Origin of the sequence: Pelomonas sp. Root1444 (genome assembly GCF_001426885.1) — a bacterium.
GTDB lineage: Bacteria > Pseudomonadota > Gammaproteobacteria > Burkholderiales > Burkholderiaceae_C > Pelomonas.
Map to the genome: position 1 here is coordinate 112,292 of NZ_LMFP01000003.1, position 112,060 is coordinate 224,351.

The 112,060-nt window shown below is 68.8% G+C and carries 105 protein-coding genes (2 of these 105 cut by a window edge); 37 read left to right on the plus strand and 68 right to left on the minus strand.

What is annotated here, in order from left to right:
* The 7 genes from ASD35_RS03325 to ASD35_RS03355 all read right to left on the minus strand — a co-directional run.
* Window positions 1–2,831, minus strand: the start of a protein-coding gene (locus ASD35_RS03325; RefSeq protein WP_082579879.1) for an SdrD B-like domain-containing protein. The gene continues 5,098 nt to the left of window position 1, outside the view; only the first 2,831 of its 7,929 coding nucleotides appear in the window; the start codon lies at window positions 2,829–2,831; its stop codon lies off the left edge, out of view.
* Between the two features lie 188 nt (window positions 2,832–3,019).
* Window positions 3,020–3,724, minus strand: coding sequence for an aquaporin Z (gene aqpZ / locus ASD35_RS03330; protein ID WP_056873499.1), 705 nt, complete (start codon window positions 3,722–3,724; stop codon window positions 3,020–3,022).
* A 119-nt stretch (window positions 3,725–3,843) separates the two neighbouring features.
* The gene (locus ASD35_RS03335) at window positions 3,844–5,760 is read right to left on the minus strand and encodes a CHASE2 domain-containing protein (RefSeq protein WP_082579880.1); all 1,917 of its coding nucleotides are present in this window, start codon (window positions 5,758–5,760) and stop codon (window positions 3,844–3,846) included.
* The gene (locus ASD35_RS03340) at window positions 5,760–7,382 is read right to left on the minus strand and encodes a FecR domain-containing protein (protein ID WP_056873501.1); all 1,623 of its coding nucleotides are present in this window, start codon (window positions 7,380–7,382) and stop codon (window positions 5,760–5,762) included. Before ASD35_RS03340 ends, ASD35_RS03335 begins: the two co-directional genes overlap by 1 nt.
* Window positions 7,382–8,083 carry a response regulator transcription factor gene (locus tag ASD35_RS03345; RefSeq protein WP_056873502.1) on the minus strand — a complete coding sequence of 234 codons (702 nt, stop codon included), beginning with the start codon at window positions 8,081–8,083 and terminating at the stop codon, window positions 7,382–7,384. The genes ASD35_RS03340 and ASD35_RS03345 overlap by 1 nt, the downstream gene beginning before the upstream one ends.
* Window positions 8,084–8,327: 244 nt before the next feature.
* Window positions 8,328–9,956 (minus strand): ATP-binding protein, encoded by a 1,629-nt coding sequence (locus ASD35_RS03350; RefSeq protein ID WP_056873503.1) that lies wholly within the window; start codon window positions 9,954–9,956, stop codon window positions 8,328–8,330.
* Window positions 9,957–9,960: 4 nt separating this feature from the next.
* Complete coding sequence (locus ASD35_RS03355) at window positions 9,961–11,127, minus strand: FIST signal transduction protein (protein WP_056873504.1); 1,167 nt, start codon at window positions 11,125–11,127, stop codon at window positions 9,961–9,963.
* Window positions 11,128–11,424: 297 nt separating this feature from the next.
* Here ASD35_RS03355 and ASD35_RS03360 point away from each other — a divergent pair, with 297 nt between their 5' ends.
* A complete protein-coding gene (locus ASD35_RS03360) occupies window positions 11,425–12,159 on the plus strand; it encodes a hypothetical protein (RefSeq protein ID WP_056873505.1) in 735 nt (244 codons plus the stop codon).
* Window positions 12,160–12,375: 216 nt separating this feature from the next.
* On the opposite strand, the gene ASD35_RS03365 is transcribed toward ASD35_RS03360, so the two are convergent.
* Both ASD35_RS03365 and ASD35_RS03370 read right to left on the minus strand, forming a co-directional pair.
* A complete protein-coding gene (locus ASD35_RS03365) occupies window positions 12,376–12,702 on the minus strand; it encodes a type II toxin-antitoxin system RelE/ParE family toxin (RefSeq protein WP_056873506.1) in 327 nt (108 codons plus the stop codon).
* The gene (locus ASD35_RS03370; protein WP_056873507.1) at window positions 12,699–12,983 is read right to left on the minus strand and encodes a YlcI/YnfO family protein; all 285 of its coding nucleotides are present in this window, start codon (window positions 12,981–12,983) and stop codon (window positions 12,699–12,701) included. Before ASD35_RS03370 ends, ASD35_RS03365 begins: the two co-directional genes overlap by 4 nt.
* A gap of 99 nt (window positions 12,984–13,082) precedes the next feature.
* On the opposite strand from ASD35_RS03370, the gene ASD35_RS27905 reads away from it, so the two are divergent.
* Window positions 13,083–13,544, plus strand: a complete 462-nt coding sequence (locus ASD35_RS27905; protein ID WP_235538226.1) for a hypothetical protein — start codon at window positions 13,083–13,085, stop codon at window positions 13,542–13,544.
* A gap of 457 nt (window positions 13,545–14,001) precedes the next feature.
* On the opposite strand, the gene ASD35_RS03380 is transcribed toward ASD35_RS27905, so the two are convergent.
* Together ASD35_RS03380 and ASD35_RS03385 are read right to left on the minus strand one after the other, a co-directional pair.
* A complete protein-coding gene (locus ASD35_RS03380) occupies window positions 14,002–14,394 on the minus strand; it encodes a hypothetical protein (protein WP_162254418.1) in 393 nt (130 codons plus the stop codon).
* 34 nt (window positions 14,395–14,428) lie between these two features.
* Window positions 14,429–16,003 (minus strand): P-loop ATPase, Sll1717 family, encoded by a 1,575-nt coding sequence (locus ASD35_RS03385; protein ID WP_157275352.1) that lies wholly within the window; start codon window positions 16,001–16,003, stop codon window positions 14,429–14,431.
* 632 nt (window positions 16,004–16,635) lie between these two features.
* On the opposite strand from ASD35_RS03385, the gene ASD35_RS03390 reads away from it, so the two are divergent.
* A complete protein-coding gene (locus tag ASD35_RS03390; RefSeq protein WP_056873511.1) occupies window positions 16,636–18,873 on the plus strand; it encodes an NADP-dependent isocitrate dehydrogenase in 2,238 nt (745 codons plus the stop codon).
* 54 nt (window positions 18,874–18,927) lie between these two features.
* On the opposite strand, the gene ASD35_RS03395 is transcribed toward ASD35_RS03390, so the two are convergent.
* Window positions 18,928–19,140, minus strand: coding sequence for a heavy-metal-associated domain-containing protein (locus tag ASD35_RS03395; RefSeq protein ID WP_056873512.1), 213 nt, complete (start codon window positions 19,138–19,140; stop codon window positions 18,928–18,930).
* A 78-nt stretch (window positions 19,141–19,218) separates the two neighbouring features.
* Here ASD35_RS03395 and cueR point away from each other — a divergent pair, with 78 nt between their 5' ends.
* The 5 genes from cueR (at window position 19,219) to ASD35_RS03420 (ending at window position 23,401) form a co-directional block, all read left to right on the plus strand.
* On the plus strand, window positions 19,219–19,683 hold the full coding sequence (cueR, locus tag ASD35_RS03400) for a Cu(I)-responsive transcriptional regulator (RefSeq protein ID WP_056873513.1): 465 nt from the start codon (window positions 19,219–19,221) through the stop codon (window positions 19,681–19,683).
* An 88-nt stretch (window positions 19,684–19,771) separates the two neighbouring features.
* Window positions 19,772–20,134 (plus strand): DUF2946 family protein, encoded by a 363-nt coding sequence (locus ASD35_RS03405; protein ID WP_056873514.1) that lies wholly within the window; start codon window positions 19,772–19,774, stop codon window positions 20,132–20,134.
* Between the two features lie 116 nt (window positions 20,135–20,250).
* A complete protein-coding gene (locus ASD35_RS03410; protein WP_157275353.1) occupies window positions 20,251–21,669 on the plus strand; it encodes a TolC family protein in 1,419 nt (472 codons plus the stop codon).
* Between the two features lie 11 nt (window positions 21,670–21,680).
* Entirely contained in the window at window positions 21,681–23,048 is a 1,368-nt protein-coding gene (locus ASD35_RS03415) for a multicopper oxidase family protein (protein ID WP_056873516.1), read from the plus strand.
* Window positions 23,049–23,059: 11 nt separating this feature from the next.
* On the plus strand, window positions 23,060–23,401 hold the full coding sequence (locus tag ASD35_RS03420; protein ID WP_082579882.1) for a copper-binding protein: 342 nt from the start codon (window positions 23,060–23,062) through the stop codon (window positions 23,399–23,401).
* Between the two features lie 75 nt (window positions 23,402–23,476).
* Here ASD35_RS03420 and icd read toward each other — a convergent pair whose 3' ends face one another.
* The 3 genes from icd to hemN are packed head-to-tail and all read right to left on the minus strand — an operon-like array spanning window position 23,477 to window position 26,807.
* Window positions 23,477–24,733: an NADP-dependent isocitrate dehydrogenase gene (icd, locus tag ASD35_RS03425; RefSeq protein WP_056873517.1), complete on the minus strand. Its 1,257-nt coding sequence runs from the start codon at window positions 24,731–24,733 to the stop codon at window positions 23,477–23,479.
* A 59-nt stretch (window positions 24,734–24,792) separates the two neighbouring features.
* Window positions 24,793–25,419 carry a sulfite exporter TauE/SafE family protein gene (locus ASD35_RS03430; protein WP_056873518.1) on the minus strand — a complete coding sequence of 209 codons (627 nt, stop codon included), beginning with the start codon at window positions 25,417–25,419 and terminating at the stop codon, window positions 24,793–24,795.
* Window positions 25,419–26,807, minus strand: a complete 1,389-nt coding sequence (hemN, locus tag ASD35_RS03435; RefSeq protein ID WP_056873519.1) for an oxygen-independent coproporphyrinogen III oxidase — start codon at window positions 26,805–26,807, stop codon at window positions 25,419–25,421. The genes ASD35_RS03430 and hemN overlap by 1 nt, the downstream gene beginning before the upstream one ends.
* 155 nt (window positions 26,808–26,962) lie before the next feature.
* Here hemN and fnr point away from each other — a divergent pair, with 155 nt between their 5' ends.
* Window positions 26,963–27,679 (plus strand): fumarate/nitrate reduction transcriptional regulator Fnr, encoded by a 717-nt coding sequence (fnr, locus tag ASD35_RS03440; protein WP_056873520.1) that lies wholly within the window; start codon window positions 26,963–26,965, stop codon window positions 27,677–27,679.
* A gap of 84 nt (window positions 27,680–27,763) precedes the next feature.
* On the opposite strand, the gene ASD35_RS03445 is transcribed toward fnr, so the two are convergent.
* From ASD35_RS03445 to ASD35_RS03460, 4 genes are all read right to left on the minus strand, one after another.
* Window positions 27,764–28,117, minus strand: a complete 354-nt coding sequence (locus ASD35_RS03445; protein WP_082579883.1) for a BON domain-containing protein — start codon at window positions 28,115–28,117, stop codon at window positions 27,764–27,766.
* A gap of 199 nt (window positions 28,118–28,316) precedes the next feature.
* On the minus strand, window positions 28,317–29,723 hold the full coding sequence (locus ASD35_RS03450; protein ID WP_056873522.1) for a sigma 54-interacting transcriptional regulator: 1,407 nt from the start codon (window positions 29,721–29,723) through the stop codon (window positions 28,317–28,319).
* A gap of 14 nt (window positions 29,724–29,737) precedes the next feature.
* A complete protein-coding gene (locus tag ASD35_RS03455; protein WP_157275354.1) occupies window positions 29,738–30,277 on the minus strand; it encodes a hypothetical protein in 540 nt (179 codons plus the stop codon).
* Entirely contained in the window at window positions 30,261–31,772 is a 1,512-nt protein-coding gene (locus ASD35_RS03460) for a HAMP domain-containing sensor histidine kinase (protein ID WP_082579884.1), read from the minus strand. Before ASD35_RS03460 ends, ASD35_RS03455 begins: the two co-directional genes overlap by 17 nt.
* 150 nt (window positions 31,773–31,922) lie before the next feature.
* Here ASD35_RS03460 and ASD35_RS03465 point away from each other — a divergent pair, with 150 nt between their 5' ends.
* The gene (locus ASD35_RS03465; RefSeq protein WP_056873524.1) at window positions 31,923–33,287 is read left to right on the plus strand and encodes an NAD(P)/FAD-dependent oxidoreductase; all 1,365 of its coding nucleotides are present in this window, start codon (window positions 31,923–31,925) and stop codon (window positions 33,285–33,287) included.
* Here ASD35_RS03465 and ASD35_RS03470 read toward each other — a convergent pair.
* Genes ASD35_RS03470 through ASD35_RS03505 form a run of 9 tightly spaced genes read right to left on the minus strand, consistent with a single transcriptional unit; the run spans window position 33,229 to window position 40,696 of the window.
* The gene (locus tag ASD35_RS03470) at window positions 33,229–33,522 is read right to left on the minus strand and encodes a hypothetical protein (RefSeq protein WP_235538228.1); all 294 of its coding nucleotides are present in this window, start codon (window positions 33,520–33,522) and stop codon (window positions 33,229–33,231) included. The genes ASD35_RS03465 and ASD35_RS03470 overlap by 59 nt on opposite strands.
* Complete coding sequence (locus ASD35_RS03475; protein ID WP_157275355.1) at window positions 33,519–33,758, minus strand: hypothetical protein; 240 nt, start codon at window positions 33,756–33,758, stop codon at window positions 33,519–33,521. The genes ASD35_RS03470 and ASD35_RS03475 overlap by 4 nt, the downstream gene beginning before the upstream one ends.
* An 18-nt stretch (window positions 33,759–33,776) precedes the next feature.
* Window positions 33,777–35,168, minus strand: coding sequence for a cytochrome c oxidase accessory protein CcoG (ccoG, locus tag ASD35_RS03480; protein ID WP_056873525.1), 1,392 nt, complete (start codon window positions 35,166–35,168; stop codon window positions 33,777–33,779).
* An 8-nt stretch (window positions 35,169–35,176) separates the two neighbouring features.
* Window positions 35,177–36,070 (minus strand): cytochrome-c oxidase, cbb3-type subunit III, encoded by an 894-nt coding sequence (ccoP, locus tag ASD35_RS03485; RefSeq protein WP_056873526.1) that lies wholly within the window; start codon window positions 36,068–36,070, stop codon window positions 35,177–35,179.
* Entirely contained in the window at window positions 36,067–36,198 is a 132-nt protein-coding gene (locus ASD35_RS27005; RefSeq protein ID WP_157275356.1) for a cbb3-type cytochrome c oxidase subunit 3, read from the minus strand. Before ASD35_RS27005 ends, ccoP begins: the two co-directional genes overlap by 4 nt.
* Entirely contained in the window at window positions 36,185–36,841 is a 657-nt protein-coding gene (ccoO, locus tag ASD35_RS03490; protein ID WP_056873527.1) for a cytochrome-c oxidase, cbb3-type subunit II, read from the minus strand. Before ccoO ends, ASD35_RS27005 begins: the two co-directional genes overlap by 14 nt.
* 9 nt (window positions 36,842–36,850) lie before the next feature.
* On the minus strand, window positions 36,851–38,299 hold the full coding sequence (ccoN, locus tag ASD35_RS03495; RefSeq protein ID WP_056873528.1) for a cytochrome-c oxidase, cbb3-type subunit I: 1,449 nt from the start codon (window positions 38,297–38,299) through the stop codon (window positions 36,851–36,853).
* 46 nt (window positions 38,300–38,345) lie between these two features.
* Complete coding sequence (ccoS, locus tag ASD35_RS03500; RefSeq protein WP_056873529.1) at window positions 38,346–38,495, minus strand: cbb3-type cytochrome oxidase assembly protein CcoS; 150 nt, start codon at window positions 38,493–38,495, stop codon at window positions 38,346–38,348.
* Window positions 38,495–40,696: a cation-translocating P-type ATPase gene (locus ASD35_RS03505; RefSeq protein ID WP_235538229.1), complete on the minus strand. Its 2,202-nt coding sequence runs from the start codon at window positions 40,694–40,696 to the stop codon at window positions 38,495–38,497. The genes ccoS and ASD35_RS03505 overlap by 1 nt, the downstream gene beginning before the upstream one ends.
* Before the next feature lie 34 nt (window positions 40,697–40,730).
* On the opposite strand from ASD35_RS03505, the gene ASD35_RS03510 reads away from it, so the two are divergent.
* Window positions 40,731–41,177 (plus strand): DUF192 domain-containing protein, encoded by a 447-nt coding sequence (locus tag ASD35_RS03510; RefSeq protein WP_056873531.1) that lies wholly within the window; start codon window positions 40,731–40,733, stop codon window positions 41,175–41,177.
* A gap of 79 nt (window positions 41,178–41,256) precedes the next feature.
* Entirely contained in the window at window positions 41,257–41,697 is a 441-nt protein-coding gene (locus ASD35_RS03515) for a cupin domain-containing protein (protein ID WP_056873532.1), read from the plus strand.
* Here the strand turns inward: ASD35_RS03515 and ASD35_RS03520 are convergent, their stop codons facing one another.
* On the minus strand, window positions 41,698–42,378 hold the full coding sequence (locus ASD35_RS03520) for a glutathione S-transferase family protein (RefSeq protein ID WP_056873533.1): 681 nt from the start codon (window positions 42,376–42,378) through the stop codon (window positions 41,698–41,700).
* 132 nt (window positions 42,379–42,510) lie between these two features.
* Between ASD35_RS03520 and ASD35_RS03525 the strand changes: the two genes are divergently transcribed.
* Window positions 42,511–43,725: a polyhydroxyalkanoate depolymerase gene (locus ASD35_RS03525; protein ID WP_056873534.1), complete on the plus strand. Its 1,215-nt coding sequence runs from the start codon at window positions 42,511–42,513 to the stop codon at window positions 43,723–43,725.
* A gap of 195 nt (window positions 43,726–43,920) precedes the next feature.
* Here ASD35_RS03525 and ASD35_RS03530 read toward each other — a convergent pair whose 3' ends face one another.
* Both ASD35_RS03530 and xseA read right to left on the minus strand, forming a co-directional pair.
* Window positions 43,921–44,508, minus strand: coding sequence for a superoxide dismutase (locus tag ASD35_RS03530; RefSeq protein WP_056873535.1), 588 nt, complete (start codon window positions 44,506–44,508; stop codon window positions 43,921–43,923).
* Window positions 44,509–44,564: 56 nt separating this feature from the next.
* Window positions 44,565–45,866, minus strand: a complete 1,302-nt coding sequence (gene xseA, locus ASD35_RS03535) for an exodeoxyribonuclease VII large subunit (protein WP_056874573.1) — start codon at window positions 45,864–45,866, stop codon at window positions 44,565–44,567.
* Between the two features lie 346 nt (window positions 45,867–46,212).
* Here xseA and ASD35_RS03540 point away from each other — a divergent pair, with 346 nt between their 5' ends.
* From ASD35_RS03540 to ASD35_RS03570, 7 genes are all read left to right on the plus strand, one after another.
* Window positions 46,213–46,830, plus strand: coding sequence for a MotA/TolQ/ExbB proton channel family protein (locus ASD35_RS03540; protein WP_056873536.1), 618 nt, complete (start codon window positions 46,213–46,215; stop codon window positions 46,828–46,830).
* Between the two features lie 16 nt (window positions 46,831–46,846).
* Window positions 46,847–47,263, plus strand: a complete 417-nt coding sequence (locus ASD35_RS03545; protein ID WP_056873537.1) for a biopolymer transporter ExbD — start codon at window positions 46,847–46,849, stop codon at window positions 47,261–47,263.
* Window positions 47,229–48,287 carry a tetraacyldisaccharide 4'-kinase gene (gene lpxK / locus ASD35_RS03550; protein ID WP_056873538.1) on the plus strand — a complete coding sequence of 353 codons (1,059 nt, stop codon included), beginning with the start codon at window positions 47,229–47,231 and terminating at the stop codon, window positions 48,285–48,287. The genes ASD35_RS03545 and lpxK overlap by 35 nt, the downstream gene beginning before the upstream one ends.
* Complete coding sequence (locus tag ASD35_RS03555) at window positions 48,272–48,478, plus strand: Trm112 family protein (protein WP_056873539.1); 207 nt, start codon at window positions 48,272–48,274, stop codon at window positions 48,476–48,478. The genes lpxK and ASD35_RS03555 overlap by 16 nt, the downstream gene beginning before the upstream one ends.
* A complete protein-coding gene (gene kdsB, locus ASD35_RS03560; RefSeq protein WP_056873540.1) occupies window positions 48,475–49,212 on the plus strand; it encodes a 3-deoxy-manno-octulosonate cytidylyltransferase in 738 nt (245 codons plus the stop codon). Before ASD35_RS03555 ends, kdsB begins: the two co-directional genes overlap by 4 nt.
* A 99-nt stretch (window positions 49,213–49,311) precedes the next feature.
* On the plus strand, window positions 49,312–49,965 hold the full coding sequence (gene adk, locus ASD35_RS03565) for an adenylate kinase (protein WP_056873541.1): 654 nt from the start codon (window positions 49,312–49,314) through the stop codon (window positions 49,963–49,965).
* Between the two features lie 100 nt (window positions 49,966–50,065).
* Window positions 50,066–50,824 carry a 3-hydroxyacyl-CoA dehydrogenase gene (locus tag ASD35_RS03570; protein ID WP_056873542.1) on the plus strand — a complete coding sequence of 253 codons (759 nt, stop codon included), beginning with the start codon at window positions 50,066–50,068 and terminating at the stop codon, window positions 50,822–50,824.
* A gap of 66 nt (window positions 50,825–50,890) precedes the next feature.
* Here ASD35_RS03570 and ASD35_RS03575 read toward each other — a convergent pair whose 3' ends face one another.
* The 13 genes from ASD35_RS03575 to tadA form a co-directional block, all read right to left on the minus strand.
* On the minus strand, window positions 50,891–52,150 hold the full coding sequence (locus ASD35_RS03575; protein WP_157275357.1) for a hypothetical protein: 1,260 nt from the start codon (window positions 52,148–52,150) through the stop codon (window positions 50,891–50,893).
* A gap of 83 nt (window positions 52,151–52,233) precedes the next feature.
* Entirely contained in the window at window positions 52,234–52,671 is a 438-nt protein-coding gene (locus ASD35_RS03580; RefSeq protein ID WP_200956004.1) for a biopolymer transporter ExbD, read from the minus strand.
* A gap of 15 nt (window positions 52,672–52,686) precedes the next feature.
* Window positions 52,687–53,115, minus strand: coding sequence for a biopolymer transporter ExbD (locus ASD35_RS03585; RefSeq protein WP_056873545.1), 429 nt, complete (start codon window positions 53,113–53,115; stop codon window positions 52,687–52,689).
* 30 nt (window positions 53,116–53,145) lie between these two features.
* Window positions 53,146–53,970, minus strand: a complete 825-nt coding sequence (locus ASD35_RS03590) for a MotA/TolQ/ExbB proton channel family protein (protein ID WP_056873546.1) — start codon at window positions 53,968–53,970, stop codon at window positions 53,146–53,148.
* 80 nt (window positions 53,971–54,050) lie between these two features.
* Window positions 54,051–54,695 carry a hypothetical protein gene (locus ASD35_RS27010; RefSeq protein WP_056873547.1) on the minus strand — a complete coding sequence of 215 codons (645 nt, stop codon included), beginning with the start codon at window positions 54,693–54,695 and terminating at the stop codon, window positions 54,051–54,053.
* A 443-nt stretch (window positions 54,696–55,138) separates the two neighbouring features.
* Window positions 55,139–55,840, minus strand: coding sequence for a 2OG-Fe(II) oxygenase family protein (locus ASD35_RS03600; RefSeq protein WP_056873548.1), 702 nt, complete (start codon window positions 55,838–55,840; stop codon window positions 55,139–55,141).
* A gap of 63 nt (window positions 55,841–55,903) precedes the next feature.
* Window positions 55,904–58,582 carry a TonB-dependent receptor gene (locus ASD35_RS03605; protein WP_056873549.1) on the minus strand — a complete coding sequence of 893 codons (2,679 nt, stop codon included), beginning with the start codon at window positions 58,580–58,582 and terminating at the stop codon, window positions 55,904–55,906.
* A gap of 248 nt (window positions 58,583–58,830) precedes the next feature.
* Complete coding sequence (locus ASD35_RS03610) at window positions 58,831–60,663, minus strand: dipeptide ABC transporter ATP-binding protein (RefSeq protein WP_056873550.1); 1,833 nt, start codon at window positions 60,661–60,663, stop codon at window positions 58,831–58,833.
* Window positions 60,656–62,092: an ABC transporter permease gene (locus ASD35_RS03615; protein WP_056873551.1), complete on the minus strand. Its 1,437-nt coding sequence runs from the start codon at window positions 62,090–62,092 to the stop codon at window positions 60,656–60,658. Before ASD35_RS03615 ends, ASD35_RS03610 begins: the two co-directional genes overlap by 8 nt.
* A complete protein-coding gene (locus tag ASD35_RS03620) occupies window positions 62,089–63,072 on the minus strand; it encodes an ABC transporter permease (RefSeq protein WP_056873552.1) in 984 nt (327 codons plus the stop codon). Before ASD35_RS03620 ends, ASD35_RS03615 begins: the two co-directional genes overlap by 4 nt.
* Window positions 63,072–65,240: an ABC transporter substrate-binding protein gene (locus ASD35_RS03625; protein WP_056873553.1), complete on the minus strand. Its 2,169-nt coding sequence runs from the start codon at window positions 65,238–65,240 to the stop codon at window positions 63,072–63,074. Before ASD35_RS03625 ends, ASD35_RS03620 begins: the two co-directional genes overlap by 1 nt.
* A gap of 177 nt (window positions 65,241–65,417) precedes the next feature.
* On the minus strand, window positions 65,418–66,377 hold the full coding sequence (locus tag ASD35_RS03630; RefSeq protein WP_056873554.1) for an LD-carboxypeptidase: 960 nt from the start codon (window positions 66,375–66,377) through the stop codon (window positions 65,418–65,420).
* A 9-nt stretch (window positions 66,378–66,386) separates the two neighbouring features.
* Complete coding sequence (gene tadA / locus ASD35_RS03635; RefSeq protein WP_056873555.1) at window positions 66,387–66,938, minus strand: tRNA adenosine(34) deaminase TadA; 552 nt, start codon at window positions 66,936–66,938, stop codon at window positions 66,387–66,389.
* Window positions 66,939–66,975: 37 nt separating this feature from the next.
* On the opposite strand from tadA, the gene pxpB reads away from it, so the two are divergent.
* The 5 genes from pxpB (at window position 66,976) to ASD35_RS03660 (ending at window position 70,611) form a co-directional block, all read left to right on the plus strand.
* A complete protein-coding gene (gene pxpB, locus ASD35_RS03640) occupies window positions 66,976–67,635 on the plus strand; it encodes a 5-oxoprolinase subunit PxpB (protein WP_056874574.1) in 660 nt (219 codons plus the stop codon).
* Window positions 67,632–68,567: a biotin-dependent carboxyltransferase family protein gene (locus ASD35_RS03645; protein WP_056873556.1), complete on the plus strand. Its 936-nt coding sequence runs from the start codon at window positions 67,632–67,634 to the stop codon at window positions 68,565–68,567. The genes pxpB and ASD35_RS03645 overlap by 4 nt, the downstream gene beginning before the upstream one ends.
* Window positions 68,552–69,289 carry a 5-oxoprolinase subunit PxpA gene (pxpA, locus tag ASD35_RS03650; RefSeq protein WP_056873557.1) on the plus strand — a complete coding sequence of 246 codons (738 nt, stop codon included), beginning with the start codon at window positions 68,552–68,554 and terminating at the stop codon, window positions 69,287–69,289. The genes ASD35_RS03645 and pxpA overlap by 16 nt, the downstream gene beginning before the upstream one ends.
* A 3-nt stretch (window positions 69,290–69,292) precedes the next feature.
* Window positions 69,293–70,279 carry a DUF72 domain-containing protein gene (locus ASD35_RS03655; RefSeq protein ID WP_056873558.1) on the plus strand — a complete coding sequence of 329 codons (987 nt, stop codon included), beginning with the start codon at window positions 69,293–69,295 and terminating at the stop codon, window positions 70,277–70,279.
* A 107-nt stretch (window positions 70,280–70,386) separates the two neighbouring features.
* Window positions 70,387–70,611 carry a CsbD family protein gene (locus tag ASD35_RS03660; RefSeq protein WP_056873559.1) on the plus strand — a complete coding sequence of 75 codons (225 nt, stop codon included), beginning with the start codon at window positions 70,387–70,389 and terminating at the stop codon, window positions 70,609–70,611.
* Window positions 70,612–70,671: 60 nt separating this feature from the next.
* Here the strand turns inward: ASD35_RS03660 and ASD35_RS03665 are convergent, their stop codons facing one another.
* From ASD35_RS03665 to guaB, 7 genes are all read right to left on the minus strand, one after another.
* Window positions 70,672–71,217: a 2'-5' RNA ligase family protein gene (locus ASD35_RS03665; RefSeq protein WP_056873560.1), complete on the minus strand. Its 546-nt coding sequence runs from the start codon at window positions 71,215–71,217 to the stop codon at window positions 70,672–70,674.
* A 3-nt stretch (window positions 71,218–71,220) separates the two neighbouring features.
* Entirely contained in the window at window positions 71,221–71,436 is a 216-nt protein-coding gene (locus ASD35_RS03670) for a hypothetical protein (protein WP_056873561.1), read from the minus strand.
* Between the two features lie 90 nt (window positions 71,437–71,526).
* On the minus strand, window positions 71,527–72,180 hold the full coding sequence (locus tag ASD35_RS03675; protein WP_056873562.1) for a hypothetical protein: 654 nt from the start codon (window positions 72,178–72,180) through the stop codon (window positions 71,527–71,529).
* Window positions 72,181–72,207: 27 nt separating this feature from the next.
* Window positions 72,208–74,397 (minus strand): phosphocholine-specific phospholipase C, encoded by a 2,190-nt coding sequence (locus ASD35_RS03680; RefSeq protein ID WP_056873563.1) that lies wholly within the window; start codon window positions 74,395–74,397, stop codon window positions 72,208–72,210.
* Window positions 74,398–74,601: 204 nt separating this feature from the next.
* Entirely contained in the window at window positions 74,602–76,188 is a 1,587-nt protein-coding gene (guaA, locus tag ASD35_RS03685; protein WP_056873564.1) for a glutamine-hydrolyzing GMP synthase, read from the minus strand.
* A gap of 10 nt (window positions 76,189–76,198) precedes the next feature.
* A complete protein-coding gene (locus tag ASD35_RS03690) occupies window positions 76,199–77,437 on the minus strand; it encodes an MFS transporter (protein WP_056873565.1) in 1,239 nt (412 codons plus the stop codon).
* Between the two features lie 62 nt (window positions 77,438–77,499).
* On the minus strand, window positions 77,500–78,969 hold the full coding sequence (gene guaB / locus ASD35_RS03695; protein ID WP_056873566.1) for an IMP dehydrogenase: 1,470 nt from the start codon (window positions 78,967–78,969) through the stop codon (window positions 77,500–77,502).
* Window positions 78,970–79,028: 59 nt separating this feature from the next.
* On the opposite strand from guaB, the gene ASD35_RS03700 reads away from it, so the two are divergent.
* Window positions 79,029–79,541 carry a DUF4124 domain-containing protein gene (locus ASD35_RS03700; protein WP_056873567.1) on the plus strand — a complete coding sequence of 171 codons (513 nt, stop codon included), beginning with the start codon at window positions 79,029–79,031 and terminating at the stop codon, window positions 79,539–79,541.
* Window positions 79,542–79,548: 7 nt separating this feature from the next.
* Here the strand turns inward: ASD35_RS03700 and ASD35_RS03705 are convergent, their stop codons facing one another.
* Both ASD35_RS03705 and ASD35_RS03710 read right to left on the minus strand, forming a co-directional pair.
* Complete coding sequence (locus ASD35_RS03705; protein WP_056873568.1) at window positions 79,549–79,863, minus strand: RnfH family protein; 315 nt, start codon at window positions 79,861–79,863, stop codon at window positions 79,549–79,551.
* Window positions 79,853–80,311 carry a type II toxin-antitoxin system RatA family toxin gene (locus ASD35_RS03710; RefSeq protein WP_056873569.1) on the minus strand — a complete coding sequence of 153 codons (459 nt, stop codon included), beginning with the start codon at window positions 80,309–80,311 and terminating at the stop codon, window positions 79,853–79,855. The genes ASD35_RS03705 and ASD35_RS03710 overlap by 11 nt, the downstream gene beginning before the upstream one ends.
* Before the next feature lie 47 nt (window positions 80,312–80,358).
* Here ASD35_RS03710 and smpB point away from each other — a divergent pair, with 47 nt between their 5' ends.
* Window positions 80,359–80,817 carry an SsrA-binding protein SmpB gene (smpB, locus tag ASD35_RS03715; protein ID WP_056873570.1) on the plus strand — a complete coding sequence of 153 codons (459 nt, stop codon included), beginning with the start codon at window positions 80,359–80,361 and terminating at the stop codon, window positions 80,815–80,817.
* Here smpB and ASD35_RS03720 read toward each other — a convergent pair.
* Genes ASD35_RS03720 through phaR form a run of 3 tightly spaced genes read right to left on the minus strand, consistent with a single transcriptional unit; the run spans window position 80,803 to window position 83,966 of the window.
* The gene (locus ASD35_RS03720; RefSeq protein ID WP_056873571.1) at window positions 80,803–81,990 is read right to left on the minus strand and encodes a PLP-dependent transferase; all 1,188 of its coding nucleotides are present in this window, start codon (window positions 81,988–81,990) and stop codon (window positions 80,803–80,805) included. The genes smpB and ASD35_RS03720 overlap by 15 nt on opposite strands.
* Entirely contained in the window at window positions 81,990–83,390 is a 1,401-nt protein-coding gene (rimO, locus tag ASD35_RS03725; RefSeq protein WP_056873572.1) for a 30S ribosomal protein S12 methylthiotransferase RimO, read from the minus strand. The genes ASD35_RS03720 and rimO overlap by 1 nt, the downstream gene beginning before the upstream one ends.
* Window positions 83,391–83,417: 27 nt before the next feature.
* Window positions 83,418–83,966, minus strand: coding sequence for a polyhydroxyalkanoate synthesis repressor PhaR (gene phaR / locus ASD35_RS03730; RefSeq protein ID WP_082579890.1), 549 nt, complete (start codon window positions 83,964–83,966; stop codon window positions 83,418–83,420).
* 227 nt (window positions 83,967–84,193) lie between these two features.
* On the opposite strand from phaR, the gene ASD35_RS03735 reads away from it, so the two are divergent.
* The 7 genes from ASD35_RS03735 to ASD35_RS03765 all read left to right on the plus strand — a co-directional run bounded on the left by ASD35_RS03735 (window position 84,194) and on the right by ASD35_RS03765 (window position 96,372).
* Window positions 84,194–86,290, plus strand: a complete 2,097-nt coding sequence (locus ASD35_RS03735; protein WP_235538230.1) for a TonB-dependent receptor — start codon at window positions 84,194–84,196, stop codon at window positions 86,288–86,290.
* Window positions 86,290–87,423 (plus strand): PepSY domain-containing protein, encoded by a 1,134-nt coding sequence (locus ASD35_RS03740; RefSeq protein WP_082579891.1) that lies wholly within the window; start codon window positions 86,290–86,292, stop codon window positions 87,421–87,423. The genes ASD35_RS03735 and ASD35_RS03740 overlap by 1 nt, the downstream gene beginning before the upstream one ends.
* Window positions 87,424–87,489: 66 nt before the next feature.
* The gene (gmk, locus tag ASD35_RS03745) at window positions 87,490–88,110 is read left to right on the plus strand and encodes a guanylate kinase (RefSeq protein WP_056873573.1); all 621 of its coding nucleotides are present in this window, start codon (window positions 87,490–87,492) and stop codon (window positions 88,108–88,110) included.
* A 22-nt stretch (window positions 88,111–88,132) separates the two neighbouring features.
* Window positions 88,133–88,336 carry a DNA-directed RNA polymerase subunit omega gene (gene rpoZ / locus ASD35_RS03750; RefSeq protein WP_025563690.1) on the plus strand — a complete coding sequence of 68 codons (204 nt, stop codon included), beginning with the start codon at window positions 88,133–88,135 and terminating at the stop codon, window positions 88,334–88,336.
* 74 nt (window positions 88,337–88,410) lie between these two features.
* Window positions 88,411–90,669 carry a bifunctional (p)ppGpp synthetase/guanosine-3',5'-bis(diphosphate) 3'-pyrophosphohydrolase gene (locus tag ASD35_RS03755; protein WP_056873574.1) on the plus strand — a complete coding sequence of 753 codons (2,259 nt, stop codon included), beginning with the start codon at window positions 88,411–88,413 and terminating at the stop codon, window positions 90,667–90,669.
* 320 nt (window positions 90,670–90,989) lie between these two features.
* A complete protein-coding gene (locus ASD35_RS03760; RefSeq protein WP_056873575.1) occupies window positions 90,990–94,817 on the plus strand; it encodes a TonB-dependent receptor in 3,828 nt (1,275 codons plus the stop codon).
* A 19-nt stretch (window positions 94,818–94,836) separates the two neighbouring features.
* The gene (locus tag ASD35_RS03765; RefSeq protein ID WP_056873576.1) at window positions 94,837–96,372 is read left to right on the plus strand and encodes a tetratricopeptide repeat protein; all 1,536 of its coding nucleotides are present in this window, start codon (window positions 94,837–94,839) and stop codon (window positions 96,370–96,372) included.
* On the opposite strand, the gene greB is transcribed toward ASD35_RS03765, so the two are convergent.
* The gene (gene greB / locus ASD35_RS03770; protein ID WP_056873577.1) at window positions 96,373–96,942 is read right to left on the minus strand and encodes a transcription elongation factor GreB; all 570 of its coding nucleotides are present in this window, start codon (window positions 96,940–96,942) and stop codon (window positions 96,373–96,375) included.
* A 77-nt stretch (window positions 96,943–97,019) separates the two neighbouring features.
* Between greB and ASD35_RS03775 the strand changes: the two genes are divergently transcribed.
* Window positions 97,020–98,054, plus strand: a complete 1,035-nt coding sequence (locus ASD35_RS03775; protein WP_157275358.1) for a CaiB/BaiF CoA-transferase family protein — start codon at window positions 97,020–97,022, stop codon at window positions 98,052–98,054.
* Window positions 98,055–98,068: 14 nt separating this feature from the next.
* On the opposite strand, the gene ASD35_RS03780 is transcribed toward ASD35_RS03775, so the two are convergent.
* The 6 genes from ASD35_RS03780 to nosZ all read right to left on the minus strand — a co-directional run bounded on the left by ASD35_RS03780 (window position 98,069) and on the right by nosZ (window position 106,302).
* Window positions 98,069–98,620: a nitrous oxide reductase accessory protein NosL gene (locus ASD35_RS03780; RefSeq protein ID WP_056873578.1), complete on the minus strand. Its 552-nt coding sequence runs from the start codon at window positions 98,618–98,620 to the stop codon at window positions 98,069–98,071.
* Complete coding sequence (locus ASD35_RS03785) at window positions 98,617–99,456, minus strand: ABC transporter permease (RefSeq protein WP_200956005.1); 840 nt, start codon at window positions 99,454–99,456, stop codon at window positions 98,617–98,619. Before ASD35_RS03785 ends, ASD35_RS03780 begins: the two co-directional genes overlap by 4 nt.
* Window positions 99,453–100,397 (minus strand): ABC transporter ATP-binding protein, encoded by a 945-nt coding sequence (locus tag ASD35_RS03790; protein WP_056873579.1) that lies wholly within the window; start codon window positions 100,395–100,397, stop codon window positions 99,453–99,455. Before ASD35_RS03790 ends, ASD35_RS03785 begins: the two co-directional genes overlap by 4 nt.
* Window positions 100,378–101,670, minus strand: a complete 1,293-nt coding sequence (locus tag ASD35_RS03795) for a nitrous oxide reductase family maturation protein NosD (protein ID WP_056874578.1) — start codon at window positions 101,668–101,670, stop codon at window positions 100,378–100,380. The genes ASD35_RS03790 and ASD35_RS03795 overlap by 20 nt, the downstream gene beginning before the upstream one ends.
* Window positions 101,667–104,294 carry a NosR/NirI family protein gene (locus tag ASD35_RS03800; RefSeq protein ID WP_056873580.1) on the minus strand — a complete coding sequence of 876 codons (2,628 nt, stop codon included), beginning with the start codon at window positions 104,292–104,294 and terminating at the stop codon, window positions 101,667–101,669. Before ASD35_RS03800 ends, ASD35_RS03795 begins: the two co-directional genes overlap by 4 nt.
* Before the next feature lie 70 nt (window positions 104,295–104,364).
* A complete protein-coding gene (gene nosZ / locus ASD35_RS03805; protein ID WP_056873581.1) occupies window positions 104,365–106,302 on the minus strand; it encodes a TAT-dependent nitrous-oxide reductase in 1,938 nt (645 codons plus the stop codon).
* 294 nt (window positions 106,303–106,596) lie between these two features.
* Between nosZ and ASD35_RS03810 the strand changes: the two genes are divergently transcribed.
* Window positions 106,597–107,007: a cytochrome c5 family protein gene (locus ASD35_RS03810; protein ID WP_369819189.1), complete on the plus strand. Its 411-nt coding sequence runs from the start codon at window positions 106,597–106,599 to the stop codon at window positions 107,005–107,007.
* Window positions 107,004–108,044, plus strand: coding sequence for an FAD:protein FMN transferase (locus ASD35_RS03815; protein ID WP_056873582.1), 1,041 nt, complete (start codon window positions 107,004–107,006; stop codon window positions 108,042–108,044). Before ASD35_RS03810 ends, ASD35_RS03815 begins: the two co-directional genes overlap by 4 nt.
* 21 nt (window positions 108,045–108,065) lie before the next feature.
* On the opposite strand, the gene ASD35_RS03820 is transcribed toward ASD35_RS03815, so the two are convergent.
* The 5 genes from ASD35_RS03820 to ASD35_RS03840 form a co-directional block, all read right to left on the minus strand.
* Window positions 108,066–108,749 (minus strand): Crp/Fnr family transcriptional regulator, encoded by a 684-nt coding sequence (locus ASD35_RS03820; protein WP_056873583.1) that lies wholly within the window; start codon window positions 108,747–108,749, stop codon window positions 108,066–108,068.
* Window positions 108,750–108,751: 2 nt separating this feature from the next.
* Window positions 108,752–110,008, minus strand: coding sequence for an NnrS family protein (locus ASD35_RS03825; protein ID WP_056873584.1), 1,257 nt, complete (start codon window positions 110,006–110,008; stop codon window positions 108,752–108,754).
* A gap of 119 nt (window positions 110,009–110,127) precedes the next feature.
* Complete coding sequence (locus tag ASD35_RS03830; RefSeq protein ID WP_056873585.1) at window positions 110,128–110,826, minus strand: anaerobic ribonucleoside-triphosphate reductase activating protein; 699 nt, start codon at window positions 110,824–110,826, stop codon at window positions 110,128–110,130.
* The gene (gene nrdD / locus ASD35_RS03835) at window positions 110,823–111,005 is read right to left on the minus strand and encodes an anaerobic ribonucleoside-triphosphate reductase (RefSeq protein WP_056873586.1); all 183 of its coding nucleotides are present in this window, start codon (window positions 111,003–111,005) and stop codon (window positions 110,823–110,825) included. The genes ASD35_RS03830 and nrdD overlap by 4 nt, the downstream gene beginning before the upstream one ends.
* Window positions 111,006–111,016: 11 nt before the next feature.
* Window positions 111,017–112,060 carry the 3' portion of a ribonucleoside triphosphate reductase gene (locus ASD35_RS03840; protein WP_056873587.1) on the minus strand. The gene runs 966 nt beyond the window's last position, so only the last 1,044 of its 2,010 coding nucleotides appear in the window; its start codon lies beyond the right edge, outside the window; its stop codon occupies window positions 111,017–111,019.

Genomic DNA, 112,060 nt, shown 5'->3' on the forward strand with positions numbered 1-112,060 from the left:
ATACTGCCGCCGGCCACGCCGACCGTGACGGCCGAGGTGTCGCACACCACGCCCGCAGGCAGCGGCGTGACCAGGCCCACGAAGGTGGGCGCACCGGCGCCAGAAGGCAGCGTGTCGGTGAGCACCACGTTCTCGGCGGTGGACGCGCCGTTGTTGGTGACGGTGAGCGTGTAGGTGACGTTGTCGCCGACGTTGACAGGGTCGACGTCGTCGGTCTTGTTGACGATCAGGTCGTAGGCCGGCGCGTTGATGGCGGTGGCCTGCGTGGCCGTGTTGTTGGCGGCGCCGCCGGTGATTTCGGGCGTGGCGGTGCTGACCGTCACCGAGTTGGTGATCGAGCCGCTGCCGCCCAAAGCGGCGGCGAGTGCGACCGTGGCGCGCACGCGCACGGTGACCGTCTGCTGCGAGCCGCGGGCGATGGAGGTCCAGCCGCAGATGAGCGTGTCGTTGCCCGGGGCGGTGGTGCTGCCCACCGCGGGCGCCGTCGTGCAGCTGCCGCCGCCGCTGGCGCTGGCCGACAGGTAGACGAGGCCGGCCGGCAGCGTGTCGTTCACGCTGACGTTGAAGGCGCGGCTGGCACTGGTGGCCGACGGGTTGCTCGCCGTGATGGTGTAGGTGAGCAGCTGGCCGGCGGAGGCCGGGTCGGGGTTGTCCGTCTTGGCCACGGCGACGTCGGCGCGCGCCGTGTAGTAGGCGCTGGCCGGCGTGTTGTTGTTGGCGGTGTTGTTCGTCAGGTTGGCGTCGGCCTCGTTCTGCGCGAGCGCGAACGCGGTGTTGGTCACCGTGAACTGGTCGTTACCCGAGGTGCCGTCGCCGAAGTGGCGCACCGTGACCTGGTAGCGCGGGCAGTCCACACCGGCCGTGCACACGGGCAGGCTGGTGATCGTGCAGCTGCCCAGCGACACCGCCGAGCCCGACGGCGTGAGGCTGCAGCTGCCCAGCGTGGCGCTGCCGGCCACGGTGGCCAGCGAGTACTGGCCGGCGTTGGCGTTGAAGACGTTGTTGATGGTGTCGGTCACGGCCACGTTAGTGGCGGCCTGCGGGCCGGCATTGACGACCTCGATCTCCCAGACGATTGGCGAGCCCGCGTCCTGGCGGTTGCCCGGCGCATCGCCCAGGCCCAGCACGCGCTTGAGCACCGACACGTCGGCCTGCGCGGCATTGGCCTGCGGGTTCACGCCCACGCTGGCGCAGTTGTTGCCGGCCACGTTGTCCGCCGGCGCATTGGCCGCAGCTACGCAGACCTGGTTGGTCAGCGTGCCGCCGGCGGCGGTGGCCTGGGCGTTGATGGTGGCGTTGCTGGTGGTGGCGTTGACGGCCAGCGCGACGTTGGTGCTGGTGCAGGTGATCGTCACCGGCCCGGCCTGCGGGAAGGTGGCGCCGCCCGACGACAAGCAGCTGAACCCGGCCGGCGCCGTGATGCTGTTGACCTGCAGGTTGGCCGGCACCGTGTCGGTCAGCGTGATCGTGCCGCTGGACGGCACGGCGCTGGGGCCGAGGTTGGTGGTGGAGACCGTGTAGTTGAAGGCCTGGTTCAGCGGCACGGCGGCCTGGGGCCAGCTCTTGCCCTTGTTGGCGCGCAGGTCGGCGGCCGGGTCGATGACGGTGGTGTTGACCGAGCCGTTGACCGGGCTCACGCCGGTGGCGCTGGCAGTGGCGGTGTTGACGATGCCGGCGCCGCTGGTGAGCGCCTGCACGGCTGCGGTGATGGTGCCGAGCGAGACATTGCTGCCGGCGCTGCCGGTGCCGCTGCGCGTGCAGCTGAGCGTGCCACCGGCCGTGGGGCAGGTGCTTGAGGCCGTGCACGTCCACGCGCCGCTGGTGAAGTTGGCTGGTGCCACGGGGCAGAAGTTCGCGGGCAGCGTGTCCTGCACCTGAGTGCCACTCGGGAAGTCGCCGCTGTAGCGAACCGTGAACTGGTAGTTGAAGCCCTGCCCCACCTGCACCGGGTCCGCCACCGACTTGGTCTTGGTGACCGACAAGCTGCTGCCTGCGGCGACTGCGGTGTTGGCGCTGGCGACGTTGTTGCCGTTATCGCCATCGCCCACGCCGCCGGTGCCGGTGATGTCGGCCGAGTGCGTAAGCGTGGAGTTGCCGCCGACGCCGATCACGCCCGTGGCGGTGACGCTGGCCGTGGCGCCGTTGGCGAGCGCGCCCAGGTTGCAGGTCAGCGCGCTGCCCGCCAGCGAGCACCCGCCGGGCGTGGCGCTGAGCGCGAAGCCCGGCGGCACGCTGTAGCTGAGCGTGGACGACGGCGAGGTATTGGGCCCGCCGTTGGTCACTGTGAGCACGATGCTTTGCGTGCTGCCGGCGGCCGCGCTGGCCGGCGCGTTGATCGCCAGTTGCAGGTCGGCGCCGGTGTTGACGGTGGTGGTTTCGCTCTGCGAGCTGCCGCCGACGAGGGAGGCCGTGACGGTGAGCGTGCCTGCGGCCTGCGTGCGCACGCGCAGCGGCACCTGGGCGGTGGACAGCGCCGGCACGTTGATGCCCGTGCAGGTGACGGTACCCGGGCCCACCTGGTTCAGCGCCATGCCGGCGCAGGACGCGCCAGCGGGCAGCGTGCTGGTGCCGGCGAAGCGGCCGCCGGCGGGGATGTCGAAGTTGAGCGTGACGTTGCTGCGCGCGGCGCCCAGCGCATCGCCGATGCCGACCGTGTACGTCACCGTGCCGCCGGCAGCGACCGGATCGGGGCTGTCCGGCACACCGGTGACCACGAGCTGCGCATGGGCGGACCCCGCAAAAGCGAGCCCCAAGGCCAGCGGCGCCATGGCGCAGCGAACGATGGAACCCGCACGGCGGGCAAGACGAGGCAACAGGCGAACAAACGTCATCGTGTTCTCCGAGGCAAGGCGAAGCCCTGCCCCGCATGGGGCACAACAAAAAAATGGAAGGGGAGATCCCTGGTCAGCCGGTGGTCCGGCCTTGTGAGTGCAGCCCGGCGAAACGGCGGCGCTTCGGCGGCAAGCGGGACTTTAAGAGCGGCGCAGGGCAGCCTTGCCGGCCCCGGTCACTCAGCGCGTTAGGCGCGTGAATTCTCCTCATCCAGCGTGACGCGGTAAAGCAACGCGCCGAGCGCCCCGCCGACGACCGGCGCAACCCAGAACAGCCACAGCTGCTCGATGGCCCAGCCGCCCACGAACAACGCGACGCCGGTGCTGCGCGCCGGGTTCACGGAGGTGTTGGTCACGGGGATGCTAATCAAGTGAATGAGCGTCAGCGCCAGCCCGATGGCCATGGGCGCCATCGCGGTGGCCGCGCGCTTGGCCGTGGTGCCCAGGATGATGAGGATGAACAGTGCCGTCAGCACCACCTCGGCCACCAGCGCCGCCAGCAGCGAGTAGCCGCCGGGCGAGTGTTCGCCATAGCCGTTGGAGGCAAAGCCGCTGGCCACCAGGTCGAAACCCGGCTTGCCGGTGGCGATGAGCGCCAGCACACCGCCGGCGGCCACGGCGCCCGCCACCTGGGCGATGACGTAGGGCAGCAGGCTTGCGGCGGGGAAGCGCCCGCCGACCCACAGGCCCACCGAGACGGCGGGGTTGAAATGCCCGCCCGACACCGGGCCGACGGCATAGGCCATTGTCAGCACCGTCAGACCGAAGGCGAGCGACACGCCCAGCAGGCCGATGCCGAGTTGCGGGAAGGCCGCGGCAAGCACGGCGCTGCCGCAGCCTCCTAAGACGAGCCAGAACGTGCCGATGAACTCGGCGGCCAATGCTTTCTTCATGCTTGTTCCTCGCGGGTGATCCGGTACCGCGCAGGGTTGATGCGCAGCGGCCGCGATCATGGGGGGCCGCTGCCGCCGCGGCCAGCCGCGCTGACCTTTGTTGACCTTCTCGGTGCGGCTCAGCCGGCGGCGCCGGCGGGCAGCTCGATGAAGAACACGTTGCCCTGGGCCAGCCCGCGCCAGCCCGCCTGCCCGCCGTGGTGCCGCGCGACGGCCTGCACGAAGGCCAGGCCCAGGCCAGCGCCCGGCGCCCCCGTCCCACCGCGATGGAAGGCCGTGAACAGGCCCGCAGCGAGGTCCGGCTGCAAGGGCTCGCCGGCGTCCGCCACCTCGATGCGCCAGCCCGCGCCGGCGGCGACCAGCTCGCACTGCACGCGCCCGCCTGTGCTGCCGCCATGCTTGAGCGCGTTGTCGACGAGGTTCACCAGCGCGCGGATCAGCATCGAACGGTCTCCCGACACGAGGCATTCCTGCGCCGGCGCCGCGCTGGCCAGCACGACGGATTGGGCCTGGGCGAGCGGCCAGCAGGCATCGACCGCCTCCACCAACGCATCGCGCAGGTCCAGCGCCTCCAGCCGGTAGCCCTGGGCCGATTCCGCGCGGGCGAGCTGCACGAAGCCTTCGGCCATGTCCAGCGCGCGGCGCGAGTGGGCCTCGATGAGGGGCAGCGCGGCAGCGGCGTTGGCGCCGCCTTGCAGCTCGATGAGCGCCAACGTTGCCGACAGCGGCGCGCGCAGGTCATGCGACAGGAAGTGCAACGCTTCCTGGCGCTGGCGCTGCAGCGCGCGCACCTGCTCGGCAGCGGCCGACAGCGCCGCCATGCGGCGGTCGAGCAGGTCGCCAGCGGCGGTGGGCCGGTCATCGGCTTCGCCCGGCGGCAGCTCCCGGCGCGTGCGCTCGAACTCGCGGGCCAGGTAGGCCAACGCGGCGTCCAGCCGCTGCCAGCTCCACAGCGGGTACAGCAGCAGCAGCCCGAGCAGCGCCGCGCCGGGCTGCCACTGCACGCCGGCCAGCTGCAGCGCCCAGGCCAGGCCGACGGTGCCGGGCAGCAGCGCCAGCAACGCGCACACCGCCACGCGCGGCGGCGCCAGGCGCACGGCCGCGGCGGCGAGGCCGAGCGCGACCAAGGTCAGCAGCGCTGCCTCCCACGGCGCGGCGCCGCGCAGGCTGCGGCCTTCGCGCAAGGCCGCGATGGTCTGCGCCGACATCTCCACGCCGGGCATCAGCGCGTCCTGGCTCGCCATGGGCGTGGGATAGGCGTCCGACAGGCCCGGCGCGGTGGCGCCGACCAGCACGATGGCGCCCCGCAGTTGCGCGGCCGGCACGCGGCCTTCCAGCACGTCGAGGTACGACACGCGCCGCACATGGCCCGGCGGGCCGGCGTAGGGAATGGTGTAGGGCTGGGCACGCCGCCACCAGCCCGCCGTGCCAGCGCCGCCCGGCGCCGGGTTGGCCAGCAGCGCCGGCGGCGCCTGCCCGGACACCTGCAGCACGGCCAGCGCGAAGTGCTCCCACAGCACATCGCCGAAGCCCTCGCGCAGGAAGATCCGGCGGGCCACGCCGTCGGCATCCAGCTCGACATGGATGTGCCCCAGGCCCGCCGCCGCGCCGGCCAGCGCAGGCACGGGAAGCGACACCACCGCCGCACCCGACTGCAGCGGCGCCATGCGCAGCGGCAGCACCACCCGGCCGTTGCGCTGCATCGCTGCGGCCAGCTGCGCATCGCCGGCGGCATCGGGCTCCGAGAGCAGCAGGTCCAGGCCGACGGCGCGCGGCCCGGCGGCGGTGAGCGCGTCCAGCAAGCGCGCATGCACGGCGCGCGGCCAGGGCCAGCGGCCCAGCGCGGCCAGGCTCGCGTCGTCGATGCCGACGACGACAATGTCCGGCGCCACGGGGCGGGTGTCCCAGGCGAGCAGGCGGTCGGACAACAGCGCATCGATGCGGCCCAGGCCGTTGGACGCACCGAGCGCCATGAACGCCGCGAGGAAGAGCAGCAACGCCCCCCGCGCGCGCCACCGCCCGTGCAGGCCGGGCATCAACGGCCCGTCTGCACGCGCTCGCCGCCGGCCTGCTGCACGGGGCTGCCGTCGCTGCTGCAGACGCTCGCGTCGGTGTGGACGAGCCGGGGCGGCGAGAACGCCGAGCGCCGGCCATGGGCGTCGATCGCCTGCAGGCGCAGCGCATAGGGCGCGCAGCGCGGCGGTGCGGCCAGCGTCACGCTGCCGGCCTGCACCTCCTCGTCCTGCACCAGCGTGGCGAAGCCGGTGTCGGTGGCCACCTGCACGCGATAGCGGTAGCCGTCGAGCGGCTGCCAGTGCACCTGGCCGCCGTCGACCGTCATCGCATCGGCCTGCGGCGCGGGCGGCAGCGGCACGACGACGAACCGGCCCGGGTCACCGAACGGCCCGCGCTCCAGGCGGACATCGCCTTCGGGCGCCAGCGAGGCGACGCGCCAGTAGACATCGCCGACGGGCAGCGCCGGCAGCTCGAAATGGCAGCGTCCGCTGCCGCGCTGCTCCAGCAGCAGCGGCTCGAAACGCGGGTTGCCCGCCAGCTGCAGCAGATAACCCTGCGCCTGCGGCACCTCGGTACAGGCGATGGCCACGCCCTGCGGCGCGACCGTGGCGCCCGGCAACGGCGCGCGCGCCAGCGGCGGCACCGGCGTGGTCTTGACCCACAGCAGGCCGGCGCCTTCAGCGCCCAGCAGGCCGTCGCCGTCCATGGCCCGGGCGCGAAGGCGATAGCGTCCGTCGGGCAGGCCGTCCAGCACGAGCGGCAGCGGCGCCTCGGCCGACCACAGCACCCGCGTGAAGGCCGCGTCGTCCGCCACCTCCACGCGGTAGCGCTCGGCGCCAAGCACCGTGGGCAGCGGCAGCGGCCCGGGATGCGCCTCGACGCGCAGCGGCTCGGCCGGAAGAGCCGGCGCAGGCAGTAGCGCCTTGCGCAGCGGCGGGCCGCCAGGCCGCACGACGGCGCCCTGCCCCGCCTGCACGGGGACAGGCGGGCCGCCCTCATGGCCCAGCGCCTGCACCTCGACGGCTCCTTCGATCACATCGGCCACGGTGCGCTCGGCCTGCGCGCCCACCGCCACGCCGAAGCGCGTGCCGCGCACGCCGGCCGTGGCCAGCGGCGTCTTCACCAGGAAGCGCGAACCGGGCGATTGCGGCGCCACGGTGGCGTCGACGCGGCCCTGGTTCAGCTCGATCAGTGTGTTGCGCCGCTGGGCTGCCGGTAGGTCGCGTAGGCGCAGCAACTTCGTGCGGCTGTTGGCCTGCAACTGCAGCAGCGACCCGTCATGCAGGCGCAGGCTCACGAAGCCCTGCGCGCCCACGTCCAGCGCGGCGCCCTCGCCCACCAGCGCGCCAATGCGCAGCGGCGCGCCGTCGGCATTCACCAGGCCGCGGACGTACTCGACCCGCGCGGGCGCGACGGCGCCCTTCATCAGCGCGGCAGGCAGCAGCAGACGCTGGCGCGGCTGAAGCCGGAATGGCCGTGCCAGCCGGTTGAGCCTGGCCACTTCGGGCCATTGGCGCGAGTCATCGAGCAGGCGCCCGGCGATCACGTAGAGCGACTCGCCCGGCTGCACCTCGTAGGGCACCGTCTCCTGGGCATGCGCGGAACCTGCTGCCAAGGCGGCAGCGGCCAAGATGCGCCTCATCATGCTGCCTGCTCTCCGGCCTGGGCCAAGGCCTCCAGCCGGTAGCCATGCCCGTAGACCGCCGCGAGCCGGTAGCCGCGCTCGGGCCGCAGGCCGAGCTTGCTGCGCACGGCGGACACATGGGTGTCGAGCGTGCGCGTCGGCACCTCGGCGTCATGGCCCCACACGGTCTGCATCAGGTAGGCGCGCGACAGCAACTGGCCCACCCGCAGGAACAGGCAGTGCACAAGCTCGAACTCGCGCTGCTTGAGCTCGATGGGCCGGCCCTGGTACAGCACCGTGCGCGAGGACGGCTGCAGCAGGAACTCGCCATGCTGCAGGCCGGCGTCCTTCTCCGGGTAGGCCCGGCGGAGCAAGGCCATCACACGGGCCTTCAGCTCGGCGCTGCGCACCGGCTTGGGCACATAGTCGTCCGCGCCGGCGCTGAGGGCCTGCACGACGTCACGCTCCTCGTCGCGATGGGTGACGAAGATGACCGGCGCAGTGATGCGGTGCCGGCCGCGCAGCGCGCGCAGCACGTCCAGGCCGGATGTGTCGGGCAACTCCCAGTCGATCAGGAACAGGTCGAAGGTGGCGTGCCGGGCCGCCTGCAGCAGGGCGTCGCCGCTGCTGAAGCGGTGGCAGGTGTAGCCCAGCGCACCGACCACGTGGGAAAGCAGGTCAAGCTGGTGGACATCGTCGTCAAGAACGGCGATCTGCATGGGTTCTCGTGGGGCGCAAAGCGGCGCATTGTCAACGACGGCGGGCGTGAGCCAGCGCCACGGGCGGCGGCGGCAGTGTGGGCTGCACGGGCATTACACGTCCCCCGGGACCCGCGACGACACCCGCAGCCCGTTGGAGCTGCCTCCGGCTGCCGAACATCTGCGCCGAGGCCGCCGAATAAACGCCCAGGCGGCAAGGGCAGCCAGGTACCGGTTGCGGCGCGATGACGGGCTAACGACCCCGTCAGCTGCCATCGTCTTTCCGGTCCGCATCGGCAAGCAGCGTTTCAATGACTTCCACTGTCACCGGTTTGATCAGGTGGCCATCGAAGCCGCTGCCGAGCGCGCGGCGGCGATCTTCCTCGCTCCCGTAGCCCGTAAGTGCGATCATTCGCGCGCCCGTCCCGAAGCGCCTGCGCCATTCGCGCGCGGTTTCATAGCCGTCCATGCCCGGCAAGCCGATGTCGAGAAAGACGAGATCGGGTGAGTTGCCGTCGGCCAGGTGAAGCGCCTGCGCGCCGTCGTGCGCGACGCTCACCTCGGCGCCCATCATGCGCAGCAAATCGGCAAGCGATTCAGCTGCATCGACGTTGTCATCCACGACGAGAACATGCAGCGACACGGCGGATCGCTGCGCTTCCGCCTGTGGCTCAGTTCGCGATGCCAGCTCAGATTCCACCAGCGGCAGGCTGACGATGAACTCGCTGCCATGTCCAGGTCCATCGCTTTGCGCCTGTACCTGGCCTCCGTGGAGTTCCACAAGGGTGCGCACCAGCGTCAGGCCGATCCCGAGCCCACCCGGGGCTCTGTCGAGGGACCCGGGGACTTGCCTGAACATCTCGAAGATGTCCTTGAGCATCTCGTGAGGTATTCCAACACCGTTGTCGCGAATGCTGACATGCACGACACCTTCCGCCCGTGACGCCTCGATGGCGATCCGGCCGCCGGGCTCCGTGTACTTGGCGGCGTTGTTCAGCAGGTTCGAAAACACCTGCACGAGGCGTACTCGGTCCCCGCTCACGTGAAACCCTGTTGGGCGCGCATCGCGCTCTACTGAATGGTGCCTGCTAACCACCAGCGGCCGCGTTGCCTCGATTGCGGCTGCCAGCACCTCGTCGAGCGGCAGCACCTCGCGTCGAAGCTCGATCAGCCCGCGGCTGACACGCGAGACGTCCAGTAGATCGTCCACGAGGTGGGTGAGCTGCTGCATCTGCCGGTTCATGATCTGAAGCTGCCGATCCCGCCGGACAACGTCGCCCGGCGGCAACCGTCCCAGGATGTCGATGCCGGTGAGCACGGGCGCCATGGGGTTCCGCAGCTCGTGCGCGAGCATGGCCAGAAATTCGTCCTTGTGCTGGTGTTCGATGCGAAGTTGTCGGTTCAGCTCGGCTGCCGCCGCCCGGGCGGCATCCAGCGCCGCGGCAAGTTGGTGCGCGCGCATCGCGGCCTGTCTCGCCTCAGCCGCTTCTGCGACGCCGATACGCAGGCCCTGCTGCGCGTGCAAGACTTCGGTGAGCAGCGGTAGCGCCTCCTGAAGCTGCATCGGAAAGTCGGGGGCACGAAGCTCGCCAAGCAGTACGAAGGCGCAGCCGTCCAGCGTCACCGCGCGGACGGCCCAGCGGTCGCCGAGCACCTCCACCTCGTCGGTCACGTCGGCCTCGTGCGCCAGGCGCTGCAGCAGCTCACGCCACGACGGCCCCGCCACGAGCGTCTTCGGCATGCCAGGCGCCGGCAGCATCACGTTCAGCGCCGGGTCCCGTACGAAAAGAAGCAGGTGCGCAGCGCCTACGGCTTTGGCGAGCGCCTGCGCGGCTCGATCGCGGCCGGCCTCCCGGGCCAGCGCGTCGATCAGCGGCCGCAGCGGCTGCGGCACGGGCTCATTCCGGCAGGACGCACACGACGGCGGTGCAGTTGTGGAAACCGCTGAACTGCCCCTCCGCCCGAGCGATTTGCCCGTAGGTATTGCAGCCGACAAAGCCCGCTGGTGTCAGCAGCTTTGAACAGGTCGCCAATTCGTCTTCGAAGGCCCGACCGAGGCGCAGGCGTGTGGCCACGCAGTCGAAGACGAAAGCAGCCGCCGGTTTGTGACCGGAGAGCCCACGCAGCGCAGACTCTGTGGCCTGACGCGCCGCCTGGACAGCCGATGCGGCACTGGTCGTCATGAAGTGGACGATGGCGCCTTCGGGGATGGCCGCTGCGCAGTGGATAGAGCCGTCCTCGCCGATGGCCAGCGGCACCCTCAACCGGAAACCTTCGGCGGAGCGGATGCCCAACACGTTGTGCAAGAAGAACGGCATGGGTTCTACCGTGTCGAAACCCTGGCTGGTTGCTCGGGCGTATTCCTTGACAACTTCCAGGGCAGGGGCGCCGTTCAACCCGATCAGCCGCGTGCCGTCGGCCTCGGTCACGCGCATGCCTTCGCCTGCAGGCTCCCACCCATGCGACACGCCGATGCCGATGGGTTTGGTGGAAAGGATTTCCAGCGTGGACACGGCGTTGCTGTAGGAGCGCGTGCCCGCAAAAACGTGAGTGGTATTGAAGCGGCCGTCATCGCCGGCGCCGCCCCCAAAGAAGCGGTAGTCGCCGCCAGTACGCATCGTGAGCTCTTCGACGAGCGCATCGGTATGCCCTGCCAAGGCGTCCGTCATCACCAATGCATTGCGATGCACGTCCGAGCCCTTCACAAGGCCTCGGAAGCCTTCGACCGCTTGTCGCGCTGCTTCGGCGGTGTCCTGTGTCACTCCTCGCCCAAGGCCGACCGTGAATTTCATGTCGCTGCTGCGGATGCCGAGTGCGGATACCTGTCCCTCGCCGCGCCCTTGATGGGTGAACTCCCCTGCGGAGGATGAGCCCGCAATCACCTGGGTGCCTGCCTCTCGTGACAGCGCATCCAGCACCAGGTCGTAGTCGTGCTCTGCCGAGGCAAAAACCACCACCGCGTCCGCTGGTTGCCCCGCGAAGCGTTCACGCAGGCTTCTGCCCAGTTCGACGCCAGCAGCATGGCTGTCGCGGATAGCGCTGAGGGCAATATGTGTTTCTGTCATACGGATTCCACTATGGCCGGCGAGTTTGTGTTCGGCATGTCGTATGCGGCGTAGGACGTGAGCGGGTTTACCCGAAACGGGACACCTGCGAACGACCGCAGGTGGCCGGCAGCGTGCGTCCGCTTCCTATGCTGTCGCGGACGCCCGACGCGGCAACCGTACTGACCGAACGACTGCTTTGTGAATATTCCCCGAGCTCAGGCTCGCGGCCAAGAACGTCATCCAAAGCCGGCCACTTCGGGCACCCAAAACGGTACCGCTAGACTGACCCGCGCATAAGAAGGGCCAAGACCCACCATGTACCTGCGCATCGCCACCGTACTGCTCACTCCTGCCTTCGCGCTAGCGCAGGTCCAGCCTCCCGACGTGCTGGAGCAGGCCTTGGTGAGCACCTTCAAGCGCGACAACGGCAACCTCGTGTGTCTTTCCACCCAGGGCACGCTCCAGAACCTGCGCGACGCCATGCAGCCTTACGTAAAGGGCGTGGACATCGCAAGCCCAGAGTCCTACCGCACCCTGGTGCTGGCCACTTACCTTGCTTTCCCCTGCCCGTTCTCGCCTAGGCGTTCCGAGCTCAGGCCGGCTCTGGCAGCTGACGTCATCGGCAGCTGGGTCTTTCCCGACGGATCTCTGAAGCTGCGTCACGGCCCGAAGTCTCCCGCGTGGCGCGCCGTGCCCGGCGTGGCGCCCATCAAGTGCGAGGGCGTGGCCTTCCACGAGGGTGGCGAATACCGCGTCACCCAGATTCGCGGCTCCGACGCCACCTGCCCCACTTTGGCGAGCATGGATGCCATGCGCGCGGTCGCGCCCCGTGTGCAGTCATGGTCACTGATGCAGAACGGCCGCATCCGCATCGACCGTACCGACGTGCCCGATGCGTTTGAGGAATGGGACGTGTTCGCCGTGCTGACGCCCTTCGAGTTCTTCGGCGTCAAGTTTGCCGTGGGAGATCTGGCCGCCTACCAGCGCAAGGGGCGTGGCAACGACATCAATGCGGCGCAGTCGTTCAGGCATCTGCAGCGGCTGAATTGAGCGATGAATGATCGCTTCAGGACGGCGAATCAGTCGAGGTCGAAGTCTGCATTGGGCACACTGCTGGCAGCCCACTCAACAGAGCGATGGGCGGCAATCGCTGCAAAAACCGAGCGTCAGCCCTGAAGATTTACTTCAGCTTTGGGCATGGGGAACAAGCATCGCCGACACGAGCCGTTGCCTCGCAGCGTCGGCCGGCCGGCCCAGTGCCCGATTTCAGTGGCGGTAGTCTTCTTCGCGCTGGTGTCGAACAGCACCCACGACCACGTCGTTGCCGACAATTTCGAACAGCACAACATAGCCCGCGCCGCCAAACGGCACGACCAATTCACGCGAGCGGCCATTCCCCAGCTCCGCCTTCCGGCAGGTGAAAGGCGACCAGGACAGCAGACGCATCCCCTCGCTGATCGCGTCGAGCGCGCGTTGAGGCGTCGTCCAATCCGGCGTTTCACTTGCGAGCTCACGTTCGATGGCGAAGTCCTCTAGGCGATGAAGGTCCGCAACCGCCTCGTCGAGCAGCGTGACGCTGTAGACCGGCTTCACCGGCCGGTGCGTTCTCCTGCTCGACGTTTCGCGTCGTCAAGGCGCCCCTGCAAACCGGCCATGACCTCATCGACCGTACGGCCGCCGCCTTCTTGCTTCCAACGCTCGATCGCCGCCTCACCGCGGTTGACGAACTCCGCCTGCACGCGGCGCCAGGCTGCGGCGGCAATGACCGCCTGCTCGATGAACTGGGTGAGCGACTCGCCCTCCCGCAAGACGGCTTCCACTTCGGCCCGAACTTCGGGCTCGACGCGGATGGGTGGAAAGGTGGCGGAGCGCATGCTCAAATGTATAGCAAACGTGCTACGCCGACAATCCGCATCCAAACTGCCGATGCGCGACTTCTATCGATTCGGACGGCCCGGACACAGGAGCAACGCGTGCAAGAGCTCGCGCTCCACAAGCCTCGCGTCGCGAGACGAGCGCCCGGCGAGAGCCAACAAGCATCTCGTCGACAGCAAGGGTGCCCCAACATCTCCAAGCGTCACGGCTCCACCGATACTTCGTCCACCCGACCAAGCAGCTGCGTGGATTTCCCCATGATGACTCCTGAAGAACGCGAGCGCGCCATCGCCCTGATGCAGCAGGCCTCGAACACCTTCTACCGCTCCGCGACGACCATCGGCAACCATCCCTTCATCGAGTTCGCCGGCCTGATGAATGAGTACATCAACGCCTGCCGGTCCGCCCATGCGCAAGGCATCGACTTCAGCGAATGCAACCGCCACTCCGGCCTGGCCCTGCCCCTGCATCCGGTGATGTCCGACTACCTGAACGAAAAGCTCGAGTGCATCTTTGCCGGGTCAAAGATCCTTGATGCCTCCGCGGCAAGCAGCCGATAAATCGAGATCACGTCTGGTCAGTGTTCGAGTTGGTGTCCGGCGCTACCGGGGGCAACGCGAGTGGGCTCTCATCGGCTTGCGAAGATTCGATCACAAACTTCATCGTGACGTCCCCAGCCCATATGCGTGCCAGGTCCACGATGCTGTCTTTGCCTCCGAGCTTGTTGGTAAGGAACACCACCTCCTGTCGGACGGTCAGGCGAGCGGTCCTGGCTCGGCGTCGCGTGGACGTGCTTCTGTCGGGCACGGGACGCCGGTTCGCCGCCACGTGGGCTACCAGGATGTGGCCAAGCGTGAGAGACCAATGACCTGGAGGTGGACTGGCAGACTGCAATGCGGCCGGGCAAACGCTTCGCGCTCGACCCGGCCCGTGAGGTGGCTCGGCCGCTGGTCATCGTGCGTGAACTCCGCCTGCACGGCGCGCAGCGGTTCGCCGGGCCGTGCGGACAGCGTGGCCCTAACGGCCGTGCGCCGAAGGCTTGCAACTGACGGCGCTGCACAGGATGAGGTCGCCGAAGCCATGAAAGATTTCACCCGTCATGGCGCAGAGCACAACGCACGAAGCCACACGGAGGCGGCGTCGCGTCAGGTGAGCCATCGCCGACTGGCGCTCGCGCTCGAGCAACCGGTCCGCCAGCACCTCGGTCGGCATGAGAGGAATGGGGCGCGATGCCGGGCCTTCCTCCTCGAGCGCCCTGCGGGCGTCTTCGAGCTTCACTTCGAACCTGATCTGCAACAGTAGCGCGCCAGCCGCCATAGCCGAGACGAGCGCCCCGCCCCGGTTGGCGATGTGCGGCTCATCCAGATGCCAGGCCAGCATCAGTGACGCCAGCAGCACCAGTACTACCATCGCTGCGAGGACGGCGGTAAGCTGGGCCGTCCTGTCACTGTTCAACATACAGGCTGAGCAGGTCGATGTGCGCCGGGTAGACCACCCGCTTGTCGGCGGTGCGACGCACCATGCCGAAGGCGCGGCTGAATACGGGGTGGAAGCAGTACTCACCGTCGGTCGCCAGGCCGAACGCGCCGTCGATGTTGAAGTGGAACTGCCCGTAACAGTAGCGGTCGCTGAGCTCGATGTCGTGGCTGTGAGTGCCGGACTGCGTGGTGGAGCGGCCCAGGATTCCCATCTTGAAGAGCACGTCCCAGATGGAGCCGATATCGTCCTCCACCTTGCGTGCGAAGCGCCCCTGAGCCTTGCGCAGCACCGAGTGGCTACAGATGGGGTCCAGGTCCGGCAGGATGGTGCGGCAGGCGGACAACAGCTTGGGGTACAGCTGCTCGTAAGGGTGCAGGATCTGCGCCGCGATAATGCGCTGGGAGTCCTTGACGCCTTCGCGCACTGCCTCGGCCGACACAGACGTGAAGACATGCTCGCGCCGGAAATGGAAGCTCAGCGTGCGGTTGAAGATGTCCAGGATGTGACGCGGCAGCAATTGCGTGTGCCGGATGATGTAGGCGAGGCTGTTCTCCTTTGTGCCCTGGGCGTTCTCGATCTCGAACGGCATGACCCGCCCGAAGAACGCCTGGATGTGCTCCCGGTGGGCGAAGTTGAAGTCCTTGCAGAAGGCATAGAGCTTCGGGTCGTGCAGTCGGGCGGACAGGCGCAGCCGGTGCGCCACCACGCGCAGCAGGTCGATGGGCTTCCAGCGGATGCGGAACGAGGACGCGAAGTCCTTCATCAGGTTAGTCGACGAGCTACTCATGAAATCCTCGACTTCCTCGGGCACGCAAAAGGTGACCTGGATGCGAGGCGAATCGTCGCTGACCTTGTTCAGCGCCTGGAACAGCCCTGCGAAGATGCGCGAGAAGGTGAGCTGACGTACCGGGTAGTGCTCCATTGAATCGAACAGGAAGTACAGCTTCGCGCCCCGATGATCCAGGTAGGCCATGACCGCGCGGCGGGCGCCCTCGAATGACTGCCGCGCGGCACGCTTGGCGTCGCCATTGAACGAGATGGTGGCGTTGACGTAGGCCGTCACGGGAGCCAGAAGCTCGCGGCTGTCTTGGTAGTGCGCACTGTCGTAGAAGTACTGAATCACCTCGTGCCACAGAATCTCGTGCCACAGCTCAACGAAATGCTCCGACGGCACCAGGTCGGAGATGAGATCGTCATTGGCGAACTGGCGGTGGACGTTCTGCACGATCTTGTGGAAGTGCTGCCAAGTCAGCACTGAGATGACGAAGTCCTGGCGCCGGCGGTGCCCGGCCTGCGCGGCGCCCTCCCGCATCGCCGCACTGCGCTGCATCTGCAGCCGCAGTTCGGTGATGAGCGCGGACTTTCCCGCGCCCTTGCGCCCCAGCAGCAGGGTATGCGGCTTGCTGGCGATCTCCTTGAAAGCCGTGACCTCGCCATCCACCAAGTCGTCGACGTACTCATCGATGATGCGCTCGTGCTGGATCGGGCCCAAAGGCTCGCTGACGGTGAGCAGAGTGGACAGATCGCTGTGCGTTGTCACCATGGATCCCCCGTCAGTGGCTTTGCTCCGCCTTTGTCCCCGCGGGCTGAGCCCCGTGATCGACGCGCCACAGAGCTGGCTGGTTTATAGGAGAAGTCGCGCGGACGAGCGTCCTCAATCCTGTGGAGCCGCCGTTTGATCGACGAGGGCACAACTGCCGCGGTGGTCAGCTATTGGCTAGATCATGCGGCTGGCGACTACCAGACGCTCAAGCGGCACAAGGACCGGTGCGAGGTCTACGTGGGCTGCTGCCGGTTTCGAGGACACCTTGTTAAGGTGGAATCCGAAACCGGAGGTGACCGCGCCGCTGCGGACAGCCCTAACCGACGCGTGTGGTAGTCACGCTAAAGTATCAGCACTGCGTGCCACGCCTACGCTGCCACCTCTTCTTGTGGGGTATTCCGTGGGGTTTTCTGGGGCTCTGGTTTGAGAAGCCTAGATCTGACAGCCACTTAGCGCCGGACTCGACGTTCAGGTGCAGAACATCGAGTAGCCGCAGGGCGTCGACCGACGCCATGCGACCGAGGCCCGAGCTGCGGCCCCCCCTGCCCGGCTTGCTAGAGTTGACGCCCTGCGCGCTGCCGCCTGGCCGCTGCGCGCAGTACGGATTTCCCATTCACCGGACCACGTTCATGACCGCCGAAAAGACCCAGATCGTTTACACCCTGACCGATGAAGCGCCCCGCCTGGCCACTGCCTCGCTGCTGCCGGTCGTCCAGCGTTTCGCGGCGCAAGCTGGGATCGATGTCGTCAGCAGCGACATCTCGGTGGCCGGTCGCATCCTGGGCCAGTTCCCCGAACGGCTGACCGAAGCGCAACGCGTGGCCGACAACCTGGCCGCGCTCGGCAAGCTCACGCTCAGGCCCGAGGCCAACATCATCAAGCTGCCCAACATCAGCGCGTCCGTGTCGCAGCTGAAGGCCGCCATCAAGGAACTGCAGGACAAGGGCTACAACATCCCCGACTTTCCCGAGAAGCCGGAGACGGACGAGGAGAAGGACATCCGCGCCCGCTACAACAAGTGCATCGGCTCGGCCGTGAACCCGGTGCTGCGCGAGGGTAACTCGGACCGCCGCGCGCCCAAGGCCGTGAAGGAATACGCCCGCAAGAACCCGCACCGCATGGACGAGTGGAGCCAGGCGTCGCGCTCGCACGTCTCGCACATGCACGACGGTGACTTCTATCACGGCGAAAAGTCCATGACGATGGACCGCGCCCGCGACGTGAAGATGGAACTCATCACCAAGAGCGGCAAGGCCATCGTGCTCAAGCCCAAGGTCTCGCTGCTGGACCGCGAGGTGATCGACTCGATGTTCATGAGCAAGAAGGCGCTGCTGGCCTTCTACGAAAAGGAGATCGAGGACGCGCGCAAGACCGGCGTGATGTTCTCGCTGCACGTCAAGGCCACGATGATGAAGGTGTCCCACCCCATCGTCTTCGGCCACTGCGTGCGCATCTTCTACCGCGAGGCGTTCGAGAAGCACGGCAAGCTGTTCGACGAGCTGGGCATCAACGTCAACAACGGCATGGTGGACCTCTACACCAAGATCGCCGCGCTGCCGCAGAGCAAGCAGGACGAGATCAAGCGCGACCTGCACGCCTGCCACGAGCACCGCCCCGAGCTGGCGATGGTGGACTCGGCCAAGGGCATCACCAACTTCCATTCGCCCAACGACGTCATCGTCGACGCGTCCATGCCCGCGATGATCCGCAGCGGCGGCAAGATGTACGGCGCCGACGGCCGCCTGAAGGACGTGAAGGCCGTGATGCCCGAGTCGACCTTCGCCCGCATTTACCAGGAGATCATCAACTTCTGCAAATGGCACGGCGCCTTCGACCCGCGCACGATGGGCACCGTGCCCAACGTCGGCCTGATGGCCCAGCAGGCCGAGGAATACGGCTCGCACGACAAGACCTTCGAGATCCCGGAAGACGGCGTGGCCAACATCACCGACCTCGCCACCGGCGAAGTGCTGATGAGCCAGAACGTAGAGCAAGGCGACATCTGGCGCATGTGCCAGTGCAAGGACGCCGCCATCCGCGACTGGGTGAAGCTGGCCGTCACGCGCGCCCGCAATTCCGGCATGCCGGTGGTGTTCTGGCTGGACGCCTACCGCCCGCACGAGGCGCAGCTCATCACCAAGGTCAAGATGTACCTGCATGAGCACGACACGACCGGCCTGGACATCCAGATCATGAGCCAGGTGCGCGCCATGCGTCACACGCTGGAGCGCGTCATCCGCGGTCTGGACACCATCAGCGCCACCGGCAACATCCTGCGCGACTACCTGACCGACCTGTTCCCCATCATGGAACTGGGTACCTCGGCCAAGATGCTGTCCATCGTGCCGCTGATGGCCGGCGGCGGCATGTACGAGACCGGCGCGGGCGGCTCGGCGCCCAAGCACGTGCAGCAACTGGTGGAAGAGAACCACCTGCGCTGGGATTCGCTGGGTGAGTTCCTGGCCCTGGCCGTCAGCCTGGAGGACGTGGGCATCAAGACCAACAACGCCAAGGCCAAGGTGCTGGCCAAGGCGCTCGATGCCGCCACCGGCAAGCTGCTGGACAACGGCAAGGGCCCCAGCTCCAAGACCGGCGAGATCGACAACCGCGGCAGCCACTTCTACCTGACGCTGTATTGGGCGCAGGCACTGGCCGAGCAGACCGACGACGCCGACCTGGCCGCGCGCTTCAAGCCGCTGGCTGAAGCGCTGGCGGCCAACGAGACCAAGATCGCCGCCGAGTTGAAGGACGTCCAGGGCCAACCGGTCGACATCGGCGGCTACTTCCTGCCCGACGAGGCCAAGCTGGACGCGGTCATGCGCCCCAGCGCGACGTTCAACGCCGCGCTGCAGTCGCTGGCGGCGTAAACCGGCGCCTGCAACGCAACAGGACGGGGCGCCGCGTGCGCCCCGTTTGCGTTTTCAGCCGGCCGTCTGCACCGGCTCCGGGGTGTAGCCCGCCTGCGTGATGGCGACGCTCAACTGTCCGGCGTCAGCCTCCGCCGGCTCCACGCACACCAGATGCCGCGCCAGGTCGATGCTCACGCGGGCGTCGGGGTCGACGGCCTTGAGCGCCTGGGCGATGGCGCTGACGCAGTGGCCACAGTTCATGTCGTCGACTTTGAAGGCAAGCATGGTTTGTATTCTCCGTGGCGGGTGTGCGATGCTCACTGTCAGACTTCCCACCGTGGGAAGGTCAAGGGACCGCCACTCATGAACATCGGCGAAGCAGCAAAAGCCTCGGGCGTATCGGCAAAGATGATCCGTCATTACGAAAGCGTCGGGCTGTTCCCCGAGGCCGCGCGGACGGAGGCGGGCTACCGGCAGTACAGCGACAAGGAAGTCAGCACGCTGCGCTTCATCCGCCAATCGCGCGACCTGGGTTTCTCCATCGAGCAGATCCGCGAATTGCTGGGGTTGTGGCTGGACCGGAAGCGGCCGAGCCGCCAGGTGCGAGCGCTGGCGCAAGCCCACATCCAGGAGCTGGACGAAAAGCTCAAGGAGCTGCAGGCGATGAAGGCCACCCTCGAGCACCTCGTGCGTTGCTGCCACGGCGATGACCGGCCTGACTGTCCCATCATCGAGACGCTGGCTGGCGGCACGTCGGTGCCGTTGCCGGCCGCGACTGGCAAGGCGATGGGACTGCGGCCGGGGCGGCACGCTTCGAAGCTCGGTTAGCCCGCGCAGCGTGAAGCCGGTTGCCCGCTTGACCTTGCCACCGGGACAAGGTTTAGGATGCACCCGCACCTCGCCGGCCCGCATCCCAGTGAAACCCGTCCGCATCTGCCTCCTGCTGTTGTTCGCCTTGCTGCTGCCCCTGCGGGGCGCCGTGGCGGCGGCCATGCTGTGTCCAGCGGGCGGCGCCGGCATGCACGGCGAGCTTGGCACGCAGCCACCGATGGATCACGCGCACCACGGGGCCGGCCATGCGCACGACGACTCGCACCACCCGGCGGGTACCGACAAGTGCACCCTGTGCGCCGCTTTCTGCTCCCTCACGCCCCTGCCGAGTGCCGCGCCGGCGCTGCCGGAGCCGCTGGGCCGCATCGCGGTCGGGCTCACCGACCACGCCGCGCCGCCGCCGGATTTCTTCTCCGACGGGCAGGAGCGCCCGCCCCGAACCTTCTGACCCACCGAGGCCTCCGCGGGAGGCCCGAACGGGCTCGTGCGTCCGCGTCGCGGATGGACACGGGCGTCTCCTGGCTGCGGGCCATGCCCAGCCACTGACTCAAAGGGTTTTGAATGATGAACCACCTCTTGCGCGGGCCTGCGCGCCTCGCCACCGCGGCGACCGCCGCGCTCGCCCTGTCGGGCTGCGCCTCCTTCTCGTCGGATGGCGGCGCGGGCCAGGTCTCCGAGTTGACTCGCGAGCGCACCGGCCACGCCGTCTCACCGCAGCGCAGCGGCGCCGATGTCGACGCCGCCGGCGCACGCATCGACGCGCTGCTCCAGCAACCGCTGACCGCCGATGCCGCGGTCGAGATCGCGCTGCTGGGCCACCGCGGCCTGCAGGCCAGCTTCGCGGCGCTGGGCATCGCCGAGGCCGACCGGGTTCGCGCCGGCCGGCTGGCCAATCCCAGCCTCGGCTTCGGGCGCCTCGGCGGCGCAGGCGTCGCCGAGATCGACCGGTCGGTGATGTTCAACCTGCTGGGCCTGCTGACGCTGCCGGTGGCCAGCGAAGTCGCGCAACGGCAGTTCGAGCAGGCGCAGTACCAGGCGGCGCTGGACGCGGTGGGCGTCGCCGCACAGGCGCGCAACGCCTTCTTCACCGCCGTGGCCGCGCAGGAGCTGGTGAAGTACCACGAGCAGGTCAAGGACGCGGCGGACGCCTCCAGCGAGCTGGCGCGGCGCATGCTGCAGGCCGGCAACTTCAGCCGGCTGGCGCAACTGCGGGAGCAGGCCTTCCAGGCCGACGCGACGGCGAACCTTGTGCGGGCGCGCCACCAGGCCGTGGCCGAACGCGAACGCCTGGTGCGGGCGCTGGGCCTGTCGGGTGGGCAGCTCGCCTTCCAGCTGCCGGGGCGCCTGCCGGACCTGCCCGCGGCCGCGCTCGAACCGCGCGACGCCGAACAGGCGGCCATCGACGCGCGCCTGGACGTGCGGATCGCCCGGCACCAGGCGGACGCCACGGCCAGGTCGCTGGGGCTGACGAAGGCGACGCGGTTCATCAACGTGCTGGAGGCCGGCTACGCCAACAAGAGCCAGACCGGTGAGGCGCGCCAGAACGGCTACCAGATCGAGCTGGAGCTGCCGCTGTTCGACTTCGGCGCGACGCGCGCCGCCCGCGCGGAGGCGACCTACATGCAGGCGGTGCACCATCTGGCCGACGTGGCCGTCCGGGCGCGCTCGGAAGTGCGCGAAGCGCACTCGGCCTACCGCACCGCCTATGACGTGGCCAGGCACTACCGCGACGACGTCGTGCCGCTGCGCCAGCGCATCTCCGAGGAGAACCTGCTGCGCTACAACGGCATGCTGGCCAGCGTGTTCGAGCTGCTGGCCGACGCGCGCGACCAGGTTGCCAGCGTGACGGCCGCCGTCGAGGCGCTGCGCGACTTCTGGGTCGCCGACACCCACCTGCAGACCGCCCTCACCGCCCGCTCGCCGGGCGACGCACCGGCCATCGTGCCGGGCAAGGCCGCCGCCCCGACGCCGGCCGGCCACTGAAGGAATCCGACATGACCCACCGCAGAACATTCTTCCGGGCGGCCGGCGCGACCCTGCTCGGTGCCGCAGCCGTCAGCCGCGCCGGCGCGGCCCTGCTGCCCGAGGCCGCCGTGCACACGGACGCAGCCACGCTGCCACCGCCCGCGCCGCCGAACGGGCGGCCCTTCAACCCCATCGTCACGCTCAACGGCTGGTCGCTGCCCTGGCGCATGAAGGACGGCGTCAAGGAATTCCACCTCGTCGCCGAGCCGGTGGTGCGCGAGATCGCCCCGGGCATGAAGGCCAACCTGTGGGGCTACAACGGCACCAGCCCCGGCCCGACCCTCGAGGCTGTCGAAGGCGACCGCGTCCGCATCTTCGTCACCAACAAGCTGCTCGAGGTCACCAGCGTCCACTGGCACGGCGTGCTGCTGCCGTCCGGCATGGACGGCGTGACGGGGCTCACCCAGCCGCCCATCGAGGTCGGCAAGACCTTCATGTACGAGTTCGTGCTGCAGCGCCCCGGCACGCACATGTACCACCCGCATGCCGACGAGATGGTGCAGATGGCGATGGGCATGATGGGCCTGTTCATCATCCACCCGAGGGACGTCCGCCAGCACCGCGTCGACCGCGACTTCGGCTTCATCCTGAACGCCTACGACATCGAGCCCGGCAGCGCCACGCCGCGGGTCAACACGATGCTGGACTTCAACCTGTGGACGTGGAACAGCCGCGCCTTCCCAGGCATCGACCCGTTCGTCGCCCGCACCGGCGAGCGCGTGCGCATCCGCGTCGGCAACCTGACGATGACCAACCACCCCATCCACATGCATGGGCCGCACTTCGAGGTGACCGGCACCGACGGCGGCTGGGTGCCCAAGAGCGCCCGCTGGCCGGAGGTGACGACGGATGTGGCCGTCGGCCAGATGCGCGCCTTCGAGTTCAACGCCATCGCGGGCGACTGGGCCATCCATTGCCACAAGTCCCACCACACGATGAACGCGATGGGCCACGGCGTGCCCACGATGATCGGCGTCGACCACCGCGACGTGGCCAAGAAGATCGCCAACCTGGTGCCCGGCTACATGGTCATGGGCGACAAGGGCATGCACGACATGGCTGAGATGGAGATGCCGCTACCGGACAACACACTGCCGATGATGACGGGCACAGGGCCGTTCGGACCGGTGGGCATGGGCGGCATGTTCAGCGTCGTGAAGGTCCGCGACGACATCGCGCGCGGCGATTTCAAGGATCCGGGCCCCTACCAGCATCCGCCCGGCACGCTGGCCAGCGAATACACCGGCGAGACGCCCACCGCCACCCGCGCCCCCGCGCCGCAAGGCGACGCCCGCACCCTGCAGGTTCGCAAGCCCAGCGGTCACGAAGGCCATTGAAGGAGCCCCTGATGAAGACATTCCATGCAGCGCTCGGCTTCGTTGCCGCGTTCGTCGTCCTGGCGACCCCGGCCCAGCCCACCACCGGCCCGGCCGCCCATCGCGCGCCGGCCGCTTCGGCGGCTGCCGCCCCGGCCAGCGACGGCGAGGTCCTCAAGGTCGACAAGGCCCAAGGCAAGCTCACACTCAAGCACGGCCCGCTCGCCAACCTCGACATGCCGGGCATGACGATGGTGTTCCGGGTCGCCAACCCCGGCATGCTCGAAAGCGTCAAGGCGGGCGACAAGGTGAAGTTCACGGCCGACAGGGTCAACGGCGCCTTCACCGTGACCGCCATCGAGATCGCCAGGTAGCGCCAGCAACAAGAAGGCCCCTCGCCTGTCGGGACGAGGGGCCCAGGATGCCGCGCCGGGCGACGACCGGACGCGTCACTCCATCTGGTCGATCATCACCTGGCCGAAGCCCGAGCAAGACACCTGCGTCGCGCCGTCCATCAGGCGGGCGAAGTCGTAGGTGACCTTCTTGCTCAGGATGGCCTTTTCCATCGAGCTGATGATCAGGTCGGCGGCTTCGGTCCAGCCCATGTGGCGCAGCATCATCTCGGCGGACAGGATCTCGGAACCCGGGTTCACGTAGTCCTTGCCGGCGTACTTGGGCGCCGTGCCGTGCGTGGCTTCGAACATCGCGATGGAGTCGCTCATGTTCGCGCCGGGTGCGATGCCGATGCCGCCGACCTGCGCGGCCAGCGCGTCGGAGATGTAGTCGCCGTTCAGGTTCAGCGTCGCGATGACGCTGTACTCGGCCGGGCGCAGGATGATCTGCTGCAGGAAGGCATCGGCGATGCTGTCCTTGATGGTGATGTCCTTGCCCGTCTTCGGGTTCTTGAACTTGCACCACGGGCCGCCGTCGATGGGCTCGGCGCCGAACTCCTTTTGCGCCAGCGCGTAGGCCCAGTCACGGAAGCCCCCTTCGGTGAACTTCATGATGTTGCCCTTGTGCACGATGGTCACGCTGGGCTTGTGGTTGTCGATGGCGTACTGGATGGCCTTGCGCACCAGGCGCTCCGTGCCTTCGCGCGACACCGGCTTCACGCCGATGCCCGACGTGTCCGGGAAGCGGATCTTCTTGACGCCCAGCTCGTCCTGCAGGAACTTGATGAGCTTCTTGGCCTTGTCGCTCTCGGCCTCGTACTCGATGCCGGCGTAGATGTCCTCCGAGTTCTCGCGGAAGATGACCATGTCGACCTTGTGCGGCTCCTTCACGGGGCTGGGCACGCCGGCGAAGTAGCGCACCGGGCGCAGGCAGACGTAGAGGTCGAGTTCCTGGCGCAGCGCCACATTCAACGAGCGGATGCCGCCGCCCACCGGCGTGGTCAGCGGGCCCTTGATGGAGACGACGTAGTCCTTCAGCACCCGCATCGTCTCTTCGGGCAGCCACACGTCCGGGCCATAGACCTTGGTGCTCTTCTCGCCGGCGTAGATCTCCATCCAGTGGATCTTCCTGGCGCCGCCGTAGGCCTTGGCCACGGCCGCATCGACCACCTTGAGCATGACCGGCGTGATGTCCAGGCCAGTGCCGTCACCTTCGATGTAGGGAATGATGGGCTGGTCGGGGACGTTCAGCGAGAAGTCGGCATTGACCGTGATCTTCTGGCCGCCTTCGGGCACATTGATGTGTTGGTACATGGCAGGGGGCTTTCGCGGGGGAAGCGGGGAAAAACGAACCCGGCGAGTTTATGGCGGCGTCAGCAGGCCAGCAGCAGTTGCTGCCACACCCCGTGGGCCAAGCCCCAGCCCGCGCCGGCGGCCAGGGCCAGGCCGGCCAGGCGCAACGCCAGCACCTCGCCGCCGGCACCACGCTTGAGCAGCCGCGCCCGCCACAGCGGCGCGATGACCAGGCCCGGCGTGCTGGCCAACGCGAAGCCGGCCATCGCCGCGCCGCCGCTGAGCGGCGAGCCCGACACGCCTGCCAGCAGCAGCGCCGCATGCAGCAGCCCGCAGGGCATGGCGACCCAGGCCATGCCGGTGGCGAAGGCGTGGCGGGGGTGGGGCCGCCAGTTCACGGCGCCCAGCCAGAGCGGCGCGCGGCCGCGCACCAGCAGCGTCAGCCCCAGCAGCAGCAGTGCTGCCTGCAACAGCGCCCAGGCGGGCTGCAGGAAGGCCAGGCCCTGCGACGCACGCGCCAATGCCTCGGCCGACGCGGCGGCCACCGCGCCGCCCGCGGCATAACCGATCAATCGACCGGCCAGCAGCCGCGCCGGTTGCCGGCCGCCCGCCAGCGCGCAAGGCGCGCTGCACATGGCCGCGCAATGCGGCGTGGCGGCCAGGCCCAGCAGCGTGGCAGATGCGATCAGCGCGCCGTCGAAGGACATCAGATGATCTTGGAGAAGCGCTCGCGGCTCACGTCGGCCTGCAGGTAGCGGTCGAACACCATCGCGATGGCGCGCACGAAATACCAGCCCAGCGGCGTGACCTGGATGGCCGCCGGCTCCAGCACCACCAGGCCCTGGCCGGCGAGCTGCGCCAGCCGCTCCAGCTCGGGCGCGAAGTAGGCCGGCACGTCCACCAGATAGGACGCGGCGATGGACTCGAACTCGACGCGACCCTGGCACATCAAGGCCATGATGACGGCGCGGCGCAGCAGGTCGTCGCGCGTCAGCGCCAGGCCGCGCTGCACGGGCAGCTGGCGCTGGTGCAGCGCGTCTTCGTACTCTTCCAGCGTCTTGGCGTTCTGCGCATAGGTGGCGCCGACGCGGCTGATGGCCGACACGCCGAGGCCGATCAGGTCGCAATCCGGCTGGGTGGAATAGCCCTGGAAGTTGCGGTGCAGCAGGCCCTGGCGCTTGGCGATGGCCAGCGGGTCGTCGGGCAGTGCGAAGTGGTCCATGCCGATGTAGGCATAGCCTTCCCCCAGCAGCGCGCTGATGGCGCCGGACAGCATGGCCAGCTTGTCCCCCGCCGGCGGCAGCAGCTCCGCCACGATGCGGCGCTGCGGCTTGAAGCGCTGCGGCAGGTGGGCATAGGCGTACATCGCGATGCGGTCGGGCCGCAGCCCGGCCACCTGGGCGATGGTGCGGGCGAAGCTCTGCGTCGTCTGCGCCGGCAGGCCGTAGATCAGGTCGACGCTCAGCGACGTGAAGCCCAGCCCGCGCGCCGCAAGCATCAGCGCGGCGACGGACTCGAACGGCTGCACGCGATGCACCGCCTTCTGCACGGCCGCGTCGAAGTCCTGCACGCCGAACGAGAGCCGGTTGAAGCCGAGCGACTTCAAGTGCGCCAGCCGCGCCGCGTCGACGGTGCGCGGGTCGAGCTCGATGGACAGCTCGGCGCCCGACAGCAGCCGGAAGCGCCGTCGCAACGCAGCCATCAGGCTGCCGAGCTCGGCGTCCGACAGGAAGGTGGGCGAGCCCCCGCCCAGGTGCAGCTGCGATACCGGCGCATGCCCGCCCAGCGCCCCGGCGACGAGGTCCATCTCGACCTCCAGCTGGTCCAGGTAGGGTTGGGCGCGTTCGTGGTGCTTGGTGATGACCTTGTTGCAGGCGCAGTAGTAGCAGAGCTGCTCGCAGAACGGCACATGCACGTAGACCGACAGCGGCTGGGCCGCGCCGCGCTGTGCCAGCGCCTGCAGGTGCTGGGGCGGCTGGTACGCCTCGACGAAGCGGTCCGCCGTCGGGTACGAGGTGTAGCGCGGCCCCGCCACGTCGTGGCGGCGCAGCAAGTCGGCGTCGAGCGGGCGGGCGGTCTCGGTCAGTGCAGCCATGCCGCCACTGTGCCGAGCGACCGCGGGCGCGGTTTTGATCCACGTCAAGCCGGCACAGCGCCGGCCAGCGAAGAATGCCTGACAGTTGATGCAAGCCAAGGCCGTCCATGCCGATTACCTCGCCGTTCGCCCCACCCGCGCGAACCTGTCCCGACATGCTGCCTGAGCCGCTCAAGGTCGCCTGCGCAAGCTGCAATCTGCGCGAACTCTGTCTGCCGGTAGGCCTGCATGCACGCGACCTGGCCCAGCTCGAAGGCCTGGTCGCCAAGCGCCGCAGCGTGCCACGCGGTGAACACCTGTTCCGCAACGGCGAGCGTTTCGAGGCGCTGTACGCGGTGCGCACCGGCTTCTTCAAGACCTGCGTCGGCAGCGAGGACGGGCGCGACCAGGTGACGGGCTTCCAGATGGCCGGCGAGTTGCTCGGCCTGGACGGCATCAGCAGCGACCACCACCACTGCGACGCCGTCGCGCTGGAGGACTCGTCGGTCTGCGTCATTCCCTACGACCAGCTGGAAGACCTGTCGCGCGAGTTCACCGTGCTGCAGCACTCCTTCCACAAGATCATGAGCCGCGAAATCGTGCGCGACCACGGCGTCATGCTGCTGCTGGGCAACATGCGCGCGGAGGAGCGGCTCGCGGCCTTCCTGCTGAACCTGACGCAGCGCCTGCAGGCCCGCGGTTTCTCGGCCTCCAGCCTGGTGCTGCGCATGACGCGCGAAGAGATTGGCAGCTACCTGGGCCTGAAGCTGGAAACCGTCAGCCGCACGTTCTCCAAGTTCCAGGAGGACGGGCTGATGGAGGTCAAGCAGCGCCAGCTGCGCATCCTCGACCACGAGGCCCTGCAGGCCCTGGTCAACGACAGCCACTGCTGACGCACGAAGGCCCCGCGAGCTTGCGCTCGCAGGGCCCTCGTGCGAGGCCTCGGGGCTCACACCCCGGAAGCCTCAGGCGCCGGATCAGCCAACCTTGATCTCGTTGCGCACTTCCTTCACGCCAGGCACGGCCTGCACCGCCTTCAGGGCCTTCTGAGCCAGGTCGGCGCTGGGCGCCGCGCCCTTGAGCACGATCACACCTGCGGCCGTGCTGCTCACCGTCAGGGGCAGCGTCTGCAGATCCTTGTCCTGTTGCAGTGCCGCCTGGGCCTTGCTCGTGATGGCCGCGTCGCCAGCGGTTTGTGCTTGCGCTACCTGTTCGGCCGGAGCGGGGGCCGGGGTGGCAGCGGGTGCGGGGTCGGCGGCGAAGGCACCGGTGGCGGCAGTCGCCATCAGGGCAGCGGACAGCAGTCGGGCGAAGGTGGATGTTTGTCGCATGCAGATCTCCTGAAGATGCGTGAATCAAGCGCGATGCCGAGTGGCATCACGGACAGGCTTAGCGCAAGGGCTGTGCCAGTTCTTGATTTCCTCGGCGAATCAACGACTTAGGCTGCAACAAACACCTGCAGGCATGGTTTGCACCCAGCCGCGACAGCGGTTTTGTCGCCGCATGGCGACACCCCGTCGCGGCACTTCGCTAAGTGCTTGATTCATCTGACAACTTCTTGTCGCCGGAAGCCGACGCCGCCGTTAGGGGGCCGGTGCGGAACAGCTGCGGGTCCAGGCCGTGCTTCTGCATCAGGCGGTAGAACTCGGTGCGGTTGCGGTCGGCCAGCCGTGCGGCCTCGGCGACGTGGCCGGACGTGAGCTTGAGCAGCTGGTTCAGGTACTCGCGCTCGAAGCGCTGCTTGGCATGCTGGTAGTTCAGCACGTCGGCGGCCGGCATCTGCAGCGCACGCTGCACCTGCGCCAGCGGCACCAGCGGCGCGGTCGCCAGCACGCAGACCTGCTCGACGACGTTGTAGAGCTGGCGTGCATTGCCGGGCCAGGGCGCCGTCACCAGCGCCTCCAGCGCGTCGGGCGCGAAGCCCCTGACCGGCTTGCGGTGGCGCCCGGCCAGCGTGGTCAGGAAGTGCTGGGCCAGCAGCGCAATGTCCTCGCGGCGCTCGGACAGCGGCGGCAGGCGCAGCTTGACGACATTGAGCCGGTAGTAGAGGTCGGGCCGGAACTGGCCCTCTGCCATCGCCAGCTCCAGGTCCCGGTGGGTGGCGGACAGCACGCGCACGTCCACCGGCAGCGCCTCGTTGCTGCCCACCGGGCGCACCATGCGCTCCTGCAGCACACGCAGCAGCTTGACCTGCAGCGCCAGCGGCATGTCGCCGATCTCGTCGAGGAACACGGTGCCGCCCTGCGCCGCCGGGATCAGGCCTTGCCGGTGACCCTGGGCGCCGGTGAACGCGCCTTTCACGTGGCCGAACAATTCGGACTCCAGCAGCGCCTCGGGAATGGCCCCGCAGTTCACCGCGATGAAGGGTTTGGCCGCACGCGGGCTGGCCTTGTGGATGGCGCGGGCCAGCAGCTCCTTGCCGGTGCCGCTGTCGCCGGTGATCAGCACGCTGGCATCCGTCGCCGCGACCAGCCGCGCTTCCGACAGCACCTCGGCCATGCGCGGGCTGCGGCTGATGATCTCGCTGCGCCAGGCGCCGTCGCCGCCCGCCGGCGCCGGGCCGGGCGCGTTGACGACCAGCGCCTGGTTGATCTTGGCCAGCAGCTCCTTGCCGTCGAACGGCTTGGTCAGGTAGGCATGGGCGCCGCGCGTCGTCGCCTCGACCGCATCCGGGATGTTGCCGTGCGCGGTCAGCAGGATGACGGGCAGCGACGGGTGGCTGGCGCGCACCTCGTCGAACAAGGCCAGCCCGTCCAGGCCGGGCAGGCGCACGTCGGTGATGATGAGGGACGGCAGCCGCACGGCCAGGTGGGCCAAGGCGGCCTCGGCGCTGGACACCGCCTGCACCGCGTGGCCGGCGGCGGTCAGCCGCATCGTCATCAGGCGCAGCAGGTCGGCGTCGTCGTCGACGAGCAGGATGGAGGCGGGTGTCGTCATGGCGGGGCACTCCTTCATCGTGACGTGCCCGCCTTGACGGGCAGCGTTTGCTCGATGGCCTTCAGCGCCTCGAGCTTTTCGTTGAGCTGCTCGTTGCGGCGCTGGCTGTCGCGCAGCTGCTGGCTCAGCCTGTCGACACTGTCCAGCAGCCGGCGTTGCTCGGCCAGCCGCGCGGCCAGCAGCGCCGCCAGGGCTTTCAGCGGCTCGGCCTGCGCGTCCGTCGCGTTGACCACGAGCTCCAGTTGCGCCGCGGCCTGGGCCAGTTCGGCGCTGCTGCGGCCCTGGCCCAGCAACAGCGCGCGGCGCATCGCCAATGCCGCGGGAGCGGCCGAGACGTCGACGGCCGGCGTGGGTTCGGCGGTGCCGCGCGCGCGCAGCTCGGTGGCATAGGCCAGCACGGCTCTGAGCTCGTCGGCCTCCGGTGGCGGTGGCGGCGCGGGTGGCTCGGGGCAGACCGGCTCGGCCGGCGGCGGGGGCGGCGCGGCGGGCGTCGGCACCGGCGTCTGGCAGGCCGCCAACAGCAGCACGAAGCAAATCTCAAACAGTCGTCGCATGGGGGAGTTCGATCCGGAAATGGGCGCCGCGGTCGCTCGGCAGCAGGCGGCAGCTGCCGCCATGCGCCTGAACGATCTCGCGCACGATGGACAGGCCGATGCCGCTGCCGCGGCGGGCACCGGGCGCCTGGTTGCGGCCCTGGTAGAAGGGGTCGAAGATGCGCTCGACATCCTCGGCCGCCACACCGGGGCCAGCGTCGATGCAGTCGATGCGCACCTTGCCGCCGCGCTGCTCCAGCGCCAGCGTGATGGTGCCGCCGGGCGGGCTGAAGCGCACGGCGTTGATCAGCAGGTTGGCCAGCACGACGCCCAGCTTCTCGCCGTCGACGAGGGCCGTGCAAGGCTCGCCGTCGACGCGCACCTGCAGCCCCCTGGCCTGCCACAGCAGCCGCTGGTCGTCCACGACGCGCTCGAGCAAGGCGCTCAAGTCGGCCGGCCGGCGCTGCAGCTGCTGCGAGTCCGAGGCCAGCGTCTGGTAGCGCAGCAGGTCCTCGATCTGGCCCTGCAGCGCCGCGCTGTTGTCGCCGAGGATGCGCACGATCTCGGTCTGGTCGGGCGTCAACGGCCCGGCCACGCCGTCGCGCAGCAGCGCCGCGCCTTCGCGGATGGAGGCCATGGGCGTCTTCAGCTCGTGCGAGATGTGGCGCACGAAGCGAGTCTTGTCGGACTCCAGCGTCGCCAGGCGCTGGCGCAGCCATTCCAGCTGGCGGCCAAGCCGGCGCAGGTCCGCCGGGCCGCGCACGAGGACCGGTTCGTCGAAGCGGTTGTCGCCCAGCCGGCCGATGGCCGCCTCGACATGGGCCAGCGGCCGCAGCAGCCAGTGGCCGAAGCTGAAGCCCAGCAGCACCGCCAGCGCGATGGCGCCCAGCACCAGCGCACTGATGAGGCGGCGCTGCTGCTCCAGCTCGGCCAGCACCGCGTCGCTGCGGCGGTCCATCGCCTGCTGGCTGTGCTCGGCCAGCGTCTCGTTGAGGCGGTGCAGCCGCGCGAACACCGGCGTCAGCCGCCGCAGTGCGCCCGGTCGGGCGCGGCCCGGGTTCTGCAGCACCTCCCAGGCAACGTCGGCCTGTGTCGCCCACTCGGCGAGCAGCTGCTGCGAGGCGCGATCGGGCAGCAACTCGGCCAACACCGACTGCGTGGCCTTGGCGTCCTGCCAGGCCGCTTCATAGCGGTCGCGCAGGCTGGTGTCGTCCAGCACCAGGAACTGGCGCGCACTGCGCTCCATCGCCACGGTGCGCTCGGCCAGGCGCTGGCCCTGCGCGGTCAAGGCCGCTGCGTCCTGCGAGGCCTGCCGGCCCTGTACGGCCACATGCTCCAGCGCCAGCATCGCCTGCGCTGCGGCGCCGCCCAGCAACGCGGTGATCAACAGGAAGGCGGCCAGCAGGCACTGGTGGAAGGACAGGCCGCGCAGGCGCTGCCAGGCCGAGTCGGGGGAAGGCGTGGGCTCGGTCTGAGGGGCGGCGGCGAGGGCGGGGTCCAGGGTGTGCGAAGGCATCGGTGGCAGGTGCCGCGCGGGGCGCTGCATGCTAGGACGCGATGCCACATGAACGCCCGCGGCGCCAGCCCGGTTTGCATCACGATGCAACCGCGCTGCCACGATCCGAAAAAACCACCTCGTGCTGCAGCGCACAAAACCGGGCGTAGGATGGCTTTCATGCGTCCCCAGATCCTGATCATCGGCTGCGGTTTCGGCGGCCTGGAGGCGGCGCGGGCCTTGCGGCGCGCCGATGTCGACATCACCCTCGTCGACAAGACCAACCACCACCTGTTCCAACCGCTGCTGTACCAGGTCGCGACGGCGGGGCTGTCGGCGCCGTCCATCGCGGCGCCGATACGCCATCTGTTCCGGCGCCAGCGCAACGTGACGACGCTGCTGGCCGAAATCGTCGCCATCGAGCCGCAGGCCCGCACCGTGACACTGAAGGACGGCGCGCAGCTGCACTGGGACCATCTCATCGTCGCCGCCGGCGCGACGCACAGCTACTTCGGCCGCGACGACTGGGCACCGTTCGCGCCGGGGCTGAAGACGCTGGAAGACGCCTTCGAGATCCGCCGCCGGGTGTTGATGGCGTTCGAGGCCGCCGAGCGGGAGGACGACCCGGCGCGCCGCGCGGCGCTGCTGCAGTTCGTCGTCGTTGGCGGTGGGCCGACGGGTGTCGAGCTGGCCGGCACTTTCGCCGAGATCGCGCGGCACACGCTGCCAGGCGAGTTCCGCCGCATCGACCCGCGCCAGGCGCGCGTGCTGCTCGTCGAAGGCGGCCCCCGCGTGCTGCAATCCATGCCCGAGGGCCTGAGCGAGCGCGCCCGCGAGCAGCTGGCGGCGCTCGGCGTGGAGGTCAAGGTCGGCGCACGCGTGACCGGCATCGACGCCGAGGGGCTGGACATCACCACCGCCACCGGCCCCGAGCGGCTGCTGAGCCGCTGCGTCGTCTGGGCCGCGGGCGTGGCGGCCTCGAAGCTGGGCCGCGCGCTGGCCGAAGCCACCGGCTGCACGCTGGACCGGGCCGGCCGCGTCGTCGTGGAGCCCGACCTGAGCCTGAAGGGCCACGCCGGCATCCAGGTCATCGGCGACCTGGCCGCCGCGCAAAGCCATGCGCCGGGCCGCGAGCCGAGGCCGGTGCCCGGCGTGTCGCCCGGCGCCAAACAGATGGGGCGCTGCGCCGCCGCCAACATCCTGCGCCGGCTGCGCGGCGAGGCGACGCAGGCCTTCCGCTACCGCGACTACGGCAACCTGGCCACCATCGGCCGCAACAGCGCGGTGGTGGACCTGGGCACGCCGGCGGGTGCGCTGCGGTTCTCAGGCTATCCGGCCTGGCTGTTCTGGCTGTTCGCCCACGTGTGGTTCCTGATCGGCTTCCGCAACCGCTTCGTCGTGCTGCTGGACTGGGCCTGGGCCTACTGGACCTATGACCGCAGCGCGCGCGTCGTGGCCGGCGCTGGGCTCGATGGGCTCAGCGGGGCCAGCCCGGCGCGTGACGGTCGGGCCGACGGTTGTCGTCCGGCAGGCTGACGAGCAGCAGCGCGAAGCTGCTGCCCAGCGCGGCCACGGCCCAGAAGATCAGGAAGCTGACGGTGTAGACGGCCTGTACCGACAGCTCCACTGGCGCCGCACCGAACCAGCGCAGTTCGCCCGGGTCGACGACGGCGAACACCAAGGCCTCCAGCACGCCGGCCGACAGGAAGGACGACCAGGCCACCGCCATCGCGAAGCGCGCGATGCGCGAGGGGCCGGGCGGGCCGTTCAAGGCTTGGCTCCCACCACGCCCTGCACGCCGGTCGCAGCGTGGTTGCGGGCGGTCACTGCGGGCACGTCGTCAGCGCTGGCGGACCGCCGCAGTGGTGGGTCGGGGTGGCGGATGGCCAGCGTCACCGTGACGATGCTGGCCAGGATGACGGCCACCGGGCCGGACACGACGAGCCAGACCATGGGCTCGCGCCAGGCGGAAGAGCGGGTTGTGGGCGTGAGTGTGGGCGTGGTCATGGGGGTTCTCCTGCCGCGTCATCGCGGCACGACGAAGGTGGATTTCTCGGTGACGCTCTCGCCGCTGGCGCTGCGCACCAGCCATCGCATGGGCTGGGCGCCGGGCTTGAGGTCCTGGGCCGCCTCCGGCGGCAGGCGCAGCGCCACCGTGACCCAGCGCGCCTCGGCCGGGCCGAGGGTGACGCTGGCCGCCTGGCTGAGCCGCAGGCCGGGCAGGCCGTCGGCCTCCACCTTGAGCTGCTGCGGCGCCTCGGTAGCGTTCATCAGCTGCAGGCGGTAGACGTTTTCGATCCAGCCGTCCTCGACCTGGCGGGCCAGCGTCGCGCGGTCGCGCACGACATCGACACGGAAGGCATGGCGGTTCGCCAGGCTCCACAGCACGCCGCTGCTCAGCACCAGCAGCAGCCCACCGTAGATCAGCACGCGCGGCCGGAAGATGCGCCGCCAGCGCTGGGCGCGCGTGAGCTGCCTGGCCATGCCGTTCTCGGTGTCGTAGCGGATCAAGCCATGGGGCGTGCCCATCTTGTCCATGACGCCGTCGCAGACGTCGATGCAGGCGGCGCAGCTGATGCACTCGTACTGCAGGCCGTTGCGGATGTCGATGCCGGTCGGGCAGACCTGCACACACAGGCCGCAGTCGATGCAGTCGCCCACGGCCTGGCTGCGCGCTTCGCTCTTCTTGTTGCGCAGCGCGTTGTGGCCGCGCGGCTCGCCGCGGGCGGGGTCGTAGCTGACGATCAGTGTGTCGCGGTCGAACATCGCGCTCTGGAAGCGCGCGTAAGGGCACATGTACTTGCAGACCTGCTCGCGCATGAAGCCCGCATTGCCGTAGGTGGCGAAGCCGTAGAACAGCACCCAGAAGGCTTCCCAAGGGCCGAACGAGAAGCTCATCAGCTCGCGGATGGGCGTGAAGTAGCCGACGAAGCTGAAGCCGGTGAACAGCGCCAGCGCGACCCACGCGGCCTGCTTGCCGCCCTTGCGCCAGAGCTTGTTCAGCGACCACGGTGCCTTGTCGAGCTTGAGCCGGGCGTTGCGGTCACCCTCGAACCAGCGCTCGATGAGCACGAACAGTTCGGTGTAGACCGTCTGCGGGCAGGCATAGCCGCACCACACCCGCCCGGCCACGGCGGTGAACAGGAACAGCCCGTAGGCTGACATCAGCAGCAGGGCCGTGAGGTACACGAAGTCCTGCGGGTACAGCACGAAGCCGAAGACGTAGAAGCGCCGCGCGGCGAGGTCGAACAGCACGGCCGGCCGGTCGCCCCAGGTCAGCCAGGGCAGGCCGTAGAAGACGAGCTGCGTCAGCGCCACGAGGGCCCAGCGCAGGTTCGTGAAGCGGCCCCGCACGCTGCGAGGGTGGATCTTGTCTTCCGACTTGTACAGGCGGATGACGGCTTCGGAATCGGCCATGGGTCAACTTACTGGGAGAGGCCCCAGACGTAGGCCGACAACACGCGGATCTGCTCGGGGGTGAGGCGCTCGCCGTGGGCCGGCATCTGGTTGTGCTTGCCGCCGTTGATCATCGCGATGACGGCCGGCTCGCCCCAGCCGTGCAGCCAGACCTTGTCGGAGAGGTTGGGCGCGCCGAGTGCCGGGTTGCCCTTGCCGCCCACGCCGTGGCAGGCCGCGCAGGCGCTGAACTTGGGCTTGCCGAGCTGCGCGAACAGCGGGTTGTGCGGGCTGCCGGACAGCGACAGCACGTAGTGCGCGACGTTGCGCACGTCCTCGCTGCTGCCGACCGCCGCGGCCATCGGGGGCATCTGGCCCTCGCGGCCCTTGGTGATGGTCTCGCCGATGGTCTCGAAGCTGCCGCCCCACAGCCAGTCCTTGTCGGTCAGGTTGGGGAAGCCCTTGGAGCCCTTGGCGTCGGAGCCATGGCACTGGGCGCAGTTGTTGGCGAACAGCCGCTCGCCGATGGCGTGGGCCTTGGGGTCCTTGGCGAGCTGCTCCGGCGCCATGCCGGTGAAGGCGGCATAGACGGGCGCCATCGCGGCACGCGCCTGCGCCACATCGTTGGCGTGCTCGTTGACGCTGGTCCAGCCCAGCTTGCCGGAGACGCTGCCCAGGCCCGGGTAGAGCGCCAGGTAGGCGCCGGCGAAGACCACCGTCAGCACGAACAGCACCATCCACCACAGCGGCAGCGGGTTGTTCAGCTCGCGCAGGTCCTCGTCCCAGATGTGGCCGGTCGTGTTGTCGGCCGCGGAGGGCTGGCGGCGGCTCGCGATGAGGAGCAGCACGATGCAGGCCAACAGGCCCAGCACGGTGGCGGCGGCGACGAAGACCGACCAGCCGTCATTGATGAAATCGCTCATTGCTCATCCCCTTGCAGAGGCAGCTCGGCCGCCGCGTCGAAGCGGCCGCGCCAGGCCCAGACGACGATGCCGAGGAAAACGGCCAGTGACACCAACGTCACCGCCACGCGCAGTTCATTGATTCCCACGGGAGGCCTCCTTGTTCTTCGATGCGCCGGCAGTGCCGAGCACTTGCAGATAGGCGATCAGGGCGTCCAGTTCGGTCTTGCCGGCGGCGGCCTCGACCGAACCCTTGATCTCGGCGTCGCTGTAGGGCGCGCCCAGCGTGCGCAGCGCGGTCATCTTGGCCGGCAGCGCGGCCGCGTCGACCGGCGCGTTCACCAGCCATGAGTAGGCCGGCATGTTGGACTCCGGCACCAGATCCCGCGGGTTGATCAGGTGGATGCGGTGCCAGTCGTCGCTGTACTTGCCGCCGACGCGATGCAGGTCCGGGCCGGTGCGCTTGCTGCCCCACTGGAACGGGTGGTCGTAGACGAACTCGCCAGCCTTGGAGTACTCGCCGTAGCGCAGCGTCTCGGCCAGCAACGGGCGGATCATCTGCGAGTGGCAGTTGTAGCAACCCTCGCGGACATAGATGTCGCGGCCGGCGACCTGCAGCGCCGTGTAGGGCTTCAGGCCGGGGGCGGCCTGCGTGGTCGAGCGCTGGAAGAACAGCGGCACGATCTCGACGAAGCCGCCGACGAAGACCGTCAACAGGACCAGCACGATCATCAGCAGGTTGCTGGTCTCGATGCGCTGGTGGCCGGTGACACGTTCAATGTTGTTGCTCATAAGGATTCCTCAGGCGTGGGCCAGCACGGCCGGGATGCGCACCTGCTGCGTCTTGCCCACCTGCATGGTCTTCACGACGTTCCAGGCCATGATCAACATGCCGCCCAGGTACAGCAGGCCACCGGTCAGGCGGATCACGTAGAACGGCCAGGTTGCCTTGACGCTCTCGACGAAGGTGTAGACCAGCGTGCCGTCCGGGTTGACCGCGCGCCACATCAGGCCCTGCATGACGCCCGCGATCCACATCGCGGCGATGTAGAGCACGATGCCCAGCGTCGAGATCCAGAAGTGCAGCTCGATGGCGCTCTTGGAGTACATCTCCGTGCGGCCGAACATGCGCGGGATCAGGTGGTACAGCGAGCCCATCGAGATCAGCCCCACCCAGCCCAGCGCGCCGGCATGCACGTGGCCGACCGTCCAGTCGGTGTAGTGCGACAGCGCGTTGACCGTCTTGATCGACATCAGCGGCCCCTCGAAGGTGGCCATGCCGTAGAACGACAGCGCGACGATGAGGAACTTCAGGATGGGGTCGTCGCGCAGCTTGTGCCAGGCACCCGACAGCGTCATGATGCCGTTGATCATGCCGCCCCAGCTGGGCGCCAGCAGCACCAGGCTGAACAACATGCCCACGCTTTGCGCCCAGTCGGGCAGTGCCGTGTAGTGCAGGTGGTGCGGGCCCGCCCACATGTAGGTGAAGATCAGCGCCCAGAAGTGGACGATGGACAGCCGGTAGCTGTAGACCGGCCGCTCGGCCTGCTTGGGGATGTAGTAATACATCATCCCGAGGAAGCCCGCGGTCAGGAAGAAGCCGACCGCGTTATGGCCGTACCACCACTGCACCATCGCGTCCTGCACGCCCGCGTAAGCCGAGTAGCTCTTCCAGAAGCTGACCGGCAACACCGCGCCGTTGACGATGTGCAGCAGCGCCACGGCCAGGATGAAGCCGCCGAAGAACCAGTTGGCGACGTAGATGTGGCGGATCTTGCGCCGCCCCACCGTGCCGAAGAAGACGATGGCGTAGGCCACCCAGGCCACCGTGATGAGCAGCGCGATGGGCCATTCCAGCTCGGCGTATTCCTTGCCGCGCGTGAGGCCCATGGGCAGCGTGACGGCCGCGCCGACGATGACCGCCTGCCAGGCCCAGAAATGGAACCAGGCCAGCTTGGGCGCGAACAGCCGCGTCTGGCCGGTGCGCTGCACGACGTGGTAGCTGGTCGCCATCAGCGTGCAGCCGCCGAACGCGAAGATCACCGCGTTGGTGTGCAGCGGCCGCAGGCGGCCGTAGCTGAGCCATGGGATGCCGAAGTTCAACTCCGGCCAGGCCAGCTGCGCGGCGATGAACACGCCCACCGCCATGCCCACCACACCCCAAAGCACGGCAGCCAGTGCGAATGCGCGCACCGGCCCGTCCTCGTATGTCGTTGCGCCCGGTGCTACCGGGGCTTTGTCGTTCGCCATCGCGACTCCTTCAGTCTGATGGAAACGATTCTTCTAGGTGGCGGTCCTAGGGGGCTTGATCCGCATCAAGCAGGATGCGTTCACCCTCGCCGTCGACGCCATCGAGTTGGCCGGAGTTCACGGCCCAGCCGAACACCGCCACGATGAGCAGCACCAGCACGACGGAAAAGGGGATGAGAAGGTAGAGGATGTCCATCAGCGGTTGAGTCGTTGCGCGTTGAGGACCACGAACAGCGAACTCGCCGCCATGCCGATGCCCGCCGCCAGCGGCGGCAGCCAGCCGGCCAGCGCCAGCGGCACGCAGGCGGCGTTGTAGAACGCGGCCCAGGCGAGGTTCTGGCGCAGCACGCGGCGCGTCTTCCTCGCCAGCGCCAGCGCCTGCGGCAGGGCCATCAGCCGGTCGGACACCAGCAGCGCATCCGCCGTGCTTCGGGCCAGCATGGCCCCCTGTCCCATCACGATGCGCACGTCGGCCGCGGCCAGCACCGGCGCATCGTTGATGCCATCGCCCACCATCAGCACGTGCTCGCCGTCGGCCTGCCAGCCGCGCACGGCAGCGAGCTTGGACGCCGGCGTGGCGCCAGCGCGCCAGTGGGTGATGTCCAGGGCGCCAGCCATGTGCGCGACGGCCGCGGGCTGGTCGCCCGACAGCAGGCGCACGCGCTGCCCCTGCGCCCGCAGCGCCTTGACGGCATCGGCAGCGTCGGCACGCGGCGCCTCGGCCAGGTCCAGCCACAGCACGCAGTCGCCGCAGCCGAAGGCCAGCCGCGCGGCCATGTCAGGCCGCTCGCTGACCCAGGCCGGCGCGCCCAGGCGCCACAGCCGCCCGGTCGCGTCGCGGGCCTCGATGCCGCGGCCCGCCAGCTCCCGCACATCGGCCCAGGCGCCGGCTGGCGTGCCGTCCGCCAGCGCCCGTGCATGCGGGTGTCGCGACAGCGCCGCCAGGCTGCGGGCCACGGCCAGCAGCGCATCGGCATCTGCGCCCTGGGCCCAATGCCGACGCAACTGCAGGCGGTCCTCGCTGAGCGTGCCGGTCTTGTCGAAGACGACGGTATCCACCGTGCACAACCGCTCCAGCGCCGACAGGTCGGCCAACAGCAGGCCGCGCCGCGCGAGCGCGCCGCTGGCGGTCAGCCACGCGGCCGGCGCGGCCAGCGTCAGCGCGCAGGGGCAGGTGACGATGAGCACCGCGACCGCGATGGCGACCGCACGCCCCGGCTCGATCCACCACCAGGCGATGCCCGCACCCAGCGCCAGCAGCAGCACGACCGCCGTGAACCCCGCCGCGACGCGATCGATCACGCCGCTGTCCATCGGCCTCTGGCTCTGGGCCTGCTGCATCAGCCGCACGATGCCTTGGGCCGTCGTGTCCGCACCGACGCGCTGCACACCGACGGTCAGCGAGCCGTCCAGGTTGATGCTGCCCGCCACGACCGCGTCGCCCACCGCCTTGGCCACCGGCGCCGATTCGCCCGTCAGCAGCGCCTCGTTGACCCAGCCCTGGCCTGCGAGCACGCAGCCGTCCGCCGCGAACGCCTCGCCGGCGGCGACCCGGATGCGGTCGCCCACGCGCAGCGCCTCGGGCGGCACGCGCTCGCTGCTGCCGTCGTCGCGCAGCCGCTCGGCCGCCATCGGCAGCGAACCCGCCACCGCTTCCAGCGCGTCGGCAGCGCGGTGCCGCGCGCCCAGCTCGAACCAGCGCGCCAGCAGCAGCAGCGCGACGAACATCGTCAGTGAATCGAAATAGACCTCGTGGCCCAGCGGCCCGGCGGGGTCGAACAGCGCCCCGGTGCTGGCCACGAACGTGACGGCGATACCCAGCGCCACCGGCACATCCATGCCCAGCCGCCCCGCGCGAAGCTGCCGCCACGCACCGCTGAAGAAGTGGCCGGCCGCGAAGACCATCACGGGCAGCGTCAGCACCCAGCAGCCCCAGCGCAGCAGACGGTCCAGGTCGCTCGACAGCTCACCCGCCTCGGCCACATAGGCCGGCGTCGCGAACATCATGACCTGCATCATCAGGAAGCCCGCCACGAACAGCCGCCACAGCGCCTGGCGCCGCTCCTGGCGGCGCAGTTCGCGCGCCGGCGCGGCGACGTCGGGGGTGGCGCGATAGCCGGCGGACTGCAGCGCCGCCAGCACGTCCGCCAGCGCCACGCGGGAAGGCCACCAGCGCAGCGCCAGCCGCGCCGACGCCGGGTTGACGCTCGCACCTTGCACGCCGGGCTGCTTCAGCAGCGCTGCCTCGATGATCCCGGCGCAGGCCGCGCAATGCATGCCGGCCACCTGGAACTGCGACGCCGCCACCCCGGCCGGGCCGTCGGGCCAGGTCGTGAAGGGGGCGAGAAGCTGCGCGTCGGCCTCAGCCACGTGCAAGCCAGAGGGTAGAGCGCTCACGCCGATAATCTAGGCCGCACCCCCTGCCCCGCCCATGACCTGCATCAAAGCAATCGCCTTCTCCGCGCTCCTCGTCGTGTCCGGATTCACGGCGGCCCAGGACGCGCCGCAGCAACTGCGCAGCATCCCGCTGACGGCCGGCATGCACGTCATCCAGGCGGAGGTCGCCGCCTCGCCCCAGGAGCGCGCCATCGGCCTGATGCACCGCAAGAGCATGCCCGCCAACAACGGCATGCTGTTCGTCTTCGAGAGCGCCGAGCCGCAATGCTTCTGGATGAAGAACACGCTGCTGCCGCTGTCCATTGCCTTCATCGACGACGCCGGCCAGGTCGTCAACACCGCCGACATGAAGCCGATGGACGAGACCTCGCACTGCTCCAGCAAGCCGGTGCGCTTCGCGCTGGAGATGAACCAGGGCTGGTTCGCCAAGCGCGGCGTCAAGGCGGGCAGCAAGATCAACGGCCAGCCCTGGCCGCGCTGACCCCTAGTTCAAACGACCTCTTCGGAATGCGTCTTGCATGGCGCAAGGCCTCCTTCAGCATTTCCAGGAGGCTTGCCCCATGTCGGATCTTTCAGAACCCGTCGGAGCGTCCGGCACGACGTTCTCCCATGTGAAGCCGGCCGACACGCCCTGGCGCAGCGACGGCCTCAGGGACTTCTTCCTCTACCGCGACCTGGGCATCGCCGAAGCCACCAACGGCCGCGTCATCGCGCACCTTGTGAAGGCGAACATGGCCCCCGAACAGGGCACCGGCTGGCACCGCCATGAAGCGGATTTCCAGATCGTGCTGATGACCAAGGGCTGGGCCAAGTTCATGTACGGCGACCAGGAGACGCTGGTCCAGGCCGGCGACTGCGTGCACCAACGCCCAGGCATCGTGCACTACCTGTTCGACTACTCGCCGGACATGGAATACCTGGAGATCGTCTCGCCCGCCGCCTTCAAGACGGTGGACGCGCCCGCGCCCTGCGACGTGCCGCTGCCCGCGCCTTGGGGTTGATCAGAAATCCATGTCCAGGAGCTCGATCTCCTCGGGCTCCTGCTTCGCCTCCCTGATCCAGGCCTGCATCTCCGGCATCGCCAGGATGGTGTCGCGGTAGGCCGCGCACGCGGGCGGCAACGGCACGTCGTAGGTGTGCAAGCGCGTCGCCACCGGCGCGAAGATCGCATCCGCCGCGCTGCGCTTCCGGCCGAACAGGAACGGGCCGCCGTAGCGGGCGAGGCAGTCGCTCCAGATCTCGACGATGCGTTCGATGTCGGGCTTGGCACCGGTCCAGACCTTGTGGCCCGGGAAGTGGCCCTTGAGGTTCATCGGCAGCGCGGCGCGCAGGTTGGCGAAGCCCGAGTTCATCTCGCCGCAGACGGCGCGCGCATGCGCCCGCGCGATGCGGTCGGCGGGCCACAGGCCGGCCTTGGGAAAGGCCTCGTTCAGCGTTTCGGCGATGGCCAGCGTGTTCCACACCGTCATGCCGTCGTGGCGCAGGCAGGGCACACGGATGGACGGCGCGAGCAGCAGCAGCTCCTTGCGCGCCTCCTCGTCGTCGGGCGGCACCATGACCTCGTCGAAGGTGAGGCCGGCGAAGCGCGCCAGCAGCCAGCCGCGCAGCGACCAGGACGAGTAGTTCTTGCTGCTCAGCGTCAGCGTGGCAGCCGGGGCGGCCTTGCTGCGCGTGCGGGCCATGGGCCGGGTCGGCGTGGCAACGGGCATGGGCGTCTCCTGGCGGTGTGTGTGCAGCACGGGACGCAAGCGCCATGCCACGCTGGCGCGCTCCTTGCGTCGCTGGGTACACCCCCGGGCTTAGCAGGAGCACCCATGTACCCCGCCTACCAGGCCCATGCCGACCTGCTGTGGCCGCTGCGCGCGGTCACCCGCCTGTCGCTGCCCTTACTGCAGGACCCCGGTATCGCCGCGGCCGGCTGGTTCCCCGCCAGCCAGCTGTCCGCCGCCGGCAAGGTGTTCGAGCTGGCGCAGATCACGCACAAGCGCCCGCCCTGGCGCATCGCCGAGGCGGGCAGCGGCGAGGAGCGCTGGCCCGTGACCGAGGAGGCGGTGCTGACGACGCCCTTCGCGACGCTGCTGCGCTTTCGCCGCGAGGGTGCGCCCGCCGCGCCCAAGGTGCTGGTCGTCGCGCCCATGTCCGGCCACTTCGCCACGCTGCTGCGCGACACCGTGTGCACGCTGCTGCAGGACCACGACGTCCACGTCACCGACTGGCACAACGTCCGCGATGTGCCGCTGCAGGCCGGCCGCTTCGGGCTGGACGAGTACACCCAGCACCTGATCGACTTCCTCGCCGCGATGGGCCCGGGCGCCCATGTCGTCGCCGTCTGCCAGCCCTGCGTCAGCGCGCTGGCCGCGGTCGCGCTGATGGCGGAGGACGACCACCCCGCCACGCCGGCCAGCCTGGCGCTGATGGCCGGCCCCATCGACTGCCGCGTCAACCCCACCGAGGTCAACAAGCTGGCGACCGGCAAGCCCATCGAGTGGTTCGCCAAGCACCTCATCAGCCACGTGCCGTGGCGGTACAGGGGCGCGGGGCGACGGGTCTACCCGGGCTTCGTGCAGCTGTCGGCCTTCATGAGCATGAACCAGGACCGGCACGCCAACGCCTTCAAGGACTACTACCGTCACCTCGTCGCCGACGAGTTCGACAAGGCCGAGGTCACGCGCATGTTCTACGAGGAGTACATGGCCGTGGCCGACCTCGCGGCGGACTTCTACCTGGAGACGGTGGAGCGTGTCTTCCAGACCTTCGACCTGCCGCGCGGCGAGTTGATGTTCAAGGGCCGCCGCGTGAACCCCGCGGCCATCCGCCGCACGGCGCTGCTGACCGTGGAGGGGGAGCGCGACGACATCTGCTCGGTGGGCCAGACGCTGGCGGCGCAAGACCTGGCCAGCAGCCTGAAGCTCTACCTGCGCACCCACTACATCCAACCCAACGTGGGCCACTACGGCGTATTCAGCGGGCGGCGCTGGCAGCACCAGGTCTACCCGCTCGTCAGGCGCGTGATCCAGGTGTCTCAGTAGGCCCCTCGTCCAGTCGCGCCCCGCTGAACGCGGGCGCAGCTGGCCGGTCCCCCCGAGGGGACGGCGATGCTCTCGGCATCGAGCCGAGAACATCGCCAACGCGGGCCGGCTAGGGAGCGGCCCGGCGCTCGGCCCGAAAACGCAGGGCAACAAAAAGGGCCGGCGTCGGCCGGCCCTTGTTCAAGTGCGATCCGTTCAGGCGAAATTGGCTTCAGCGAACTGCCAGTTCACCAGGTTCGACAGGAAGGTCTCGACGAACTTGGGGCGCAGGTTGCGGTAGTCTATGTAGTACGCGTGCTCCCACACGTCGACGGTCAGCAGGGCCTTGTCGGCACCGGTCAGCGGCGTGCCGGCGGCGCCGGTGTTGACGATGTCGACCGTGCCGTCGGCCTTCTTGACCAGCCAGGTCCAGCCCGAGCCGAAGTTGCCGACGGCGCTCTTGACGAAGGCTTCCTTGAAGGCGGCGTAGCTGCCCCACTTGGCGTTGATCGCATCGGCCAGCTTGCCGCCGGGCTCGCCGCCGCCTTGCGGCTTCATGCAGTTCCAGAAGAAGGTGTGGTTCCAGATCTGGGCGGCGTTGTTGTAGATCGGGCCCGGGTTCGGCGCCTTCTTGATGATCTCTTCCAGCGTCAGCGCCTCGTACTCGGTGCCCTTTTGCAGGTTGTTGAGGTTGACCACGTAGGCGTTGTGATGCTTGCCGTGGTGGAACTCGAGGGTTTCCTGGCTGTAGTGCGGGGCCAGCGAGTCGATCGGGTAGGGCAGCGGGGGCAGCGTGTGTTCCATCGTGGAGTCCTCAGTGTTGGGGGGAAGGGAAACCGGAAGATTGTAGGGAGCGGGGATCACCCCTGCGACGAAGGCAGTACCCCCAAGACGCGCAAGTCCAGGCTGCCATCGGCCAGCACGGCGCGCACCTCCGCGCCGGCCAGCAGGCCGTGCACGGAGGTCACCGCGCCACCCGCGCCGTCGTCCAGCCAGGCATAGCCGCGTGCCAGCACGTGGCGGGGGTCGAGGGCCTGCAGCCTGGCTTGCAACCCGTCCAGCCGCACGAGCTGGCGCCGCAGCATGTCGGCCCGGGCGCGGTCCAGCCGCTGAACCTGGTGCGCCAGGCGCTGGCGCTGCAGCTCGATGCGCCGGCCCGGCGCCGCGGCGGCGCGCTGGGCCAGCAGGTCGAGCAGGCGGCGCTGCCGGGCCAGCGCATCACTCGGCCGCGCCAGGCGCAGGGCGATCCGGTCCAGGCGTTGGGCGAGTGTCTGCAGGCGCTGCTCGGTGGCGCGCGCCAGATGCCGCTCCAGGCCGGCGAGCATCTGCAGCAGCGCCTCGCGCGACGGCGCCGCCAGCTCCGCGGCGGCCGTGGGCGTGGGCGCACGCAGGTCGGCGGCCAGGTCGCACAAGGTGATGTCGGTCTCGTGGCCGACGCCGCAGACCACCGGCAGCAGCGAGCCGGCGACGGCGCGCACGACCCGCTCGTCGTTGAAGGCCCACAGGTCCTCCAGCGAGCCGCCACCGCGCACCAGCAGCAGCAGGTCGACCTCGGCGCGCTGGTTGGCGATGCGCAGCGCGTTGACAAGGGCCGGCGGCGCCTCCGTGCCTTGCACCGGGCTGGGGTAGACGACGACCTCGACTTGCGGCGCGCGGCGCGCCAGCGCCGTCAGCACGTCGTGCAGCGCCGCGCCGGCCGTGGACGTGATGACGCCGATGCGCCGCGGCAACGTCGGCAGCGGGCGCTTGGCGTCCTCGTCGAACAGGCCTTCGGCAGCCAGCCGCGCGCGCAGCTTCAGGAACTGTTCGTACAGCGTGCCGGCACCGGCGCGGCGCATGGCCTCGACGATGAACTGCAGCTCGCCGCGCGGCTCGTACACGGCCACGCGGCCGCGCAGCTCGACCAGTGCGCCGTCGCCGGGCGTGAAGTCCAGCAGCACCGCCGCGCGGCGGAACATCGCGCAGCGCAGGCTGGCGGCCTGGCCGTCGGCGTCCTTCAAGCCGAAATAGCAGTGCCCGCTGGCCGCGCGCGTGAAGCCGGAAATCTCGCCACCCACCGCCACGACCGAAAAGCGCTCGGCCAGGCTCTGCGAGACGGCCTCAAGCAAGCCTGCCACGCCCCAGACACGACGGTTTGATGCGGCTTCGCGGCCTTCAATCACGCGCAAACCCAATGCCGGCGCGGGCCGGGAAGTCCACAGCCGCGCCAATGCTGGGCTGGCGGGCGATTTCGGCCCATCGCACCTGTCACGGCGCTGTCATGAGCACATAAGGCCTTGTTTTTCAATTCGATTTCCGCTGCTCAAACTTGAGGCAAGTTGTCCAAAGCCTTGATTTGACGGCCTCTGCGGGCCTGCGCCCCCGTGTTGCCCACAAAGTTGTCCACAGCTGCGGTGGATTGTGGGAACGCTTTCGTGGCGCCGGCCATCACCGGCGGGGCCTGGGGCTGCGGTCATAATCCCGCGCACTCCCGGCCGCCAGCGGCCATTTTTCGACGGGGACGAGACCTTGTTTTCGATCATACAAGCCGCCGGCTGGCCGATCTGGCCCTTGCTCCTGTGCTCCGTGGTGGCGCTGGCGCTGATCATCGAACGCCTGTCCAGCCTGCGCGCCAGCCGCATCCTGCCGCCGCGGCTGCTGGACGACGTCATCAACGTCAGCGCGCAGCAACTGCCTGCGCCCGACATGGTGGACCGCCTCGCCGAGAACTCCATCCTCGGTGAAGTGCTGGCCTCCGGCCTGCGCGCCGTCACGGCCGAGCCGCAGATGCCCGAGGGCAAGCTGCGCATGGTGTTCGAGTTCGCCGGCCGCCGCGCCGTGCATCAGCTCGAGCGCTACATGAACACGCTGGGCACCATCGCCACGGCCGCGCCGCTGCTGGGCCTGATGGGCACGGTGGTCGGCATGATCGAGATCTTCGGCAGCCAGACGCCCGGCGGCGGCAACCCCGCGCAGCTGGCGCATGGCATCTCCATCGCCCTCTACAACACCGCGTTCGGCCTGATGATCGCCATCCCCTCGCTGATGTTCCACCGCTACTTCCGCGGCCGCATCGAGGAGTACGTGCTGGAGCTGGAAGCCGCCGCCGACCGACTGCTGGGCCAGCTGCGCCGCTACACCGCCTGAACGGACGCCGAGCATCATGCGCTTCCGCCCCCCGCACAGCGAGCCGCCGGAGATCAACCTGATCCCCTTCATCGACGTGCTGCTGGTGATCCTGATCTTCCTGATGCTGTCGACGACGTATTCCAAGTTCACCGAGCTGCAGATCACGCTGCCCTCGGCCGACGCGGAGAAGTTGAAGGACCGGCCGCAGGAAGTCATCGTCGGCATCGCCGCCGATGGCCGCTTCGTCATCAACCGCCAGCCGGTGGAGGGCCGTTCGGTGGACATCCTCATCGGCGCGCTGCGACAGGCCTCGGGCGGCAACACGGAAGCGTCGCTGATCATCTCGGCCGACGCGGCCACGCCCCACCAGGCCGTCATCAACGTGATGGACGCCGCGCGCCGCGTCGGCCTGACGCGTGTCACCTTCGCCGCGCAGACCGACGCTCGCTGATCGACTCCAGCGGGAGTGGCTGAGCGGCGGCCCGCTGTCCGCGGCGCTGCTGCCGCTGAGCTGGCTCTATCGCGGCCTGCTGGCGCTGCGCAGCGTGGCCTACCGCGTCGGCCTCCAGCGTGTCGAGACACTGCCGGTGCCGGTCATCGTCGTCGGCAACTGGATCGTCGGCGGCGCCGGCAAGACACCCACGACGCTCGCCCTGCTGGAGCTGCTGCGCGCGCGTGGCCTGCGCGCCGGTGTGGTGTCGCGCGGCTACGGGCGCGAGGGCGACGCCATTCGCCTCGTCACGCAGGTGTCGACGGCCCGCGAGGTCGGCGACGAACCGCTGCTGATCCACCTGCGCGGCCGCGTGCCGGTGGCCGTCGGTCGCGACCGCGTCGCCGCAGCGCGGGCACTGCTGGCCGCCGAGCCGGGCCTGCAACTGCTGGTCAGCGACGATGGCCTGCAGCATTGGCGCCTGCCCCGGCAGCTGAGCCTGCTGGTCTTCGACGAACGCGGCCTGGGCAACGGCCGCCTGCTGCCGGCCGGCCCGCTGCGCCAGCCACCGACCCCGCTGGCGGCGGACCAGCTCGTGGTCTACAACGCCCCCCGCCCCAGCACCGCCCTGCCCGGTTTCGTCGCCGAACGCCGCCTGGCCGGGGCCGTGACGCTGGCCGACTGGTGGGCCGGCCAACCCGCGCAACTGGAGACGCTGCTCGCGTTGCGCGCGCGACCGGGCCTGCTGGCGGTTGCCGGCGTCGCCCGGCCGCAGCGCTTCTTCGGGATGCTGGCCGACCTGGGCCTGCGCGTGGACACGCTGGCGCTGCCGGACCATGCGGACTTCGCGGCGCTGCCCTGGCCGGCCGATGCGGCCGGCGTGCTGCTGACCGAGAAGGACGCCGTGAAGCTGCCGCCCGGGCGCGTCGGCGCCCTGCCCGTCTGGGTCGTGGCGCTAGACTTCGCGCCCGGTGCCGGCTTCGAGGCCGCGCTGGACGAACAACTGCACAAACTCTCCCTGCCCGCCCGATGGACCACCGCCTGATCGAAATGCTCGTCTGCCCGCTGTGCAAGGGGCCGCTGACGCTGCTGCGCGAAGGTGAGCTGCCGGCCCTGGCCTGCCGCGCCGACCGCCTGGCCTTCCCCATCCGCGACGGCATCCCGCTGATGCTGGAGAGCGAGGCCAAGCCCTGGGACCCCGAGGCGCCGACGCCGCCGGTCGAGCTGGCACCGTGAGCTTCACCGTCATCATCCCGGCGCGCCTGGCGTCGACGCGGCTGCCGAACAAGCCGCTGGCCGACATCGCCGGCCAGCCGATGATCGTGCGCGTCGCCCAGCGCGCGGCGCTGTCGGGTGCCGCCCAGGTCGTCGTGGCGACGGATGCGCCCGAGGTCGCAGCCGCCTGCGCGGCGCACGGCGTGCGCGCACTGATGACGCGGGCCGACCATCCGTCCGGCAGCGACCGACTCGCCGAGGCCGTCGAGCAGCTCCGCCTGGCCGACGACGCGGTGGTCGTCAACGTGCAGGGCGACGAGCCACTGATCGCACCGGCCATGATCGATGCCTGCGCGGCGACGCTGGAGGCGCAATTGGATTGCGTGATGGCCACCGTGGCCCACACGTTGACCGACGTTGCCGAGTTCTCGAACCCGAACGTCGTCAAGCTGGTGACGGACAAGGCCGGCCGGGCGCTGTACTTTTCGCGCGCGCCCATCGCCTGGTGGCGCGACGGCGCTGGCGCGCCGAACCAGGCGCTGCGCCATGTCGGCTTGTATGCCTACCGCGCCGGCTTCCTGCGCCGCTTCCCGACGCTGGCCGTCAGCCCGTTGGAGCAGATCGAGTCGCTGGAGCAGCTGCGGGTGCTGTGGCATGGGGAGCGTATCGCCGTGCACGTCAGCAACGAGCGCCCTGGCCCGGGCGTCGACACCCCGGACGACCTGGAGCGCGTGCGACGCCTGATCAAGGCCTGAAGCGGCACGGCACGTCAGGCCCCCGAAAGGCCGCGTGCGATACTCGACCGCTGACCTGATGCAGGACTTTTTCACAGTCCTGACGAGACGAGGAGACCCATGCGACTGATTCTTCTGGGCGCCCCTGGCGCCGGCAAAGGCACCCAAGCGGCCTTCATCTGCAAGCAATTCGGCATTCCGCAGATCTCCACCGGCGACATGCTGCGCGCGGCCATCAAGGCCGGCACGCCTCTCGGCCTGGCTGCCAAGGCCGTCATGGATTCAGGTGCTCTGGTCAGCGACGACATCATCATCGGCCTCGTCAAGGAACGCATCGCCCAGCCCGATTGCGCCAAGGGTTTCCTGTTCGACGGGTTTCCCCGCACCATCCCGCAGGCCGACGCCATGAAGGCCGCCGGCGTCAAGCTGGACTACGTGCTCGAGATCGACGTGCCTTTCGACGCCATCATCGAGCGCATGAGCGGGCGCCGTGTGCACGCCGCGTCGGGCCGCACCTATCACGTCAAGTTCAACCCACCCAAGGTTGCGGGCAAGGACGACGAGACCGGCGAGCCCTTGATCCAGCGTGACGACGACAAGGAAGACACCGTGCGCAAGCGCCTGGACGTCTACCAGGCGCAGACGCGGCCACTGGTCGACTACTACTCACAATGGGCCGCCACCGGCGATGCCAATGCCCCCAAGTACCGCCGCATCGAAGGCGTGGGCTCGGTGGACGACATCATGAAGAAGGCGCTGGCCGCACTGAGCTGAGCCGACTGACGCTACATCCAAGCCGCGGCGCCCAGGCCCCGCGGCTTTTTTGTCGGCCACAATTGACGTTCACGTCAATCAATCCCAGGAGATCCTCACCATGGAAATCGCAGGCAAGGTGTTCATCGTCACCGGCGGCGCCTCGGGCCTCGGCGAAGGCACGGCCCGCATGCTGGCCGGCCACGGCGCCAAGGTCGTCATCGCCGACCTGCAGGCCGAACGCGGCCAGGCACTGGCGGCCGAGATCGCCGGCGTCTTCGTCAAGTGCGACGTCAGCCAGGAGGCCGACGGCCAGGCCGCCGTCACCGCCGCGACCGGCATGGGCAAGCTGGTGGGTCTCGTCAACTGCGCCGGCATCGCGCCGGCGATCAAGACGGTCGGCAAGGAAGGCGCACACCCCCTTGCGAGCTTCACGAAAACGATCACGGTCAATCTGATCGGCACCTTCAACATGATCCGCCTCGCCGCCGAAGCGATGGCCAAGAACGAGCCGGAGCCGACCGGCGAGCGCGGCGTGTTGATTTCGACGGCGTCTGTGGCCGCCTATGACGGCCAGATCGGCCAGGCGGCCTATGCCGCATCCAAGGGCGGCGTGGTCGGCATGACGCTGCCGATCGCCCGCGACCTGGCCCGCAGCGGCATCCGCAACATGACCATCGCGCCGGGGATCTTCGGCACGCCGATGCTGTTCGGCATGCCTCAGGAGGTGCAGGATGCACTGGCCGCCAGCGTCCCCTTCCCCAGCCGCCTGGGCAAGCCGGAGGACTACGCCAAGCTGGTGCACCAGATCGTCACCAACGACATGCTCAACGGCGAAGTCATCCGCCTGGACGGCGCGATCCGCATGGCGCCGAAGTGATGCGGCAGTCGCCATGAAAAAAGGGCCTGGTTCGCACCAGGCCCTTTGCTTTGACGAAACTGCCAATCAGCGCTTGGCGCTGCGCGACTGGATGATCCACAGGCGAGCCAGATCGGCAGCGCCTTCATTGCCCTTGACGGACTTCCACGCGGCCTGCGCCTTGGCGCCGTCACCGGCCAGTTGATAGGCCAGACCGAGGTAGAGCTTGGCGTCTTCCGGGCGCTTCAGGTTGCCCTTGGCGATGCCCTGCTCGATCTGGGTGATGCCCTTCTTGGCATTGCCGCCGAAGGCATTGGCCAGGCCCAGCGTCACGAAGGCGTTGCCGTCCTTGGCGTCCTCGGCAGCCTTCTCGTTGGCCGCGGCATTGGCCTTGGCTTCGCCGATCTTCTTGACCATCAGGTCGGCCAGGCGCTTATGGCGGGCGCCCTCGGCACCTTGCCCCAGCACGCCCGCCGCCATGCCCTTGTCGACGACCTGCTTGCCTTCTTCCGGATAGCCGGCCTGGGCAGCCAGTTGGGCCATCTCCATGTAGTCTTCGGCGCCGCGCGACATGTTGCCGGTCGCCAAGCGCAGACGGTAGAGGTCGAGCGCATAGCGGCTGGTGTCGAAGCTCTTCTTCTGCGGCAGGCTGCCGAGGATCTGGGCCCACAGCTTGGGATCGGGGTAGAAGTTCAGCAGCTTCTCGGTCGCCACGCTCTCGGCATGGGCGTCGCCCTTCTTCTGCGCCGCGAACAGCAGCAGATTGAGCTTGTCCTTCGCGGGCGCGCGGCCGGCGCGCTCGTCGGCAGCGATCTCGTCCAGCGTGTCCTTGATGGTCGACGTCATGTCACCCGACAGGAACTGGGCGTTCTGCTGCACCTGCTTCATCGTGGCGCTGTTGCCGCCTTCCTTGAAGTAGCGCTGCGACCAGGTCAGGGCCTTGCCGTTGTCCTTGTTGCGCAGATAGGTGCCGGCGATGGCTTCCATGTATTGCAGCTGCTGGGCCTGCGACAGCTTGCCAGCGCCCTTCAGCACTTCGAACGAGCGGGCCATCGTGTCAGGCTCGTTGGCACCCATGGCGGCCGAGAAGCGCACGCCTTCGATGGCGTTGTTCTCGGCAGCCGTGCGCCCGCCGACAGCCTCTGCGTCGCGCAGCTTGCCGAGCGCGTCCTTGAACTTGCCCGCCTTGACCAGCTTGCTGGCCTCGGTCAGGGGCGTGCCCACTTCCTTGCGCACGCTTTCCTGCGCCGATGCTTGATTGAAGCCGAACTCGGCACCCGGCGCACCGTTCAGGGACAGGGCCAGAGCCCCAACGGCGACAGCCACCACGGTTTTCAAAGTCTTCAACTTGCTCTCCTGCAAAGCAAAAACGCGCCGCCCTTTCGGGCAGCGCGCATCAAAGTATCGCGTTCAGCGGTCCCGGGTACACGTCACTTGACGTATTGCTCGTTACCAACCATGCCCATCTTCTTGACGCTGTTGCGCTGGGCCGAGGCCATCACCGCAGCGACGACGCCATAGTCGACAAGCTTGTTCGGCTTGATGTGGATTTCCGGCTGATCGCTGATCGACATCGCACCGATCTCCTGCATCTTCGCGTTCACCGCGTCGAGGTTCGGCAACGCGGCTTCGTCCCAGTAGACCGTGCCGTCAAAGTCGATCATGACAGTGTGGACGATCGGCTCGGATGGCGGCGGTGTCGTGCTCGGCGGCGGCATGTCGAGGTTCACGGTGTGCAACTGGATCGGGATGGTGATGATGAGCATCACCAACAGCACCAGCATCACGTCGATCAGCGGCGTCGTGTTGACGTCCATCATGACTTCGGGTTCACCGTCGCCCGACGAGCTTCCAACGTTCATTCCCATATTCGACTCCTGGGATCAGCCGCCACGAGCCGGCGGCTCGGTGACGAAGTTGATCTTCATGATGCCTGCGCGCTGGCAGGCGAAGATCACGCGACCGACCGACTCATAGCGCGACTTGTCGTCGCCGCGGATGTGCACCTCGGGCTGCGGGTTCTTGACCGATTCCTTGCCGAGGCGCTTGACCAGCTCCTCCATGTCCGGAATCAGCTTGGTACCCCAATAGACGTCGCCGTCCTTGCTGACCGAGATTTCGATGTTTTCCGGCTTGGTGATGCGGACCTGGTTGGTCTCCTTGGGGAGATTCACCGCGATCGACTGCGTCACCACCGGCACGGTGATGAGGAAGATGATCAAGAGCACCAACATCACGTCCACGAGGGGCGTGGTGTTGATGGTCGAGACCACATCGTCCTCGCCGGAAGAAGATCCGACGTTCATGCCCATGGCATTGGCTCCTGTGAGCGGTTGCCGGGCTTAGCGCTTGGCGACCGAGCGGTTACCCATCAGCACGCCATGCAGGTCGCCCGCGAAGGAACGGACCTGGCTCATGACGCTCTTGTTGCGATTGACCAGCCAGTTGTAGCCCAGCACGGCCGGCACGGCGACGAACAGACCGATGGCGGTCATGATCAGCGCGGCGCCCACGGGGCCGGCCACCTTGTCGATGGAGGCCTGGCCGGCAAGACCGATGGCGGTCAGCGCGTTCAGGATGCCCCACACCGTGCCGAACAGGCCGATGAAGGGAGCGGTCGAACCGACGGTCGCCAGGAAGCCCAGGCCGGCGGAGATCTTGGAGTTGACGTCAGCGACGGCGCGGTCGACGTTCATCGTCACCCAGCTGCTGTGGTCGATGTTCTCGGTCAGAGCGCCTTCATGGTGCTCCGAAGCCTCGATGGCGGTGGTGGCGATGTAGCGGAAGGCGCTTTCTTCCTTCAGCGCGCGCACGCCGTCAGCCAGGCTGGGCTTCTTGAAGAACGTGGCACGGACTTCCTTGGCTTCCGAAGCCAGCTTGCTTGTGTCCCAGAGGCGCACGACCAGGATGTACCAGGAACCCATGGACATGATGCCCAGCAGAACCAGCACGAACTGGTCGACGATATTGCCGTGAGCCAGGATGTTCGTCAGGCTGTACGGGTTCTCAGCGGGCTTGGAGGCAGCGGCAGCCGGAGCGGCGGCGGCGTCAACCACGGCGGCCGAGGCAGCGTCGGCCGGCTTCTGATCTTGCGCGTGGGCAGGCGAAACGGCCAGGGTCGCGGCCATGGCGATGGCGGCAAGGAAGCCGGTGATGCGAGAAATCATGGAGTCAACTCCTAGGGAAAAATTCTGGTTTGTAACGTTCTGAGTGCGCCAGGCCGGCGCCGGGATTCGAGACAGGTCGCTTAGTCGATCTTGAACTGGAACTCCTGCTCGAACACGTGATCGCCCGGGCATTCGTAGGTGTCCTGCAGCGTCTGCGTGATCGCCTGAATCAGCGCGCGCTGTGCCTTGCGATCAACGCCGCCACGCAACGAGGTGACCTCGGCGGAAACGACGCGACCGGCCTTCACGGTCGCCACGGCCTTGAAGAGGGCCTCACCGCTCCAGTTGACCGACGGCAGTTCCGGTTTGCTCATCTTGGTGCAAACCATGCCGGCGGTGACCTTGCCGGCGGGCTTGGCGACGGGCGCCGGTGCGGGTGCAGCTGCCGGCGCCGGACGCGGAATGTCGGCAGCGGGCGGCGCGACCTGCGTCGACTGGATGGGCGGGGCCGGCGGCGCGGGTGCAGTCACCTGGAATTCAGGCGGCGGCACGAACGGCGGCGGCGGTGCCTTCAGGTCGGGCGGCGGCGGCACGACCTTCTCGGGCGGCGGCGGCGGCTTGACCTTCTCTTCGATCACCTTGACGTCGATGGGACCGGTGACCTTCTTGACGATGTCGCGAGCCAGGCCGCTGGCCAATGCATAGATGGCTACAACGTGGATCAGGACCACGATGCCGAAGCCCGTGAACCGCGACGCGCCCTGCTTCTCCTGCGCAAAATTCATGCGCGCTCCTTCTTGCAACTACAAATCACAGTCGATGACTCTCAGGAAAGCGGCCACTGGGACGGCGGAAGTTGCGCTCCTGCCGTGACTAACTCCCGAAGGGCGTGGATTCTAGATCGCGAAGAGAACGTTTCCGCCTCGTTGAAAACACGCAGTCCGCCGGGACATGTAAAGGCTCATGTACACCTGTTCCGGCCAAAAAAAACGCCCGGTGGCTGAGGCCGTCGGGCACGCGTTTCATCGCCACGAACCAGGTGAAGGAGACCCCACACCACCGGCCAATGCTGGCCATGCGGTCATCTTAGCCCCGCGTCTCTGAGCCCCTTCCTGGGGCTAACCCGGGCAAGCGGAACAGCGTGATTACACGCATCCGGACACAAAAAAGTGCGGCGTTAGGCACATTTGCCGGCGCTAGATGAGGAACCGGCCGGCATGGGTCGCCCTCAAGCTGCGATCAACCATCCTGTGATGGCTTGACGTTGGGCTTGTGCAAACGGCGGAACATAGGATACGAAATGGGTCTGTGGTACCGCAAACAGCGACAGCGAATTGAAGTGCGGGAAGAAGCTGTCTCGGACAGTTCCGTCGCGCTCGCTGAAATGCAGCAGGCCGCCCCAATCTGGCCGCCACTGTCGGGTCAGGTTGATGACGTACGCCAGGCGCCGGTTCTCCACGTCGACATGGTCGTCGTGCGCCAGCAGGAAGCTGCCCGGCGCGTACATAGTGGCCTGGGCGTACACCCGGTTGATCTCCTGAATGCCGGTGATGCGGCGCATCACGGACAGAAAGGCCTCGTCAGCCATCCAGCGGATGAAGCGTGCGAGCAGTCCGGTGTCGCCTCGCTGCAGCGCATCGGCAAGGGATTCAGTGAAGAACGAGAACTGGAACTCGTGGCGCGCAACATCGACGATGCCATCGATCAGGTAGGCACGCTCGCCGGCATCGAGCCCCCTGAGTTGATCCCCCGTCAGGCGTCGGTCCCCTTGTGTGTCGCGGTAGCACAGGCTCCAGTCGATGACCTCGACGGCGCGCGCCAGGGCGTCCGCCACGTCCGGCCTGAAAAAATCCCGGATCAGCAGGCGGCCGCCGCGGCTGAACTCTGCATTCAGCTGGCTCAGATCGAGGTTGGGATTGGTGTAGTCCATACGCAGGCAGCAGAACGAAAAGCAGGCCCGAAGGCCTGCTGGATTGTGTTCGCCCGACGGCGATCAGAACTTGTAGTTGACCCGCACGTAGAAGCTGCGGCCCTTGACGTCGGCATAGGTCGGGTCAAAACCCACCTGGAAGTAGTCTTCCTGCACTGTCACGGGCGGCTTCTTGTCGAGCAGGTTCAGGACGCCTGCCGTAAGGACCAGGTTCTTGACACCCTTGTACTGGCCCTGAAGGCTCCACAAGTCGTACTTGGGCACATGACGCACTTCGTCATAGTCGCGATAACCGCTCTGACGGAAGTAGCGCACGCCGGCCGCCCAGGCGTTGGTGTCCCAGTCGAGGCTGATGTTCTGCTTGACGCGCACCACCGGACCACCCCGCAGGTACTTGCCCAGCGTGTCTTCGACCTCACCGGTCACGACATTGGTTTCGCTGCTCTTCGTAACGACCGTGGCTTCCCAGCCCGGCGTGAAGCTGCCCATGGCGGTCTGGAAACGATAGCGGGCCGACAGGTCAAAGCCCGACACCTTGGCCTGGCCGACGTTCTCGAGCGACGCTTCGACATGATCGAGATAGCCTTGGGCGTTCTTGACAAGGCGGTTGGCATAGACCGACGAACTGGTCGTCGGGCCGGTCTGATTTTTGAACCAGTCTTTGAGGATGTCGTCCCCCGTCAGCGTCTTGATGCCGTTCGTGATCTCGATGTTGAAGTAGCCTACCTCCATCGACAGATCCTTGATCGGTTCGAAGACGACGCCGAGGGTGGCGGTCTTGGACTTCTCAGGCTTCAGGTTGCGGTTGCTGTTGTTGATCGCCGTCAGCTGCGTGTTGCAGTAATTCGGGTTTCCGACATTCGCGCACCCGACGAGAGAGTCGTAGTACGGATCGGTGAAATTGCCGCCCGTGTTGGTGCCGGCCGAAGGCGCGTAGAGGTTGTCCAGCGCCGGTGCGCGGAAGCCTCTGCCCACGGAACCGCGAACCAGCAGTTCTTTCGTGGGCGTCCAGCGAATGCTGAACTTGGGGCTGGTGGACGACAGGTTGGGCGAGCTGAAGGCGCCGTCGCGGGATTCACCCTTGGTGCCGGTGTAGCGGTCCGCGCGCACGGCCGCATTCAACTCCAGGTTCTTGATGACCGGCATGATCAGCTCGGCATAGACACCCATGGTCTTGCGCTCGCCGCGCACCTTGCCGGCGTTGCCGGAGCCGCCCACGATGTCTCCCGAGCCGGCGATGTCGGAGTAGCCGTCCAGGTACTCTTCCTTGCGCAGGTCCAGGCCCGCAGCCATGGCGGCATTGCCACCGGCCATCGCGAACAGCTCACGCGACAGCGAGAAGTCAAAGGCGTCCAGCGTCGTCTTGGAGGAGCGGTTGTTGCCGGACAGCTCGGCTTCCTTCAACAGGGCCAGACCCGTCGCATCGTTGGGACCGAAGGGATTGACGTTGCCGGTCTTCAGCACGCGCACCAACTGCGTGTCCGAGAAGTTGCCCGTCAGGAAATCTTCGCTCGCCTTGGACGTGGCCCGCATCAGGCCAATCTTGTAGTCCCAACCCGCCATCGTGCCCTCGGCGCCGACGAGGGCACGGGTCATGTCGTTGGTCACCTTGGTCAGGCGCTGGCCACCGTCGACCATGCGCCAGGCGATGACGAGGTCGCCGCGATAGCCGGCGCTGCTGGATGCATCCACGGCAGCGGTGGGGTAGTACTTGCCGCCGGCAGGGTAGAGGTAGTCGTCACGGCCCGTGGTGCTGGAGGGCGTCTGCGACGACCCCAGCGTGATCTCGTTCTTCGAATACGAGAGCTCGGCGAACAGCTGGTGGTCGGAACTCAGTTCCGCCGTGCCGCGCAGCAGGGCGCCAAAACGCGAGGACGCCGGGACGATGTCGATCTTGCTCGTGTAGTCGTAGCGGCAGTTGGAGGCGCCGCCATAGCTGTCCGGCGGCCTGCAGTTGGGGAAACCGGCGACGCCGGGGATGTAGTCCCCGGTGACGGCATTGAAGGCATTGGCCGGGAAGGTGTTGCCCGAATCCTTCACCACGCCGATGTCCGGGCGATTGCCGGTCTTGGCGAAGTCGCGGTCCGCCGCGTGGATGACGTCGTACTCCTGGAAGCTGAAGGTGCCCAGGATGTTGAACTTGTCCTTGGCCAGGTCGCCGAAGCCGATGCCGCCTTGTGCCGAAGCGACCTTGCCGCCGATGCCTTGGGGCTGCTCGTAACCCGCCGTAACTTCACCACCGCGGAAGTCCTTGCGGGTGATGAAGTTGATGACGCCGCCAATGGCATCGGAGCCATAAGTCGAGGAAGCACCGTCGCGCAGGATCTCGATCCGCTCGATGGCCGCCAGGGGGATGGCGTTCAAGTCGACGCCCGCGCCGGCAAAGGGGTAGATCGCAAGGCGACGACCGTTCAGCAGCACCAGCGTGCGCTCGCGGCCCAGGCCGCGCAGCGAGGCGCCCGTCTGACCGGTTGCGGCCGAGTCACCAATTGACTCGCCGAGCGAGCGGCCACCACCGTTGTTGGAGCTCAAGCGGTCCACGAGTTCCTGTACGTTGGACGCGCCGGACTTGTCAATGGACTCGCGCGTGACGATGGTCAGGGGCACCGCGGTTTCAGCGTCGATGCGCTTGATGCTGGAGCCGGTGATCTCGATGCGCTCGAGCTTTTGCGCCTCCTGGGCCAGCGCGCTGGTAGCGGCCAAAGCCAGGACGGCGCCCGTGATGGTGGTCTTTTTGAACATTGAAACTCCTGTTGTGAGCGTGGGCCGCCGTGACATCCAGCGGGGCTGGCCGGGGTGGGGCCAATCCTTGATCCGAGCGATTGGCTCGGATGTGGGGGTGCCAGAAGTTTGTGCGGTCGCAACATGGCAACGGCCCCCTGAAAGCCCCTAGGCCGCTGGCGAGGAGAGCCAAGTCATTGATCCGAAAAGGAAAATGCCCGGACCGCCCCCTAGAGTCGAAGCCGCGCCGTTGCCGCGGCGCGACGGGATCAACGCATGGGGACCGTCAGGCGCGGCACCGCCGCGAGCAGGTTTTGCGTGAAGCTGTCGCGAGGCTGTCGAAGCACCGTCTGGCAATTGCCCTGCTCGACGATTCGCCCCGCCCGCATGACGGCGATGTCGTCGGCGATGTACTCGACCACGCCGATGTTGTGCGTGATGAACAGAAAAGCCAGACCCTGCTCGCGCTGCAGTTCGCGTAACAGGTTCAGGATCTGCGCCTGCACCGACACGTCAAGCGCCGAGGTCGGCTCGTCGCAGACGATGAGCCGCGGTTCGACAGCCAGCGCCCGGGCGATGGCGATGCGCTGGCGCTGGCCGCCGGAGAACTCGTGCGGCCAGCGTTGCAGGGCGTCGCGGCGCAGGCCGACCTGATCGACCAGCGCATGCAGCCGGTCGCGGCGCGCGCCTGCGTCGAGGTCGGGACGCAGCGCGATCAGGCCCTCCTCCAGCACCTCGGCGACACGCATACGCGGGTTCAGCGAGGCGAACGGGTCCTGGAAGATGATCTGGACGCTGCGGCGCGCCTCGACCAGGGCCGCACCGGTCAGCTGGAACAGGTCCTGGCCCTCGAACAAGGCCTGGCCACTGATCTGGGCCTGGCGGCGCAGCAACTGGACGATGGCCTTGCCAGAGGTCGTCTTGCCGCAGCCAGACTCTCCCACCAAGGCCAGCGTGCGGCCGGCGTGAAGCTGGAAGCTGATGCCGTCGACCGCATCGAAGTGCCGTGGGCCACGGTGCAGCAGCGGCGCCTTCAGCGCGAAGCGCACACGCAGGTCGCGCACGTCGAGCAGTGGTGCGCCCTGCCCCGCCGGCACGGGAGGCAGCAGCTTGGGCACCACCGCCTGCCGCGGCAAGGCGTCGCCTGGCTGGCTGTAGAGCAAGCAGCGCACCTGGTGCTGCGGGCCCTCATCGGTGAGCTCGGGCAACGTGCTGGCGCAATGCACCATGGCCTTGTCGCAGCGCGGCCAGAAGCGACAGCCCGCGAAGTCCAGCCACAGCGGTGGCACGGTGCCGGCGATCGCCGCCAGCGGCTCGCCGCGGCGGGCCGCGTCGGGCAAAGCCTGCAGCAGCAGACGGGCATAGGGATGCTTGGGATGGGCGAAGAACTCGGCCGCCGGTGCCACTTCGATGATCTGGCCCGCATACATCAGCGCGACGCGGTGCGCCATGCCGCTGACCACTGCGAGATCGTGCGTGATGAGCAGCACGCCGAGCCGGCGTTCGCGCTGCAGGTCGCGGATGAGGTCGAGGATCTGCGCCTGGATGGTCACGTCCAGCGCCGTGGTCGGCTCGTCGGCGATCAGGTAATCGGGTTCGGCCGCAAGCGCGATGGCGATCATCACGCGCTGCTTCTGGCCGCCGGAGAGCCGGAAGGGGTAGTCGTCGATGCGCCGCTGCGGCTCGGGAATGCCCACGCGCGCCAGCCAGTCGAGGGCCTTGGCGCGGGCGGCCTTGCCGCGCAGTTCGGTATGCGCCTCGATGACCTCGACGATCTGGTCGCCGACGCGCATGACCGGGTTCAGGCTGGTCGACGGCTCCTGGAAGATCATCGAGACCCGGCCGCCGCGCACGTCGCGCATGCGGCGTTCGGGCAGCGCCAGCAGGTCCTCGCCGTCCAGCCGCACGGCGCCGCTGGCGACGCGGCCGTTCTCGGGCAGCAGGCGCATCAGGGCCAGCGCCGTCATGCTCTTGCCGCAGCCGCTCTCGCCGACCAGCGCGAAGGTTTCGCCGCGCGAAAGGCTCAGGTGCATGCCGTCGATGGCGCGCACCAGGCCCGCGTCCGCGTCCAACTGCACCCGCAGGTTGTCGACCTCAAGCATCGACTGCTCCCCGGCGCTGGAAGACGCGCGGCCGCGTCGAGCGGGCCTTGGGGTCGAAGGCATCGCGCACGCCGTCGGCGAACAGGTTGGCGGCCAGCACCAGGCCGACCATGAAGCCGAATGCGGCGGCGAAGCTCCACCAGACGACCGGGTCGCGCGACATCTCCGATCGGGCCAGGTTGATCATGCTGCCAAAGCTGTTCATGACCGGGTCGACGCCGACGCCGACATAGGTGAGCACCGCCTCGTACAGGATCAGTTCGGAGAAGCTCAGCACGACGGTGATCAGCACCAGGTGCATCACGTTCGGCACGATGTGCCGGGCCATGATGCGCAGGTCGCCGACGCCGAAGGCGGTGGCCGCCTGCACGTAGTCCAGTTCGCGCAACTTCAGCGTTTCGGCGCGCACCAGCCGGCACAGGCCGGCCCATCCCGTCAGGCCGAGGATGAGGCAGAGCATCAGCATCTTCACATCCGAGCGCTCGACCGCGGTCTCGAACAGCTCCGGGTTCTTGTCGAAGAACACCTGCACCATCAGCACGCAGGCGGCGATCAGCAGCACGTTGGGCACCGAGCTCAGCGTCGTGTAGAGGTACTGGATGGCCTCGTCGACCCAGCCCTTGTAGTAGCCGGCCAGCACGCCCAGCAGCAGCGCCAGCGGCAGCGTGGCCAGCGTGGACAGCGCACCGATGACGAAGGCGGTGCGCACGCTCTTGAGCGCCTGCACGAGCACGTCGTTGCCGGTGCGGTCGGTGCCGAACACGTGGTAGTTCGGCATCAGCGCAATGACCGGGCCGGCCAGCAGCAGGATGACCGCCAGCGTCAGCACGATGGCGCGCAGCGGATAGTAGGTGCGGTCGGCGGCAAGGTCGGCCAGCGCGTGGCGCCAGCCGTGGTGGTGGCGCGCCAGCGCTGCGGCCGTCAGCCCGACAAGCAACGTGGCGATCGCCAGCCCGCCGGCCAGGCCGAGCGCGACGCGCCCCGCCACGTCGCCGGCCCACTGCGTGCCTGGGTCGCTCAGGTGGGCGCCGCCGAACTGCAGCCGGGGGTAGTCACGCTTCACCTGCCCGTCGGCAGCGACGACGCTTTCCTTGTTGAAACCATGCGTGCCCAGCGGCACCGAGTAGCTGACCTCGCGCATGCCAGCCTGGCGCTCCAGCAGCAGGTCCAACACCGACAGCGTGCGGGTGTCGTAGATGTCGCCGCCGTCCGTTGCCGGCAGCGCGCGGCGCAGATGGACGCTGTCGACCAGCGTGACGAGCAGGAAGAGCGCCATGACGACGCCGGCACTCGCCGCCACGGGGTCGCGCAGCACGCGGCGCCAGGTGGCCCGCAGGTTGGCCTGGGCGCGCACGCGCCAGGCGTAGGCGACCACGGCCGCAGCCATCAGCCACAGCGCCAGGTCGGTCCACAGCGGCACCCACTTCATTGCAGCCTCACCCGCGGGTCGACCCATGTGTACGCAATGTCGATCAGCGCATTGCTGGCGATGTAGAGCAGCGCGCCGAGGAAGACCATGGCGCGGACGATCGCGAAGTCCTGGCCCGTGATGGCTTCGATGACGAAGGCACCCAGGCCCGGGATGCCGAAGAAGCTCTCGAACACCAGGCTGCCCAGGAAGACATAGGGCAGGTAGCTGCCGGCGCTGGTGATGATGGGGATCAGCGCATTGCGCAGCACATGGCGGCCCAGCACGCGGCCTTCGGACAGGCCCTTGGCGCGCGCGGTGCGCACGTAGTCCTTGCCCATCTCTTCCAGGAACATCGCACGGTACAACCGCGCCTCGCCGCCCAGCCTGGACAGCAGCGACAGCAGGATGGGCAGAGCCAGGAAGCGCACCGCGTCGAGCCCCGGCGCGAAGCCGTTCATCGGCACCAGCTTGAGCACGCGTGCGAACAGGAACTGGCCCACGATGATGTAGAACAGGCTGCTGATGGACAGCATCAGCACGCACAGCACCACGCCCCAGAAGTCGATGCGCGTGTGCCGGAAGAACACCAGCAGCAGCGCGAACACGACACTGACGATGACCTGCAGGACGAACAGCGGCAGCGCGAGCTGCAGGCTCACGCCCATGCGCACCTTCACCTCATGGCCGATGTTGACGGCCTGGCGCGCGTCGCTCTTGCCGAAGTCCAGCGCGAACAGGCTGATCGAACGCTCCCACAGGATGGTGTGCGTCAACTGCTCGACACCCTGCCGGCTGGCGTCGTGGTACAGCGGCTTGTCATAGCCCCGCTCGGTCTTCCACTTCTCGATCTGCTCCTGCGTGACGCGCTTGCCGCCGATGTTCAGGCGCGCCATGTCGTCCGGCGTGTTCACCGAGAAGAACAGGAAGAAGGTGAAGAGGTTGACGCCGACCAGGATGGCCAGGCCGTAGCCCAGGCGGCGCAGCACGAAGCCCAGCATCAGGCGGCCCTCTGCAAGGCGGTGGCCGTCTCGCGCTTGGCCCAGGCGCGGCGCGTGGCGATGAAGATGGCCAGCCCCCCGCCGGCCAGCAGCAGCAGCGGCCAGTACACGGGGTGGTTCCACTCGGCGATCTTGCGGGTGCGCTCGGTCGCATCCACGCGCAGGTAGCGCGCGCGGTCGCGCACGACGACGCCCGGCTTGCCGTTGTGCACCCAGTGCTGGAAGGCCACGCCCGAGTAGCTCCAGTAGCCCCAGGTCCAGGGCGCGTCCTGACGGGCGATGTCGTTCATCTGCGCCATCACCTGCGCCTTCTCGGGGCCGTCCTCCAGCGACTGCAGCTTGCGGTAGAGGCGGTCGAACTCGGGGTTGGCGTAGTTGGCCGTGTTCTCGCCCTCGTGCAGGCTCTTGCTGTTGGGGCCGTACAGCAGGAACAGGAAGTTCTCGGCGTCCGGGTAGTCGGCGAACCAGCCCCACCAGAAGATCTGGTGCTTGCCCTTGAGGATCTTTTCCTGGAACTGGTTGAAGTCCGTCGCGCGGATGTCGAGCTGGATGCCGAGCTTGGCGAACTGCCGCACCATCCAGTCGTTCTCCGCCTTCAGCTCCGGGGTCACGACGCGCTGGAAGTCGTAGTTCAGCACCAGCGGCTTGCCGGTCTTCACGTCGCGCCCGCCGGGGTAGCCGGCCTCTTCCATCAGCTTGAGCGCGTCCTCGATGGGCCGGCGCACCGGCTTGCCGTTCACCAGGCGATGCGTGACGGGGTTGAACTCGCCGGCCGTGCCTTCCTTCGAGCCGAACACGCCCGGCGGGATGGGCCCGTGCGCCGCGTCGCCACCCTTGTCGCGGAAGATGCGGCCATAGCCCTCCTCCCAGTCGATGGCGATCGAGATGGCTTGGCGCAGCGCGCGGTTGCGGCGCTGCTGCTCGGGTGTGTCGCCCTTGCCGACCACCGGGTCCAGCCAGTTGAAGCCGAGGTACCAGTTCGAGATGTCGACATCCATCGGCAGGCGAAAGCCCCGCTCCTCGTAGAAGGCGCGGACCTCGTCGGAGTCGTCGCGGTCCACACCCAGCGTCACGCCCCAGTCGGCACGGTCCATCTCGGGCAGGTCCAGGTAGCCCTGCATGAACAGCTCCTTGATGGGCACCCGCTCCTTGACATTGAGCGCAACCACCTTGTCGACGAAGGGCACGCGCTTGCCGCAATCCGCGAGTCGCCCGGCCTCCGCGTCGCCGGGGTTGCCGTCGCAGGGGTAGGTGTCGAGCCGGTAGTTGGGGTTGCGGCTCATCACGTGCCGGCGGTCCTGCACGTACTCGGTCATCATGAAAGCCCCGCTGCCGACCGGCCACTGGTTCCAGCTCATCGAGTTGGCCGCCATGCCCGGCTGGGCGTAGAAGGCGTCCACCTCCCAGGGAATGGCGGCCGTGAAGGCGGTGGCCAGCCAGTACTGCCATTGCGGGTAACGGCCTTTCAGGCGGATGCGCAGCAGGTGGTCGTTGACGGCCTCGGCGCCCGCCAGCGGCCAGCGGCGCAGGTCCAGGAAGGGCTTGTCGGCCAGGCTCTCCGGCAGGCCGGCCAACTGCTTGTCGCTCTCGCGCTTGAGCAGCGCGATGTAGTCCTTCAGCCCCAGCACATGCTCGGAGAACACCGCCGCCACCGGCGCCTCCAGCCGCGGGCTGGCGTGGCGCTTGAGGGCGTAGACGAAATCCTCGGCGATCACCTCGCGCGTGGCGAGCTGCTTGAAGTCGAACGGGCTGCGCCTGTCGCCCAGCTCGCCGGGCTTGAGGTGGTGGTAGAGGTAGTTCCCCTGCGCATCCTTCGCGAAAGCCGGGTGGGGCGACCACTTCAGCCCCGGGCGGATGGGCACGTCGTAGACGGCTTCGGCGATCTGGTCGTCGGGCGCGTCGTCGGGCAGGCGCCGGCCTTGCGCATCAAGGTAGTAGGGCTTGGCCAGCGCCTCGGCGGCGCGCGGGATCAGCGTGTACGGCCGCTTCAGCGGGTGGTAGCCATAGGGCGGCTCGCTGATCTCGTAGACGTAGGTGCTCTCGGGCGCGGCATACGACGAGGTCGGGTCCAGGTAGCGCGGCGAGCGCTCCGAGAAGGCCATGTAGAGCGTGTTCTCGCGCTCGGCGCCGAGCGGATGGGGGCTGTTGTTGCAACCGGCGAGCACCATGAACGCCAATGCGCCCAGCCCCCCTTTGATCCAGCTGCGAACTCCGCCCAACACGACACCCTCAAAGCAAAGCGCCCCGGCGCGGGCCGAGGCGATGGGCAGGATCATAGTCGGCAACTCGTCTATACAAGGCCGTGGCACCGAGACAAGGTGGCGTGGAAAACCCGGAGGTGGCCTTCAGTCGTGGTCGTGGTCATGCCCGTGCGAACCATGGGCCAGGCGCGCATCCGACTGCCAGCCCAGGATGGCCTCGCGGCCCTGCACGTACATCTCCACCGTCGCGCCCACCGGCAGGCAGACCTTGGTGCGGATGTGGCCGAAGGGCAAGCCGGTCAACACCGGCGTCTTCGTGCGGCTGCGCAGCGCGGCTACCGCGTCCTTGATGCCATAGCCCTTGTCCAGCGGCGACCTGGCCGCGCCGCTGAAGTCACCCAGCAGCACCGCCACCTGCGCGTCGATGACGCCCGCCTGCTGCAGCTGCAGCAGCATGCGCTCCACGCGGTAGGGATGCTCGTTGACGTCTTCCAGGAACAGGATGCCGCCCTTGATCTTGGGCCAGTGCGGCGTGCCCAGCAGCGAGCACAGCACCGTCAGGTTGCCGCCCCACAGCCGCCCACGCGCCTCCAGGCCGTCGAACTCGGCCGTCGGCGCGCGGAAGCCCACCGCCTCCAGCGCACCGCTCATGGCCTCGGTGAAGCAGTCGCGCGTCACCTCGTCGACGCCGCCCTCGGCCTCGCTGCGGCCGAAGTCGTCGCAGGCCAGCGGCCCGGCCCACATCGCCAGGCCTTTGTGGCGTGCGATCAAGCCGTTCTGCAGCGCGGTCAGGTCGCTGTAGCCGACCCAGCGCGTGCCGTGCTCCACGCTGTGGGCGATGCGGCCCCAGTCGATCTGGTCGAGCAGCCGCGTGAGGCCGTAGCCGCCGCGGGTGGCGAGCGCCACCGACGGCGCCGCGTCCGCGACGCGGTGCAGCGCCGCCAGCCGCGCGGCGTCCTCGCCGGCGAAGCGCTGATGGCGGCTCAACGCATCGGCGTCGATGCTGACCTCGAAGCCGAGCTGCGCCAGGCGCTTGGCGGCGCGCTGCAGCGGCTGGGCCTTGGCCAGGGCGCCCGAAGGGGTGAACAGGGTCAGGGAGCTCATCTAAAGGGCCTATTCGTCCAGGTGCGTGGCTTCGCCGGTCGGGATCAGCCCTTGGCGCGCGGCGCGGCGCGCACGTGCGGCCTCGCGGCGCTCGTTGAAGAAGTCGCGTAGCAGCTGGGCGGACGCGTCGGCCATCAGCCCGCCCTCGACGGCGGTGTGGTGGTTGAGCTGGGCCTGGCCGAACAGGTCGATGACCGAGCCGGCCACGCCCGTCTTGGGGTCGTGCGCCGCGAACACCACGCGCTTGAAGCGTGCATGCATCAGCGCCATCGCACACATCGCGCAGGGCTCCAGCGTGACGAACAGCTCGCACTCGGGCAGCCGGTAGTTCTCCAGCAGCGTGGCGGCGTGGCGCAGGGCGACGATCTCGGCATGGGCCGTCGGGTCGTGCGTCGTGATCGGCCGGTTGTAGCCGGTCGCGATGACCTGGCCAGCCCGGGTGATGACGGCGCCCACCGGCACCTCGCCCACCAGCCAGGCGTTGTGGGCCTGATCGAGCGCGAGCCGCATGGCGTACTCGTCGGCGGGCGTGAACATCGGCGAGAAGGGGGGCTCTGTCATGGGCGCCGGGCAGTGTACCCATGGCATGCTGTCGCGCATGACCGTGCTGTCCCTGCACCCCCTCGGCGAAGCGGCCCTGTGCTGCACGTTGCCGGCGCCCCCGTCCTTCGAGACTTCGCTGGCGCAGCAGCAGCGCATCTGGCAGCTGGCCGCCGAGCTGGCCAAGGTCGACGGCGTGCAGGAACTGATCCCCGGCATGAACAACCTGACGCTGGTGTTCGACCCGCTGCGCACCGAGGCCGCGGCGCTGGAGCAGGCCGTGCAGGCGCTGTGGGCCAAGCCGCCGCGCCGGCGCCAGCTCGGCCGCGTCGTGGAGATCCCGGTGCGTTACGGCGGCGAAGCCGGCCCCGACCTGGCCGAGGTGGCCGCGCATTGCGGCATGACGGCCGACGAGGTCGTGCGCCGGCACACGGCGGCGGACTACGTCGTCTACTTCATCGGCTTCCAGCCCGGCTTCGCCTACCTCGGCGGCCTGGACGAGGCCTTGCACACGCCGCGCCGCAGCGAGCCGCGCGTGGCCGTGCCGGCCGGCAGCGTGGGCATCGGCGGCGCGCAGACCGGCATCTACCCGCTGGCCACGCCGGGCGGCTGGCAGCTCATCGGCCGCACCGCGCTGACTCTCTTCGACCCGCTGGCCGAGCCGCCGACGCTGCTTGCGCCCGGCGACCGCGTGCGCTTCGTCGCCGAGACCGCATGAGCCTGCAGATCCTCCGCGCCGGGCCGCTCGCCACCGTGCAGGACCTCGGCCGCAGCGCCTGGCGCGACCGCGGCATCAGCCGCTGCGGCGCGCTGGACGAACTGGCGCTGGCCTGGGGCAACCTGCTGGTCGGCAACGCGGCGGATGCCGCCGGCCTGGAGTTCACGCTGGGCGCGGCCAGCCTGCGCCTGGACGCCGACTGCTGCATCGCCGTCACCGGCACCGATGCCGATGCGACGCTCGACGGCCGGCCGCTGCGCCCCTGGTGGCGGCAGCGCGCGCATGCCGGCCAGACGCTGAAGCTCGCCGCACCGCGCGAGCGCATGCGCAGCTACGTCGCCATCAGCGGCGGCATCGCGGTGCCGCCCTCGCTGGGCTCGCGCAGCACCGACCTGAAGGCCGGCTTCGGTGGGCTTGGCGGCCGCGCACTGCGCGATGGCGACCGCCTGCCTCTGAACCCACCCACCGCCCTGCCCGCCCGCGCGGTGGGCCTGCGGCCGCCGGACTGGGCCGCCACGTTGCGCGTGCTGCCCGGCCCCGAGCATGAGGACTTCGCGGCGTCAGCCCGCGAGGCCTTCTGGCATGCGGACTGGACCGTCACGCCGCAAAGCAACCGCATGGGCTACCGCCTCGCCGGCCCGGCGCTGCGGCGCGAGCGTGGCGACGAATTGGCCTCGCACGGCGTGCTGCCCGGTGTCATCCAGGTGCCGCCCTCGGGCCAGCCCATCGTGCTGCTGGCCGATGCGCAGACGACGGGCGGCTATCCCAGGATCGGCGTCGTCATCCGCGCCGACCTGTGGAAGCTGGCCCAGCTGCGCCTGGGCGCGACGCTGCGCTTCACGCCCTGCACGCCGGCCGAGGCGCTGGGCGCGCTGCGGGTGCAACGACAAAGGCTGGAGCAGTTGAGGAGTGCGCTGTGCATGTCGACCTGAACGCGGACCTCGGGGAAGGCGCACCCGACGACGCCGAGCTGCTGGCCCTGGTCAGCTCCGCCAATATCGCCTGCGGCTGGCATGCGGGCGATGCGCGGCTGATGCAGGCCACCGTGGCCGCGGCGCTGGCGCGCGGCGTGGCCATCGGCGCGCACCCCAGCTTCCCGGACCGCGAGAACTTCGGCCGCAGCGAGATGCAGCTCGCACCCGACGCGGTGCGCGCCGACCTCATCTACCAGATCGGCGCGCTGGACGCCCTGGTGCGCGCCGCCGGCGGCCGCCTGCATCACGTCAAGCCGCACGGCGCGCTCTACAACCAGGCGGCGCGCGACCCAGCCCTGGCCGACGCCGTCGCCGCGGCCGTGCGCGCCGTCCATCCCGGCCTGGCCGTCTACGGCCTCGCGGGCGGCGAGCTGCTGCGCGCCGCGGAGCGCGCCGGCCTGCGCGCGGTGGCCGAAGTCTTCGCCGACCGCGGCTACCGCGCCGACGGCGGCCTGGTGCCGCGCAAGCAGCCGGGCGCGCATGTCGACGACGTGGATGCGGCCGTGGCGCGCACGCTGCGCATGGTGCGCGAGGGCGTCGTGGTCGCCGTGACCGGCGAGACCGTGCCACTGCGCGCGCAGACGATCTGCCTGCACGGCGACGGCCCGCACCCGCTCGCCTTTGCCCGCGCGATCCATGCCGCGCTCACCGCTGCCGGCGTGCAGCTGCGCCCACACTGACCCATGCAGGACCCGCTCTTCGACCTCGAAGCCCCCACCAAGCGCCCCCGCGGCGTGCAGCCGGCACCGCCGCTGGCCGAGGACATCGCACTGGCCGCTGCGCTGTCGCCGCGCATCCACCTCGGCACGTCGACCTGGAGCTACCCCGGCTGGCAGGGCCTGGTCTGGGCCGGCCGGCACAGCGAGGCGACGTTGTCCAAGACCGGCCTGCCCGCCTATGCCGCCCATCCGCTGCTGCGTGCCGTCGGCATCGACCGCGGCTTCTACCGGCCGCTGGCTGCCAGCGAGTTCGAGCGGCATGCGCAGCAGGTGCCGCCGGGCTTTCGCTTCACCGTCAAGGCGCCCAGCCTCGTCACCGACGCGCTGCTGCGCAGCGAGGACGGCCGCGGCCGGCAGCCCAACCCGCTGTTCCTGGACGCCACCGCCGCATTGCAGGACTTCATCGAGCCCGCGTTCGAAGGCCTGGGCCAGCACATCGGCGCGCTGGTCTTCCAGATCAGCCCCCTGCCCGGCCCGTTGCTGGCGCGCATGAACGAACAGTTCGACCGCCTGCATGCGCTGCTGCTCGCGCTGCCCAAGCCGCCGGCGGGCGTCATTGCGGTGGAGGTGCGTGATGCCGCCTGGCTGACACCGGATCTCGTCGCATTGCTGCGCGACACCGGCGCACGCTACTGCCTGGGCCTGCACCCCAAGCTGCCGCCGCTGGCCGAGCAGCTGCCGCTGCTGCGCGCGCTGTGGCCCGGGCCGCTGGTCGCGCGCTGGAACCTCAACCGCCTGCACGGCCCCTACGGCTACGAAGAGGCGGAGAAGAAGTACGGCGAGTTCAGCGAGATGCTGGACCCCGACCCCGAGACGCGCGCCGAGCTGGCCCGCATCATCCGCGGCACGGCCGGCGCGGGGCAGGAGGTGTTCGTCACCATCTCCAACAAGGCTGAGGGCTCCGCGCCGCTCAGCGTGCGCGCGCTGGCACAGGCGATCGTGGCGGCCTGATCGGTTCTCTCCTACAGCCAAGCGCTTCCTGGACCGACCTGCCACCGCCGCGCATCGCGGCACAGTGGCTTCACCGCGGCGCGCCGCATGCATCAAAGGAGTCCACCATGAACTGGGATCGCATCGAAGGCCAATGGAAGCAGCTCACCGGCAAGGTGCAGGAAAAATGGGGCAAGCTGACCGATGACGACATCGACGTCGTCGCCGGCCGCCGCGACCAGCTGGCCGGCAAGATCCAGGAGCGCTACGGCGTCGCCAAGGACGAGGCGGAGAGCCAGATCGCCGACTGGGAGCGCAACGCCACGGACGACTGGTTCGACCGCCGCGCCTGACGCCGCCAGCTCCTGACTCAAGCCGCCTGCGGGCGGCTCTTTTTTGCCCTGGGCAGGCCATCAACCCTGCAGCGGCCAGCGAGCGATGACCTCGTGTCGCGTCTGGCCCTGCGGGCTCTTGACGAGCACGAATTCGCTGGCGATCCAGCCCGGCAACTCGAGGCTCCAATCCGGCGCGGTGCGCTTGTCGTAGCGCAGCGTCAGGTGCGGCTCGTAGTCGCGCACCGGCGCGGCCAGGCCATGGGCCACGAGGCGCTCGACCAGCGCGTCGCGCAATTCCCGCACCGGTTCCAACCCCTGGCCGCCAGTGAGCACGAACGGGTGCTTGGCGGCCCGCTCGTCGCCCCAGCTCTTGAGCGTGTCGAAGCGAAGATCGAACGCTGGCCTCACGACCTCGGCCGCAGCGCGGCTGGCGAGCATGACGACTTGCGCATCCGGCTCGCCATCGAAGTAGCCGAAGTAGTGCAGCGTGACATGGAAGATGCGGCTGGGCCGCAACCGCGGTGCCAGGCCGCGCGCCTTGTGCTCGGCCGCTACGGTGCGCGCGATGCGCTCGGCCGTCTCTTCATCGGGCCGCAGCGCGAAGAAGAGCTTGTGGCCGGCCATCCGTCAGTTCGTCGCGGCGGATGCGGCCTCGGCGGCGCGCCGGGCCGCGTCGTCCAGGCTGCCCTGCACCTGCTGGCCCACCGCTTGTGGCTGCGGCAGCGCAGGCGCCGCGCTCGCCGCCGTTGCGGCCGGCTTGAGTGCAGTCGCCTGCTTCTTGACCAGCGACAACACGATGGCCGCGACGATGACGAGGGCGAGGAGGCTGAGGGCGGCGCGCATTGGGGTGAGGCTTCGTGAGGAGCAGCCAGCTTAACTCCGGCCTGCGCAGACGCGCCGCTGCACTGGCGAAGGCACTGGCCTGCGCGCGCTTCAGCGCCGGCGGCGCGCCAACACCCCGCCCAGCAGGGCCAGGCCGGCCAGCGCATAGGCCAGCGTGCCGCCTTCCGGCACGCTGGAGACGACGAAGGAGAGGTTGTCCGCATAGCCGTCGTTGTCGCCGCCACCCTGGCGCTCCATGGACAGCGAGAACATCAGCGAGGCCGTCTGCGCGGGCAGCAGGCCGGACGTGGTTTGCAGGAACAGGCCGGTCTGGTTGCCACGGTCTGCCGGGCCGACCGGGCCGAGGGCGGCATGGCCGATCTCGTTGTCCTGGCGGTCGAGGAACGAGACGTAGAGCAGCGCGTTGTCGCCCTGCGCGGCCCAGCCACCGAGCCAGCCGCTCAGGGCGTAGCGCAGCGGCTGGCCGGCCAGGTCGCCCAGCGCCACCGTCTGGAAGCCCGCGCTCTGGGCGCCGAGGCCGGCGAACATCTTGCTGCCGCGGTCGGCCGGGCCGGGCTGCGTGGGCAGCACCCAGCTGCTGCCGTAGTCGACGGCCTGGAACAGCTCGTAGCCGTCGAAGCCGGTCCAGCCAGAGACATCGCTTTCGGCGTCGCCATTGACGATGAGATTGCTGCCGAGCGTGGCTTGCGCCTGTGCGCCCAGGCTGAGGGCCAACAGGCCCAGCGCGAGGATGTGCTTGATCATGGAATTTCTGCCTTTGGCGGTGGATGTTCAGGGGCGCGTCTGGTCGAGCACGGCGGCGCCGGACATCGCCGGGTCGCTGATCGACGGCTGGCCGTTCTCGATGTGGCCGGCGAGTCGGCGACCGAAGCCGGCCAGCCCGGCGACCTTGATGCTGTAGTCGTACCAGCGGTGCGAGGCGTCCACGGCGATGCGCACCGTTGTCACGCTGTTGGCAAGCACCGGCCAGCTGCGGTCGGGCTCGTTGGCATAGCGGTTGGTGTGCAGCACGAAAGTGCAGGGCCTGGGCCCGTCGTTGCGCAGCTCGACGTTGAGCTCCAGGTAGACGCGGTCGGCCTGCACGCGGATCTCGGGACGGGCCTGCGCGATGCCGGCGCTGGGCAAGTTGCCGGTGAAGTGGCGGTGAAAGCCGTTGGGGCCCAGCACCCACAGGTCGTAGGCCGCGCCCGCCTGTCCGGGCCAGCTGCCGCTGAGCTGCTTGCCGGCCTCCACCGTGTAGCGGCGCGGCAGCTGGGCCAGCGCGAGGCGGTCGTAGACGTGGAAGACGGCGCCGGCATCGCCTTTGTTCTCGAAGCGCAGCGTGGCGCCGGACACGGCGGCGCTGCACTGCACCTGCAACTCGTACGGCAGCGCACGCGCCATGCGAATGCCGGCCTGCTGCAGCGGCGCCGCCAGGCCGGTGGGCGCGGCGGGCGTCTTGGTGCCTTGCAGCGTCAGCGCACGGGCACGCAGCGCAGCGGTGGCCGGCAGGTTCTGCATGAAGGCGCTGTCCTCGGGGTGGGCGAAGTCGAAGCAACCGGTCAGGTCGCCACTGACCGCGCGGCGCCACGGCGTGATCAGCGGCTCCTGCACGCCGAAGCGCACCTCGATGAAGCGGATCACCGAGGTGTGGTCGTGCACCTGCGAGTTGACCCAGCCGCCCTTGCTCCACGGCGACACGATGTACATGGGCACGCGTGGGCCCATGCCGTAGGGGCGGTGCTGGTAGGTCGGGCTGCTGCCATTGAGCACATGGTGGTATTCGCCGGTGGTGTCCACGGTCGACGCGCCGGCCAGCCGGGCCTTGGCGGGATCGGCGTCGTAGGTCTCAAATGACGGCACGGCGGGAGGCGGCAGGTGGTCGAAGAAACCGTCGTTCTCGTCGAAGTTGATGAACAGCACGGTCTTGGACCAGACCTCCGGGTTGGCCGTCAACGCGTCCAGCACGCGGGCCGTGTAGTCCGCACCCGATGCGGGGCTGGACGGGCCGGGGTGCTCGGAGCCCTCGGCCGTCGCGACGATCCACGACACCTGCGGCAGCTTGTTGGCCAGCACATCGGCCTTGAGCTGGCCCAGGTCGCGCGTGCTGACGCCGCGGTCGCGGAGCTGCGCCGAGAAACCCGGGCGCCCGTACCAGGCGTCACGGAACGGACGGAAGCCCGCCAGGGAGTTGTCCGTGAAGTTGTCGTCCATGTTCTGGTAGACCTGCCACGTAACGCCGGCGGACTGCAGGCGCTCGGGATAGGTCGTCCAGGTGTAGTCGGTCAGCGGGTTGGGGTCGAACCAGTCGTGGCTGTTGTCGGTGGACGGGCCACCGGCCTTCGCCAGCGGGTCGTTGCCACCGCTCCACAGGAACAGCCGGTTGGTGTTGGTGCCGGTCTGCGTGGCGCAGTGGTAGTGGTCGCACAGCGTGAAGGCGCGCGCCAGCGCGAACTGGAAGGGGATGTCCGCCTCCTTGTAGTAGCCCAGCGAATGCGCCTGCTTGGCGGCCGGCCAGTTGTTCATGCGGCCATGGTCCCAGGCGGCCTGCGCGTCGGGCCAGGCGTGTGGCGTGCCGCTGACGCGCATCACCGCGAAATCCTGCTGCGTGTTCAGGTGGAAGGGCGCGATGGCCGTGCGCTGGCCGCCCCAGTCGGGCCGGCCCGGCACCTTGGCGCCGCCGCCGTTGGGCTGCACAAACACGGTCTTGCCGCTGAACGTGCCCGGGCGGTCCATGACCGGCACCGGAAAGGGGTCAGCAAAACCGCGCACACCGGCCAGCGTGCCGAAGTAGTGGTCGAACGAGCGGTTCTCCTGCGTCAGCACGACGATGTGCTCGACGTCTTGCAGCGTGCCGGTGCGGCGGTGGGCGGGAATGGCCAGCGCGCGTTGGATGGCGGGCGGGAAGCTGGCCAGCGCGGCACTGGCGCCAACGGCCTGGCCGACGGTCCGCAGGAAGCCGCGGCGATCTTGTTGGGACATGGGGAGCGCTCCGGGGGAAGAGTCGGTAATGGACGGACTCTAGGAACGCCATGTGCAGCGCGCGTGACGGTCGCCGCCCCGGCGGCTCAAGGGTGAAGCCTCAATCGGTGACGGGCTTGTCATCAAAACGAAAAAACCCGCCGAGGGCTGCGCGCCATCGGCGGGTCGGTCGGTGTCGTGAGAGGGCGGCTCAGCGCCGCGGGCTCACTCCCACTCGATGGTCGCGGGCGGCTTGCTGCTCACGTCGTACGTCACGCGGTTGATGCCGCGCACCTCGTTGATGATGCGGCCCGACGTGCGCTTGAGCAGCGCATATGGCAGCTCGGCCCAGTCGGCCGTCATGAAGTCGCTGGTCTGCACCGCGCGCAGCGCCACGACGTAGTCGTACGTGCGGCCATCGCCCATGACGCCCACGCTCTTGACCGGCAGGAAGACGGCGAAGGCCTGCGACGTCAGCGCATACCAGCTCTTGCCGGTCGCCGGGTCGATGGTGTTGCGCAGCTCCTCGATGAAGATCGCGTCGGCGCGGCGCAGCAGGTCGGCGAAGTCCTTCCTGACCTCACCCAGGATGCGCACGCCCAGGCCCGGGCCGGGGAAGGGGTGGCGGTACACCATGTCGGCCGGCAGGCCCAGCGCCACGCCCAGCGCCCGCACCTCGTCCTTGAACAGCTCGCGCAGCGGCTCCAGCAGCTTCAGGCCCAGCGTCTCGGGCAGGCCGCCGACGTTGTGGTGGCTCTTGATCGTCGTGGCCTTCTTGGTCTTGGTGCCGCCGCTCTCCACCACGTCCGGGTAGATGGTGCCCTGCGCCAGCCACTTGGCGTTCTTGAGCTTGCTCGCCTCGGCCTGGAAGACCTCGACGAACTCGGCGCCGATGATCTTGCGCTTGCGCTCGGGATCGGTCACGCCGGCCAGCTTGCCGAGGAACTGCTCGCTGGCATCGACGTGCACGACCTTGGCGTGCAGGCGGCCGGCGAACATGTCCATCACCATCTGGCCTTCGTTCAGGCGCAGCAGGCCGTGGTCGACGAAGACACAGGTGAGCTGGTCGCCGATGGCGCGGTGGATCAGCGCGGCGGCCACCGAGGAGTCGACGCCGCCGGACAGGCCGAGGATGACCTCTTCGTCACCGACCTGCTCGCGGATGCGGGCGACGGCTTCGTCGATGTAGCTGCCCATCTGCCAGTCGCCGCGGCAGCCGGCGATGTCGCGCACGAAGCGCGTGAGGATGGCCGCCCCCTGCAGCGTGTGCGTGACCTCGGGGTGGAACTGGAAGGCGTAGAGCTTGCGCGCCTCGTCGGCCATGCCGGCGATGGGGCAGCTGGGCGTGGAGGCCATCAGCTTGAAGCCGGGCGGCAGCGCCGTGACCTTGTCGCCATGGCTCATCCAGGCCTTCAGCATGCCGTGCTTCTCGGGGGTCTCGAAGTCCTGGATGCCGTCGAGCAGCTTAGTGTGCCCATGCGCACGCACCTCGGCGTAGCCGAACTCGCGATGGTCGCTCCACTCGACGGTGCCTCCCAGCTGCACCGCCATGGTCTGCATGCCGTAGCAGATGCCCAGCACGGGCACGCCCAGGTCCCACACGGCCTGCGGGGCGCGCAACTCGTGGTCCTCGTAGGTGGATGCGTGGCTGCCGCTCAGGATGATGGCCTTGGGCGCGAACGACTTGATGAAGTCGTCGGACACGTCGTTCGGGTGGATCTCGCAGAACACCGCCGCCTCGCGCACGCGGCGGGCGATGAGCTGGGTGACCTGGGAGCCGAAGTCGAGGATGAGGACCTTGTCGTGTTGCATGGAGCGTCTTTCAGGCGGGCTGCACGGGCTGCGCCGGCGGGTGGCTGCGGAAGAAACGGAGGGTGATCAGCATGGCCGCGGCTTGCAGCGCCGCGCAGGTGAAGAACGGCAGGCCGATGACGACGTCCCCGGGCGGCCGCGTGGACACCCAGCGCAGCAGCTCCAGCGCGACGACCGGCGCGCAGACGGCCATCAGGCTGTTCAACGACGACACGGCACCCATGGTGCGGCCCTGGCTGCTGGCATCGGCAGCGTTGGAGATGATGCTCTGCATCGAGGCCGCGGCCATGGCGCCCAGCAGGTTCAGCGCGATGACGATGTACATCATCCAGCCCTCGGTGGCGAGGCCGAAGCCAAGGTAAGCCAGTGCCGCCGACGTCATGCCGACGACGGCGAGCCGCTGCGGCGTGAAGCGCTTGAGCATGGGCTTGAGCAGCACGCCCTGGCTGATGACGGAGACGACGCCCACGGCCAGCAGCGACCAGCCCACCTCGCCCGGGCCCCAACCGAACTTGAACTTGGTGTACAGCACCCAGCTGGTGTGCAGCATGAACTGCGCGAGCGAAGACAGCGCCAGCACCAGCACCAGCGGGCCGACGCCCTTGAGCCCCGTCAGACCCTTCAGCGAGGTGACCGGGTTCATCTTGCGCCAGTCCAGCGGCCGGCGCTTCTCGGGCGGCAGCGACTCGGGCAGCACGAAGAAGCCGTAGCACCAGTTGACGACCGCCAGCGTGCCGGCGGCATAGAACGGCAGGCGCACGTTGATGTCGCCCAGCAGGCCGCCAATGACCGGGCCCAGCATGAAGCCGACGCCGAACATCGCGCCCAGTTGCCCGAAGCGCTTGGCGCGATCCTCGCCGGCCGTGATGTCGGCCACATAGGCGTTGGCGATCGCAATGTTGGCCTGCATCGCGCCGGAGAACAGCCGCACCACCACCAGCACCCACAGCGCCGGCGCCATGGCGGTCACGAAGAAGCTCAATGCCAGGCCGGCGAAGCCGATCAGCAGCACCGGCCGGCGGCCGTAGCGGTCGGACAGCGCGCCCAGGACGGGGGAGCCGAAGAAGTTGGCGACGCCGAAGGCCAGCGTGAGCACCAGGAAGCCCAGCGTCTGCTCGTCATTGCTGTGCGTGAACACGCCGACGATGTGCGGCAGCACCGGCACGATGAGGCCGATGGAGATCATGTCGATCAGCACGGCGGCCATGATGAACCCCATGGCCGGGGCACGTGCGGTTTTGGTCGTCATCAGCGGTCCTGAAAAACAAAAACGGGGCGATGTGTCATCGCCCCGGTTGGCTCACCGCGCCGTCATTCAGCGCGGTAGTTGGGTGCTTCCTTGGTGATCTGCACGTCGTGGACATGGCTCTCGCGCATGCCCGCCGTCGTGATCTCGACGAACTCGGCCTTGTTCTGCATCTCTTCGATGGACCCGCAGCCGCAGTAGTGCATCGACGCCTTCAGCCCACCGGCCATCTGGAAGATGACCTGCACAACCGAGCCCTTGTAGGGCACCTGGCCCTCGATGCCTTCCGGCACCAGCTTGGACGTGTTGGGGTTGTTGGCCGACGTGTCCTGGAAGTAGCGGTCCGCGCTGCCCTTGGCCATCGCGCCCATGGAGCCCATGCCGCGGTAGCTCTTGAAGGTGCGGCCCTGGTAGAGGATGACCTCGCCCGGGGCTTCCTCGGTGCCGGCGAAGGCGCCGCCCATCATCACGCAGTCAGCGCCGGCGGCGATGGCCTTGGCCAGGTCACCGGAGTAGCGCACGCCGCCATCGGCGATGACCGGTACGCCGGTGCCCTTCAGCGCCGTGACGACGTTGTCGATGGCCGTGATCTGCGGCACGCCCACGCCCGCGACGATGCGCGTGGTGCAGATGGAACCGGGACCGATGCCGACCTTGACGCCGTCCGCGCCGGCTTCCACCAGCGCCAGCGCTGCGGCACCGGTGGCGATGTTGCCGCCGATGACATCGACGTTCGGATACGCGCGCTTGACCCAGCGCACGCGGTCCAGCACGCCGGCGCTGTGGCCGTGCGCGGTGTCGACGATGAGCGCGTCCACGCCGGCCTTGACCAGCAGCTCGACGCGCTGCTCGGTGTCGTCACCGAAGCCGACCGCCGCGCCGACACGCAGCTTCCCTTGCGCATCACGCGCCGCGTTGGGGAAGCTGGTCTGCTTGGTGATGTCCTTGGTGGTCATCAAGCCGCGCAGCTCAAAGGCATCGTTGACGACGACGACGCGCTCCAGCTTGTGCTTGTGCATCAGCGCCTTGGCCTCGTTCAGCGATGCGCCTTCCTTGACGGTGACGAGCTTCTCGGCCGGCGTCATGATCTCGCTGACACGGGCGTCCATGCGGGTCTCGAAGCGCAGGTCGCGGTTGGTCACGATGCCGATCACGCGCTTGCCTTCGACGACCGGGAACCCCGAGAAGCCATGCTGGCGGGTCAGCTCCACGGCCTCGCGCACCGTGGCGTTCGGGCCGATGGTCAGCGGCTCGCGGACAACGCCGCTCTCGTAGCGCTTGACCCGGGCGACTTCACGCGCTTGCGCTTCGGCGCTGAGGTTCTTGTGCACGATGCCGATGCCACCTTCCTGCGCGATCGCGATCGCCAGGCGGGCCTCGGTCACGGTGTCCATCGCGGCGGACACCAGCGGCAGGTTCAGGGGAATGTTGCGCGACAGGCGGGTCGCAAGGCTGGTGTCACGAGGCAACACCTGGGAGAACGCTGGCACCAACAGAACATCGTCGAAGGTGAGCGCTTTGCCGAGAAGGCGCATGAGGAAAGCTCCAGACGCAAAGCGGCATTATACGGAGGTGCCGCCGCTACACTGAGCCCATGCGTCACAAGCCTCTGTTCATCGCATTGATCGGCCTGGTTCTTGCCGCATCCGCCCATGCCCAATGGAAGTGGCGCGATGCCAAGGGCAATGTGCAGTACAGCGACCGCCCGCCGCCGCCCGGCACGCAGGACAAGGACATCCTGCAGCGTCCCGTCGCCGCGTCCCGCAGCGTCGTCATCGTGCCGGCCGGCCAACCGGCCGCGGCGTCCGCCGCAGCCTCTGCACCCAGGTCCGCCGCGAGCGGCCCGACCAAGGCCGAGCAGGATGCAGCCGCGCGGGCCAAGCAGGAGCAGGACAAGGACGCTGCCAAGCAGAAGGAAGAAGAGCGCCGCGTCGCCGCACAACGCCGTGAGAACTGCAGCCGCGCCCAGGCGGGGTTGCGCGACCTGCAGAGCGGCACGCGCATCACCCGCACCAACGACAAGGGCGAGCGCGTCTTCATGGACGAAGCGCAGATCGCCACAGAAGTCGCCCGCGCACGCGACGTGATCAGCAGCGAGTGCCGGTAGCGGCCCGTCAGCCGCCGGCCTTGGGGCGGTGGCGCGACACGATGCGCTCGCCACGCTTGGCATAGCGCAGCCGCCGCGCCTCCTTGGGATCGACGGTCAATGGGCGGTAGACCTCGATGCGGTCACGTTCACGCAGCAGCGTCTCCAGCGGACGGACGCGCCCCCAGATGCCGATGCGCAGTTGATCGAGCGGCTGAGCGTGCGCCGCGACGAAATCGCCGCAGCCGCGCAATGCGGCGCCGAGCGTGGCGCCCTCCTCCACCTCCAGCCAGCGGTGCTGCACATCGCCCGCCTGCGGGCTCCAGACGAGCTCAACGCGCACCGTAGAGACCTTCCGCACGCTGCACGAAGCTGTCGACGAAGGTGTTGGCGATGCGGTCGAACACGGGGCTGACGACGGCCTCCAGCGTGCCGCTGCTGAAGGCGTAGTTCAATTCGAAGACGACCTTGCACGCCGTGGGCTCGCCTTCGGTGCCGGGCTTGTTGAGCGGCAGGAACTGCCACAGGCCGTCGAGGCGCGAGAACGGGCCGTCGACCAGTTCCATGTCGACGCTGCGGCCATCCTCGTTGCGGTTGCGCGTCGTGAAGGCGTGGCGCACGCCGGCGTAGGCCAGGTGCAGGCGCGCCGTGACGGTGTCGTCCTCGCGGGCCAGCACATCGACCTTGCTGCACCAGGGCAGGAACTCGGGATAACGCTCCACCGCGGTGACCAGCTCGTACATCTCCCGCGGCGTGTACCAGAGCAGAACGGACTTTTTGACCTGCTTCATAGAATGCCCGGATTGTAAGAAGGCCCCCGGGCCCCACCTGTGCTCCCATGTCCATCGCCGAGAACCGCCGCGCCCGTTACGACTACCACATCGAAGAGCAATTCGAGGCCGGCGTCGTGCTGTCGGGCTGGGAGATCAAGGCCATCCGCGCGGGCCAGGTCCAGCTGACCGATGGCTACGTGATGATCAAGGACGGCGAGCTGTTCCTGATCGGCTGCCGCATCAACGCGCTGCGCAGTGCGTCCACGCACGTGACGCCCGAGGCCGACCGCACGAAGAAGCTGCTGATGCACAAGGCCGAGATCAAGCGGCTGGTGGGCAAGGTGGAGCAGCGCGGCTTCACGCTGGTGCCGCTGAACCTGCACTACAAGGGCGGCCGCGTGAAGGCCGACATCGCGCTGGCCAAGGGCAAGGCCCAGCATGACAAGCGCGAGACGGAGAAGAAGCGGGATTGGGAGCGCGAGAAGGGGCAGCTCATGCGGCACAAGGTGTCAAACAAGAGCTGACAACGCCTGCGCTATGTCGGCCTTCAGGTCGGCGGCGTCTTCCAGGCCGATCGCGAACCGCACCAGCGTGCCGCCGTCGAACGGCAGCGGCAGGTCGCGGCTGCGGCTCATGTCGTAGGGCACGGCCAGGCTCATCGGGCCGGCCCAGGAGTAGCCGATGCCGAACAGCTGCAGCGCGTCCACGAAGGCGTCGACCTGGGCCGGGCTGTATTCGGGCTTGAACACGGCCGAGAACAAGCAGGCGGCCCCTGCGCCGCCGACAGCCAGCCAGTGCTCATGCCCCGGCGAGCCGGGCAGCGCCGGATGGAAGACCCGCGCCACCTCGGGCCGGCCGGCCATCCAGCTCGCCAGTTGGCGCGTCACGCGGTCCTGCGATTCGTAGCGCAACTGCAGCGTCGGCAGGCCACGCAGCACCAGCTCCACGTCGTTCTGGCCCAGCCCATAGCCGAGGTGCTCATGCGCATGGTTCAGGCGGTCGTGCAACTTGCGGTCGCGCGTGCAGACCGAGCCCATCAGCACGTCCGCGCCGCCGCTGGGATATTTGGTCAGCGCCTGCATGACGATGTCGGCGCCGAGGCCGGGATGGGTGTCAGGCGCCGGCTCGAAGCCGTTGAAGGCGAGGCCCGCGCCCCAGGTGTTGTCCAGCGCCGTGACGACGCCGCGTTGCCGGCAGGCGGCCAGCGTGCCCAGCAGGTCGGGGAACTCCAGCGTGATCGAGCCCGCCGCCTCCAGCCAGACCAGCCTGGTGTTGTCGCGCAGCTCCGGCACGGCCAGCGGGTCATAGAAGCGGTGCGTGACGCCCCATTGCGGCAACCAGGACTGGGTCAGGTAACGGTTCTGGCCGTAGACGTTGTCCGGCACCAGCACCTCGTCGCCCGGGCGCAGTATGGCCAGCGACGGCAGCGTCACCGCAGCCAGGCCGCTGGGCACCAGCAGGCAATGCTCGGCATGCTCCAGCGTGGCCAGACGTGCGGCCAGCGTGTAGCTCGTCGGCGTGCCGTGCAGGCCGTAGCGGTAGGTCAGGCCGTCGCGCGGCCGCGGCTTGTGCAGGTCGGCCGTGTCCTTGAATAGCACGGTCGAGGCCTTGGCCACCGGCACGGGCACCGCGTCCCAGCCTTCGGGGGCGCGGTAGGGGTGGTGGATCAGCTCGGTGCTGGGGGCTCTCTTGCTCATCAGACCAAGCTTGCCACGAGGTCATGGCCATCAGCCGCCACGACGCGGGCACGCACGAAGTCGCCGACCTTCATCGTCTTGCTGGCCTTCTCCGGCGGCAGGATCTTGACGGTGCCATCGATCTCCGGCGCGTCGGCATATGAACGCCCCACCCCGCCCTTGCGGCCCAGGGCCGGGGCGGCATCGACCAGCACCTGCAGCGTCTGGCCCACGCGGGCCTGCAGCTTGGCGGCCGAGACCTGCTCGGCGACCGCCATGAAGCGCGCACGGCGCTCCTCGCGCACTTCCGCGGGCAGCGCGCCGGGGATGTCGTTGGCGCTGGCGCCCTCGACGGGCGAGTAGGCGAAGCAGCCCGCGCGGTCGATCTGCGCTTCCTTCATGAAGTCCAGCAGGTACTGGAACTCGGCCTCGGTCTCGCCGGGGAAGCCGGCGATGAAGGTCGAGCGGATGACCAGGTCCGGGCAGGCCTCGCGCCAGCGCAGGATGCGCTCCATGTTCTTCTCGCCGTTGGCCGGGCGCTTCATGCGCTTGAGCACGTCCGGGTGGGCGTGCTGGAAGGGCACGTCCAGGTAGGGCAGCACCAGGCCTTCGGCCATCATCGGCAGCACTTCATCCACGTGCGGATAGGGATAGACGTAGTGCAGGCGCACCCAGGCGCCATAGGGCTTGGCGATCTCGCCGAGCTGGGCGACGAGGTCCAGCATGCGGGTCTTGACCGGCTTGCCGTCCCAGAAGCCCATGCGGTACTTCACGTCCACGCCGTAGGCCGAGGTGTCCTGGCTGATGACCAGCAGCTCCTTCACGCCGCTCTCGAACAGCGCGCGGGCTTCGTTCAGCACGTCGCCGATGGGGCGGGACACCAGGTCGCCGCGCATGCTGGGGATGATGCAGAACGAGCAGCGGTGGTTGCAGCCTTCGCTGATCTTCAGATAGGCGTAGTGCTTGGGCGTCAGCTTGACACCGTAGCTGGGCACCAGGTCGACGAAGGGGTCGTGGGGCTTGGGCACATGGGTGTGCACCGCGTCCATCACCTCCTGCGTCGCATGCGGGCCGGTGACGGCCAGCACGCTGGGATGCATCTCGCGCACCAGGCTGCCGGCATCGGTGCTGGCCGCGCCGGCCTTGGCGCCCAGGCAGCCGGTCACGATGACCCTGCCGTTCTCCGCCAGCGCCTCGCCGATGGTGTCCAGGCTTTCCTTGACGGCGTCGTCGATGAAGCCGCAGGTATTGACGATCACCAGGTCGGCGCCGGCAAAGGTCTTGGAAGTCTCGTAGCCCTCGGCGCGCAGTTGCGTGAGGATCAGTTCGCTGTCGGTGAGAGCTTTCGGGCAGCCCAGCGAGACAAAGCCGATCTTGGGCGCGGCGGCCGGCGGAGCGGCAAGGGTGGCAGGTTCATTCATCGCCGCATTTTCGGCGATGTCACTGCATCAGGGCTTTTTGGTGCCCGGTGGCGCGGTGAAAGGGAAGATCACGCCGGCATTTTTCAACTGTTCCTGCCACTGGTTCATCAGCGTCTTGGACTGCTCGGCATAACCGCCCATCAGCCCTGTCCATGCCTCGGGGCTGAACGGCATGCCGGGCTTCTGCTCGGTGAAGCGCTGCTGCATGTCGGTGAAGGCCTGCATCTGGCGCTCCAGCAGCCCGCCCATCACGCCCTGCATCGCGTGGCCGTAGAAACGGATGATCTGGGCCAGCGAGCTGGTCGAGAACATCGGCACGCCGCCGGTCTCCTCCTCCAGGATGATCTGCAACAGGATGGAGCGGGTCAGGTCCTCCTGCGTCTTGGCGTCGTGCACCTCGAAGTCGATGCCTTCCAGCACCATGCGCTTGACGTCGGCCAGCGTGATGTAGCTGCTGGTCTGCGTGTCGTAGAGGCGGCGGTTGGGGTACTTCTTGAGGATGCGCAGCCCGGGCTTGACCGCGTCGGCGGCGGGCTGGTCACTCGTGGATGCCGGCTTTTTGCGGGCAGTCGCCATGCGGGAATCTCCTGGTGCGGTGCAGCAAATTCTGGCAGATGCCGATGGCGTCGCTGGACGGGTTTACCTGGGCCCGCTGGCTAAAACGCGGGACACGGGACATTCGTTGATTTGCCTCAAATGATAATGATTCTCATTTGATTTAACATGCCGGACTCCAAAACAATCTGTCCCGCGCCCCGTCAATGTCCCGCCCGCTTCTTCGGCCGCGCCCCGGCCCCGTTCCCGTGGCCCTCGCCACGCTGCTGGCCGCCCTGCCCGCCGCAGCCCAGACCGCCGCCGACCCGACCTTGGAGCGCGTCGTCGTCACTGCGACGCGCAGCAGCAAGGCCATCGAGAAGATTCCCGGTGCCTTGACGGTCATCACCGCCCAGGAGATCGAGACCCAGACGCTGATCGCCGAGGACCTGAGCGCGGTGCTGTCCGTGCTGGCGCCGTCATACGCGCCGTCGCGCCAGAAGCTGACCAGCTTCGGCGAGTCCATGCGCGGGCGCACCGCGCTGCTGCTGTTCGACGGCGTGCCGCAGAGCAACCCGCTGCGCAACGGTGCTCGCGAAGGCTATTTCGCCGACCCGTCGCTGATCGAGCGCATCGAGGTCATCAGCGGCGCCTCGGCCGCGCAGGGGCTGGGCGCAACGGGCGGCATCATCAACTTCATCTCACGCACGCCGCGCGAGCCCGGCACCCGCCAGCGCGTCGAGCTGAAGTACGGCACGCAAGGCCACAGCGGCGACGCGCTGTGGAAGGCCGGCTACACGCTGGAGCACAAGAGTGACTTCGACGCACTGCTGCACATCGGCACGACGCTGCGTGGCGTGGGCGTCGACGGCCACGGCAGCCGCCTCGGCCTGGAGGCGGTCCAGGGCGACACCCAGGACTCGCGCGCCGGCGACATCTTCCTGAAGCTGGGCCGTGATTTCGGCCCGCAGCGCCTGCAACTGTCGGTCAACAAGTTCCGCCTCGAAGGCGAAGGCGACTGGAAGCCGGTGCCCGGCAACCGCCTCACTGGCGTGCTGACCGGCGCCACGCCCGGCACGCCGCCGGGCCATCCGCCGCGCAACGATGTGCGCACCGTCTCGCTGGACTGGAGCCACAGCGACCTTGCCGGCGGCCAGGCGCGCGCCCAGGTTTACAAGCAGGATTTCAGCGCCCTCTACGGCGCCAGCGCCGCGACGACCTTCCAGGACGTGCGCATCGCGCCGCAGGGCCAGTTGATCGACCAGTCCGAGGTCGTCGCCGACAAGGCCGGCGTGAAGCTGAGCTGGGTGCGGCCCGACCTCTTCGTCACCGGCCTGGAGCTGACGACCGGCCTGGACTGGCTGAAGGACACCTCGCAGCAACGCCTGGCGCTGACCGGCCGCAGCTGGGTGCCGCCGCTGAAGTTCACCAGCACGGCGCCGTTCGCGCAGCTGGAGTACGAAGTCGGCCCGGTCACCATCCGCGGCGGCGCCCGGCGCGAAAGCGCCAACCTCAAGGTCGACAGCTACCAGACGCTGGCCTTCTACAAGAACACCGCCGTGCAGGGCGGCGAGCGCAGCTTCAGCCAGTGGGTCAAGAGCCTGGGCGCGGTGTGGCGGCTGGGCGGCGGCTGGTCCACCTTCGTCTCGTACAACGAGGGCTTCGGCGTGCCCGACGTGGGCCTGGTGCTGCGCGCCGTCAGCACGGCCAACCAGTCGGTCGACAAGCTGATCTCGCTGGAGCCGGTCGTCACCGACAACCGCGAAATCGGCCTGGCGTGGCGCGGCCGGCTGGGCAGCTTCTCGGCCTCTGCCTACGACTCGCGCTCCGACCTGGGCTCGCAGATCCGCGTGGACGCCGCCACCGGCGTGGGCAGCGTGCTGCGCGTGCCGGTGCATGTGAAGGGCTTGGAGTTCAGCGGCGAGTTCAAGCCGCTGCCGGACTGGACGCTCAGCGCCAGCTACGCCCGCACCCGTGGCAAGACGGCCGCGCAACCGGACGCGCCGCTGGACGTCGACCTCGGCGCCCGCTCGCAGGGGCCGGACAAGCTGGTGCTCGCCGCGGCCTGGCAGTTCGCCGCCAAGGGCAGCGTGCGCCTGCAGGCCACGCGCCTGGCGTCCCGCGACATCAACGTCGGCCGCGTCGTCGGCACGTCGCGGCTCGAAGAGCATTTCAAGGGCTACACGCTGGCCGACCTGGCCGCCACCTACGGCACGGCCTGGGGCGACTTCGGCGTGGGCATCGAGAACCTGTTCGACCGCCAGTACGTCGGCTACTACGCGCAGGCCAACCCGGCCGGCACCAACGACGACCACTTCGCCGGCCGCGGCCGCACGCTGACGGTCAGCTGGCGGCGCAGCTTCTGATGCGGCGCTTCTGGCTGCGGCTGCACCGCTGGCTGGCGCTGGCGCTGGGCCTGCCGCTGGCCGTCGTCGCGCTGCTGGGCAGCAGCCTGGTGGTGCTGAAACCGCTGGACCGCTGGCTCAACGCCGAGCTGTTCAGCGTGCCCGCCGGCCCGGCGGCGCCGGACCTGCTGGAGCGCACCCGCCGGCAGTTGCAGGCGGAGTTCGGCCCCGGCGCGTCGCTGGTGCTGCGCCCACCGCGCCAGGCCGGCGAGAGCCTGCGCGCGGCCGTGCGCGGCCCGTGGGAAGGCTTCGTCTACCTCGACCCGCGCGGCGCCCGCGAGCTGGGCCGCCGCGGCGAGCGCGAGGGCTTGTTCAACCTCGTCTTCGAGCTGCACAGCTCGCTGCTCATGAACGAGGCCGGCAAGCCGCTGCTGGCAGCGCTGGCGCTGGCCTACCTGGTGCTGCTCATCGGCGGCTTGGTGCTGTGGTGGCCCAGGCACTGGCGGCAGGCCTTCGCGCTGGCGCTGGACCGCGGGCTGTTGCGCGGCCTGTTCGACCTGCACCGCACCGGCGGCGTCGTGCTGGGGCTGCTGATCGCCGTGCCGGTGGCGACCGGCGCCTACATGGCCTGGAAGCCGCTGTCGCAGGCGGTGACGTCGCTGTCGGGCGGGCCGGCCTTGGCGCCGCCCAAGGTGCCTGCCGTGGACCTGCCGCCAGCCACCCTCGACGCGCTGGTCGCCACCGCGCAGGCGCGGTTCGGCGACGCGCCGGTCGGGTTCGTGCAGGTGCCTGCCGGCAACTCGAAACCGGTGCGCGTGCGGCTGATGCTGCCCGACGACCCGCACCCCAACGGCCTGACCTCGGTTTGGCTGCACCCGCTGGCCGGCACCGTGCTGCGCGCGGACCGCTGGAACGCGCTGGACCCCGGCGCCCGCGCGAACAGCGTCATCTACCCGCTGCACACCGGTGAGCTTGGCGGCCTCGCGCTGGAGACCGTGAACGCCTCGCTTGGCCTGGGGCTGACCGCCTTGGGCGTGTCCGGACTGTGGCTGTGGTGGCTGAGGCGGCAGCCCGCTCAGCGTCAGCCATCGCGGCACGCACTCCGTCACGCAAGGCCGCGGCGCGGGCCCGGCCGCAAGGGAGCCCCAGGATAAAGTTCGAGCGCAGAACTGAGGGCCGCCCCCAGTCCTACCCAGAACATCGAACAAGAAGCGCTCTTCATGGAATACCCCGGCAATCTCTTCGTCGTCGCCGCGCCGAGCGGCGCGGGCAAGTCCAGCCTGGTCAAGGCCCTGCTGGAACTGGACGCCCGGCTGGCGGTGTCCATCTCGCACACCTCACGCGCACCGCGCGGGCAGGAGCAGCATGGGCGCGAGTACTGGTTCATCACGCCCGACGAATTCCACGCGATGGCGGCCCGGGGCGAGTTCTTCGAATGGGCCGAAGTCCACGGCAACCTGTACGGCACCTCGCGCGCCGGCATCGAGGCGCGGCTGCAGCATGGCGAGGACGTGGTGCTGGAGATCGACTTCCAGGGCGCGCTGCAGATCAAGCAGCTGTTCCCCTATGCCGTGCTGATCTTCATCCTGCCGCCGAGCTGGGACGAGCTGCGCCTGCGCCTGGCCCGCCGCGGCGACACCGAGCCCGAGGTCATCGCCAAGCGCATGAACAACGCGCGCATCGAGGTGGCCCAGGCGCAGAACTTCGATTTCGTCGTCGTCAATGCGGTGTTCGACACCGCCGTTTTCGACCTCAAGGCCATCGTCCACGCGCAGCGGCTAAAATACGCGGCTCAGCGGCGCAACCGCTCTGCCGTCTTTCAGGCGCTCGACCTGCCCTGACCCGCTTCATTCAAGGAAACCCATGGCCCGCATCACCGTCGAAGACTGCCTGACCAAGATCCCCAACCGCTTCCAGCTCGTGCTGGCCGCGACCTACCGCGCCCGCATGCTGAGCCAGGGCCACAGCCCGCGCATCGAGAGCAAGAACAAGCCCGGCGTGACCGCGCTGCGCGAAATCGCCGCCGGCGAAGTCGGCATCGAGATGCTGCGCAAGGTGCCGGTCTAATTCGGCATCTGTTGAACATGAAACGGGCGTCCTTGGACGCCCGTCGTCTTTTGGGCTTCGTATAAATTCCACGAATGGCCCAACGCTCCCTCACCGCCTGGTTCACGCTGCCTGGATTGCGCCAGCCAGCGCCGCCGACCCCGGCAGAGGCGGCCTCCTTCGACGCCCTCCTGCCCAAGCTGGGCTACCTCAGCAAGGCCGAAGTCAAGCGGGTGCGCGACGCCTACAAGTTCGCCGACGAAGCCCACCTCGGCCAAAAGCGCGCGACCGGCGAGCCCTACATCACCCACCCCATCGCCGTGGCCGGCATCTGCGCCGAATGGCGGCTGGACGCCCAGGCACTGATGGCGGCGCTGATGCACGACGTTGTCGAGGACTGCGGCGTCTCCAAGACCGAGCTGATCGAGAAATTCGACGCCACGACGGCCGACCTCGTCGACGGCCTGACCAAGCTGGACAAGCTGCAGTTCTCCACCAAGGAGGAGTCGCAGGCCGAGTCCTTCCGCAAGATGCTGCTGGCGATGGCCCGCGACCTGCGCGTCATCCTCATCAAGCTGGCCGACCGCCTGCACAACATGCGCACCATGGGCGCGATGGCGCCGCAGAAGGCGCGCCGCATCGCGCGCGAGACCTTCGACATCTACGCGCCGATCGCGCACCGCCTGGGCCTGAACCAGACCTTCCGCGAGCTGGAAGACCTGTCCTTCCAGTATTTCCACCCCTGGCGCTATGCGGCGCTGAACAAGGCGGTGGCCAAGGCGCGCGGCAACCGGCGCGACCTGGTTTCGCGCATCGAGGGCGAGATCCGCGGCGCCTTCGCCAGGGCCAGCCTGCGCGTGGAGGTGCAGGGCCGCGAGAAGACCGTCTACTCCATCTACAAGAAGATGCGCGAGAAGGGGCTGATGAGCTTCGCCCAGGTCAGCGACATCTTCGGCTTCCGCATCCTGACCGAGGAGCCGCTGCAGTGCTACACGGCCCTGGGCGTGCTGCACCAGCTCTACAAGCCGCAGACGGGTCGCTTCAAGGACTACATCGCCAACCCCAAGGACAACGGCTACCAGTCGCTGCACACGACGCTGATGGGGCCGCTGGCCACGCCGCTGGAGTTCCAGCTGCGCACCGAGGGCATGCACCAGATCGCCGAGCAGGGCGTGGCCGCGCACTGGATCTACAAGAGCCGCGGCAAGCAGGCCTCGGCGCTGATCGCCCAGCAGGCCAACGCCCGCTGGCTGCAGAGCCTGATCGACATCCAGGACGAGACCCGCGACGCCAACGAGTTCCTGGAGCACGTGAAGATCGACCTCTTCCCGGACTCGATCTACGTCTTCACGCCCAAGTCCAAGATCATGGCCCTGCCCAAGGGCGCGACGCCGGTGGACTTCGCCTATGCCATCCACTCCGACGTCGGCGACCACTGCGTCGCCGCGCAGGTCAACGGCGAGGCCGTGCCACTGCGCGCCGAACTCAAGAGCGGCGACATCGTCGAGGTCATCACCGCGCCCGGCGCCAGCCCCAACCCTGCCTGGCTGAGCTTCGTGCGCACCGGCCGGGCACGCTCCAAGATCCGCCACTACCTGAAGGACCTGGAGCAGGAAGAGTCCCGCGAGCTGGGCGAGAAGATGCTGTCCCAGGCCATGCGGGTCGAGGGACTGGGCCTTCCCAGCCTGGAGCTGGACGACCCCGCCGCCAAGATCTGGCATGACCTGGCCGTCTGGGCCGGCAGCGCGGGTACCGAACAGCTGCTTGTCGACATCGGCGCCGGCCGCAAGATCGCCGCCATCATCGCCAAGAAGCTCGCGCGGCTGATGGCCGAGCAGGGCCAGCGGCCCGACGCCGTTGCGCTGACGCTGGGCCGCTACACCGAGGCACCGGTCGACCGCGGCAGCGTCGTCATCGACGGCAGCGAGGGTGCGTCGATCCAGCTGGCGAGCTGCTGCCGCCCCATCCCAGGGGACGAAGTCCGTGGCTATCTGGGCCGCGGCGAAGGCCTGGTCGTGCACACCTGCGAATGCGCGGTCGGCCGCCGGCTGTTCCAGCGTGACAGCGAACACTGGATCCAGGTCGACTGGGCCGACGAACTCACGCGTAACTTCGAAGCCGGCATCACCCTGCTTCTGAACAACGGCAAGGGCGTGCTGGCGCAGGTCGCGCAGGCCGTGGCGCAGGCCGAGGCCGACATCACCCACATCGCGATGGGCGACGACGCGCCGCTGCGCGAGACGGCCGAAATGAACCTGCTGATCGCCGTGCGGGACCGCCTGCACCTGGCGGACGTGCTGCGCGTGCTCAAGCGCTCGCCGGCGGTGCAGCGGGTGGCGCGTGTGAAGCCCTGACACCGTTGTCACGGCGCTGACCCGGCACGCGCGTCAATCACGGCGCTGAGTGTTTCTATCGGGCTCCCCGGGTTAACCATTGTTTCCGGCCCCGGTATTGCGTTTCGGGATAGCAAATCCCTCAAAACGTATTTCTCCGGTTGTAACCCCCTGTTTATGGTCCGCTCCGTTGCCTGCGGTGGATGGTCCTGACGAACGTTCGCCGCGCAGAAAAAACGCCGCCCTGCCTGCTGCAGGGCGCCCGCTGCCAGGGCTTCGCCTTTCCACAACAACGAAGGCCGGCCCGCCTCCCGGACCGGCCACGAAGACGGAGACCTTTCGTGAGCCAGAACAGCACCCACACGCTGCGCCGTGACCGCCTCGGCGCCGCCGTATCCATCGCCCTCGCCCTGATGGCGCATGAAGCCGCCACGGCGCAGACGGCCCCCGCTCCCGCGGACGCGGCCTCCGCGCCCGCGGCAGCCAAGCCGGCCGAGGCCAAGCCCAAGGCGCCGGTCAACGAGTTGGAGACCGTGCTGGTCGTCGGCACGCGGCAGTCGCAGCAGTCCAGCATCAACCGCAAGAAGAACGCGCCGACCGCGCAGGACTCCATCGTCGCCGAGGACGTCGGTGCCTTCCCCGACCGCAACATCGGTGAGGCCATCTCCCGCATCGCCGGCGTGGCCCTGGACCGTGGCGATTACGGCGAAGGCGTCACCGTCTCCATCCGGGGCAACAGCTCGGAACTGACCCGCGTGGAACTGGACGGCATGGGCGTGAGCTCCGGCGCCGGCACCAACCTGCTGGGCCGGGGCGCCGAAGGCGGCGACGGACGCGGCACTGAGTTCCGCGAACTGCCCTCCGAGCTCATCAAGAGCGTCGACGTCATCAAGGGCTCCACCGCGGCCATGACGGAAGGCTCGCTGGGCGGCGGCATCATCATCCAGACCCGCACCGGCCTGGACTTCGACAAGCCCTTCTACATGATCAAGGCCGAGGCCACGCAGAGCGACCTGGTCAAGAAGACGACGCCTCGCTACAACGTGATCCTGGCCGACAAGTTCTTCGACAAGAGGCTGGGCGTGCTGCTCAACTGGAGCAAGGCACGCACGGTGAGCGAGAACCACTCGATCTCGCAGGGCGGCAGCAACAACAACCAGGGTCTCCTGCGTCTGGCCGACTTCGACAACTCGCCTGAGAAGACCTTCACGTTCAATCCCAACACGCTGAACCAAGCCGACCCGACGGCGCTGGTGACGCTGCTGGCGTCGCCCAAGACGACCGCCGCCGGCGGTGGCTTCTTCAATGCCGCCACACCGCTGGAGATCCTGACCAAGTCGGCCGGCGCCCAGACCAAGGCGGACTGCTTCACCGCGTTCCCCAATCTGACCGCGGCGCAGATCGCCTCCATCACGCCGGGCACGCGCAACGCGACCGTCAACGCTGCGATCAACCAGCGCAACTCGGAGCAGATGACCTGCCTGAACCAGTGGAACGACTACACCCCGTCCAACGCCGGTGGCTTCCGCTACAACCTGCGGGGCCAGGATGACCGCCGCGACAACGCCGACATCCGCTTCGACTTCAAGGTCAACGACAAGCTGACCGTCTACACCAAGCTGGCCAACGCCAAGCGCCATGTGGACGACACGGTGGGCTTCCTGGGCGTGGGCAGCACGCCGCAGTTCAACGCTGCATTCACCGAAATCATCCCGGCCAATGGAGGAGCGGCCACACGCGCCTTGACGCCCGGTACTTCGGGCATCTTGCTGCCCAACACTTACTCCTTCCCCACCGCAACGGCAAACAACGGCATCACGCGGCCGCTCACGATCGGCGCGACGACCACCGTCCTGCCAGGCTACAAGGTCGACTCGACGCACCATGTGACCAGCTATTCGCTCGACAACGGCAGCTACAACACCGACACCATCTTCAGCACCATCGACACCACGACGAAGACGCTGATCACCGGTGGCGAATACAACGATGGCCGGCTGAAGGCCCAGTTCATGGGCGGCTACGTCAAGTCGACCGCCATGCGCTACGACCGCCGTGCCTCGTTCGGCTACAACTACGGCATCGGCAACTTCGCCATCCAGCCCAACGGCCTGTGGGCGTTCACGCTGCCCGATGGCAGCCAGAATGAACAGCTGAACTTCGGCAAGTACGCGACGCTGAATCCGGCCGTGGCAATTGGCAAAGTCGACGCTTCTGCGACGATCCCCGTCGGCTCGCCGGCCTATGCGGTCAATCAAGTGCCGCTGTTCACCAACAGCAATTTGCTGCAGGTCATCCGGTCCTACGACAGCGAGAACTCCGAGAAGCAAGGCAAGCTTGACCTGTCCTACAACCTCGTCGACAAGGTGCCCTTCCTGACGTCGCTGAAGGGCGGCGTCCAGATGCGCCAGAACGCGAGCGACTTCTGGACCGGCGCCGGCAGCACCATCAAGGACCCTGTAGGCACTTTCGGCACCGCCGGCTTTGTGCCGGGCGTCTACATGCCGCAGGTCAATACGCGCTGGAACGTCATCGGTTGCGAGAACACGGCCGGCTCACTGGCCGCCGGCGGCAAGCCCTGCGCACCGAGCGGCTACGCGCCCAACACCAGCCAGCTCAACGCTGGTATCGGCAACGTCGAGGCTGGCCGTACCACGCTGACCCGCGCACAGTATGAGGAGCTCATCCGCCAGACCATGACGCTGCAACCGGCCAGCCAGTTCTACTCCGGAGCCAAGGACCGGCCGGCCACGCTGTTGAACGGCTGGAACCAACTCGACATCGACAAGCTGTTCAACCTGGCCGGCGTCCCCGTGCGCCTGGATTGCTTCCGCCAGTGCACGGCCAGTGACGGCAAGGTCTACGACATGCCGGTCAGCCATGCGGTGGAGAAGACGACGGCCGCCTACCTGATGACCGACTTCGAGGTCGACCGCGTGCCGTTCACGAACTGGTCCCTGCCCTTCGGCATGGAGATCGCCGGCAACTTCGGCGTGCGCGTCGTGAAGACCGACGTGGAAGGCACGGGCTATGTGACCCTCCGCTCCAACCGCATCATCAGCGGCAGCTTCAATCCGGCGGACCCCTACAACGCTGCCGGCCTGCAGGCTTACACGCAGACCATGAACACGTCCATCAAGGACAGCAACACCGATGTGATGCCCTCGCTGAACCTGGCGGTGTGGGCCATCCCGGACAAGCTGGTGACGCGCTACAGCGTTGGCAAGACGGTCGCCCGCCCGGGGGTTTCCAAGCTGCTGCCTGAGGGCACCTGCAACATGTACGAGTTCGTCTATTCCGGCGCTTCGGAAGATGACGGCACGGAGCCGGACCAAGGCTGCGGCCGCTTCGGCAACCCGGCCCTGAAGCCCCAGACCAACGTCAACCACAACCTGTCGCTGGAATGGTTCCCCAACCGCGACTCGATGTTCTCGATCGCCTACTACAGGCAGCGCGGGCTGATCGGCGCGCCGACGCTGCTCGCGTCGCGCAACGACGTCAAGCTGTTCAAGGACAGCACCGCCGTTGATCCCTTCACGGGCAAGCCGCTGGCCGACCAGGAGTTCACGTACACCACCTGGGACAACCAGCCAGCCGCCACCCGCCGGGGCTTCGAATTCGGCATGAAGACGGCGTTCAGCTTCCTGCCCTCCGTCCTGCGCTACACGGGTCTCGATGCCAACTTCACCAAGGCCAAGTCCACGCAGGGCCAGCCGGTGCTGGACCTGATCAGCGGTGCCGTGATGCCCGTGGCCGGCGAGCCCAAGTACTCGTGGAACGCCTCGCTGTGGTACGACGACGGCGGCTTCCAGGCTCGTGTGGCGATGCAGGTGGTTTCCAAGCGCTATGTGGGCTTCACGCCCGGCGCTTCCAACAACTCCATCGCGGTCAACAACTATCCGTCCATCGGCACGCAGAACTGGCGCCTGCCCTACAACCCGGGCGCGCCGATCTGGGCTCCGCGCACGGCCTTCGTCGATGCCAAGCTCTCCTACAAGTTCAAAAACGGCCTGGAGATCTTTGCAGACGCGCGCAACCTGACCGGCGAGCGCGGGCAGTCGAACACGGGCGGCTACCAGGACTACGCCGACGGCATCCCGAGCATCTACAGCGACAACTACAACGGCCGCCGCTACACCGTAGGCTTCACCCTCCGCAGCCCGCGCTGAGCAAAACCAGGGAGACACGATGACCGGCACGCACCGCCCATTTCTTCAACCGAACTGGGCGGCACGTGCCGCCCTCGCCCTGCTCCTGGCAGCGCCGCTCGCCGGCGCACAACAGGCTGACGTCGCTCAACCGGCGGCGGCCCCGACGCAGAGCCTGGGCTCGGTCAAGGTGACCGGCCAACGCAACGGCGGTGTCGATCCCTCGATCGTCACCGCCGCCAAGGACAAGATCCTGGGGCGCCAGTTCGCCTCGTCCTGCGGCTTCCTGAGCGGCTACTCGGCCGCCGATGACGAGGTGACGCTGGCCTACATGCGCGACATGGGGATGATGGACAGCCCGTCCAACGAAACCGAGCGCTTCAGCGACCTGAGCCCGGCCGGCAATGCCAAGACGGGCACCGTCGGCACCCCGTTGGACGCCACCACCCCCGATCCCAACGACATCAGCGGCACGTCCCCAGCCGTCGCCTGTGGTGGCGCCGACCGCCGCTTTTCCGCCGGCCGCAACTGGATCGCGCGCAAGGACAAGTCGCTGACCCAGGCCTTCGAGGCCTACGAGAACGGCAATTACGCCGAGGCACGCGCCCGCTTCGAGGAAGGCTGGAAGAAGGTCGGCTACGAGGAAGCGGCCATGATGCTGGGTCGCATCCATCTGCTGGGACTGGGCACACCGGCCAGCACGCCCAAGGCCATCGAATGGCTGCGGCAGGTCGTCGACGCGCGCTACGACCCCGTCGGTGACCGCCTGAAGTTCGATCCGAAGAAGCCCGACAGCATCAACACCCGTGTCGAAGCCTCGCTGCTGCTGGCTCGCATCTATCTGAGCGGCCAGGGCATCAAGCGCGACCCTGAGCAGGCCTACAAGTGGTGGAGCAAAGCGCTGGACTACGGCTTCGAGCCTGCCGGCACACTGCTGGCCCAGGCCCACTTGAGCGGCGTCGGCGCAAAGCCCGATGCCAAGCGCGCGCTGGCCTACCTGGAGGCCGCCGGCGAGTCCGGCCACGTGCCCGCGCTCTACATGCTGGGGCAGCTCTACCACCACCAGGTACCGCGCCAGCCCGAAGGCGTGCCGCTGGACCTGAAGCGCGCCGGCGCCTACTACGGCGCCGCAGCCAAGGCCGGCAACATCGACGCCACACTGGCCGCCGCCCGCATGATGGATCTCGGCGAAGGCCTGCCGGCACCGGCGCCCGAACGCGCGGTCGTGCTCTACAAGGACGCCGCGCTGAAGGGCAACGCCGACGCGCAGAACGCGCTGGCCACGTTCTTCTATCGCGGCGAGGTGGTGCCGCAGAACTTCGCCACGGCGCGCCAGTTCTTCCAGGCTGCGGCGCAGCGCCGCCAGCCCGATGCCATGTTCAACCTCGCCGTCATGCTGGCCCAAGGCCAGGGTGGCGACAAGGACATGGCCGCCGCCTATGCCTGGTGCGCCCTCAGCAAAGGCCTGGGCCATGAGCAGGCCGCCGCCGCGCTGCCGGCCATCGCCGCCAAGCTCAGCCCCGACGAGAAGTCCCGCGCCGACGCGATGCTCAAGCCCGCACCCAAGAAGTCCTGATCAGTCGCCGCCAGGCGCCGGGTATCTCACTTCGACGACCTCGATCTTGTCCACACCCGCCGGCGTGACGAGATTGAGTTCATCACCCACGCGCGCCTTCAGCAGCGTGCGCGCAATGGGTGAGATCCAGCTCACCTCGCCAGCCAGGCTGTCGGACTCGTCGATGCCCTTGATGGTGATGGTCTTCTCGTCGCCCTTGGCGTTCGCATACGTCACCGTCGCGCCGAAGAAGACCTGCTCGCTGCCATGGTGCACGCTGGGGTCGACGACCTCGGCGATGTCCAGGCGCTTGGTCAGGAAGCGCAGGCGACGGTCGATCTCGCGCAGCCGCTTCTTGCCGTAGAGGTAGTCACCGTTCTCCGAGCGGTCGCCGTTCTTGGCCGCCCAGGACACCGTCTCCACCATCTTCGGCCGCTCGACGTCGATGAGCTGCATGAACTCCGCCCGCAGCCGCGCGTAGCCGCCGGGCGTCATGTAGTTGCGGGTGCCTGCCGGCAGGGCCGGCAGCGAGGGGCCGTCGCCGTCGTCATCCTCGGGCGCGTCGGTTTCCTTGGTGAACGCTTTGTTCAATTGAGATGTCTCCGTGCTTCGCACTTCGAAGCGAGTCCCTCCGGACGGCCGTGCGGGACTCATGCGAGCATTGTCCAATGCAAGCCCCCTCCGCTACCGGGCCACTGGCCGGTCTCAAGGTCGTCGAAATGGACGGCATCGGCCCCTGCCCGCTGGCCGGCATGCTGCTGGCCGACCATGGCGCCGAGGTCACCGTGATCGAACGGCCGGGCGGCCAGGTGCTGGACACCGGCACCGCGCTGGGCCGGGGCAAACGGCGTGTCTGCCTGGACCTGAAGACGGCCGAAGGCCTGGCCCGGGCGCGATCACTGATCGAAGGCGCCGATGCGTTGATCGAGGGCTTCCGGCCCGGCGTGATGGAGCGCCTGAGCCTCGGGCCGCAGGACTTCGCCGACAGCCATCCTCGCCTCGTCTACGGCCGCGTGACCGGCTGGGGCCAGACCGGCCCGCTGGCCCAGGCCGCGGGCCACGACATCAACTACGTGGCGCTGACCGGCGTGCTGTCCGTCGCCAGCCGGGCCGGTGCGACGCCGAGCATCCCGGCCACGCTGGTGGGCGACATGGGCGGCGGCGCGATGTTCCTCGCCTTCGGGCTGATGGCGGCGTTGTGGGAGGCGCAGCGCAGCGGCCGCGGCCAGGTCGTCGACGCCGCGATGGTGGACGGCGTGGGGCTGCTGTCCGGCCTGCTGCATGCCCTGCGCGCCGCCGGCCGCTGGCCCGAGGCGCCGGCGCAGAACTTCTTCATGCACAGCGCGCCGTTCTACGACTGCTTCGAATGCGCGGACGGCCGCTTCGTGTCGCTGGGCGCGCTGGAGCCGCAGTTCTATGCCGAGCTGCTGCTGCGGCTGGGTTTGAACGACGTCGATGCCGCGGCTCAGCAAGACCATCGCCAATGGCCAGCGCTGCGCGAGCGCGTCGCGGCCCGCATCCGCGAGAAGACGCGCGACGAATGGACCGCGCTGTTGGAAGGCAGCGATGCCTGCTTCGCACCGGTGCTGACCCTCGACGAGGCGCCGCTGCATCCGCATGCGCGGGCACGCGGCAGCTTCGTGCAGGCCGACGATGGCAGTTGGCAACCCGCGCCGGCACCGCGCTTCTCACGCGGCCGCTGAGCGCTGGGGCACGTTCACATGCGGCTGTCGTGCAGCGCGCCGCCGCTCAGGTCCACCATCTCGGGCTTGATCTCGGCATAGCGCAGCACGCGGCCGCCCCACTGCGCGGCGAAGGCCTTGGCCGCACCCTCTTCGGCGAAGCTGGCCGCCGTCGGGCCCATCGAGCCGTGGCGCTTGCTGCCCAGCACGTAGAAGGCCTGGCGCGCATCCACCCAGTGGCCGACCGGCTTGTCCCAGTCGGCCTTGGCCATGTCCTGCACATGGGCCGTCAGCAGCGGGCGCACCTGCTCCGGCTTGAGCAGCGCGTTGAGCAGCTCGACGCTGTCGCAGAACCAGTTCACCTGGCTGTCGCCCTTGTAGATGATCTGGCCCTTGGGGCCGGGGTAGTCGGCCAGCAGCATGCCGTCCAGCGAGCAGCTGGACTGGGCGGCGATCTCGTGCGGCCTGCCGGCGTCGGCGGCCTCGTCCTTGCGGCCGCAGCCGGCCAGGGCGACGGCGGCGAGGGCGGCGCAGCCGCAGAGCAGGCGGCGGCGGGTGGTGGGGCTTGAGGTCAGGGGCAAGGTCATGGCTTGAATCTCCAACCCGCCAGGGCCAGCGGCGCCACGATCCACGCCAGCATCGCGCCGCCCATCAGCCAGGGGTTGCCCAGCGCAGGCGGCACGACGCTGGCAAGGCCGTACAGGCGCGCCATGTCGTCCAGCGAGAACACATTGAGGATGCGGAACACGTCCGCGGGATTGAGCAGCAGCAGGTAGGCGAAGCGGTCGCCGCCGAGCACGCCGCCCAGCTCGCCGCCGCTGGCCACCAGCAGGCCCAGCAGCAGCAGGTCGAACACCAGCACCAGCGCGAACCACAGCGCGATGGCCAGACCCGAGGCGCGCGTGCGGTCGCGCGCCAGCACCGACAGCAGCAGCGCCAGGCTCAGGAAGGCCAGCCCCAGCAGCACCGAGCTGGCGACGAAGCCGCCGTAGTGATACAGCCCCGCGGCGCCGAAGCGCTGCCACAGCAGCGCGGCCACCAGTGCGAAGCCCGCCAGCGTGGACAGCGCCAGCGCTGCGGCCAGGCCCAGGTACTTGCCCAGCAGCAGCTCCAGCCGCGTGATGGGCAGCGCCAGCAGCAGGTCCAGCGAGCCGCGCTCGCGCTCGCCGACGATGGCGTCGAAGCCCAGCAGCAGCGCGATCAGCGGGATCAGGTAGATGACCAGCGACACCAGGCTGGCGATGGTGGCCTCGATGGAGCGCGGGCCGATCTGCCCCTGCGCCGCGCTGCCGAAGTAGGTGATGGCCAGCGAGAACACCGTGAACACCAGCGCCACGGCCAGCACCCAGCGGTTGCGCAGCCGGTCGCTGAACTCCTTGGCCGCCACGGCGGCGATCTGGCGGGGTTGCAGTCCGTCTTTCATGCGGCCTCCCGCAGCTCGAAATACAGGTCTTCCAACGTCGGCTCCTGGACGCTCAGGTCCACCAGCGGCCGCGCGGCCAGGGCCTGCAGCAGCGGCATCTTCAGCGCGCGCGGGCAGTCGATGCTGGCGCGATGCGCGCCCTCACGCTGCCAGCCCAGGCCAGGCAGGCCCGCGAGCTGCTGCGGCAGCGCATCCAGCACCGCCGCGTCGGCCTGCAGGCGCACCTGCAGCGGGCGGGTCGAGCGCTCGCGCAGCGCGGCCACGCTGCCGTGCGCGCACAGCCGGCCATGCGAGAGCATGGCCAGCGCGTCGACGCGCTGCTCCAGCTCGGCCAGGATGTGCGAGCTGATGACCAGCGTGACGCCGCGCGCGCGCAGCCGGTCGAGCTGGGCGTAGAAGTCGCGGATCGCGGACGGGTCCAGGCCGGTGGTGGGCTCATCCAGCAGCAGCAGCTGCGGCTCGCCCAGCAGCGCCTGCGCAAACCCCAGGCGCTGGCGCATGCCCTTGGAATACTCGCGCACCGGCCGGCGGCCGGCGTGGCTCAGGCCCACCTCCTCCAGCAGCGTGGCGCATTGGGCCAGTGGCGCGCCCTTGAGGCGGGCGAAGAAGCGCAGCGTCTCCAGGCCGTCGAGGTTGTCGTACAGCACCAGGTTCTCGGGCAGGTAGCCCAGCCGGCGGCGCGCTTCGCGGAAGTGGCGGCCGCCGACCTCGCAGCCGTCCACCCACAACCGGCCCTGGCTGGGCGCGACCAGGCCCAGCACCAGCTTGAACAGCGTGCTCTTGCCGGCGCCGTTGTGGCCGATCAGCCCGAGCAGCTGGCCGCGCGGCACCGTGAGGTCCACGCCGTCCAGCGCCTTGAGCAGCGCGCCGCCGCGGCCGTAATGCCTGGCCACGCCCTGCAGGCGCAGCGCCGGGGCGGCATCAACGGAATTGCTTGTCACGCCATTCACTCCAGTTCTTGTGTTGCGGCTGCATCGCCGGGTGGGCGTCGACCACGCTGGGCACGCGCAGCACCGGGAACTGCTGGCCCAGCACGCGCATGGCCTGCACCGCCGGGCTGCCCATCAGCAGCTTGACGCTGGGGTGGCGCCATTGCAGGCGGTCCACCAGCTCGTTGGCTTCGTAGGGCAGGTCGCCCAGGCCATCGCCGTTGCGGTCCCAGCCCAGGTAGTTGGCCCAGTGGTTGCCCTGGCCGCGTTCGCCGTCGCGCGCGTCGCCCCAGCGCTCGTCGCGCGCGCCGACGTAGCGCACCTGCTCGCGGTTGGCGATGAAGTCGTTGCGCTGCACCACGTTGCGGGTGGAGCCGGCCGAGAGATGCACGCCCACGTGGTTGTCCACCACCAGGTTGCCGCGCAGCGTCGCGTATTCGACGTCGTAGATGAAGAAGCCGCGGTTGTTGCCGGCCACGATGTTGTCCTCGATGACCGAGTCCTGCAGCGTGCGCAGCATGATGCCGAAGTCGCTGTTGCCCCAGGTGCGGTTGCGCCGCACGGTCTGGTCGCGCACTTCCATCAGCGCCAGGCCGCCGCGGTTGAGGTAGCTGTCGTTGTCCTCCCACAGGTTGTAGTAGGAGTTCATGTAGTGCGTGCCGTAGCGGCTGTGGTGCAGCCGGTTGCCACGGAACTCGGCGTGGTGGGACACGTCGACGTAGAGCGCGTCGCGCACGAAGCTGATGTTGTTGCCGACGATGCGGGCGCGCTGGCTGTTGTAGAGCTGGATGCCGTTGCCGCGCTGCGAGGAGTTGATGTCGCGCAGGCCCGTGATCAGGTTGTGCTCGATGCGCACCTCGTCGGCCTTCTCTATCCACAGGCCGAACAGGTTGTAGACCAGATCGCAGCGGCGCACCACCGCCCGGTGGCTGCCGGGCTGGATGTAGATGCCGGCGTGCTGCGCCTTCAGCTCGTGGCCGGAGTCGCGCACGATGAGGCCTTCGAGGGTCACGTCGGTGGCGGCCACGCGGATGGTGTCGCCGCGCTGGCCGCCGCTGAGCGTGGGCCGGCCGATACCGCGCAGGGTCAGCGGCTTGTCGATGCGCAGGCTCTCGTCGTAGACGCCGCGCTCGACCTCCAGCACGTCGCCGGGCTCGGCACGCGCGATCACCGCCTGGATGACCTCGCCCGGCCGCACGCGCCAGGTCTTCGCCTCGGCGCCGCCGAGGCACAGCAGCAGCAGCGCCAGCGTGCGCAGCAGGGTGATCGCGCCGGGAGGCTTCATGCCGGCAGCCACCCCAGCGCCTTGAGCGCGAGGAACAGCGCGGCACCGATCAGCAGGTTCTTGAAACCCACGTAGCTGAGCATGTCCATCCAGCCGGCGATGCGGTAGTTGGCGCGCCACCACGGACCGTCCTTGACGTAGCGGCGGCCGCTCATGCGGATCAGCACCTCGTAGACGCTCCAGCCGAACCACCAGCCGATGATGGCGGCCGCAGACAGCCGGCCCTGCGCGGCCAGCAGCCAGGCCAGGCTGGCGGCCACCGCCAGCGAGAAGCCGGCCACCTGCAGCGCGCGCTGGCTCTTCCAGCCCTCGCGGCTCCAGGGCCAGAGGTGGTCGCGGATCTCCAGCAGCAGCACCTGCCAGGCGCTGGCTGCGGCCCGCGCGGCGTAGGGATGGGCCGGGTCCGTGGGCATGCGGGGGTCGGGGCCTTGCGCCGCCTTGGCGCTGATGGCGGGCACGGCGTCGATGGGGATGAAATAGCCGTCGCGCCCGATGGGCGTGATCAGCAGCCCGTCGCGTTCGCGGCGCTTGCGCTCCCTGGCCAGCGGCGGGCAGCCCTTGGCGTCGGTGTACAGCACCATGCAGTCCAGGCAGTGCAGGCACTCGCGATGGTCGATGCGGCCGTCCGCGTCGATGGCCTGTGCGCCGCAGCCCACGGCGCAGGCCTTGCAGCTGTTGCAGTCCTGCTTGCGCTTCAGGCCGAACCAGCGGAAGGTGCTGGGCATGGCCAGCGACGCGCCCAGGGGGCAGAGGTACTTGCAGAAGGGCCGCTCGATGAAGATGGACAGGCCCAGCAGCACGGCGACGAACAGGCCGTAGGGCCAGGGGCGGTTGAGCACACCGACCAGGAAGGTGGTCTTGAACGGCTCCACCTCGGCCAGCATCTCGGCGCGCCCCATGTCGAACATCGACACCGCCAGCAGGCCGAAGAAGATCGCGTACTTGAGCCACTTGAGCTTGTCGTGCAGCGCTTGAGGCACCGGCTTCTGCCAGCGCTTGAGGCCCAGCTTGCGAGAGACCTTGAAGATCGCCTCCGACAGCGAGCCGAACGGGCACATCCAGCCGCAGAACAGGCCGCGGCCGAACAGGAACACCGTGACGATGATGAAGATCCAGAACACGAAGATGAACGGATCGGACAGGAACAGCGACCAGGTCCACTGGAACAGCAGGCTGTGGAACCAGGTCAGCACCTGAGTGATCGACGGCTGGGCCATCAGGCCGAAGCCGACAAAGACGATGGACAAGGCCCAGGCGCTGTACTTGAAGGCATTGACCGGCCACTTGTTCTTGTGCGTGGACAGCCGGGTGAGCCGTTCGCGCAGCGCGTAGACCACGGCCACGGCGATCAGCAGCGCGCTGAACAGCGCGATCTTCCAGGCCTGGCTCTTCCAGATGCGCAGCCAGGGTGCGTCCGGCTCCACCACCACCGGGCGGCCGCCCTGCAGCAGCGCATCGGGCACCCAGTACTTGCTCTCGAAGACGGCGAAGCTGCGATGGCCGGTGGCCTGGTCGACGCGGTTCCCCAGGAAGGCCAGCTTCCAGGGATAGGCCGCCGAGAAGCTGGGCGAGCGGATCACGAAGATGGCCGACTCGGTGTAGGCCGGCGCGCCTTCGGCCTCCAGGCCGTAGAGGTTGATCGCGTCGAGGTCGCGGAAGGTGAAGGCGTCGGCGCCCTGCTTGACCTGCACGCGGTCGTAGATGCCGCCGCGCACGAAGCCCGAGCCCTTGAAGGACTCGACACCGGCGCTGCGCACGATGAAGAAGGCCTGCTCGCCGTCCTGCAGGCGCGAGCGCAGGCTGGCATAGCCCGCATCGCCCAGCAGGCTGCGGCCCAGGTCGGGGTGGTTCAGGTCGCCGAACCACAGCTCGATGAAAGGCTCGGCCGCGGCCGCGAGGCCCACCTGCTCGGGCCGCACGCGCAGTTGCTGCACCCCGCCCATCTGCTGCAATTCGCTCCAGCGGTAGTGCCGCCCGGTCGCCAGCCACCGCGCGCGCTCGCGCACGGTCGGCTCGATGATGCCCACCTGGCGCGCCACCGCGCTGCCCGAGAGTTGCATCACCTGGTTCTGCGCCACCACGGTGACGGTGGCGCCGGAGATGGCGTCCACGCCCAGCACGTTCTCGTCCGGGCGCGAGGGACCGACCTCGATCTGGTCCTTGACCGACTTGCCGAGGTACTGCTCGTTGAACTTGATCAGCGCGCCCTCCGGGATGCCCAGCAGCAGGATGGGCTCGGAGTGCTTGAGCACCTTGACACCCACGTAGCGGCCGGTGGTGTCCATGCCGATCAGCGTGACCACCGGCTTGCCGGAGTAGGCGGGCGTGTCGGTGATGTCGGTGGACAGCATCACATAGCCCAGCAGCGCGGGCTTGCCCGTGGCGCTGGCCGGGCCGTAGGCCTCGACATAGGGCGGCTGGCCCTTGCGAGGCGAGAAGCTGACGGCACCGGGAAAGACGTCCTTGCAGGGCAGCAGCGCGCACAGATCAGGCGCGGTGGCCAGATCAGCCGGCAGCTGGGCCTCGTAGGCCTGCTGGCCCGGCGCTGCGTGCGCAGCGGCCATCAGCAAAAAAAACGCGGCACATGCCCTGAGGCAGGCCGCGAACAGTCGATCCACTGACATCTGTTTTCTCGTTATCCGCCGCTGGCGCCAGCCGGCTCGAGCGGCTGGCGCGGCGGTTGGGTGCGCCTGATCAGGCTTCCACGATCATGCGGGTGCGCATTTCGAGGTGCAACGCATGGCAGAAGTGCGTGCAGTAGCACCAGTACACGCCCGGCTCGCCGGCGGTGAAGGTGACCGAGGCGGTTTCCTGCGGGTTGACGATGAAGTTGACGTTGTGGTTCGGGATGGCGAAACCGTGCGTCAGGTCTTCGACCTTGTCGAGGTTGGTCAGGATCAGCGTGACCTCGTCGCCCTTCTTGACCTTGAACTCGCGCAGGCTGAAGGCCGGCGCCTGCGAGGTCATCTTCACCGTGACCTTCTTGCCGTTGCGGGTCACGCCGGAGTCCTTCGGGTCCTTCACCGCGAGCGGGAAGTCGTCCAGCGAGTACACCTGCTTGGGCTTGACCAGATCGCGCTTGAAGATGATGAAGTCATGCGGCTCGCCGCGCACCGGGTGGTCGGCCAGCAGCACCATCTTCTCGCCCGACATGTCGATGATCTGCTCGTTCTCGGCATGCAGCGGGCCCACCGGCAGGAAGCGGTCCTTGGAGAACTTGCAGCCCACGGCGAGGTACTTGCCGTCGGCGGCGATGGTCTCGGACTGCGAGCCGTTGATGTGGCCCGGCTGGTACTGCACGTCCAGGCGGTCGACCACGTACTTCGCGCCCTTGTCGCCCTTGTGGAAGGCGATGGCCTTCTCGATGTTCCACTTCACCACCTGGCTGTCAAGGAACAGCGTGGTGTAGGCATTGCCGCGGCCGTCGAAGGCGGTGTGCAAGGGGCCCAGGCCGATTTCGACCTCGGCGACGATGGCGCCGTCGATCTTATCGAGCTTGCCGTCGAACCAGTCCAGCACCTTGGCCAACTCGATGACCGTGGCGGTGGGCGACAGCTTGCCGGCGCAGATGAAGTACTTCTGGTCCGGGCTGGCGTTGACGCCGTGCGGGTTCTTGGGCACCGACACATAGGCGGTCAGCGCGGTCTTCGGGTCCTTGTTGGCTTCCCGCGTGCCGTCCACCACCGGCACCTTGGAGCTGCCGACGGTCTTGAACTTGCCGGCCTTGACGGCCTCCTCGATGCGGGCGATGTTGAAGAACAGGCAGGCGTCGCGCTCGGCGGACATCATGTCCTCGTAGTGCGCGCCCATCTCGGTGTTGTACTGGTTGGTGGCGGCCAGCTTGCCGTCGTAGGAGGTGGCGGTCAGGTCGCAGTTGCCGTCGATCAGCACCTGCCAGCGCACGTCCATCGTCTCGGCGTCCACGCAGGTGAACATCGAACGGTACTTGCTGCCGTCCTCCACACCGGCGTTGGGCAGCGGCGTGGCGAACTCGGCGCCGCAGAAGACGCGCGTGGTGTAGTTGATCTTCGGATCGACCGGGTCGCGCTTGTCCGGGAAGATGCCGTGGAAGCCCTGCACGTTGGGCAGCTGCGTGATCTTGTCGCAGACGAAGTAGTCCAGCCGGATGCGCGCGATGCGGCTGTTGATCTTGTCGTTGATCCAGGCATAGCGGCCGTCGTAGTTGCCGTCCTTGTAGGAGGCGTGCGTGTGGTGGGTGTCGCCCACCGTGTAGCGCAGCGAGCCATCCGCCTTCGTGCCCATCACCTTCTTGGACTCGTTGGTGATGCCCCAGCCCACCAGCGCATCGGGCACGAAGCACGGGATGCGCAGCAGCTCGCGGCCGGAGGGCAGGCCCAGCACGCGCATGTCGCCGGTATGGCCGCCGCTCCACAGGCCGTAGTAGCTGTCGAGCTGGCCCGGCTTGAGGTGGGTGGCGTTCGCTTCACCGTGTGCGCCGGGGGCTGCACCGCTGGCGGCCGGCGCCGCGACGGCGCCGTCGGCCTTCTTGTCGGTGCAGGCTGCGGCGCCCAGCGTCAGGCCGGCGATCGCGGCGCTGTTGATGAACCGGCGGCGCGCCAGACCATGAGGTGCGGTGCTCGTCGTGCCGTTGTTCTTGTCTTCGTCGTTCATGTTCGCCTTTTGGGGTTGGTCGATGGGTCAGCGACGGCCTGCGCAGAGGACAGCACGCGGGCGGGTCGGAAGTTCAGCGATGAACGCGGTCACCGAGCAGGGCGACGGTCGATGCCTTCGGCGCGTTGGCAGCAGCGAGTGGCACGAGTGCGTTCAAGAGCGAAGCCATCGTCGCCAAGTCCCGTCGGGTCGGGGTTGATCCAGATCAGCTCCGACCAAAAAGCTTCATCGAAAATGCAGGTTATGCGAGGCGCCTCGACACGACGCGCGCAGAATGAACCCGCCCCTTCACTGATGAGCTTCCCGATGCCGCAGATCTACTCACGCCATCTCCTCCTCTCCGTCGTCGCTGCGCTGGCACTGACTGCCTGCAGCAAGCAGGAACCCGCGAGCGCACCCGCCGCACCGGCCGCCGCCCCGGCACCCGCGCCTGCGCCCGCAGTCGCCGAGAACACCGTCGGCAAGAGCGTGTTCGGCAAGACCTGCGCGATGTGCCACGCCGCGGGTGTGGCCGGCGCGCCCAAGCCGGGCGACAAGGCCGACTGGGGCCCGCGCATCGCGCAGGGCAACGAGGTGCTCTACAAGCACGCGCTCGAAGGCTTCACGGGTGCCAAGGGCATGATGCCGCCGCGCGGCGGCGGCAGTTCGCTGACCGACGATGAAGTCAAGGCCGCCGTCGATTTCATGGTGGCGCAGTCGCGCTGAGACCCGTGGCGCCGCTCACTTCCCCTCGCCGCCGCAAACTGGCGCTCGGTGCACTGGCCTGCGTGCTGCTGCCACGCGCAGTGCAGGCGCGTGACGCCGGTTTGTCGCCGCTGCAGCGCAGCGCCGCGGTGCTGATGGGCACGCAGGTGGACATCGTCGCCGTGCATGCCGACGCCGCACAGCGCGCCCGCGCGCTGGATGCGGCGTGGGCCGAGATGCTGCGCCTGTCGGAGATGATGAGCCGCTACCGCAGCGCCAGCCAGGTCAGCCTGCTGGCCCAGGCGGCCGGCGGCGCGCCGTTGCCGGTGGCGCCCGAGCTGATGGCGGTGCTGCAGCAGGCGCAGGATCTCGCGCGCCGCAGCGGCGGGCGTTTCGATGCCACGGTGGGCGCCTATGCCGACTGGCATTTCGAACCTGGCCAGCCGGCCCGCCTGCCCGACGCGGCCACGCTTGCACGGCAGCACGTGCTGGTCGGCGCGCACGGCCTGCAGCTCGACGTGCCGCGCGGCACCGCCCGGCTGGCACGCCCCGGCATGCGGCTGGACCTGGGCGGCATCGCCAAGCTGCCCATCCTGCAGGCAGGGCTGCGCACGCTGGCGCAGCATGGCGTGCACGACGCGTTGATCAACGGCGGCGGCGATGTGTTGTGCAGCGGCTCGCTGCAGGGCCGCCCCTGGCGCATCGGCCTGCGCGACCCGCGGGCGCCGCAGCGGCTGCTGGGCGTGCTGGCGCTGCGCGGCGGCGTGGTGGCCGCCTCGGGTGACTACGAGCGCGGCTTCGACCACGCCGGGCGCCGCTACCACCACATCCTCGACCCGCGCAACGGCCAGCCCAGCGAGGGGCTGCGCGGCCTGGCGCTGGTGTCGGCCGATGTCGAGGCCGTCAACGGCTGGGGCGCGGCCATGATGGTCGCCGGCGCCGACCGGTCGCGGCGTTGGCTGCGCGAGCAGTTGCCGGGCGTCGAGGCGATGCTCGCCGGGCCTGATGGCGTCTGGCTCACCGCCGGCCTGCAGGCGCGGCTCATGGCCTCCGCCTAACGACACAGCCAAGCGGCCAACTCACGCCCCGGGCCGCGGATAGGCGGCCAGGCGCTGGACGTCGGCGATGCGGATGCGCCCGCCGTCCACGTCGATCAACCCGCCCTCCTCCAACTCGCGCAGCACGCGCGAAAAGTACTCCGGCGTCATGGACAGCCGCGAAGCCAGCGTCGCCTTGCTGACGGGCAGCACGACCAGGCAGGCGCCCGCCTCCGCAGCGTCGCGCAGCAGGTAGCCGATGACGCGTTGCACGCCCGATTGCAGCGCATAGGCCTGCACGTCCGCGACGAGGCCGTGCAGCCGCCGGCTCAGGCCTGCCAGCATGCGCAGCGCCAGGCGTTCATCGGCGGCCATCGCCTGCAGCATGGCCTCGCGCGGCAGCACCAGCAGCTGCGTGTCGCCGAGTGCCTGTGCGTTCACGGGGCTGGGCCGGCCCAGGAACATCAAGGCCTCGGCGAAGCTCTGGCCGGCCGAGACCAGTTCGATGACCTTCTCATGGCCGGTGGGTGACAACACGAAGAGCTTGACCGGCTGGCCGAGGTTGACGAAGAAGGCGTCACAGCCCTCGCCGGCACGCAGCGCGAACGCGCCGCGCTCCAGCGGCCGCGGGCGCGCCGCGGCGGCCAGGCGCTGCAGCGCGTCCTCGCCGATTTCACTGAAGAGGGGCAGGCGGCGCAGCCAGTCTTCGATCGATGCGGTGTCCATGCTCACCCCGGCCGGCCATCGACGCGCGGGCGGCCGAGCCAGTCGCCGCAGCGCCAGGCCCACGTCGCACTGACGACGGCCCAGAGCGCCGCCGCGGCCAGCAGGCCGGCATGGCCGCCCAAGCCCAGCGCCGCGCCGATGCGCAGCAGCACGCCGAGCTGCAGCAGCCGGTAGCCCGCCCAGCCCAGGCCGTCGATCGCGAGCGGGCGGCCGCTGTGCGCTGCGGCCACGCGCGTCAGCATGGCAAGCAGCGTGCAGCCCAGCCAGCCCAGCGTCATGGCATGCAGCGGCGCCGCACCGAGCCCACCGCGCCCCAGCGCCTGCAACGTCAGCGAGACGGCCTGCAGGCCGAGCGCCAGCCCGAGCCAGACAAAGCCGCCATGCAGCATGGCCAGCAACCGCAGCGCCTGCCCCTGGAGGCTGCGCACCAGCCGCCAGCGCAGCGCCACGGCCAGTATGGCGGCCGATGCGACGGCCAGTGGTGGCGCGAGCAGCCACGGCGGCAGCCAGGCCAGCTCGGCCAGGCCCGCCAATGCCAGGCCGGCCAGCAGGGGCAGCAGCCACGCGCGCGCGCCCCAGGCGTCCAGCTGCGGCAGCGCCGCGGCGCTGAAGAAGGGGAGCATGCGATGCGAAACGATGGCGAACACCGGGCCCACGAAGCCCCACAGGCCCAGTTGCACGGCGCCACGCAGCAGTGCTGCATCGCCCCGCAGCAGGCCCAGGCTGCCCAGCAGCATGGACACCAAGCCGACGGCGCTGGCGGCCAGTACGCAGCGGGCGTGCAGGCGGTCGGGGGCGCGGCTGGCGCGCAGCAGCGCGGCAAAGCGCAGGCTCAGGCGCAGCCAGCCGCAGGCGGCGGCCGACACGCCGAGTGCCGCAACCGGGGCACTGGCATGCACGCCGACGAGGACAACGAGCCAGCCCAGGCCGAACTGCAGCAGCGCCGTCAGCAGCACGCCCGCCTCGATGCCGGGCAGCCCCAGCCAGCGCGGGCCGGCCGTGAACAGGAAGCCCGCCATGAAGGCCGGCATGAAGCCGAGCGTGAACACCAGCCCGTGGGCCAGCGTCGGGGGCACCGCCCAATGAGGTTCGAAGCCGAGGCCGGGCGCCACGAGCACCCCCAGCCACCACAGCGCGGCGCCGCTCATCAAGACGGCGCCGAAGGCGAAACCCAGCCGGTGCGGCGCGCTGAGCAGCCGGCGCGGCCGCCAAGCGGCGGCGGGGACCGCCGTGTGTGGAAGGAGCGAAGTAATGGCCATGGCTTCGTCGGGTGTCGGGGCGCGAGGTGTCGATGCTCGACGGCATCGGCCGGCGGCGCTTTGACGCGGTTCAAACAGTGCGCGGATTCGTCAGCCGGCGTTGCGCTGCCGCACGGCCGTCAGCCCAGGCGCAACAGGAGGTCGGGCCTGATCGCCCGCGCCTGCGCCAGCAGGGCCGGCGACGGCCAGCCGACGGGCGCGCGCAGCGTACCGGCCTCATCCGGCAGCCGCGCCAGCTGCAAGGCATGGCGCGGCACGGCCGCCAGCTCGCTGACCAGGCGCAGCAGGTCGGCATCGGTGAACCAGCGTGGGTGGACGGTGGTGCGGCATTCGAACTCCACGCCGCTGCGCTGCAGCAGCGCCAGCGATTCGCGTACCGCGTGCAGGCTGCCGCGCCGGCCCGTGATGCGGTCGTGCAAGCCGGCGTCCGTCGGTGCGGCCTTGACGTCCAGGCCGACCCAATCGAGCCGCGGCAGCAAGGCCGCCAGGCGGCGCGGCGCGAGGCCGGCGGTGTGCAGGCCCAGGGCATAGCCCATCTCGCGCAGTTCGTCCAGCACCGCCGGCAGTGCCGGGTCCAGCGTGGGTTCGCCGCCGCTGAAGACGACGCCATCCAGCCGGCCCAGGCGGCGGGCCAGCCAGTCGCGCAACGCGGGCCAACGCGGGCCACCGCCCTGCCCTCGCGGCTGCAGATCGGCGTTGTGGCAGTAGCCGCAACGCCAGGGGCAGCCCTGCAGGAAAACCACTGCGGCAAGCCGGCCGGGGAAGTCCACGCTGCTGAAGGGCTGCAGGCCGGCGACGGCCAGTGCGTCGGCACTCACGACCGGACGGTCGCCTCCTCGAAATGCACACGCTCGGCAAACTCGCCCTGCTTGCCGGTGTTGAAGGACGCGACCGGGCGGTGATAGCCCATCACGCGGGTCCAGACCTCGCAGCGCTGGCGTTCCTCTTCGCGCAGCGTGGTGTCTTGTTGTTCTTGACGTTCGATGACAGCGTTCATGTTTCTCTCCTTCATGCGGGTTGGATTTCGGCTTCGCGGCGCTTCACGGCCAGCCGTTCCTCGTCGCAGCGCGGGCAGAACTCGTGATGCCCGGCCAGGTAGCCGTGGGTCGGGCAGATCGAGAACGTCGGCGTCACGGTGACGTAGGGCAGCCGGTGGTGGGACAGCGCGCGCTTCACCAGCTCGCGGCAGGCGGCGGCGGAGCTGATGCGCTCGCTCATGTACAGGTGCAGCACCGTGCCACCGGTGTACTTGCGCTGCAGCTCCTCCTGGCGCTCCAGCGCCTCGAAGGGGTCGTCGGTGAAGCCGACGGGCAGCTGCGAGCTGTTGGTGTAGTACGGGTTGGCGTCGGTGCCGGCTTGCAGGATGGCGGGCCAGCGGCGCCGGTCTTCCTTCGCGAAGCGGTAGGTCGTTCCCTCGGCCGGCGTGGCCTCCAGGTTGTAGAGGTGGCCGGTCTGCTCCTGGAACGCCACCATGCGGGCGCGCACATGGTCCAGCAGCCGCACCGCCAGCGCGTGGCCCTCCGGCGCCGTGATGTCGTGCCGGCCGCGGGTGAAGTTGCGCACCATCTCGTTGATGCCGTTCACGCCAAGCGTGGAGAAGTGGTTGCGCAGCGTGCGCAGGTAGCGCCGCGTGTAGGGAAAGAGGCCCTGGTCGATGAGGCGCTGGATGAGCTTGCGCTTGATCTCCAGGCTGTCGCGGCCGAGCTCCAGCAGTCGGTCCAGCCGCGCCAGCAGGGCCGCTTCGTCGCCGGCATGCAGGTGGCCCAGGCGCGCGCAGTTGACCGTGACGACGCCCACCGAGCCGGTCTGCTCGGCCGAACCGAACAGGCCGTTGCCGCGCTTGAGCAGCTCGCGCAGGTCCAGCTGCAGGCGGCAGCACATGGAGCGCACCATCTGCGGCTCCAGGTCCGAGTTCAGGAAGTTCTGGAAGTACGGCAGGCCGTAGCGCGCCGTCATCTCGAACAAGGCCTCGGTGTTGGGGTGCGCCCAGTCGAAGTCCTTGGTGATGTTGTAGGTCGGGATGGGGAAGGTGAAGACGCGGCCCTTGGCGTC

Excerpts from the sequence above, each read along its gene's own strand:
- ASD35_RS03615 (WP_056873551.1), bottom strand. The coding sequence starts at position 62,092 with ATGAAGTGGGTGCCGCTGTGGACCGACCTGGCGCTGTGGCTGATGGCT.
- ASD35_RS03340 (WP_056873501.1), bottom strand. The coding sequence starts at position 7,382 with ATGAGGCGCATCTTGGCCGCTGCCGCCTTGGCAGCAGGTTCCGCGCAT.
- ASD35_RS03785 (WP_200956005.1), bottom strand. The coding sequence starts at position 99,456 with ATGAAAGACGGACTGCAACCCCGCCAGATCGCCGCCGTGGCGGCCAAG.
- ccoO (WP_056873527.1), bottom strand. The coding sequence starts at position 36,841 with ATGAGCAACAACATTGAACGTGTCACCGGCCACCAGCGCATCGAGACC.
- guaA (WP_056873564.1), bottom strand. The coding sequence starts at position 76,188 with ATGCAACACGACAAGGTCCTCATCCTCGACTTCGGCTCCCAGGTCACC.
- ASD35_RS03720 (WP_056873571.1), bottom strand. The coding sequence starts at position 81,990 with ATGAGCAAGAGAGCCCCCAGCACCGAGCTGATCCACCACCCCTACCGC.
- nrdD (WP_056873586.1), bottom strand. The coding sequence starts at position 111,005 with ATGAACGCTGTCATCGAACGTCAAGAACAACAAGACACCACGCTGCGC.
- ASD35_RS03430 (WP_056873518.1), bottom strand. The coding sequence starts at position 25,419 with ATGTCCTTCGACGGCGCGCTGATCGCATCTGCCACGCTGCTGGGCCTG.
- ASD35_RS03820 (WP_056873583.1), bottom strand. The coding sequence starts at position 108,749 with ATGGACACCGCATCGATCGAAGACTGGCTGCGCCGCCTGCCCCTCTTC.
- ASD35_RS03680 (WP_056873563.1), bottom strand. The coding sequence starts at position 74,397 with ATGTCCCAACAAGATCGCCGCGGCTTCCTGCGGACCGTCGGCCAGGCC.
- ASD35_RS03700 (WP_056873567.1), top strand. The coding sequence starts at position 79,029 with ATGCGTCACAAGCCTCTGTTCATCGCATTGATCGGCCTGGTTCTTGCC.
- ASD35_RS03555 (WP_056873539.1), top strand. The coding sequence starts at position 48,272 with ATGGACCACCGCCTGATCGAAATGCTCGTCTGCCCGCTGTGCAAGGGG.
- ASD35_RS03335 (WP_082579880.1), bottom strand. The coding sequence starts at position 5,760 with ATGCCCGGCCTGCACGGGCGGTGGCGCGCGCGGGGGGCGTTGCTGCTC.
- ASD35_RS03585 (WP_056873545.1), bottom strand. The coding sequence starts at position 53,115 with ATGGGCATGAACGTCGGATCTTCTTCCGGCGAGGACGATGTGGTCTCG.
- ASD35_RS03545 (WP_056873537.1), top strand. The coding sequence starts at position 46,847 with ATGCGCTTCCGCCCCCCGCACAGCGAGCCGCCGGAGATCAACCTGATC.
- guaB (WP_056873566.1), bottom strand. The coding sequence starts at position 78,969 with ATGCGCCTTCTCGGCAAAGCGCTCACCTTCGACGATGTTCTGTTGGTG.
- ASD35_RS03370 (WP_056873507.1), bottom strand. The coding sequence starts at position 12,983 with ATGCGCTCCGCCACCTTTCCACCCATCCGCGTCGAGCCCGAAGTTCGG.
- ASD35_RS03460 (WP_082579884.1), bottom strand. The coding sequence starts at position 31,772 with ATGCCTTCGCACACCCTGGACCCCGCCCTCGCCGCCGCCCCTCAGACC.
- ASD35_RS03465 (WP_056873524.1), top strand. The coding sequence starts at position 31,923 with ATGGCTTTCATGCGTCCCCAGATCCTGATCATCGGCTGCGGTTTCGGC.
- ASD35_RS03415 (WP_056873516.1), top strand. The coding sequence starts at position 21,681 with ATGACCCACCGCAGAACATTCTTCCGGGCGGCCGGCGCGACCCTGCTC.
- ASD35_RS03380 (WP_162254418.1), bottom strand. The coding sequence starts at position 14,394 with ATGGTAGTACTGGTGCTGCTGGCGTCACTGATGCTGGCCTGGCATCTG.
- ASD35_RS03710 (WP_056873569.1), bottom strand. The coding sequence starts at position 80,311 with ATGAAGCAGGTCAAAAAGTCCGTTCTGCTCTGGTACACGCCGCGGGAG.
- ccoS (WP_056873529.1), bottom strand. The coding sequence starts at position 38,495 with ATGGACATCCTCTACCTTCTCATCCCCTTTTCCGTCGTGCTGGTGCTG.
- rimO (WP_056873572.1), bottom strand. The coding sequence starts at position 83,390 with ATGAATGAACCTGCCACCCTTGCCGCTCCGCCGGCCGCCGCGCCCAAG.
- pxpB (WP_056874574.1), top strand. The coding sequence starts at position 66,976 with ATGACCGTGCTGTCCCTGCACCCCCTCGGCGAAGCGGCCCTGTGCTGC.
- ASD35_RS03675 (WP_056873562.1), bottom strand. The coding sequence starts at position 72,180 with ATGATCAAGCACATCCTCGCGCTGGGCCTGTTGGCCCTCAGCCTGGGC.
- ASD35_RS03360 (WP_056873505.1), top strand. The coding sequence starts at position 11,425 with ATGTACCTGCGCATCGCCACCGTACTGCTCACTCCTGCCTTCGCGCTA.
- ASD35_RS03795 (WP_056874578.1), bottom strand. The coding sequence starts at position 101,670 with ATGAAGCCTCCCGGCGCGATCACCCTGCTGCGCACGCTGGCGCTGCTG.
- ASD35_RS03520 (WP_056873533.1), bottom strand. The coding sequence starts at position 42,378 with ATGGCCCGCACGCGCAGCAAGGCCGCCCCGGCTGCCACGCTGACGCTG.
- phaR (WP_082579890.1), bottom strand. The coding sequence starts at position 83,966 with ATGGCGACTGCCCGCAAAAAGCCGGCATCCACGAGTGACCAGCCCGCC.
- ASD35_RS03580 (WP_200956004.1), bottom strand. The coding sequence starts at position 52,671 with ATGGGAATGAACGTTGGAAGCTCGTCGGGCGACGGTGAACCCGAAGTC.
- ASD35_RS03765 (WP_056873576.1), top strand. The coding sequence starts at position 94,837 with ATGACCGGCACGCACCGCCCATTTCTTCAACCGAACTGGGCGGCACGT.
- ASD35_RS03510 (WP_056873531.1), top strand. The coding sequence starts at position 40,731 with ATGACCTGCATCAAAGCAATCGCCTTCTCCGCGCTCCTCGTCGTGTCC.
- ASD35_RS03775 (WP_157275358.1), top strand. The coding sequence starts at position 97,020 with ATGCAAGCCCCCTCCGCTACCGGGCCACTGGCCGGTCTCAAGGTCGTC.
- ASD35_RS03530 (WP_056873535.1), bottom strand. The coding sequence starts at position 44,508 with ATGGAACACACGCTGCCCCCGCTGCCCTACCCGATCGACTCGCTGGCC.
- ASD35_RS03630 (WP_056873554.1), bottom strand. The coding sequence starts at position 66,377 with ATGAGCTCCCTGACCCTGTTCACCCCTTCGGGCGCCCTGGCCAAGGCC.
- aqpZ (WP_056873499.1), bottom strand. The coding sequence starts at position 3,724 with ATGAAGAAAGCATTGGCCGCCGAGTTCATCGGCACGTTCTGGCTCGTC.
- ASD35_RS03570 (WP_056873542.1), top strand. The coding sequence starts at position 50,066 with ATGGAAATCGCAGGCAAGGTGTTCATCGTCACCGGCGGCGCCTCGGGC.
- fnr (WP_056873520.1), top strand. The coding sequence starts at position 26,963 with ATGCTGCCTGAGCCGCTCAAGGTCGCCTGCGCAAGCTGCAATCTGCGC.
- hemN (WP_056873519.1), bottom strand. The coding sequence starts at position 26,807 with ATGGCTGCACTGACCGAGACCGCCCGCCCGCTCGACGCCGACTTGCTG.
- gmk (WP_056873573.1), top strand. The coding sequence starts at position 87,490 with ATGGAATACCCCGGCAATCTCTTCGTCGTCGCCGCGCCGAGCGGCGCG.
- tadA (WP_056873555.1), bottom strand. The coding sequence starts at position 66,938 with ATGACAGAGCCCCCCTTCTCGCCGATGTTCACGCCCGCCGACGAGTAC.
- ASD35_RS03590 (WP_056873546.1), bottom strand. The coding sequence starts at position 53,970 with ATGATTTCTCGCATCACCGGCTTCCTTGCCGCCATCGCCATGGCCGCG.
- ASD35_RS03620 (WP_056873552.1), bottom strand. The coding sequence starts at position 63,072 with ATGCTGGGCTTCGTGCTGCGCCGCCTGGGCTACGGCCTGGCCATCCTG.
- ASD35_RS03690 (WP_056873565.1), bottom strand. The coding sequence starts at position 77,437 with ATGACGACCAAAACCGCACGTGCCCCGGCCATGGGGTTCATCATGGCC.
- smpB (WP_056873570.1), top strand. The coding sequence starts at position 80,359 with ATGTCCATCGCCGAGAACCGCCGCGCCCGTTACGACTACCACATCGAA.
- ASD35_RS03475 (WP_157275355.1), bottom strand. The coding sequence starts at position 33,758 with ATGACCACGCCCACACTCACGCCCACAACCCGCTCTTCCGCCTGGCGC.
- ASD35_RS03455 (WP_157275354.1), bottom strand. The coding sequence starts at position 30,277 with ATGCGACGACTGTTTGAGATTTGCTTCGTGCTGCTGTTGGCGGCCTGC.
- rpoZ (WP_025563690.1), top strand. The coding sequence starts at position 88,133 with ATGGCCCGCATCACCGTCGAAGACTGCCTGACCAAGATCCCCAACCGC.
- ASD35_RS03670 (WP_056873561.1), bottom strand. The coding sequence starts at position 71,436 with ATGCGCGCCGCCCTCAGCCTCCTCGCCCTCGTCATCGTCGCGGCCATC.
- ASD35_RS03345 (WP_056873502.1), bottom strand. The coding sequence starts at position 8,083 with ATGCAGATCGCCGTTCTTGACGACGATGTCCACCAGCTTGACCTGCTT.
- ASD35_RS03515 (WP_056873532.1), top strand. The coding sequence starts at position 41,257 with ATGTCGGATCTTTCAGAACCCGTCGGAGCGTCCGGCACGACGTTCTCC.
- ASD35_RS03810 (WP_369819189.1), top strand. The coding sequence starts at position 106,597 with ATGAGCTTCCCGATGCCGCAGATCTACTCACGCCATCTCCTCCTCTCC.
- ASD35_RS03450 (WP_056873522.1), bottom strand. The coding sequence starts at position 29,723 with ATGACGACACCCGCCTCCATCCTGCTCGTCGACGACGACGCCGACCTG.
- ASD35_RS03780 (WP_056873578.1), bottom strand. The coding sequence starts at position 98,620 with ATGACCTTGCCCCTGACCTCAAGCCCCACCACCCGCCGCCGCCTGCTC.
- ccoG (WP_056873525.1), bottom strand. The coding sequence starts at position 35,168 with ATGGCCGATTCCGAAGCCGTCATCCGCCTGTACAAGTCGGAAGACAAG.
- ASD35_RS03390 (WP_056873511.1), top strand. The coding sequence starts at position 16,636 with ATGACCGCCGAAAAGACCCAGATCGTTTACACCCTGACCGATGAAGCG.
- ASD35_RS03825 (WP_056873584.1), bottom strand. The coding sequence starts at position 110,008 with ATGGCCATTACTTCGCTCCTTCCACACACGGCGGTCCCCGCCGCCGCT.
- adk (WP_056873541.1), top strand. The coding sequence starts at position 49,312 with ATGCGACTGATTCTTCTGGGCGCCCCTGGCGCCGGCAAAGGCACCCAA.
- ASD35_RS03625 (WP_056873553.1), bottom strand. The coding sequence starts at position 65,240 with ATGGTGCTCGCCGGTTGCAACAACAGCCCCCATCCGCTCGGCGCCGAG.
- ccoP (WP_056873526.1), bottom strand. The coding sequence starts at position 36,070 with ATGAGCGATTTCATCAATGACGGCTGGTCGGTCTTCGTCGCCGCCGCC.
- icd (WP_056873517.1), bottom strand. The coding sequence starts at position 24,733 with ATGTACCAACACATCAATGTGCCCGAAGGCGGCCAGAAGATCACGGTC.
- ASD35_RS03655 (WP_056873558.1), top strand. The coding sequence starts at position 69,293 with ATGCAGGACCCGCTCTTCGACCTCGAAGCCCCCACCAAGCGCCCCCGC.
- cueR (WP_056873513.1), top strand. The coding sequence starts at position 19,219 with ATGAACATCGGCGAAGCAGCAAAAGCCTCGGGCGTATCGGCAAAGATG.
- ASD35_RS03355 (WP_056873504.1), bottom strand. The coding sequence starts at position 11,127 with ATGACAGAAACACATATTGCCCTCAGCGCTATCCGCGACAGCCATGCT.
- ASD35_RS03755 (WP_056873574.1), top strand. The coding sequence starts at position 88,411 with ATGGCCCAACGCTCCCTCACCGCCTGGTTCACGCTGCCTGGATTGCGC.
- ASD35_RS03740 (WP_082579891.1), top strand. The coding sequence starts at position 86,290 with ATGCGGCGCTTCTGGCTGCGGCTGCACCGCTGGCTGGCGCTGGCGCTG.
- ASD35_RS03605 (WP_056873549.1), bottom strand. The coding sequence starts at position 58,582 with ATGTTCAAAAAGACCACCATCACGGGCGCCGTCCTGGCTTTGGCCGCT.
- ASD35_RS03525 (WP_056873534.1), top strand. The coding sequence starts at position 42,511 with ATGTACCCCGCCTACCAGGCCCATGCCGACCTGCTGTGGCCGCTGCGC.
- ASD35_RS03800 (WP_056873580.1), bottom strand. The coding sequence starts at position 104,294 with ATGTCAGTGGATCGACTGTTCGCGGCCTGCCTCAGGGCATGTGCCGCG.
- ASD35_RS03420 (WP_082579882.1), top strand. The coding sequence starts at position 23,060 with ATGAAGACATTCCATGCAGCGCTCGGCTTCGTTGCCGCGTTCGTCGTC.
- ASD35_RS03395 (WP_056873512.1), bottom strand. The coding sequence starts at position 19,140 with ATGCTTGCCTTCAAAGTCGACGACATGAACTGTGGCCACTGCGTCAGC.
- ASD35_RS03410 (WP_157275353.1), top strand. The coding sequence starts at position 20,251 with ATGAACCACCTCTTGCGCGGGCCTGCGCGCCTCGCCACCGCGGCGACC.
- nosZ (WP_056873581.1), bottom strand. The coding sequence starts at position 106,302 with ATGAACGACGAAGACAAGAACAACGGCACGACGAGCACCGCACCTCAT.
- ccoN (WP_056873528.1), bottom strand. The coding sequence starts at position 38,299 with ATGGCGAACGACAAAGCCCCGGTAGCACCGGGCGCAACGACATACGAG.
- ASD35_RS03665 (WP_056873560.1), bottom strand. The coding sequence starts at position 71,217 with ATGGCCGGCCACAAGCTCTTCTTCGCGCTGCGGCCCGATGAAGAGACG.
- ASD35_RS03445 (WP_082579883.1), bottom strand. The coding sequence starts at position 28,117 with ATGCGACAAACATCCACCTTCGCCCGACTGCTGTCCGCTGCCCTGATG.
- ASD35_RS03645 (WP_056873556.1), top strand. The coding sequence starts at position 67,632 with ATGAGCCTGCAGATCCTCCGCGCCGGGCCGCTCGCCACCGTGCAGGAC.
- ASD35_RS27010 (WP_056873547.1), bottom strand. The coding sequence starts at position 54,695 with ATGAATTTTGCGCAGGAGAAGCAGGGCGCGTCGCGGTTCACGGGCTTC.
- ASD35_RS03610 (WP_056873550.1), bottom strand. The coding sequence starts at position 60,663 with ATGCTTGAGGTCGACAACCTGCGGGTGCAGTTGGACGCGGACGCGGGC.
- ASD35_RS03600 (WP_056873548.1), bottom strand. The coding sequence starts at position 55,840 with ATGGACTACACCAATCCCAACCTCGATCTGAGCCAGCTGAATGCAGAG.
- ASD35_RS03660 (WP_056873559.1), top strand. The coding sequence starts at position 70,387 with ATGAACTGGGATCGCATCGAAGGCCAATGGAAGCAGCTCACCGGCAAG.